General features: G+C 61.7%; 103 protein-coding genes, 1 tRNA gene, 1 pseudogene and 2 riboswitches (2 of these 107 cut by a window edge). Of the genes and pseudogenes, 48 read left to right on the top strand and 57 right to left on the bottom strand.

Annotated features, from left to right (window positions below; genetic code table 11):
• Positions 1 to 115, top strand: the end of a protein-coding gene (locus BX592_RS10380) for a flagellar hook-length control protein FliK (protein WP_134191673.1). 1,499 nt of this gene lie to the left of the window's left edge; 115 of the gene's 1,614 nt are visible here — the last part of the coding sequence; its start codon lies beyond the left edge, outside the window; its stop codon occupies positions 113 to 115.
• Positions 116 to 145: 30 nt separating this feature from the next.
• Here the strand turns inward: BX592_RS10380 and BX592_RS10375 are convergent, their stop codons facing one another.
• The gene (locus tag BX592_RS10375; protein ID WP_166676330.1) at positions 146 to 1,072 is read right to left on the bottom strand and encodes a fimbrial protein; all 927 of its coding nucleotides are present in this window, start codon (positions 1,070 to 1,072) and stop codon (positions 146 to 148) included.
• Positions 1,073 to 1,440: 368 nt separating this feature from the next.
• On the opposite strand from BX592_RS10375, the gene fliL reads away from it, so the two are divergent.
• The 7 genes from fliL (at position 1,441) to fliR (ending at position 6,139) form a co-directional block, all read left to right on the top strand.
• Positions 1,441 to 1,956: a flagellar basal body-associated protein FliL gene (gene fliL, locus BX592_RS10370; RefSeq protein WP_134191671.1), complete on the top strand. Its 516-nt coding sequence runs from the start codon at positions 1,441 to 1,443 to the stop codon at positions 1,954 to 1,956.
• Positions 1,957 to 2,015: 59 nt separating this feature from the next.
• Positions 2,016 to 3,014, top strand: a complete 999-nt coding sequence (gene fliM / locus BX592_RS10365) for a flagellar motor switch protein FliM (protein WP_134191670.1) — start codon at positions 2,016 to 2,018, stop codon at positions 3,012 to 3,014.
• The gene (gene fliN, locus BX592_RS10360; RefSeq protein ID WP_377681656.1) at positions 3,007 to 3,498 is read left to right on the top strand and encodes a flagellar motor switch protein FliN; all 492 of its coding nucleotides are present in this window, start codon (positions 3,007 to 3,009) and stop codon (positions 3,496 to 3,498) included. Before fliM ends, fliN begins: the two co-directional genes overlap by 8 nt.
• Before the next feature lie 77 nt (positions 3,499 to 3,575).
• Positions 3,576 to 4,142: a flagellar biosynthetic protein FliO gene (gene fliO / locus BX592_RS10355; RefSeq protein WP_134191669.1), complete on the top strand. Its 567-nt coding sequence runs from the start codon at positions 3,576 to 3,578 to the stop codon at positions 4,140 to 4,142.
• Positions 4,143 to 4,199: 57 nt separating this feature from the next.
• On the top strand, positions 4,200 to 4,973 hold the full coding sequence (gene fliP, locus BX592_RS10350; RefSeq protein ID WP_134191778.1) for a flagellar type III secretion system pore protein FliP: 774 nt from the start codon (positions 4,200 to 4,202) through the stop codon (positions 4,971 to 4,973).
• A gap of 49 nt (positions 4,974 to 5,022) precedes the next feature.
• On the top strand, positions 5,023 to 5,292 hold the full coding sequence (gene fliQ, locus BX592_RS10345) for a flagellar biosynthesis protein FliQ (RefSeq protein WP_134191668.1): 270 nt from the start codon (positions 5,023 to 5,025) through the stop codon (positions 5,290 to 5,292).
• Positions 5,293 to 5,347: 55 nt separating this feature from the next.
• On the top strand, positions 5,348 to 6,139 hold the full coding sequence (fliR, locus tag BX592_RS10340; RefSeq protein ID WP_134191667.1) for a flagellar biosynthetic protein FliR: 792 nt from the start codon (positions 5,348 to 5,350) through the stop codon (positions 6,137 to 6,139).
• A gap of 86 nt (positions 6,140 to 6,225) precedes the next feature.
• On the opposite strand, the gene flgL is transcribed toward fliR, so the two are convergent.
• The 12 genes from flgL to flgB all read right to left on the bottom strand — a co-directional run bounded on the left by flgL (position 6,226) and on the right by flgB (position 18,494).
• Positions 6,226 to 7,473, bottom strand: a complete 1,248-nt coding sequence (gene flgL / locus BX592_RS10335) for a flagellar hook-associated protein FlgL (protein WP_134191666.1) — start codon at positions 7,471 to 7,473, stop codon at positions 6,226 to 6,228.
• An 11-nt stretch (positions 7,474 to 7,484) separates the two neighbouring features.
• Positions 7,485 to 9,482 (bottom strand): flagellar hook-associated protein FlgK, encoded by a 1,998-nt coding sequence (flgK, locus tag BX592_RS10330; protein WP_134191665.1) that lies wholly within the window; start codon positions 9,480 to 9,482, stop codon positions 7,485 to 7,487.
• A gap of 283 nt (positions 9,483 to 9,765) precedes the next feature.
• Positions 9,766 to 10,524 carry a flagellar brake protein gene (locus BX592_RS10325; RefSeq protein WP_134191664.1) on the bottom strand — a complete coding sequence of 253 codons (759 nt, stop codon included), beginning with the start codon at positions 10,522 to 10,524 and terminating at the stop codon, positions 9,766 to 9,768.
• 230 nt (positions 10,525 to 10,754) lie between these two features.
• Positions 10,755 to 11,723, bottom strand: a complete 969-nt coding sequence (flgJ, locus tag BX592_RS10320; protein ID WP_134191663.1) for a flagellar assembly peptidoglycan hydrolase FlgJ — start codon at positions 11,721 to 11,723, stop codon at positions 10,755 to 10,757.
• A 15-nt stretch (positions 11,724 to 11,738) separates the two neighbouring features.
• Positions 11,739 to 12,950: a flagellar basal body P-ring protein FlgI gene (locus BX592_RS10315; RefSeq protein ID WP_279589179.1), complete on the bottom strand. Its 1,212-nt coding sequence runs from the start codon at positions 12,948 to 12,950 to the stop codon at positions 11,739 to 11,741.
• 5 nt (positions 12,951 to 12,955) lie between these two features.
• Positions 12,956 to 13,633, bottom strand: coding sequence for a flagellar basal body L-ring protein FlgH (gene flgH / locus BX592_RS10310; RefSeq protein ID WP_134191776.1), 678 nt, complete (start codon positions 13,631 to 13,633; stop codon positions 12,956 to 12,958).
• 71 nt (positions 13,634 to 13,704) lie between these two features.
• Positions 13,705 to 14,493, bottom strand: a complete 789-nt coding sequence (flgG, locus tag BX592_RS10305) for a flagellar basal-body rod protein FlgG (protein WP_134191662.1) — start codon at positions 14,491 to 14,493, stop codon at positions 13,705 to 13,707.
• 55 nt (positions 14,494 to 14,548) lie between these two features.
• On the bottom strand, positions 14,549 to 15,307 hold the full coding sequence (flgF, locus tag BX592_RS10300) for a flagellar basal-body rod protein FlgF (RefSeq protein WP_134191661.1): 759 nt from the start codon (positions 15,305 to 15,307) through the stop codon (positions 14,549 to 14,551).
• Positions 15,308 to 15,358: 51 nt separating this feature from the next.
• Positions 15,359 to 16,612 (bottom strand): flagellar hook protein FlgE, encoded by a 1,254-nt coding sequence (gene flgE, locus BX592_RS10295; RefSeq protein WP_134191660.1) that lies wholly within the window; start codon positions 16,610 to 16,612, stop codon positions 15,359 to 15,361.
• 24 nt (positions 16,613 to 16,636) lie between these two features.
• The gene (locus BX592_RS10290) at positions 16,637 to 17,305 is read right to left on the bottom strand and encodes a flagellar hook assembly protein FlgD (protein WP_243849464.1); all 669 of its coding nucleotides are present in this window, start codon (positions 17,303 to 17,305) and stop codon (positions 16,637 to 16,639) included.
• A gap of 70 nt (positions 17,306 to 17,375) precedes the next feature.
• Positions 17,376 to 17,798: a flagellar basal body rod protein FlgC gene (gene flgC / locus BX592_RS10285; protein WP_208327882.1), complete on the bottom strand. Its 423-nt coding sequence runs from the start codon at positions 17,796 to 17,798 to the stop codon at positions 17,376 to 17,378.
• A 210-nt stretch (positions 17,799 to 18,008) separates the two neighbouring features.
• Positions 18,009 to 18,494 carry a flagellar basal body rod protein FlgB gene (gene flgB / locus BX592_RS10280; protein ID WP_134191658.1) on the bottom strand — a complete coding sequence of 162 codons (486 nt, stop codon included), beginning with the start codon at positions 18,492 to 18,494 and terminating at the stop codon, positions 18,009 to 18,011.
• Between the two features lie 272 nt (positions 18,495 to 18,766).
• Between flgB and flgA the strand changes: the two genes are divergently transcribed.
• The 3 genes from flgA (at position 18,767) to BX592_RS10265 (ending at position 21,463) form a co-directional block, all read left to right on the top strand.
• Complete coding sequence (flgA, locus tag BX592_RS10275; RefSeq protein ID WP_243849455.1) at positions 18,767 to 20,365, top strand: flagellar basal body P-ring formation chaperone FlgA; 1,599 nt, start codon at positions 18,767 to 18,769, stop codon at positions 20,363 to 20,365.
• A gap of 225 nt (positions 20,366 to 20,590) precedes the next feature.
• Entirely contained in the window at positions 20,591 to 20,923 is a 333-nt protein-coding gene (gene flgM / locus BX592_RS10270; protein WP_134191656.1) for a flagellar biosynthesis anti-sigma factor FlgM, read from the top strand.
• Positions 20,924 to 21,016: 93 nt separating this feature from the next.
• The gene (locus tag BX592_RS10265; protein WP_134191655.1) at positions 21,017 to 21,463 is read left to right on the top strand and encodes a flagella synthesis protein FlgN; all 447 of its coding nucleotides are present in this window, start codon (positions 21,017 to 21,019) and stop codon (positions 21,461 to 21,463) included.
• A gap of 218 nt (positions 21,464 to 21,681) precedes the next feature.
• Here the strand turns inward: BX592_RS10265 and BX592_RS10260 are convergent, their stop codons facing one another.
• From BX592_RS10260 to flhD, 20 genes are all read right to left on the bottom strand, one after another.
• A complete protein-coding gene (locus BX592_RS10260; RefSeq protein ID WP_134191654.1) occupies positions 21,682 to 22,413 on the bottom strand; it encodes an RNA polymerase sigma factor FliA in 732 nt (243 codons plus the stop codon).
• 24 nt (positions 22,414 to 22,437) lie between these two features.
• Positions 22,438 to 23,307: a MinD/ParA family ATP-binding protein gene (locus tag BX592_RS10255; RefSeq protein WP_134191653.1), complete on the bottom strand. Its 870-nt coding sequence runs from the start codon at positions 23,305 to 23,307 to the stop codon at positions 22,438 to 22,440.
• A complete protein-coding gene (gene flhF, locus BX592_RS10250) occupies positions 23,300 to 25,183 on the bottom strand; it encodes a flagellar biosynthesis GTPase FlhF (protein ID WP_134191652.1) in 1,884 nt (627 codons plus the stop codon). Before flhF ends, BX592_RS10255 begins: the two co-directional genes overlap by 8 nt.
• Positions 25,180 to 27,288, bottom strand: a complete 2,109-nt coding sequence (gene flhA / locus BX592_RS10245) for a flagellar biosynthesis protein FlhA (RefSeq protein ID WP_134191651.1) — start codon at positions 27,286 to 27,288, stop codon at positions 25,180 to 25,182. The genes flhF and flhA overlap by 4 nt, the downstream gene beginning before the upstream one ends.
• Positions 27,285 to 28,538, bottom strand: coding sequence for a flagellar biosynthesis protein FlhB (flhB, locus tag BX592_RS10240; protein WP_134191650.1), 1,254 nt, complete (start codon positions 28,536 to 28,538; stop codon positions 27,285 to 27,287). Before flhB ends, flhA begins: the two co-directional genes overlap by 4 nt.
• Before the next feature lie 297 nt (positions 28,539 to 28,835).
• On the bottom strand, positions 28,836 to 30,098 hold the full coding sequence (locus BX592_RS10235) for a DUF3443 domain-containing protein (protein ID WP_134191649.1): 1,263 nt from the start codon (positions 30,096 to 30,098) through the stop codon (positions 28,836 to 28,838).
• Positions 30,099 to 30,140: 42 nt separating this feature from the next.
• Positions 30,141 to 30,731: a DUF2844 domain-containing protein gene (locus tag BX592_RS10230; protein ID WP_134191648.1), complete on the bottom strand. Its 591-nt coding sequence runs from the start codon at positions 30,729 to 30,731 to the stop codon at positions 30,141 to 30,143.
• Positions 30,732 to 31,006: 275 nt separating this feature from the next.
• Complete coding sequence (cheZ, locus tag BX592_RS10225; RefSeq protein ID WP_134191647.1) at positions 31,007 to 31,714, bottom strand: protein phosphatase CheZ; 708 nt, start codon at positions 31,712 to 31,714, stop codon at positions 31,007 to 31,009.
• 1 nt (position 31,715) lies between these two features.
• Positions 31,716 to 32,111 carry a chemotaxis response regulator CheY gene (gene cheY, locus BX592_RS10220; RefSeq protein ID WP_134191646.1) on the bottom strand — a complete coding sequence of 132 codons (396 nt, stop codon included), beginning with the start codon at positions 32,109 to 32,111 and terminating at the stop codon, positions 31,716 to 31,718.
• Positions 32,112 to 32,346: 235 nt separating this feature from the next.
• On the bottom strand, positions 32,347 to 33,444 hold the full coding sequence (locus BX592_RS10215) for a protein-glutamate methylesterase/protein-glutamine glutaminase (protein WP_134191645.1): 1,098 nt from the start codon (positions 33,442 to 33,444) through the stop codon (positions 32,347 to 32,349).
• Entirely contained in the window at positions 33,441 to 34,184 is a 744-nt protein-coding gene (gene cheD, locus BX592_RS10210; RefSeq protein WP_134191644.1) for a chemoreceptor glutamine deamidase CheD, read from the bottom strand. Before cheD ends, BX592_RS10215 begins: the two co-directional genes overlap by 4 nt.
• On the bottom strand, positions 34,181 to 35,116 hold the full coding sequence (locus BX592_RS10205; protein WP_134191643.1) for a CheR family methyltransferase: 936 nt from the start codon (positions 35,114 to 35,116) through the stop codon (positions 34,181 to 34,183). The genes cheD and BX592_RS10205 overlap by 4 nt, the downstream gene beginning before the upstream one ends.
• Positions 35,117 to 35,271: 155 nt before the next feature.
• Positions 35,272 to 37,158 carry a methyl-accepting chemotaxis protein gene (locus tag BX592_RS10200; protein WP_134191642.1) on the bottom strand — a complete coding sequence of 629 codons (1,887 nt, stop codon included), beginning with the start codon at positions 37,156 to 37,158 and terminating at the stop codon, positions 35,272 to 35,274.
• A 24-nt stretch (positions 37,159 to 37,182) separates the two neighbouring features.
• Positions 37,183 to 37,710: a chemotaxis protein CheW gene (cheW, locus tag BX592_RS10195; RefSeq protein WP_134191641.1), complete on the bottom strand. Its 528-nt coding sequence runs from the start codon at positions 37,708 to 37,710 to the stop codon at positions 37,183 to 37,185.
• A gap of 103 nt (positions 37,711 to 37,813) precedes the next feature.
• Positions 37,814 to 40,087, bottom strand: coding sequence for a chemotaxis protein CheA (gene cheA / locus BX592_RS10190; RefSeq protein ID WP_134191640.1), 2,274 nt, complete (start codon positions 40,085 to 40,087; stop codon positions 37,814 to 37,816).
• 99 nt (positions 40,088 to 40,186) lie between these two features.
• On the bottom strand, positions 40,187 to 40,564 hold the full coding sequence (locus BX592_RS10185) for a response regulator (protein WP_134191639.1): 378 nt from the start codon (positions 40,562 to 40,564) through the stop codon (positions 40,187 to 40,189).
• 29 nt (positions 40,565 to 40,593) lie between these two features.
• Complete coding sequence (gene motB, locus BX592_RS10180) at positions 40,594 to 41,682, bottom strand: flagellar motor protein MotB (RefSeq protein ID WP_134191638.1); 1,089 nt, start codon at positions 41,680 to 41,682, stop codon at positions 40,594 to 40,596.
• 108 nt (positions 41,683 to 41,790) lie between these two features.
• Positions 41,791 to 42,651, bottom strand: a complete 861-nt coding sequence (gene motA, locus BX592_RS10175; protein WP_134191637.1) for a flagellar motor stator protein MotA — start codon at positions 42,649 to 42,651, stop codon at positions 41,791 to 41,793.
• 412 nt (positions 42,652 to 43,063) lie between these two features.
• Positions 43,064 to 43,609: a flagellar transcriptional regulator FlhC gene (gene flhC, locus BX592_RS10170; protein WP_134191636.1), complete on the bottom strand. Its 546-nt coding sequence runs from the start codon at positions 43,607 to 43,609 to the stop codon at positions 43,064 to 43,066.
• Positions 43,610 to 43,705: 96 nt separating this feature from the next.
• Entirely contained in the window at positions 43,706 to 44,035 is a 330-nt protein-coding gene (flhD, locus tag BX592_RS10165; protein WP_134191635.1) for a flagellar transcriptional regulator FlhD, read from the bottom strand.
• 693 nt (positions 44,036 to 44,728) lie between these two features.
• Between flhD and BX592_RS10160 the strand changes: the two genes are divergently transcribed.
• Positions 44,729 to 45,793 carry a glycosyltransferase family 4 protein gene (locus BX592_RS10160; RefSeq protein ID WP_134191634.1) on the top strand — a complete coding sequence of 355 codons (1,065 nt, stop codon included), beginning with the start codon at positions 44,729 to 44,731 and terminating at the stop codon, positions 45,791 to 45,793.
• A 404-nt stretch (positions 45,794 to 46,197) separates the two neighbouring features.
• Here the strand turns inward: BX592_RS10160 and BX592_RS10155 are convergent, their stop codons facing one another.
• Complete coding sequence (locus BX592_RS10155) at positions 46,198 to 46,500, bottom strand: H-NS histone family protein (RefSeq protein ID WP_134191633.1); 303 nt, start codon at positions 46,498 to 46,500, stop codon at positions 46,198 to 46,200.
• 586 nt (positions 46,501 to 47,086) lie between these two features.
• On the opposite strand from BX592_RS10155, the gene BX592_RS10150 reads away from it, so the two are divergent.
• Positions 47,087 to 47,437: a hypothetical protein gene (locus BX592_RS10150; protein WP_134191632.1), complete on the top strand. Its 351-nt coding sequence runs from the start codon at positions 47,087 to 47,089 to the stop codon at positions 47,435 to 47,437.
• A gap of 165 nt (positions 47,438 to 47,602) precedes the next feature.
• On the opposite strand, the gene BX592_RS10145 is transcribed toward BX592_RS10150, so the two are convergent.
• Together BX592_RS10145 and BX592_RS10140 are read right to left on the bottom strand one after the other, a co-directional pair.
• Positions 47,603 to 48,424, bottom strand: a complete 822-nt coding sequence (locus tag BX592_RS10145) for a Cof-type HAD-IIB family hydrolase (RefSeq protein ID WP_134191631.1) — start codon at positions 48,422 to 48,424, stop codon at positions 47,603 to 47,605.
• Positions 48,425 to 48,479: 55 nt separating this feature from the next.
• Positions 48,480 to 49,370, bottom strand: coding sequence for a glucosamine kinase nucleotide-binding domain-containing protein (locus tag BX592_RS10140; RefSeq protein ID WP_134191774.1), 891 nt, complete (start codon positions 49,368 to 49,370; stop codon positions 48,480 to 48,482).
• 111 nt (positions 49,371 to 49,481) lie between these two features.
• On the opposite strand from BX592_RS10140, the gene BX592_RS10135 reads away from it, so the two are divergent.
• Positions 49,482 to 50,096 carry a DNA-3-methyladenine glycosylase I gene (locus BX592_RS10135; protein WP_243849453.1) on the top strand — a complete coding sequence of 205 codons (615 nt, stop codon included), beginning with the start codon at positions 49,482 to 49,484 and terminating at the stop codon, positions 50,094 to 50,096.
• Between the two features lie 121 nt (positions 50,097 to 50,217).
• Here BX592_RS10135 and rpsU read toward each other — a convergent pair whose 3' ends face one another.
• Complete coding sequence (gene rpsU / locus BX592_RS10130) at positions 50,218 to 50,430, bottom strand: 30S ribosomal protein S21 (protein WP_075155305.1); 213 nt, start codon at positions 50,428 to 50,430, stop codon at positions 50,218 to 50,220.
• Between the two features lie 755 nt (positions 50,431 to 51,185).
• On the opposite strand from rpsU, the gene BX592_RS10125 reads away from it, so the two are divergent.
• The 4 genes from BX592_RS10125 to BX592_RS10110 all read left to right on the top strand — a co-directional run bounded on the left by BX592_RS10125 (position 51,186) and on the right by BX592_RS10110 (position 58,132).
• The gene (locus BX592_RS10125) at positions 51,186 to 52,628 is read left to right on the top strand and encodes a flagellin N-terminal helical domain-containing protein (RefSeq protein ID WP_134191629.1); all 1,443 of its coding nucleotides are present in this window, start codon (positions 51,186 to 51,188) and stop codon (positions 52,626 to 52,628) included.
• 301 nt (positions 52,629 to 52,929) lie between these two features.
• Positions 52,930 to 54,495, top strand: coding sequence for a flagellar filament capping protein FliD (fliD, locus tag BX592_RS10120; protein ID WP_134191628.1), 1,566 nt, complete (start codon positions 52,930 to 52,932; stop codon positions 54,493 to 54,495).
• Positions 54,496 to 54,573: 78 nt separating this feature from the next.
• A complete protein-coding gene (gene fliT / locus BX592_RS10115; RefSeq protein WP_166676329.1) occupies positions 54,574 to 54,873 on the top strand; it encodes a flagellar protein FliT in 300 nt (99 codons plus the stop codon).
• Positions 54,874 to 55,210: 337 nt separating this feature from the next.
• The gene (locus BX592_RS10110; protein WP_166676328.1) at positions 55,211 to 58,132 is read left to right on the top strand and encodes a tetratricopeptide repeat protein; all 2,922 of its coding nucleotides are present in this window, start codon (positions 55,211 to 55,213) and stop codon (positions 58,130 to 58,132) included.
• 188 nt (positions 58,133 to 58,320) lie between these two features.
• Here the strand turns inward: BX592_RS10110 and BX592_RS10105 are convergent, their stop codons facing one another.
• The 10 genes and pseudogenes from BX592_RS10105 to BX592_RS10060 all read right to left on the bottom strand — a co-directional run bounded on the left by BX592_RS10105 (position 58,321) and on the right by BX592_RS10060 (position 73,107).
• The gene (locus BX592_RS10105; RefSeq protein ID WP_134191625.1) at positions 58,321 to 60,831 is read right to left on the bottom strand and encodes a hypothetical protein; all 2,511 of its coding nucleotides are present in this window, start codon (positions 60,829 to 60,831) and stop codon (positions 58,321 to 58,323) included.
• A gap of 36 nt (positions 60,832 to 60,867) precedes the next feature.
• Positions 60,868 to 61,158 (bottom strand): annotated as a pseudogene (locus BX592_RS10100) (adenylyl-sulfate kinase); the annotation flags it as partial.
• Between the two features lie 494 nt (positions 61,159 to 61,652).
• Complete coding sequence (locus tag BX592_RS10095) at positions 61,653 to 63,374, bottom strand: thiamine pyrophosphate-binding protein (RefSeq protein ID WP_134191624.1); 1,722 nt, start codon at positions 63,372 to 63,374, stop codon at positions 61,653 to 61,655.
• Positions 63,375 to 63,545: 171 nt separating this feature from the next.
• Positions 63,546 to 64,934 carry an L-serine ammonia-lyase gene (locus tag BX592_RS10090; protein ID WP_134191623.1) on the bottom strand — a complete coding sequence of 463 codons (1,389 nt, stop codon included), beginning with the start codon at positions 64,932 to 64,934 and terminating at the stop codon, positions 63,546 to 63,548.
• A 141-nt stretch (positions 64,935 to 65,075) separates the two neighbouring features.
• Positions 65,076 to 66,182, bottom strand: coding sequence for an alginate lyase family protein (locus BX592_RS10085; RefSeq protein WP_134191622.1), 1,107 nt, complete (start codon positions 66,180 to 66,182; stop codon positions 65,076 to 65,078).
• Between the two features lie 156 nt (positions 66,183 to 66,338).
• Positions 66,339 to 69,269: an aminomethyl-transferring glycine dehydrogenase gene (gene gcvP, locus BX592_RS10080; RefSeq protein ID WP_134191621.1), complete on the bottom strand. Its 2,931-nt coding sequence runs from the start codon at positions 69,267 to 69,269 to the stop codon at positions 66,339 to 66,341.
• Between the two features lie 97 nt (positions 69,270 to 69,366).
• Positions 69,367 to 69,747, bottom strand: a complete 381-nt coding sequence (gene gcvH, locus BX592_RS10075; protein WP_134191620.1) for a glycine cleavage system protein GcvH — start codon at positions 69,745 to 69,747, stop codon at positions 69,367 to 69,369.
• Positions 69,748 to 69,850: 103 nt separating this feature from the next.
• A complete protein-coding gene (gene gcvT / locus BX592_RS10070) occupies positions 69,851 to 70,969 on the bottom strand; it encodes a glycine cleavage system aminomethyltransferase GcvT (protein ID WP_134191619.1) in 1,119 nt (372 codons plus the stop codon).
• Between the two features lie 95 nt (positions 70,970 to 71,064).
• A riboswitch (glycine riboswitch) is annotated at positions 71,065 to 71,199 on the bottom strand.
• Positions 71,200 to 71,243: 44 nt separating this feature from the next.
• Positions 71,244 to 71,368, bottom strand: a riboswitch (glycine riboswitch).
• Positions 71,369 to 71,540: 172 nt separating this feature from the next.
• The gene (locus tag BX592_RS10065; RefSeq protein ID WP_134191618.1) at positions 71,541 to 71,897 is read right to left on the bottom strand and encodes a hypothetical protein; all 357 of its coding nucleotides are present in this window, start codon (positions 71,895 to 71,897) and stop codon (positions 71,541 to 71,543) included.
• A gap of 160 nt (positions 71,898 to 72,057) precedes the next feature.
• Entirely contained in the window at positions 72,058 to 73,107 is a 1,050-nt protein-coding gene (locus tag BX592_RS10060) for an oxidoreductase (protein ID WP_134191617.1), read from the bottom strand.
• A 417-nt stretch (positions 73,108 to 73,524) separates the two neighbouring features.
• Between BX592_RS10060 and BX592_RS10055 the strand changes: the two genes are divergently transcribed.
• Positions 73,525 to 74,667, top strand: coding sequence for an ACT domain-containing protein (locus BX592_RS10055; protein ID WP_134191616.1), 1,143 nt, complete (start codon positions 73,525 to 73,527; stop codon positions 74,665 to 74,667).
• 337 nt (positions 74,668 to 75,004) lie between these two features.
• On the top strand, positions 75,005 to 77,098 hold the full coding sequence (locus BX592_RS10050) for a UvrD-helicase domain-containing protein (protein ID WP_134191615.1): 2,094 nt from the start codon (positions 75,005 to 75,007) through the stop codon (positions 77,096 to 77,098).
• Positions 77,099 to 77,196: 98 nt separating this feature from the next.
• On the opposite strand, the gene BX592_RS10045 is transcribed toward BX592_RS10050, so the two are convergent.
• A complete protein-coding gene (locus BX592_RS10045) occupies positions 77,197 to 78,126 on the bottom strand; it encodes a c-type cytochrome (RefSeq protein WP_134191614.1) in 930 nt (309 codons plus the stop codon).
• Positions 78,127 to 78,443: 317 nt separating this feature from the next.
• Here BX592_RS10045 and BX592_RS10040 point away from each other — a divergent pair.
• The 11 genes from BX592_RS10040 to BX592_RS09990 all read left to right on the top strand — a co-directional run bounded on the left by BX592_RS10040 (position 78,444) and on the right by BX592_RS09990 (position 86,290).
• Positions 78,444 to 78,519: transfer RNA gene (locus BX592_RS10040), tRNA-Arg, on the top strand.
• A gap of 182 nt (positions 78,520 to 78,701) precedes the next feature.
• Positions 78,702 to 79,745: an integrase gene (locus BX592_RS10035; protein WP_134191613.1), complete on the top strand. Its 1,044-nt coding sequence runs from the start codon at positions 78,702 to 78,704 to the stop codon at positions 79,743 to 79,745.
• Positions 79,746 to 79,930: 185 nt separating this feature from the next.
• Positions 79,931 to 80,569: a division plane positioning ATPase MipZ gene (locus BX592_RS10030; RefSeq protein WP_134191612.1), complete on the top strand. Its 639-nt coding sequence runs from the start codon at positions 79,931 to 79,933 to the stop codon at positions 80,567 to 80,569.
• Positions 80,570 to 80,580: 11 nt separating this feature from the next.
• A complete protein-coding gene (locus BX592_RS10025) occupies positions 80,581 to 80,841 on the top strand; it encodes a hypothetical protein (protein WP_134191611.1) in 261 nt (86 codons plus the stop codon).
• A gap of 119 nt (positions 80,842 to 80,960) precedes the next feature.
• Complete coding sequence (locus BX592_RS10020) at positions 80,961 to 81,416, top strand: hypothetical protein (protein ID WP_134191610.1); 456 nt, start codon at positions 80,961 to 80,963, stop codon at positions 81,414 to 81,416.
• An 82-nt stretch (positions 81,417 to 81,498) separates the two neighbouring features.
• Positions 81,499 to 81,720: a hypothetical protein gene (locus tag BX592_RS10015; protein ID WP_134191609.1), complete on the top strand. Its 222-nt coding sequence runs from the start codon at positions 81,499 to 81,501 to the stop codon at positions 81,718 to 81,720.
• Positions 81,717 to 82,016, top strand: a complete 300-nt coding sequence (locus BX592_RS10010; RefSeq protein ID WP_134191608.1) for a hypothetical protein — start codon at positions 81,717 to 81,719, stop codon at positions 82,014 to 82,016. The genes BX592_RS10015 and BX592_RS10010 overlap by 4 nt, the downstream gene beginning before the upstream one ends.
• On the top strand, positions 81,985 to 83,235 hold the full coding sequence (gene traW / locus BX592_RS10005; protein WP_134191607.1) for a conjugal transfer protein TraW: 1,251 nt from the start codon (positions 81,985 to 81,987) through the stop codon (positions 83,233 to 83,235). The genes BX592_RS10010 and traW overlap by 32 nt, the downstream gene beginning before the upstream one ends.
• Positions 83,236 to 83,239: 4 nt before the next feature.
• Positions 83,240 to 83,548 (top strand): hypothetical protein, encoded by a 309-nt coding sequence (locus tag BX592_RS10000; protein WP_134191606.1) that lies wholly within the window; start codon positions 83,240 to 83,242, stop codon positions 83,546 to 83,548.
• The gene (locus BX592_RS09995) at positions 83,545 to 84,069 is read left to right on the top strand and encodes an MATE family efflux transporter (RefSeq protein WP_134191605.1); all 525 of its coding nucleotides are present in this window, start codon (positions 83,545 to 83,547) and stop codon (positions 84,067 to 84,069) included. The genes BX592_RS10000 and BX592_RS09995 overlap by 4 nt, the downstream gene beginning before the upstream one ends.
• A 16-nt stretch (positions 84,070 to 84,085) precedes the next feature.
• Positions 84,086 to 86,290 (top strand): DotA/TraY family protein, encoded by a 2,205-nt coding sequence (locus tag BX592_RS09990; RefSeq protein ID WP_134191604.1) that lies wholly within the window; start codon positions 84,086 to 84,088, stop codon positions 86,288 to 86,290.
• 85 nt (positions 86,291 to 86,375) lie between these two features.
• Here BX592_RS09990 and BX592_RS34360 read toward each other — a convergent pair whose 3' ends face one another.
• The 3 genes from BX592_RS34360 to BX592_RS09975 all read right to left on the bottom strand — a co-directional run bounded on the left by BX592_RS34360 (position 86,376) and on the right by BX592_RS09975 (position 87,618).
• Entirely contained in the window at positions 86,376 to 86,564 is a 189-nt protein-coding gene (locus BX592_RS34360) for a nucleotidyltransferase (RefSeq protein ID WP_243849451.1), read from the bottom strand.
• Between the two features lie 546 nt (positions 86,565 to 87,110).
• The gene (locus BX592_RS09980) at positions 87,111 to 87,371 is read right to left on the bottom strand and encodes a hypothetical protein (protein WP_134191603.1); all 261 of its coding nucleotides are present in this window, start codon (positions 87,369 to 87,371) and stop codon (positions 87,111 to 87,113) included.
• Positions 87,361 to 87,618 carry a hypothetical protein gene (locus tag BX592_RS09975; RefSeq protein ID WP_134191602.1) on the bottom strand — a complete coding sequence of 86 codons (258 nt, stop codon included), beginning with the start codon at positions 87,616 to 87,618 and terminating at the stop codon, positions 87,361 to 87,363. The genes BX592_RS09980 and BX592_RS09975 overlap by 11 nt, the downstream gene beginning before the upstream one ends.
• An 802-nt stretch (positions 87,619 to 88,420) precedes the next feature.
• Here BX592_RS09975 and BX592_RS09970 point away from each other — a divergent pair.
• The 8 genes from BX592_RS09970 (at position 88,421) to BX592_RS09935 (ending at position 99,403) form a co-directional block, all read left to right on the top strand.
• A complete protein-coding gene (locus BX592_RS09970; RefSeq protein ID WP_134191601.1) occupies positions 88,421 to 88,612 on the top strand; it encodes a hypothetical protein in 192 nt (63 codons plus the stop codon).
• A 74-nt stretch (positions 88,613 to 88,686) separates the two neighbouring features.
• Positions 88,687 to 91,719: a type I restriction endonuclease subunit R gene (locus tag BX592_RS09965; protein WP_134191600.1), complete on the top strand. Its 3,033-nt coding sequence runs from the start codon at positions 88,687 to 88,689 to the stop codon at positions 91,717 to 91,719.
• A gap of 6 nt (positions 91,720 to 91,725) precedes the next feature.
• Positions 91,726 to 92,976 carry a restriction endonuclease subunit S gene (locus tag BX592_RS09960; protein ID WP_243849448.1) on the top strand — a complete coding sequence of 417 codons (1,251 nt, stop codon included), beginning with the start codon at positions 91,726 to 91,728 and terminating at the stop codon, positions 92,974 to 92,976.
• A complete protein-coding gene (locus BX592_RS09955; RefSeq protein WP_134191598.1) occupies positions 92,973 to 94,055 on the top strand; it encodes an AAA family ATPase in 1,083 nt (360 codons plus the stop codon). Before BX592_RS09960 ends, BX592_RS09955 begins: the two co-directional genes overlap by 4 nt.
• Positions 94,056 to 94,380: 325 nt before the next feature.
• Positions 94,381 to 96,018 (top strand): type I restriction-modification system subunit M, encoded by a 1,638-nt coding sequence (locus BX592_RS09950; RefSeq protein WP_134191597.1) that lies wholly within the window; start codon positions 94,381 to 94,383, stop codon positions 96,016 to 96,018.
• 867 nt (positions 96,019 to 96,885) lie between these two features.
• Positions 96,886 to 97,380 (top strand): TIR domain-containing protein, encoded by a 495-nt coding sequence (locus BX592_RS09945; RefSeq protein WP_134191596.1) that lies wholly within the window; start codon positions 96,886 to 96,888, stop codon positions 97,378 to 97,380.
• Between the two features lie 2 nt (positions 97,381 to 97,382).
• A complete protein-coding gene (locus BX592_RS09940) occupies positions 97,383 to 98,243 on the top strand; it encodes a DUF4231 domain-containing protein (protein WP_134191595.1) in 861 nt (286 codons plus the stop codon).
• 29 nt (positions 98,244 to 98,272) lie between these two features.
• Positions 98,273 to 99,403 (top strand): toll/interleukin-1 receptor domain-containing protein, encoded by a 1,131-nt coding sequence (locus BX592_RS09935; RefSeq protein ID WP_134191594.1) that lies wholly within the window; start codon positions 98,273 to 98,275, stop codon positions 99,401 to 99,403.
• Positions 99,404 to 99,654: 251 nt separating this feature from the next.
• Here the strand turns inward: BX592_RS09935 and BX592_RS09930 are convergent, their stop codons facing one another.
• The 4 genes from BX592_RS09930 to BX592_RS09915 all read right to left on the bottom strand — a co-directional run bounded on the left by BX592_RS09930 (position 99,655) and on the right by BX592_RS09915 (position 104,010).
• The gene (locus BX592_RS09930) at positions 99,655 to 100,584 is read right to left on the bottom strand and encodes a hypothetical protein (protein WP_134191593.1); all 930 of its coding nucleotides are present in this window, start codon (positions 100,582 to 100,584) and stop codon (positions 99,655 to 99,657) included.
• Positions 100,585 to 101,025: 441 nt separating this feature from the next.
• On the bottom strand, positions 101,026 to 101,745 hold the full coding sequence (locus BX592_RS09925) for a site-specific integrase (RefSeq protein ID WP_134191592.1): 720 nt from the start codon (positions 101,743 to 101,745) through the stop codon (positions 101,026 to 101,028).
• 1,031 nt (positions 101,746 to 102,776) lie between these two features.
• Positions 102,777 to 103,709: a replication initiator protein A gene (locus tag BX592_RS09920; RefSeq protein ID WP_243849446.1), complete on the bottom strand. Its 933-nt coding sequence runs from the start codon at positions 103,707 to 103,709 to the stop codon at positions 102,777 to 102,779.
• 25 nt (positions 103,710 to 103,734) lie between these two features.
• Positions 103,735 to 104,010 (bottom strand): helix-turn-helix transcriptional regulator, encoded by a 276-nt coding sequence (locus tag BX592_RS09915; protein ID WP_134191591.1) that lies wholly within the window; start codon positions 104,008 to 104,010, stop codon positions 103,735 to 103,737.
• Between the two features lie 91 nt (positions 104,011 to 104,101).
• Between BX592_RS09915 and BX592_RS09910 the strand changes: the two genes are divergently transcribed.
• Together BX592_RS09910 and BX592_RS09895 are read left to right on the top strand one after the other, a co-directional pair.
• Positions 104,102 to 105,127, top strand: coding sequence for a hypothetical protein (locus BX592_RS09910; RefSeq protein ID WP_134191590.1), 1,026 nt, complete (start codon positions 104,102 to 104,104; stop codon positions 105,125 to 105,127).
• Between the two features lie 993 nt (positions 105,128 to 106,120).
• Positions 106,121 to 106,699, top strand: coding sequence for a hypothetical protein (locus tag BX592_RS09895; protein ID WP_134191587.1), 579 nt, complete (start codon positions 106,121 to 106,123; stop codon positions 106,697 to 106,699).
• Positions 106,700 to 107,180: 481 nt separating this feature from the next.
• Here BX592_RS09895 and BX592_RS09890 read toward each other — a convergent pair whose 3' ends face one another.
• Positions 107,181 to 107,372, bottom strand: a complete 192-nt coding sequence (locus BX592_RS09890; RefSeq protein WP_134191586.1) for a hypothetical protein — start codon at positions 107,370 to 107,372, stop codon at positions 107,181 to 107,183.
• Positions 107,373 to 107,526: 154 nt separating this feature from the next.
• On the opposite strand from BX592_RS09890, the gene BX592_RS09885 reads away from it, so the two are divergent.
• The 3 genes from BX592_RS09885 (at position 107,527) to BX592_RS09875 (ending at position 109,735) form a co-directional block, all read left to right on the top strand.
• Entirely contained in the window at positions 107,527 to 108,720 is a 1,194-nt protein-coding gene (locus tag BX592_RS09885) for a hypothetical protein (protein ID WP_134191585.1), read from the top strand.
• Positions 108,721 to 108,934: 214 nt separating this feature from the next.
• Entirely contained in the window at positions 108,935 to 109,273 is a 339-nt protein-coding gene (locus BX592_RS09880; RefSeq protein WP_134191584.1) for a PAAR domain-containing protein, read from the top strand.
• Between the two features lie 9 nt (positions 109,274 to 109,282).
• Positions 109,283 to 109,735: a PAAR domain-containing protein gene (locus BX592_RS09875; RefSeq protein WP_134191583.1), complete on the top strand. Its 453-nt coding sequence runs from the start codon at positions 109,283 to 109,285 to the stop codon at positions 109,733 to 109,735.
• 764 nt (positions 109,736 to 110,499) lie between these two features.
• Here the strand turns inward: BX592_RS09875 and BX592_RS34355 are convergent.
• Positions 110,500 to 110,622, bottom strand: coding sequence for a SymE family type I addiction module toxin (locus BX592_RS34355; RefSeq protein ID WP_279589181.1), 123 nt, complete (start codon positions 110,620 to 110,622; stop codon positions 110,500 to 110,502).
• Positions 110,623 to 110,971: 349 nt separating this feature from the next.
• Between BX592_RS34355 and BX592_RS09865 the strand changes: the two genes are divergently transcribed.
• From BX592_RS09865 to BX592_RS09850, 4 genes are all read left to right on the top strand, one after another.
• Positions 110,972 to 111,913, top strand: a complete 942-nt coding sequence (locus tag BX592_RS09865; RefSeq protein WP_134191582.1) for an ABC transporter substrate-binding protein — start codon at positions 110,972 to 110,974, stop codon at positions 111,911 to 111,913.
• 79 nt (positions 111,914 to 111,992) lie between these two features.
• The gene (locus BX592_RS09860; protein ID WP_166676327.1) at positions 111,993 to 113,540 is read left to right on the top strand and encodes a sugar ABC transporter ATP-binding protein; all 1,548 of its coding nucleotides are present in this window, start codon (positions 111,993 to 111,995) and stop codon (positions 113,538 to 113,540) included.
• Positions 113,533 to 114,570, top strand: coding sequence for an ABC transporter permease subunit (locus BX592_RS09855; protein ID WP_377681655.1), 1,038 nt, complete (start codon positions 113,533 to 113,535; stop codon positions 114,568 to 114,570). Before BX592_RS09860 ends, BX592_RS09855 begins: the two co-directional genes overlap by 8 nt.
• Position 114,571: 1 nt before the next feature.
• On the top strand, positions 114,572 to 115,343 hold the 5' end (the start) of the coding sequence (locus BX592_RS09850; RefSeq protein ID WP_134191580.1) for a ribulokinase. 935 nt of this gene lie beyond the right edge of the window; the window shows 772 of its 1,707 coding nt (coding positions 1-772); it begins with the start codon at positions 114,572 to 114,574; its stop codon lies off the right edge, out of view.

The following is a 115,343-nucleotide window of genomic DNA, read 5'->3' as shown; positions in this document are numbered from 1 at the left end:
CGGTGGCAGCGGCCGTGGCGGCTATGGCGATATGGCGAGCGACGCATCGGCGACGACCGTCACGACTGCCGTGCCGACGCGCCGCACGGTCGGGCTGGTCGATACGTTCGCGTAGCCGGGTGACGCATAGCGCCGATCGGCACGGTCACTGATAGAACATCGTATAGATAAGCGACCCATTGACGGTGCCGGGCGTGACCGTACCGGTCCGGTAATAACGGATCGCGAGGTTGATCGGATAAGTCCCGCCGGTCTGGGGGCTATACGCGCTCACCACGTGGGGCGCGCCCAGGCTAACCGGAGCTTGCGTCGAATCCGTTACGGATAGTCCGATGCCCTGCGCGGTCGAATCATGGCTGACCGCGAACGTGCCCATCGCGGCATTGATCGCGCCGTCAGGCGGGTCGAGTTGATACTGGATCTGCGTCATTCCCTGCGGGCAACCCGTCAACGTAATGACGACGGGCGTGGAGCCGGCTGTCGAGCCGACCGTTGGCAATGCCGCACTGCCGATATCCGGTAACGTGACGGTGCTCGTCGCCGTTGCGTTGCACGCCGATGCGGTAACCGCCGCGGTCGTCGTTCTGAGGTTCGCTATCGTCAATGAACCGAGGCTCATGGTCGCGAATAGCGTCCCGTCGATCGTCCCGCCAGCGGTCTGACCCGTGACAACCACTTGCACGCCGAATTTCATCCCGTTGAATCCCCAGCCGCCGTTACCGTATTCCATTGCGCCCGCGCCGTAGTATCGAAAGAAGTTTTGCCCATCCGTGTCGAAAAAGCGCATGCCGATGCCCGGCACATTAGTCGCGAATGTGTACGGATTGGCCGAGGTCTGAGCCCCGCCGGTAACCTTGCGCACGACTGGCGTATTGCCGCTGCAGTTCGCATAGACGCCGCTTGACGGGATAGCCGTTTGATATGGCGGCGTATAGATCACAGTGCCGACCGCCGCGTCTCGCGGAACCGTAATGGCAGGTATGTTGAACGAGTAGTTGTGCGTCGATTGGCCGTTCGCCCACGTGCAATCGGCCTGCACCGCGCCCGCATACAGGATGCAGGACAGTTTCATCAACCACACGGCTGCGCGCGCGACATGTCGACGCGCTGCCCGGAAACAGGCACTCCGGCCGTACGGTGCCCGTCGCAGCACTTCGTCGTAACGTTTGCTTTTCATTATTGTCTCCGGGGCCTCCGGCCAGCCGGCAATCCTGGCCGATCGGGATCGATCAATACAGGTTAGGTCCGATGCATGTGCAACGCAAAGCGGACAGCGGGCCGCGGCAACGCCGCGCCGCCCGATACGCCAAATGCAAGAGCTAACCGCGAATCCCCCCTCTTTTCGGCCCATCGCACCGCTTGCATTTATCGAACAATGCACGCTAACAAATTGACTTCGCGCTGACCTCGGACAGCCCGCCGCATTCACAGACACGACACATGGCCACCACGACCGCAAACCAGCAAGTCGCCGCGCAGCCGCGCTCGCCAGGGCTTATCAAACGCACGCTCGTGATCGTGCTGATCGCTTTGCTCGCCGCCGCGCTCGCCGGCGGCGGCACCTGGTTCTATATGAGCCGCCACGAGACCGCGCCCGCGCAAGGCATGCAAGCGCAGAAGCCGATGCCCGCGCCGATCGTCCCGGTGTTCTTCGCGCTCGAGCCGATGACCGTCAACCTGCAATCGGACGACGGCGAAGCGCACTATCTGCGCATCGGCCTCACGCTGAAGCTCAACGACCAGCAAACCCAGGAACACCTGACCGCGCATATGCCGGAGATCCGCAGCCGCGTGCTGCTCGCGCTGTCGAACAAGCATCCGGAAGATCTCGCGCCGCTCGACGGCAAACGCGCGCTCGCGAAAGAACTCGCCTCGCTGATCGAACAGCCGACCGAGCCGAACGGCATGCCGATCCACGTCGACGACGTGCTGTTCACCGAGTTCGTCGTGCAGTGATGCTGCGTCGCGCGACAGCGCGTCTTCCCCAATCGCGAATCGACGCACAAGGAATCTAGATGGGCCACGAAGAGTTCATGTCCCAGGAGGAGGTCGATGCCCTCCTGAAAGGCGTCACCGGCGAGCACGACGACAAGTCCGAGCAGTCCGATCGGGCCGGCGTGCGGCCGTACAACATCGCGACCCAGGAGCGTATCGTCCGGGGCCGGATGCCCGGCCTCGAAATCATCAACGAGCGCTTTGCGCGGCTGATGCGCGTCGGCATCTTCAACTTCATGCGCCGCACCGCCGAAATCTCGGTCGGCCCGGTCAAGGTGCAGAAGTACAGCGAATTCACGCGCAACCTGCCGATCCCGACCAACCTGAATCTGGTGCACGTGAAGCCGCTGCGCGGCACGTCGCTGTTCGTGTTCGATCCGAACCTCGTGTTCTTCGTCGTCGACAACCTGTTCGGCGGCGACGGGCGTTTTCACACGCGCGTCGAAGGGCGCGACTTCACGCAGACCGAGCAGCGCATCATCAGCAAGCTGCTGAGCCTCGTGTTCGAGCACTACACGACCGCATGGAAAAGCGTGCGCCCGCTGCAGTTCGAGTTCGTGCGCTCGGAAATGCATACACAGTTCGCGAACGTCGCGACGCCGAACGAAGTGGTCGTTGTCACGCAATTTTCAATCGAGTTCGGCCCGACCGGCGGCACGCTGCACATCTGCATGCCGTACTCGATGATCGAGCCGATCCGCGATGTGCTGTCATCGCCGATTCAGGGCGAAGCGCTCGAAGTGGACCGCCGCTGGGTGCGCGTGCTGTCGCAGCAGGTGCAGGCCGCCGAGGTCGAAGTGACCGCCGATCTCGCGCAGATCCCGATCACGTTCGAGAAGATCCTCAATATGAAGGCAGGCGACGTGCTGCCGATCAACATTCCCGAATTCATCACCGCGAAGGTCGACGGCGTGCCGGTGATGGAATGCGGTTATGGAATTTTCAATGGTCAATACGCGCTGCGGGTCCTGAAGATGATCAGCGCCGCGGATACGATGAAGGAAGGCGGATATGAGTGACCTGAACGGGACCCCCACCCCGACCCCGAACCCGGTTCCGGCGATGCCGCTGCCGGAAATTGCGCCGGGCGCCGAAGTCGCCGCGGCGGGCGGTGAAGCAGCCGAACCCGCGCTCGACGATTGGGCGTCCGCGCTGGCCGAGCAGAACGGCAACGATGTGGCCGCGCCCGCATCGGCAGGCGTGTTCCAGCCGCTGTCGAAGGTCACGTCGACCGCGACGCGCAACGATATCGACATGATCCTGGACATCCCCGTCCAGATGACCGTCGAACTCGGCCGCACGAAGATCGCGATCCGCAACCTGCTGCAGCTCGCGCAAGGCTCGGTCGTCGAACTCGACGGCCTCGCCGGCGAACCGATGGACGTGCTCGTCAACGGCTGCCTGATCGCGCAGGGTGAAGTGGTGGTCGTCAACGACAAGTTCGGCATCCGCCTCACCGACATCATCACGCCGTCCGAGCGGATCCGGAAACTGAACCGATGAAACCGGCAGTGGTCGCGTCCGGGCATCCGACGTCCGCGCGCGACGTTTTACGGCGCTCCGCAAAACGCGCCGTTCGCATGAAACGCGGTGCCGGTACGGCAGCGGTTGTTGCCGGGTTCACATCCGCGTTCATCGCCGCGTTCCTCCCTTGCACCGCCCGCGCGGCGGACATCAACGCAGTCAACCATGCCGCGCAGATCGCGTCGGGCGTCGGCGCGGGGTCCGCCGTGCCGGCACTCGGCGTGGGCGCGATCCTGCAAACCGTCATCGGCCTTGCCGTCGTGATCGCGCTGGTGTTCGGCTGCGCGTGGCTCGCGCGGCGTCTGGGACTTAACGCCGGCCAACGCGGCGGCATCGTGAAAACGATCGGCGGCACGTCGCTCGGCGGCAAGGAACGCGTCGCGGTCGTCGAGATCGGCGACCGCTGGCTCGTGCTCGGCGCGGCGCCCGGCAATGTGCGGCTGCTGTGTGACATGCCGGCGGGAACGACCCATGCCGGCCCGGGCAGTTCAGGTGATCCGTCCACGGATGACCCGGCACGGCCCGGCAGCGGCCTGACCGGCACCTTCGGCGAGCGCTTTCGCGATACGCTCAAAAGCGAAGCCGCGAAACGTTTTCAACGGCACACCGGCGGAGACCGATAGATGCAAGCCAATCGTTCCGCCTTGCGCCGCGATGGCGCGGCCCATGCATTGACCTCAATGGTTCGGTTTCTTTCGACAGTCCGGCTACGGACCATCGCGACGCTTCTGTTGCCCGCGCTGATGCTGACGCTGCCTTGCGTGTCGTTCGCGCAGGTCGCGGGCCTGCCGGCATTGAACGCAACCCCCGGCCCGAACGGCAGCACGACCTATTCGCTGAGCGTGCAGACGATGCTCGTGCTCACGATGCTGTCGTTCCTGCCGGCGATGGTGCTGATGATGACCAGCTTCACGCGCATCATCATCGTGCTGTCGCTGCTGCGCCAGGCGCTCGGCACGACCACCTCGCCGCCCAACCAGGTGATGGTCGGCCTCGCGCTGTTTCTGACGCTGTTCGTGATGTCGCCGGTGCTCGATAAAGCCTATAACGACGGCTACAAGCCATTCGCGGCCGGTACGCTGCCGATGGACGACGCATTGCAGCGCGGCGTCGCACCGTTCAAGACGTTCATGCTGCGCCAGACCCGCGAGACGGATCTCGCGCTGTTCGCGAAGATCGCGCATACGCCGCCGATGCAGGGACCGGAAGATGTGCCGCTGTCGCTGCTGGTGCCGGCGTTCGTGACGAGCGAACTGAAGACGGCATTCCAGATTGGCTTCACGGTCTTTATTCCGTTCATCATCATCGACCTCGTCGTCGCAAGCGTGCTGATGTCGATGGGCATGATGATGGTGTCGCCGATCACCATCTCACTGCCGTTCAAACTGATGCTGTTCGTCCTCGTCGACGGCTGGCAGCTGTTGATCGGCTCGCTCGCGCAGAGCTTCACGTAACCGTCCGCTATCCCGACGTTTTCAACCCAGGCACCGGAGCCGAACCGCGATGACACCCGAAACCGTGATGACCTTCTCGCACGACGCGATGCGCGTGACGCTGCTGCTCGCCGCGCCGCTGCTGCTCGTCGCGCTGGTCGTCGGTCTCGTCGTGAGCCTCTTTCAGGCCGCCACGCAGATCAACGAAAGCACGCTGACTTTCATTCCGAAGCTTGCGGCCGTGGGGCTGACGCTGGTGATTGCAGGGCCGTGGATGCTGACGACGATGATCGATTACATGCGTCAGATCCTGATGAACATCCCGAACGTCGCGAACTGAAGGAAACGCGCCACGCCGGGCACGCGCCTGGCGGTCGCGATCGGGTCCGTCCGTCATGTTCACCGTCACCTATGCGCAACTGAACGCGTGGCTCACCGCGTTCCTCTGGCCGTTTATACGCATTCTCGCGCTGGTTGCGTCCGCACCGATCTTCGGCCACACGTCGGTGCCGATCCGCGTGAAGATCGGGCTCTCGGGGTTTATCGCGATGATCGTCGCCCCGACGCTCGGCGCGATGCCGCAGGTCACCGTGTTCTCGGCGGCCGGCATGTGGATTCTCGTCAACCAGTTGCTGATCGGCCTCGCGCTCGGCTTCACGATGCAGATCGTGTTCGGTGCGGTCGAAACGGCCGGCGGCATTATCGGTCTGGGCATGGGGCTCGGTTTCGCGACGCAGATCGACCCGCAATCGCACGGCTCGACCGACGTGCTATCGATGTTGCTGAACATGATCGCGATGCTCGCGTTCGTCGCGCTCGACGGTCACCTGCAGGTAATCAGCGCACTTGTGATGACCTTCCAGTCGGTGCCGATCGATGCGAACCTGCTAAGCGCGCCGGGCTGGCGCACGCTCGCCGGCTGGGGCGCGACACTATTCGCGGCCGGCGTGCTGCTGGCGCTGCCCGTGGTCGCCGCGCTGCTCATTGCGAACCTGTGTCTTGGCATCCTGAACCGCGCAGCGCCGCAGATCGGTATCTTCCAGGTTGGCTTTCCGCTGACGATGCTGGTCGGCCTGCTGCTGATCCAGCTGATGCTGCCGAATATGATTCCGTTCTTTGCGCGGCTAATCGAAAGCGGCATCGAGGAGATGGGGCGTGTCGCACTGGGGTTGCGTGCCACGCCGTAAACGAACGCTTTTGCCTGCCCGACAAAAAAGCGCGGCGCCTGCCGGCACCGCGCCTTTCTTCTATCTTCGTGCTTCTCGCGACGCTCTCAGGGATTGATGAACTGGAACAGCGAGTTTTGCGAAACCGCCGAGAACGTCTTTTCCGTGGCGTTCAACATCGCCTGGATCTGCGTAAGCTGGCTCAGTACCGTCGCCGGGTCGGTATCGACAATGTCGCTCAGATTGCTCGTGTTCTGCAGCGTCTGCGTCGAGTTGACCTTCGCCAGCGCCGTCACTTGCTGCTCACGTCCGGCTACCGACGATTGCACCGTCAACACATTCGTCATCGTATTGTTGATTTGCGTATGCGCGGTGTTGATCACGTTTTCCAGTGATGCCATCGCGGCCGGATTGTTTTGCACCGGGTTTTTTAGCGCGGCAATCACTGAGTCGATCGCCGAGAACACATCGGTATTGCCTTGAGCGGCCGGCGTCACCGTGAATGAATCGCCCGCGGCCGGCGTGCCCGAGATGAACGACACGCTCTCGCCGCCATTGAGGTCGATCGGCTGACCCGCGTTAAATGGCTGCGTCGTTCCGATCGGCGTGGGCGGCGTGGTCGACGCGTCGTTCACCTGGTAGACGAGCGCGCCCGTGGTCGGATCGTTACTGAATACGATCGAATACGGCGTGTTGTTGCTTGCAGCGCCTTGCGTCGTGACATTTACCGCGTTGATCACGGCCGTGCCCGTATTGGTCGACGCACCGGCCGCGACCGGCGGCGAAACGCCGGGCACAACGCTCAGGAACACGCTCGCGCCGTTGTCCGCGGTCGCGACCGACGTCGTACCCGAAATTTGCAGCGTGCGCGAGCCGAGGTCGCCGTTGTAGACCACGCCGCCATTGGACGCGTTTGAAAACGGCGCGGTACCGCCCTGAAAGCCGGAGAAGATGAAATTTCCCTGGCCGTCGGTGGTGTTCGCCAACGACATCAGCTGATCGCGCAGGCCCTGAAGGGCCTGCGCAGCCGACTGCCGGTTGCTGTCGTTGAAGTCGCCCCCGCCCAGGTTGCCCAAATTCGACAGCACAGTATTCAACGTCGACGCGACGCTGGTTATCGTCGAATCCTCCGTCTGCAGCAGGCTCGTTGCTGTCTTCTGGTTCGTCGAGAATTGCGCGAGGACTGAACCCGTGGCCGACAGCTGCACCGCTTGCGCCGCGCCGAGCGGGTCGTCGCCCGCGGTCGCCACGCGCGTTTGCGTCGACGCCTGCTGCTGCAACTGCACAAGCAGCGCCTGCTGGTTGTCCATGGTATTGATCGTATTGGCGTAAATCTGTGATGTTGCGATGCGCATTGTTCAATGCCTCAGCTAATTGCCGACAGGATCGATTGGAACAGCGATTGGGCCGTCTGGATCACCTTGCTGTTCGCCTGGTACATCTGCTGGTACTGGAGGAGCATGGTTGCCTCCTCGTCGAGGTTCACGCCGGATACCGACTGCTGCTGCGCGGTAATCTGCGCAAGCGTCGCGCTCTGCGTCGTGGCCATCGCCTGCAGGTTGCTCGTCGCATTGCCGACGTTGTTGACGAATTCCGCGTATCCGTTGTTCAGCGTCGTGCCGTTGAACACGGTGCTGGTTTTGACGTTGGAGATGAAGTTGGCGTTGCTGCCGTCTGTCGTGCCGGTGTTCGGGGCTATCGTGAACGTGTCGCCGGTGGCCGGCGTGCCGGACAGCGAAAACGAAATGCCGCTGGGCGAGGCAGGCGGTGTGGCGGTGCTATTGATCGTATAGGTGCCGCCATTCGCCGGATTGTACGGCACGGGGTCCGTCGCCGCGTTAATCGTGACCGTTTGCGGCGGATTTCCGAACGTCACTGTCGAACCCGGCGGGAAGCCGGACAACGTCTGCGTTGCCGCGTCGTAGGTGATCGTGGTGGTCGTATTGATGATGAAACCGGGGCTCGCCGGCGCGGTCTGGATGTTGCCGCTGCCGGTGTTCTTGTTGCCATTCGACGCGATGGACGGCGACCCTGCGGCAATCGCGGAACCGTCGGCGGTCGTAAGCGCGAAGCTATCCAGCGCGCCTTCGGTCGGCTGAATCACAAACGAATCGCCGGGATTCACCGTGCCGTTGACCGTGAGCGACACACCGCCGATCACGATCGGGTTCGTTGCGGGCGTCGGCGGCGGTGCGGTGCCGACTACCGTGCCGGTCGACGTGTTCGTCAACGTGTAGTTGGTGCCGTCGAAGGTCAGTTTGAGATCACCGAGCGGCGGCGAAGCAGGATTGGTGAGCGTCGCCGCCACCGACGCGTTGCCGGTGTTGTTCAGGTTTGGAATAACGGTCGGGGCCGCGATCTGGAACAACGGGCCGCCTGCCTTACCGGTCTGGTCGATGCCGAGTGCGTTTTGCGCGTTCACCTGGGCGGCAAAGCTGGTCGCAAGCGCGCCCAGTTGCTGCGCGGCGGGATCGAGTGTCTGGCTGCGATACTGGAGCGTGCCGCCAAGCGAACCGCCGGAGATCGAAGAATCGGGCAACACGGTGGTGACAAACTTGCCGGGATTGGCCGAGTCGGGTTCCTGATAGGTGAGCGCCAGTTCCGCCGGATTGCTCGGCGACGGGGTCGTCCCGAGCTGATAGCTCTGGTTGCCCTGGACAAGCGTCATGCCGTTGGACAGCGTGATCGAATCGGTGCCATCGCTCGCCGTTTGCACATTCACGCCGACCAGTTGCGTCAACTGGGACACCGCCTGGTCGCGCGCATCGAGCAGCTGGTTCGGCTGCTGACCGGCCGTGCCCGAGCCGGCGATCTGCGCATTCAGTTGCGCGATCTGCCTGGTCAGGTTGTTGATCTGCGTGACCGTGCTCGACAGCGTCGTATTGAGGCCCTGGCGGATCTGATCGATCTGCTGCCCCATCCCGTTGATCTGGTTTGCGAGTTGCTGGGCGCTGTTGATCACCGTCTGGCGGGTAGAACCGTCGCCCGCCGCTCCCGAGAGCTGCGCCATGTTGTTGAAGAAGCTGGTGAAGCCGGCACCGATACCGGCGGTCGGGCTGCCGATCAGATTGTTCAACGTCGAGATCAATTGCGAATACGCGCTAGTCGACGAGCTTTTCGACTGTGTGCTGAAGAGCTCGTTCGTCAGCGTCGAGTCGAACTGGCGCTGGATCGTTACCGTCGTGACGCCGGCGCCGATAAAGCCGTTACCGGTGCGCATCCCGTTTGATTCAGCAAACAGCGCGCGCTCGACGTTGTAGCCGGGCGTCGCAGCGTTGCTGATGTTGTTACCCGTCGTCGACATGCCGAGCTGGGCGGAGTTCAGCCCGCTCAAGCCAATGCCGAAAAGGTTCGATGACGACATGCATGCTCCTGAAAGGCGGGTCAACGGACAGCCGCCAGTTGCGTGAACAAGCGGTATATCGGCGGCGCCGGCCGAAAATTTAGCGATTACCCGGATGCCGCCACGCTTTGGGCGGGCCATCGGGCCGCGGTCGGCGCGCCACGACAGAGTTGCCGACGGTGCATTATCGATAGCACCGGCGCAAGTCAAAACGGAGAGGACAAAGGGAATCGGGTGCTATATCGCTGTTGCGCGTGGAATGCGCGACATGGCCGCGCGGCGTGTCGCCGCGCGGCCTTTGCGCTTATACCCGCACGAGCGAGCGGCGTTTCATCTCAAGCTGTGTGATCAGACGCTGCAGCGTATTTTCCGCGCTGCCCGGCAGCGACATGAATCGCAAGCCCAGCAGATAGCGCGTCCCGCCGCCATGCGGCAACGGCATCGCGCGCAGCGACACGATCTGCAGATCGAGCGACAGCGTGCCGCTGCCGTTCAGATTCACTTCGATATCGGACAATACCGTGCTCAACGGCAATGTCGCCGCGCGTTCGTCGCCGGTGCGCAGGCCGATGCCGCCTAGCGACAGGTCATGAATTTCGAAGCGGAACGTATCGCCGTCGGGCAGCTTGCCCGAGCAGTAGTACGGGTTGAGGATCGGCGTTTCGACGCGGAAGTACTCGCGCCGCTGGATGTAGTACAGCACCTCGGGAAACGCGGATTCGAACGCCGGACGGCCTTCGAATGACGTCTCGCGCGGTGTGCCGGTGCCGAACTCGACACGCACGCCTTCCGGCGCCGCGAGAAAGTGGCAATGCGGCGCAGCGAGCAGACCGCGATTCTGCTCGGGCAACGCGCCCCAGTCGAAGACGAAAGTCTGCGTGCGTACGTCGACGTCGAGGATACGCGTGACCAGCTGGCCGCCCTTGTACTGCACGGTCAGAAAGTCGCCCCGGTTGAACAGATTGCGCAGCTGAACGCCGATTTCCAGCGGATTGCGACGGCCGAAATGCTCGGTCGGCTCAATCGCTTCCTCCGGCTGGGCGGTCGACAGATTGGGTTCCATGATGTCGTAGTCTCGCGATGCGAACCGCCGGCCCTGCCGGCGACACGCGTATTCTATGACCGGTCTGCCGGGATCCTCCGGCAATCGATCTTTACGCTATAGCGGCAATTATTCGGCGAAGTTTAGAGTGCGGTCGCAAATAATTTTAGCGCGAGCGCGCGCGAGCCGGCCGCAGCGCAGCGGCCGGTGTCCGGGAAGGTTATGCGAAGCGCGTAGACGGGAAGCGGCGCTCAGCTCATTTGCTGCATGATCGACATCAGCTTGCGCGCGTAGTGCGGATCGGTCGCGTAGCCGGCGCGCTGCATACCGTTCGCGAAGCCCGCGGCGCTCTTTGCATGGGATGCGTTCAACACGGACGCATAGCGCGGGTTGTTCTTCAGCATGCTCGCGTAGTCGTTCATCGCCTCCTGGTAAGACGCGTACGAACGGAATTTCTCCACGCGACGCTGCGGCTGGCCGTCCACATACTCGGTCGTGACGGTCGACACCGTGTCGCCGGTCCAGTCCCTGGTCGCCTTGATGCCGAACACGTTGTGGCTCGTCGAGCCGTCCGGCTTCTTGATCTCGCGTTTGCCCCACCCGGACTCGAGCGCGGCCTGGCCGATGATGAAGCGCGCCGGAATGCCGGTTGCCGCGCTCGCCGCCTGAGCCGGCGCCGCGAGTTTATTCACGAACGTGTCGACCTTCTCGGACTGCCCGTTGCCCCGCACCGGCGGCGTCAGCGCGCTGTTGGCCGAGTAGCCGCGGCCGGTCGTCAGCGCGCCGTTCGCGGCCGGGTTCGAATACGCACGCGCAAGCGAATTGAGGGTCGACAGCGAGCCGATCCCAGCGCCGCCGAGCATCGATCCGTTGCCACTGCCGCTGCCGTCATCCGAAAGGTTCGCCTGACGCGCAAGCTGCTTGATCATCATGTCCGCGACGCCGATTCCCTTCGACGACATCTGCTGCGACAGCTGTTCGTCCAGCATCGACATGAACTGGGCACCGTCGCGCGAATCGAGCGGGCCATCGTGCGGCGTCGCCTCGCGCATGCTTTTCATCATCATCTGCAGGAACACCGCGTCGAACTGGCGCGCGGCTACCTTCAGCGCGGATTGCGGCGAAGCCTTGGCCTGCGCGCGCAGCGCGTCGAAGCCCTGCACGTCGAGTGCGAAGCGCTTATCGAGATCTGCTGCCGGCTTGGGAGAGTCCGCATTCATCGTCGTGCTTCCTGCTTAGATGATTTCCAGGTCGGCGCGCAACGCGCCGGCGGCCTTCATGGCCTGCAAGATCGACATCAGATCGGCCGGCGTGGCGCCGAGCGCGTTCAGCGCCTTGACGACATCGGCGAGGTTCGCGCCGGCCGTCACGTACTTGAGCGACCCATTGTCCTGCTTCAGCTGGATCTGCGACTGGCGGGCGGCGACCGTCTGCCCGTTCGAGAACGCATTCGGCTGGCTGACCACCGTTTGCGTATTCACGACCACCGACAGATTGCCGTGCGCGACCGCGCAGCTGTCGAGCGTCACCATCTGGTTCATCACAATCGACCCGGTGCGCGCGTTCAGGATGACCTTCGCCGCAGCCTTTGCCGGTTTGATCTCGAGGTTCTGCAACTGCGCGAGGAACGACACCTGCGACGCAGTGTCGCCCGGCGCGTGCAACTGGATCGAGCGACCGTCGAGCGCGGTCGCGGTGCCCGGGCCGAACGCATTGTTGACGGCTGCGACGATCTTCTGCGCGTTGTCGTAATCCATGTCGTTCAGGTTCATTTCCATCATGCCGCCCGCCTGCGCGACATTGACCGGCAACGCGCGCTCGACGATCGCGCCGTCCGCGATGCGGCCGGCCGCGAGCTGGTTGACCTGCACGCGGCTACCGTTCGCGCTTGCGCCGGCGCCGCCGACCGCGAGGTTGCCTTGCGCGAGCGCATAGACCGAGCCGTCCGCGCCTTTCATCGGCGTCATCAGCAGCGTACCGCCGCGCAGACTTTTCGCGTTGCCGAGCGACGACACGGTCACGTCGATCGCTTCGCCGGGCCGCGCGAACGGCGGCAGCGTTGCGGTCACCATGACCGCGGCAACGTTCTTCAACTGCATGTTCGTCAGCGGCGACACACCGCCATTGGTCGCACCCGCCTGCTGGTTGTTAATACCGATACCGAGGTTCGCGAGCATGTTGGCGAGCGTCTGCGTCGTGAACGGGGTCTGCGTGGTCTGGTCGCCGGTGCCGTCAAGGCCGACGACGAGGCCATAACCGATCAGCGGGTTGTCGCGCACACCCTGGATCGATACGAGATCCTTCAGGCGCTCCGCATGCGCAGCCGGCGACCATGCGGCGAGCAGCGCGAGCATCGACACGGAGAACAGCGCGGCGCGTGCCAGGCAGCGTGTGGACAAGCGCAACAGCGAGCTCATCGAAGCGTGACGAAGAGTCGAAGCGTTCATCGTCATCACCACGGTGAAATATTCATGAAGAAGCGCTGGAACCAGCCCATCTGCTCGGCTTCGTCGATATAGCCCTTCGCCGAATATTCGATCCTCGCATCAGCCACTTCGGTCGAAAACACCGAGTTGTCACCAGCAACCGTATTCGGGTTCACGACGCCGGAAAAGCGCACCCACTCGTTGCCCTGATTGATCAGCATCTGCTTCTGGCCGCTCACGACGAGATTGCCATTCGGCAACACATTCGTCACGGTCACGGTAATCACGCCGTTAAACGTGTTCGACGCGTTCGCGCCACCGCTCGCCTGAAACTGGTTCTGCCCTGACGCGTCGAGATTCGCCTTGTTCAGCAGCCCCGACAGGAAGTTTGCCTTCGCGATCGAGACGCCCGTGGTGCCGTTGCGGTTCGCGTTCGCGCCGGACTGCTTGGTCGCGTTGATGTTTTCCGAAATGACGATCGTCAGAATGTCGCCGACGTTGCGCGGACGCTGGTCTTCGAACAGCGGGTGGCCTGCCGTGCCCGGGTTGAAGATCGACCCGGGCGCCTGCAGTTGCGCCGGCACCGGCGGCACCGCGGTCATCGGCTGCTGCACGATCGGCTCTTTGGGCACGAGCGCGCAGCCAGCCAACGCGCCGGCGAGTGCGAGCGGCAGTGCCGCGCGTGCGGCACCGGTGCGAACCATGAGACTGATGAGCTGCGACATCTTCGTAACCGCCTACCTGATAACCATCTGTTCGAAGTGACGACGAACGTTCAAACCTGCATCTGACTGAGCGTCTGCAGCATCTGATCGGACGTGGTCACGGCCTTGCTGTTGATTTCATACGCGCGCTGGGTCTGGATCATGTTCACCAGTTCCTGCACGACGTTCACGTTCGACGTTTCGACGAAACCCTGCTGCAGCGAGCCGATGCCGTTCAGGCTCGGCTGGCCGACGTTCGGCGCGCCGGACGACTGGGTTTCCTGCGCAAGGTTCTGGCCGATCGAATCGAGACCGGCCGGGTTGATAAACGTGGCGAGCTGAATCGTGCCGATGTTCACCGTGTTGGTCGAATTGCCCTGCGTGATCGACACGGTGCCGTCCTGGCCGATCGTCATGCTGGTCGCGTTCTGCGGAATCGTGATGGCCGGCTGCAACGGGAAGCCGCTCGACGTGACGAGGCGGCCCTGCTGGTCGGTCTGGAACGAACCGTCACGCGTGTATGCGATCGTGCCGTCCGGCATCTGCACCTGGAAGAAGCCGTTGCCGTTGATCGCGACATCCTTCGAGTTGCCGGTCTGCGTCAGGTTGCCCTGCGTGTACAGACGCTCGGTCGCGACCTGCTGCACGCCGGTGCCGATCTGGCTGCCCGACGGAATCTCGGTGTTTTGCGTCGAGTTCGCGCCCGGCTGACGCAGCGTCTGGTAAATCAGGTCTTCGAACACCGCGCGCGAGCCCTTGAAGCCGTTCGTGCTGACGTTCGCGAGGTTGTTCGAAATCACGTCCATCTGCGCCTGCTGCGCATTCATGCCGGTCGCGGCAATGTAGAGGGAGCGGTTCACGTTCGTTATTCTCCTGGTGTCACACCATGGGTTTCAGTTCCGGCGGCGCGCCGCATCAGCTGAAACTGAGTAACTGGTTGGCCGACTGCTCGTTCTGGTCGGCGGTCTGAATCAATTTCGTCTGCATCTGGAACTGGCGCGCGTTGGTGATCATCGACACCATCGCCGCAACCGGATTCACGTTGCTGCCTTCGAGCGATCCCGACGCGACCTGCACGTTCGGATCCTGATCGGCCGGATTGCCGTCGGCCGGACGGAACAGGCCGTCGTCGCCGCGCATCATCGTGTTCGCGTCCGGGTTCACGAGCTTGATCTGATCGACCAGCGCGATCGCGTTCGGCGGGTCGCCGGGCGCGAGCACCGACACGCTGCCATCGGTGCCGATCGTCACCTGCGATGCGGGCGGCACCGCAATCGGGCCACCGTTGCCGATCACCGGCAGGTTGTTCGCGGTGACGATCTGGCCATTCTCATCGACGTGCAGATTGCCGGCGCGCGTGTACGCTTCGTTGCCGTCCGGCGTCTGCACCGCGATCCAGCCTGAGCCTTGAATCGCGATGTCGAGCGGGTTGCCGGTCTGCGAGATCGGGCCCGGCGTGTAGTCCGAACCCGGTGTCGCAGACAGCACGAAGGTGCGGGTGGTCTGGTCGTTGACAGCCGAACCGTCGCCGAAGCTCATCGGCACGGAACGGAAGTTCGCGAGCTGCGCGCGAAAGCCGGTGGTCGACGCGTTCGCAAGGTTGTTCGCGACGACGGCCTGCTGGTCGAGCGCCTGAGTGGCGCCGGTCATCGCGGTGTAGATCAGTCGGTCCATGACTCGCTTGTGTCCTTGTCAGGATTTCGCGGCAGCTTGCGCGTCGCCGCGTTACAGGTTGATCAGGGTCTGGTCGATCGTCTGCTGCGTCTTGATCGTCTGCGCGTTCGCCTGGTAGTTGCGCTGCGCGGTAATCAGATCGACCAGCGAGCCGGTCAGGTCGACGTTCGACGTTTCGACGGCACTGCCCTGCACGGAACCGAGCACCGACGAACCCGGCACACCAACCTGCGGCTGACCCGACTGCGCGGTTTGCGCGAACTGGTTGTTGCCGAGGTTCTGCAGGCCGTTCGGGTCCGCGAAGTTCGCGAGCAGCACCTGGCCGAGGATCGCGGTACGGCCGTCGGTGTAGTTGCCGGTGATCGTGCCGTCACTACCAATCGAAAAGTCAGCGAGCTGCGACGTGCCGAAGCCGTCCTGCGTCGGTGCGGACGTTTGCGTGCTGCCGTTGCCGCCGGCGCCGAACTGCGTCAGGCCGGACAGGTTGAGCGCCACGGTCTGGGCCGCGGAACCATCGGTGTGCGGAATCGGAATCGAGAACTGGCCAGCCACCGCAGTCGGGTTGCCCGCCGGATCAGCGGACGCCGTCAACGCGCCGGCCGAATCGAACGTCATGCTGCCGAGGTCGGTCGGCGCGGCACCCGACGGGCCCGCGAAAACTTCCCACTGGCCCGGCGTCGCACCCTTCACGAAGAACAGGTTGACCTTGGTGGTCGCGCCGAGCGAATCGACCGTATTGATCGACGTCGTGAAGTTGAAGGTGGTGTCGTCCTGGAAATTGAATGCCGCGGTAGGCGCGGTCGCCGCCGCGTCCAGGTTGATGCCGAAGGTCGCCTGCGTGGTCGCGACCGGCGGCAACAGGCTCGCGTTCGGAATCTGGATCGGCACAATGTCGCCCTTTTGCAGCTGACCCTGTGCATTAGCCTGGAAGCCCATCAGCTTGTTGCCTTCGGCGTCCGTGATAAAGCCGTTCTTGTCCGGCACGAACTGGCCATTACGCGAATACGTGATCAGGCCGTTCGGATTCTGCATCTGGAAGAAGCCGTTGCCGTTGATCGCCATGTTGGTCGCGGTGCCGGTGGTCTGCACCTGACCTTGCGAGAAATCCTGCTGCACGCCAGCCAGTCGCGTACCGATACCAATCTGGTTGTTCACCGCGGTCGCGATCGAATTCGCGTACAGGTCGGCGAAGACTGCCGTGCTCTGCTTGAAGCCGACCGTTTGCGCGTTGGCAATGTTGTTGCCGACCACGTCGAGGTCGTTGGTTGCGGCCGCCAGACCGCTCAAGCCTTGCTGATAACTCATGTTGCGCTCCGAATCTGATGAGGATCAAAGAATGCCCGAGGGGCCGCCGTTCAATGGGATGGTCTGACCGTTCGCGAGGGTCAGGCCTGGTGTGCCGTCCGCCTGCGTGACGACGCTGATCACCGAGATGCCGGTCAATGCGAGAGGCGCGCTCGTGCCGGTTGCGGTACCGCCCGCATCCGTCACCGTGAACGTGTAGTTGCCCTTTGGCAGCGGGTTGCCGTTGTCGTCGACCGGGTTGAAGCCCGGCACCGGAATCACGCCGGCAGGCTGCGAACCGAGATCGATCGTGCGCACCACCTGGCCGTTCGAGTCCTTGACCTGCAAGCGCAGATCCGACGCGGCGCCCGGCAGCTTGATGCCGAACGGCGATGCGGCCGGCGTGGTGCTGGTCGAGCCGTCCGCGTTGAGCGGGAAATCGACCGTGAACGTATTGCCCGGCACGAGCACCGTGCGTCCGATCAGCGACGCGGACTGACCCGCCTCGGTCGCCGACAGCTGCGACGACAGCGACGTCAGCGTCTGGTTGAGCTGTGCGATGCCGCTCACCGTGTCGATCTGCGCGAGCTGCGACGTCATCTGCGAGCTGTCCATCGGCGCGGTTGGGTCCTGGTTCTGAAGCTGCGTGACCAGCAGTTTCAGGAACGTCGTCTGCAGATCCGACGCGGAGGTGCTGGCCGAATTGGCACCCATCGTGTCGTTCGGCGTGTTGTTCACCGTGGTGCCGGTGCTTCCGATTGTTGAGCTGCTCAAGCGATTCTCCTCAGGTGCCGATCGTCAGCGTTTTCAGCATCAGGTTCTTCGCGGTGTTCAGCGTCTCGATGTTGGCCTGGTACGAGCGCGACGCCGAGATCATGTTCACCATTTCCTGCACCGGATCGACGTTCGGCGCGGTCACGTAGCCGTCCGCATTCGCCGCCGGGTTGCTCGGGTCGTAGGTCGTCTTCATCGGCGTCGGGTCGTCGACCACGCCGGTCACCTGCACGCCGCCGACCTGCTGGCCCGAAGCCGAGCGCGCGCCGCCGAGCGGATCGACCGCGAACACGACCTGCTTCGCGCGGTACGGCTTGCCGTCCGGACCGGTCGTGCTGTCCGCGTTCGCCAGATTCGACGCGGTGACGTTCAGGCGCTGCGATTGCGCTGTCAGCGCCGAACCCGCCACCTTGAAGATGTTCATTAATGACATGGCCTGTCGAGCCTCCTTCGTGTACCAACCCGTAGCGTTAATTGAGTGCCGCCGTCCGCGCATTGCTGTTCTTGTGCCGCGCGGCGCCCTGTTGTTCGTGTTGCTGCTGTGCTGCCTGCTGTGTTGCCGTCTGTGCGGCCGTTTGTCCTGCAAGCCGGCGCGTCGTGATCGTTCAGGCGATCGACGCGGCCGCTCCCCGTAGTGATCGTGTTAGCTGCCTGACGTGATCGCCGACAGCAAGCCCTTGATCTGCGACGACACCATCGTCATCCCCGATTCGAGATGCAGCGTGTTGTCGGCGAACTGCACGCGCTCGGAGTCGAGGTCGACCGTGTTGCCATCGAGCGCGGGCTGCACCGGCGTGCGGTACTTCAGCTGGCCGTAATCCTGGACCGGGCCGCCGGTCGGGATCAGCTTCGCCTTGCCCGCCATATGGCCAGGCTCGGTGGTCGCAAGCGTCATCCCGCTCGTCACGCCGGCCGGCTGTGTCATCTGCAGCGGCGCCGCGCCGGAAACGGGCTGGCCGTTCGCCTTGCGCAGCGCGCCGGCTAGCGACGACGCAAAGTTGATGTCGCGCGCCTTGTAGTTCGGCGTATCGGCGTTCGCGATATTCGACGACAACACCTCCTGCCGATAGGCGCGCACGTCGAGCGCTTCCTTGTTGAACGCAAAGTCCTGGTCGAGCCTGTCAAGCATCGTGCGTATCTCCGTCTGAACGGTCCGCCATCATGTTTGCCTGCCACCCCGTGTATGCGGGCCGCAGCAGGTAACCGGCGGCGGCGCGGACAATACGCGGAGGCTTTTTCGCATGGACTGCATCTTATGGGCGCGATGCAAGAGCCAATTGAACGAATAGCTGGGGAAGCCCCCCTCTATTCAACGTTTGCTAGCAGGGGCGGCTCTCTAGAATGCGTTCGTACTCGCAGGTCCTGTGCGGGTGCCTCTGTAATCGAATCTGGAGAATTGTCATGGCCCTGCCCGCTTTCGCTGCCCTGCCCGGCGTGTGTCGCGCCGCTCGGCTGCGCGGCGCGGCGCGGCAAGCGTTGCGCGCGTCGTCGGTTGCCGCGCGGCTGACGATTGCATTGCCCGGCATTGCGCTGACGCTCACCGCGGTGGCGCCCATCACGGCTTTCGCGCAGGACAACGGCGGCCCGATCGTCATTCCAGGCCCCGGTGAAAAGAATCCCGCCGACGCCCAGGCAATGGTTGCGCGCATGGGCGTGACAACCCGTGCGTCGCAGCCGAGCGCGGCCGCACTCGCCGCGCTTCGGCCAACACCGGCCGCGCAGCGCGCGGCGGATGCCGACGATGGTCAGATCGTGATTCCGGGGACTGCCGAGGCGGGCAACCTGACTGGAACCGGCAGGTATCCCGCCAATGCGACTCATGCGCTCAATGCCGCGAACGCGCCAACGGGCACCGTCACGAGCGGCGTTGTGACGATTTCCAACGCGCCGCCCGGCATTCCTGTCACGATGCAGCGCGTGAACATGCCGCCGGCGGCCAACCGCGTGGCGCCGGTGACCGTCAGCAATGCGCAGGCGCGCTACAGCCCGCCGGCCTCCGACATCCGTGCAGCCGATGCGTCGAACGCGTCGGACACCATCGAGATCGATCCGCTTTCGGCGCGTGGCATGCCGCCTCAACTCGGCGGCTCCGGTGGAACGGCAGCGGTTAAAACGCCGGTGGCCGCGACGGCCGAACAGGTCAACGCAGCAGGAGTCGCCGCAAGGCCCGCAGCCGCGCAGACCGCACAGCCGGCCGTCGCGCAGGCTGCCGCACAGACCGCACAACGGCCTGCGCAATCGGCGCAGATTGCGCAGTTGCAGGCCACGCGTGCTGCACAGCGCACGGTCGCGACGGGCAACGCCGTTCCAGTCGCCGCGACGGGCGCCGTTGCGGCCGTCTCGAACGCGGCGGACGCCGTTGCGGCCGCCGCCGCCGGCCAGCAGGACCCCGAATCGATCCGCGCGACGGCGCTTGCCTTCCTGCAGCAGCAAACGGCCGGGCTGCCCGGCAAGATCACCATCACCGTCGCGCCCGGATTCCGGCGCGGTCTGGCGGCCTGCACCGCGCTTGAGCCATTCATGCCGGTCGGCGCACGGTTGTGGGGGCGCACTTCGGTCGGCGTGCGCTGTGCGGGCGCGCGTCCGTGGACGATCTATCTGCAGGCGCGCATCTCGCTGCTGGCGACCTACTACACGGCGGCGCGCCAGATCGCGCCGGGTGAGACGCTGTCGGCCGCCGATCTCGTCGCGCACGACGGTGACCTCGCCGTCCTGCCGCAAACGGTGATCACCGACCCGTCGCAGGCAGTCGGCGCGGTCGCGTTGCAGCGTATCGGCCCCGGGATGCCGCTGCGTCAGGACACGTTGAGGAGCGCGGCATCGGTAACGGCCGGGCAGACGGTGCGCGTGGTCGCCGCGGGCGACGGGTTCACGATTTCGGCGGAAGGCAACGCGATGAGCAACGCAGCGCCGGGCCAGCAGGTACGGGTCAAGACGACCAACGGCCAGATCGTCACCGGCGTGGTGAAGGACGGCGCGACCGTCGAGATCCAGATGTAAAGGCAGTTACCGCGTAACAGCGGGCAGTATCTCGATCGCAAACGGATAACAACCGGACAACAGGCGGTATCAGGAGACAACAAAGCGGTAACAAGTAGTAACAACTGGTTCCAGATCGCGGCAAAGGCAATAGGGACGGGAATTTGACCGATTACGACTGCGCTAAAGTTTCGGCGGGCGATTGCCGATATCAAGACAAATCGTTCAGGAAGCAGGAAGCCCATCGTGAAAGTCGATTCCAGCACCAATCCGAATCTGTCGCCGCTGAATGGCGGCGTGCAGCGCAGCCAGCAGGGCGACACCGCCGCTGCCGGCACGAGCGGCGCGCAGACGCCGGCTACGAGCGGCGCAGCCGCCGATGTCAACCTGTCGGCGCTCGCGGGCCAGTTGCGCAGCCTCGCGGCGTCCGGCTCGGCCGACATCGATACCGCGCATGTCGAATCGATCAAGCAGGCGATCCGCCAAGGCACGCTGCAAATCGATCCGGCGAAAATTGCCGATGGCGTGCTGGAAACCGCACGCGGCCTGCTGCAAGGCACCCCGCCGGCCGGCAACTGAGCGTCCCTCTTTTTCAGGGCGCTCTTTCTGCCGGACGGCATCCAAAGCCTGCGCCGCCCACGCTTTGCGGGCGGCACAACGTTTGAGTGAGTGATGAAAGACGCCCTGCTTGACACCATCATCGACGAATACGCGACGGTCGAAGCGTTCGCCTCGCTGCTCGTCTGCGAACAACAAGCGCTGTCGACCGCATGGCCGGGCGAGGTGCTCAAGCCGATCGTCGAGCAGAAATCGTCGATGGCGGACAAGCTGACGATGCTCGAGCGCACGCGCGATGCGCAACTGCGCGAGCGCGGTCTGCCTGCCGGAAAGCGTGGAATGGATCTCGCCGCGGCAAAAGACCCGCGTCTGAGCGAGCACTGGAGTTTGCTGCAGAAATCGGCCGAGCGCGCGCGCACGCTCAACTTCAACAACGGCCTGATGATTCGCACGCGTATGGACTATAACCGCCGCATTCTCGCGGTGCTGCGCGGCACGCCCGAAAAGGCGACGACGTTCTACGGGCCGGATGGCAAGGTGCCGTCGCACTACGGCGTATAAACAAACCGCTTCGCGCGCCAGCTGGCGACGCTCAGGTCAGCCAGAAAATCTCGCGCGCGTTCGGATAGATCCAGTTCGAAATTCACCATGAGCGCCGCGGCTTTCGCGACAAGCGGGCAGCCGTAAAACCCCGACAAGACAGACCGGAAGCGCTTATACCCCACGATGCAATCGTAGGGTATAAATTCCCGCCAAACCGTTGCCGGGCAGCCCGCCCCTCAGTGCTCCTCGGCCGCCCACGCCATTTCGCGCAGGCGCGCGCGCAGCCGTGCGACCGCCTGGCTATGCAGCTGGCAAACGCGCGACTCGCTCACTTCGATCACCGCGCCGATCTCGCGCAAGTTCATGCCGCGCTCGTAATACAGCGACATCAACAGCTTCTCGCGCTCGGGCAGACGTTCGATCGCTTCGATCAGCGCGCCGCGCAGGCTGTCGTCGAGCAGCGCGGACAGCGGATCGGAATGATCGACGCAATAGCGGTCGAGGAAAGGTTCGTCGTCGGCGGACCGGTCGAAGTCTTCGTAATAGATCAGCTGACTGCCGTGCAGGTCCTGCAGCATCGACTGGTATTCGTCGAGCGGCATCTTCAGGTGCTGCGCGATTTCCGCTTCGCTTGCCGCACGGCCAAGCGCCTGCTCGACCTGATGCATGGCCATCTCGAGTTCGCGCGACGTGCGCCGCACGCTGCGCGGCAGCCAGTCGTTGCTGCGCAGTTCGTCGAGCATCGCGCCGCGGATGCGCTGGCTCGCATACGTCTCGAACTGCGCACCCTGGTCTTCCTTGTAGCGGCTTGCCGCATCGAGCAGGCCAATCATGCCGGCCTGGATCAGATCGTCGAGGTCCACGCTCGCCGGCATCTTCGCCACCAGCTGCAGACCGAGCCGCCGGACCAGCGGCGTGTATTTCGTCAGAACGTCGGTCTGAGAAATCTTTCCTTGAGCGTTGTACATCGAGCTCCCCTTGTCCGCTGCCTGTCAGGCGAGCTGCGCGGACGGTTGTTCGGCGTGAGACGCCGGTGTGACAGTCGCGCTCGCCGACCACGGCGCGCGCGACGACATCGCTGGCCGCATCGGCCAGTACTGCAGTTCCCCGGCAAGGTGCCGGAAGTCGCGCGCGGCGGATGTCGAAGGGAACGCTTCGACGATGCAGCGCGACAGCGCTTCGGAACGCGCCATGTGCGGATCGGCTGTGACGCAGCCCGCGCCTTCGAGCGCCACGGTCAGATAACGCCCCGCGACATCCGCGAGGTTGTCGAGCGCAACCTGCGCATCGGCGACGCTGTGCACGTGATTGACCAGCACGCGAAACTGCGCAATCGCGTACGCGTAGTGCAAGCGCTTCATGCACGCGTACGTATCGGTAATCGCCTGAGCGGCGACGCGCGTGACCATCATCAGGTCGTGCGCCTGTAACGCGAGATCCGACAGCAGGCCGTCGCGCTCGAACTGCACATCGATCAGCACCACGTCGGCCGGACTGTCGAACACCGCGGCCAGCTGCGACGGCCGGCACGCTTCGCGATGGCGACGCGGCGCGGCCAGCACGCCGAAGCCGGCGCCGTGACGCTCGATCGCCGCATCGAGCGCGATCTCGCCGCGCGCGAACGCGACGAAGCGCTCGGCGGCCGTGCCATCGGGCTTCGCAACGATTGCGTGCGGCTCGCCCGCATGCTCGTCGACGACCAGCACGTCTTTGCCCTGCGCGGCCAACGCAGCCGCGAGATTCACGACGGTGGTCGAGCAGCCGACGCCGGCCGAGCCGCCGGTAACGGCGATGGCCCGCGATCCGTGGCGCGCGAGCAGACGCCGCAAGCCTTCCGCCTGATCGGACATGAACTTAGCCAAACCGGACCTCATGCTGCTCGGCCGTCGAGCGTGCGGACAGTGCGGACAGCAGGCCCGGAACGTCGTCCTCCTGCGGGACGAACGGCGAGTGATCGCGTGGGATGCAGAACGCGCTGCGAATCAGGAATTTCTTCGTCGCGACGTACAGGTTCTCCGGCACCTTTTGCCCCGTCGATACGTAATGCACCGGCAGCCGGTAACGCAGCACCGCGTCGAGCGTGCTGCCGAGGTTGGTCGCCTCGTCGAGCTTCGTGAGGATGCAGCCGGCCAGCGGCTGCCGGTCCGGTGAGCTCTGGTACGCCTGCACGACTTCGTTCAACGTGTCGCCATGGCCGGTCGCGTTGAGCAGCAACAGGCGTTGCACCGGCTGGCCGGCGCGGCACAGCATCGCGATCTGATCGGACACGAGGCGGTCGCGCTGGCTCATGCCGATCGTGTCGATCAGCACGATGTGCTTGTTGCGCAGTTCGGAAAGCGCGAGCTGCAGGTCGGCGCCGTCCTTCACCGCGTGCACCGACACGCCGAGAATCTTGCCGAAGATGCGCAGCTGTTCGTGGCCGCCGATCCGGTAGCTGTCGGTGGTGAGCAGCGACACCTTGCTCGCGCCGTAGCGCATCACGCAACGCGCGGCAAGCTTCGCGGTCGTCGTCGTCTTGCCGACGCCCGTCGGTCCCATCAATGCGAACACGCCGCCGCGCTCCATCAGCGCGTCCTCGTTTTCCATCACCGGCAGGTTCGACTCGAGCACCGAGTACACCCATTCCATGCCCGCTTCGAAGGTCTCGACGGCCGGCAGGTTATCGACCACCATCCGCACCAGCTGCGCGGAAAAGCCGGCCGCGAACAGGTGCCGCGTGATTGCCGACTGGATCGGGCTGCGGCGCTGGCTGTCAGCCCACAACAGGCCGGCGAAGTGTTCTTCCATCATCCCGCGCAGCGACGCGAGCTCGTGCATCACCGTTTCGTTGACGATCTGCGACATGCGCGCGTTGATTGCGTCGGTGACGGCGGCCGTCACGTGCTCCGGATAGCCGGACGACGACGTCGCACGCTGCGTCGCACGGCGTGCGGCGAGCTGCGCGGCTTCGCGCGCCCAGTCGGGCGCCTCGTTCGAGAGGGCCTCGTTCGTCAGCGTCGGAATCGGCGCGAGCGGCGGCGTATGCGGGAGCTCGCGGCGCGCGGCGGAGGCCGGCGCATCGGCCGGCGCGCCAAGGCCCTTCGCGGCGGCGGACGCCGGCGTCAGCGGCTGCTTCGAGCTGTACACGCCCGGCTCGTTGTCCGGCCGGCCAGCGATCGCCTGCGCGTGATCGATCAGCCACGGATTCGTTTCGGCCATCGTCACCGCGCGCGCTGCGGTGTGCTTCTCGACCGGCTTCATGATCGACGCGGCCGGCACGGCGGGTTTCGCCACCGGAGCGGCCTCGCTCTTTTCGCTGCGCGGCTCGCTGCGTTGCTCGCTTCGCTGCTCGCTTCGCTGCTCGATACGCGGCTCGATGCGCTGCTTCAGCTCTTCGATCTCGGGCGCACCGGGCGCGGCAACCGGGCTCGCAACGGCCGCCGGCGCAGCCAGTTCGTTGTTATCGGCGCCGGCTTCGGGGCTCGCGCCAAATACCGACGAAAACACATCGGGCAAACCGCTCGCATACGGATTCGCGAACATCGGGGCCGAACCGGCGCGCGCCGCGCCTTCATCCGCGACGACTTTGCGTGCGGCCGGCGCAATCGACGCGAGTTCGCTGTCGGCGAGCGCGACGATCTCGACCGTGCCGTCAGCGAGCGCGCGGTTCGATAGCACGACCGCGTCCGCGCCGAGCGCTTCGCGAACGAGGCGCAATGCGTCGCGGCTGGTTGCGCCGGTGAATTTACGGATGTTCAAGCTTGACCCCCGATGAGGTTAACGACGCGAATATTTCTCGTGTCGGGCACTTCCGCGTACGAAAGTACCTTCAGTTGTGGCAGGCTGCGGCGCAGGAAGCGCGCGAGCATCGCGCGCAGCGCGTGCTGCACGAGCAGCACCGGCGCGTAGCCCAAGTTTTGCTGGCGTGTCATCGCCTTTTGCGTTTCGGTCAGCAGCGTCTGTGCGAGACCCGGTTCGAGACCCGGGTTCGGCCCGGTCGTCAGCGCCTGCGCAAGCACGCGTTCGAGGTTCGAATCGAGGCCCATCACCTGCATGTCGCCACTGCCTGGGAACCATTGCTGCGTAATCGCGCGGCCGAGCGAGAGCCGCACGACCGCGGTGAGATCGTGTGCGTCCGACACCTTCGGCGTGTGCTCGGCGATCGCTTCGAGAATCGTGCGCAAATCGCGGATCGGCACGCCTTCGTCGAGCAGGTTTTGCAGCGTCTTTTGCAGCGTCGTGATCGACACCTGCTTGGGCACCAGCTCCTCGACCAGCGACGGCGTGTTCTTCGTGGTCCGCTCGAGCAGCGCCTGCACTTCCTGGCGGCCGAGCAGTTCCGACGCATGCGTGACGACCAGATGGTTCAGGTGCGTCGCGACCACCGTGCTCGAATCGACCACCGTGTAGCCGTACACCTGGGCCTGCTCGCGCAGGTTCGTGTCGATCCAGATCGCCGGCAGGCCGAACGCGGGGTCGGTGGTCGGGGTGCCCGGCAGCGCGGCGCTGACCTGACCCGGGTTGATCGCGAGCCACTGGCCCGGATACGCTTCGCCGACACCGATCTCGACACCCTTCAACGTGATCCGGTAGCCGTTCGGCCGCAGTTCGAGGTTGTCGCGAATATGAATGACCGGCGGCAGAAAGCCGATTTCCTGCGCGAACTTCTTGCGGATGCTCTTGATCCGCTTGAGCAGCTCGCCGTCCGAATTGCGGTCGACGAGCGGAATCAGCCGGTAGCCGACTTCGAGACCGAGCGTGTCGATCATCGTCACGTCGTCCCAGCTCGCCTCGGTGTTTTCCGGCGCGGCGAGCGCCGCCGGCGCGACGTCGACCAGCGCGCCTTCGGTCTTGCGGCGCTCCGCGCGCTTCTTCATCACGCGGCCAAGCTGGATCGCACCGCCGCCCAGAATCAGAAACGCGAAATGCGGCATGTCCGGAATCAGGCCCATCAGCACGAGGATCGAGCCGGTGATCATCAGCACGCGCGGGTTCGAGAACAGTTGCGACGTCAGCTGCGTGCCGATGTCCTCGTTGGTCGCGACGCGCGACACGATCACGCCGGCCGCGGTCGAAATGACGAGCGACGGGATCTGCGCGACCAGACCGTCGCCGATCGTCAGTAGCGTGTAGTTCGTGCCGGCGTCCGCGAAGCTCATGCCGTGCTGCGCAACGCCGACAATGAAACCGCCGACGATGTTGATCACCATGATCAGCAGGCCCGCGATCGCATCGCCGCGCACGAACTTGCTGGCGCCGTCCATCGAACCGTAGAACTCGGCTTCCTGCGCGATCTCCGTGCGGCGCTTTTTCGCCTGCTCTTCGTTGATCATGCCGGCGTTCAGATCCGCGTCGATCGCCATCTGCTTGCCGGGCATCGCATCGAGCGTGAAGCGCGCGGACACTTCGGCGATCCGGCCGGCGCCCTTCGTGATCACCATGAAGTTGATCACCATCAGGATCACGAACACGACGATACCGACCGCGAAGTTGCCGCCGACGAGGAAGTGGCCGAACGCCTCGATCACCTTGCCGGCCGCGTCCGGGCCGGTGTGGCCTTCGAGCAGCACGATGCGGGTCGACGCGACGTTCAGCGACAGGCGCAGCAGCGTCGAGAACAGCAGCACGCTCGGGAACGCCGCGAAGTCGAGCGGCTTTGTCGTGTACATGCTGACGAGCAGCACCATCACCGCCAGCGCGATATTGAACGTGAACAGCAGATCCAGCAGGAACGGCGGCAACGGCAGAATCATCATGCCGAGGATCATGCAGATCAGGATCGGCCCGGCGAGCGCGCGCAGGTTCGCGCTCTGCAGCACGTCAGGGCGGCGCGACAGGAAACCGGCGCGGGGCGGCGTGCTCATGCGCGGCCTCCGTCATTGCGCGACGCGCTGTTGCCGCGATCGTTGTTGCCGCGGGCTTGCGGATCGAGTTCTTCCACGTCTTCGATATCTTCGATGTCTTCGTCTTCTTCAGCGGCCGGGCCGCGCTTGTCCAGTTCCGCCGGCACGTCGAGGTCGCTCGGCCGCACCGGCTCGGCGCCGCCTTGCGTATTGAAGCGGCGCAGCTGATACACCCACGCGAGCACTTCGGCGACCGCGCCATACAGCACGCCCGGCACTTCGGCATCGAGCCGGACGTTGTAATAGAGCGCGCGCGCGAGCGGCGGCGCTTCGAGCAGCGGCACGTTGTGTTCCGCCGCGATCTCGCGAATCCGTGCGGCGACGAGGTTCACGCCCTTGGCGACCACCTTCGGCGCGCGCATCTTGCCGTCCGTGTACTGCAGCGCGACCGCGAAGTGCGTCGGGTTCGTGACAATCACGTCGGCCTTGGGCACCTGCGCCATCATCCGGCGGCGCGCGATGGCCCGCTGTTGCGAGCGAATGCGGCCCTTCACGTGCGGATCGCCTTCGTTTTCGCGATGCTCGCGCTTGACCTCTTCCTTGGTCATGCGCAGCTTTTTCTCGTATTGCCAGATCTGGTACGGCACATCGAGCGCCGCGATCAGGAACATCCCGGCGACGGTCGTCGCGCAGCAGACGGCGATCAGATGGCCGGCGCTGGTCATCGCGACCGACATCGGCTGCGTGACAAGCGCGAGCACGTCGTCGTGGTGATTCCAGAACGCGAGCGCGCCGATCCCGCCGACCACCAGCGTCTTCGCGAGCGCCATGCACAGCTGGATTGCACCGTTCGGCGAGAAGATCCGGCCGAGGCCTTTGATCGGATTGAGCTTGCTCCACTTCGGCTCGAGCGATTTGGACGACAGCAGCCAGCCGCCGAGCGCGATCGGCGCGACCAATGCGGCGAGTGCGGTCAGCGCCAGCAGCGGCGCGAGCGCAGTCAGGCCTTCGATGCCGGCGTTGCCCGCGCCGATCAGCATCTGGTTCGTATCGAACACGGTGGCGTGATCGAACGTGAACGCGCCGCGAATCATCGACTCCAGGTGGCCACCGATATGGCCGGAAAGCGCCCAGCCGCCGAAAAAGCCCGCCGACAGCAACGCGAACGACACGAGCTCGCGCGAACGCGCAACCTGCCCCTCCTCGCGCGCCTTCTGACGGCGACGAGGGGTGGCTGATTCGGTCTTTTCGAGGTCGCTGTCCTCTGCCACGGGGCTCTCCAGGCGGTCACGGCACCCACTGCCGGTTTTCCGGGTGAGAGCGATTATTCCCGTAGACGTAAAGAGACCATCGCCGGATAAAGAGCGTTAAACGGGGGTATTTCGCCGGATGGAAGGCAGATGGAAGGCCGGCGTTGGTGTTCGCCGATGGAAGCGGCCGCAGCGGATGGGACGCTGGCGTCGTGACTCGCCGGCTGGAGCGGCCTCATTCGAGGCCGCTCGTCGGGGCGGTTAGTGGCGCTTAGTGGATCTTACTGGCGCCTGGTAGCGGTTCGTGACGGCTCGACGTTAGAACGCGATAAACGGTGCCTGGCCGCCGTTCGCGCTCAGGTCGAGCCCGTGATAGACGGTGCGGCCGAAGTAGAACGGCAGGCCGAGGTCGAGGGCAGTGGGCAGGCTGCCAGCGGTGCCGGCCAGGTTGCTCAGCGCGAGGTTCCGGCTATTGAACAGGTTCGTCGCGTTGTCGGCGGCGAAGCTGACCGTGGCCACGGTCGCGTCGACCCCTTGCAGCGTCGCGCTCAAGGTCTGCCTGGTGGTCGGGCAGTAGAAGTCCGGCGCGTTGCTGCCACATTTCGGTAGCGTCGCCGTGAAGAAAAGACCGTTCGAACCGGTGTCGAGAAAGGCATCCACGTTGGGCGCGCCATTGAAGGAACTGTTGGCGAGGTCACCAAACGGATCGGAGGCAAGCTTTGTCACGGTGCCCGGCATCGCGTTGTTCGCCTGCGTGTTGATCCCGAAGGTGACAAGGCCAGTCACGGTGGGCGAGCCGCCGTCCGGCACCGCCGGGAACTGGACGATCACGCCGTTATTGTCGGCCGCGAAGCGCGAAATCGGATTGGTGACCTGCTGGTTGACGGAAACCGATGTCCGTGCACAACTGGCGGTGGTCGCGTTTGGAGGGCACGAAAAGTACGTGCTTAAATTGCCGCTGTCCGAGATCGGCAGCGCGCACCCCAATCCGCAGTCGTTCACCGCCACGCCGACACCGAGAATGCCGTTCGCGTTGAGCTCGCTCGCGGTGTCTTCAGCCTGCGACACCGGTATCCTGTCCGTGCAGTTTTCACTCGGGATCGTCGCGGCGGGCAGGTCGCCGATCAGCTGCATCGGAATATTGCTCGCCGTCTCGCCACCGATATGCACGTCCGCCCAACGGATCGTCCCCCAAGTGAAACCGTCCGCGAAATGCGCGCATTGCGCAAGAATGCCGGCGGAGCCCGATGGCACCACGTTCGGCAGACTGCCCGCGATCGAACCGAGCGACGAGTTCAGTATGCGCAAGCCGAACGACTTGGTGTCGAGCAGCACGTTATTGATGGTTTGGCACTGGCTCGCCGAACCCGGCGCGCAGACGGTCACGGTGACCGTCGGAATGTTCGGCGTGTTCGATACGGCGCTGTTGATCACCGCCGCGACCTGATTCGATCCAGCCGGCGGCGGGCTGCTCGGCGACGAAGTCTGGTTGTTGTTGTTGCCGCTGCCGCCGCCCCCGCCGCAACCGGCGATCAGCGAAACGGCGAGTGCAGCAGCGGCGGCTATCAACCACCGCGTCATTCTGGTTGTTCGTTGCACGTCGATTCTCCAGTCGTCGGTCGGTTAGCGGATGTCGTCGCCGGTCACGCCGGCCGGCAGCTGCGCGGGCAGCCATGCAGCGCCGATGAAGTGACCCATATGGCCACCCGACTTGACGACGATGCCGCCGTGTTCGACGCTCGACGGCCCGCGCGCGACGCCGCGCGCGGCGCGGGCGGCGCTCGCGCCCTCCGAGTATTGCTGGTAGTACTGGTCGCCGAAAATCTTGCTCAGCTGCGGCAAGGCCGGCCCGTTCCACGCAACACCAAACACGATGCCGCCCGCCGACACGTACTCGCGCACGACGGTGCCCGTTCCCAGCGTGGTTTCGCGCACGGTGTACGGCACCGCGGCCGATGTACCTGATGCGCCCGATGCCGCAGGCATCGTCACTGATGCGCCGGACACGATCGCGTTGCGCATCGTTGCGCTCGCCGTCGTCGGCGCAGGCGTGGACGACGTGACCGTCGCGCCATCCGGCGTCGCCATCGGACCGCCGCCCAGCGCCGCCTGAGCGGACGACGCGGCTGCCAGCAAGCCGGCCGCGCAGAACGCGGCGGCAGCGAGTGCGAGCCCGCACGCGCGCACTCGCCGCGACTGATTCGAATCGAACATCAGCACTCTCCCCCGTTGAAGGCCACGCGGCATCCGGCCGCACCCGGCCCGAACCCGGTTTGCATTACACCGCCACACGGCACATGCCGTTTAGCACGCATTCGTCACAACGCCCGCGCTGACGGAAAGCTGCCTTGCAAGCATCCGATAGCGTGCTGCAAGCTCAATCACTTGCTGCGTTGCGTGAAGGGTAGTATGCCTGTGGACGCCGCAGAGGGACAGGTTCCGCAGCCGTTCAACGACCGCGGATTCACAAAAGTGCACGGGCTTGCGGATCAGAAGCCGAGGCTGGCCAGCAGATCGTCGACTTGCGATTGATCCTGCATCACGTCGGCCTTGCCTTCCGGATTAATCTGCGGTCCGTTGAGCAGACCTTCCGGGCTACCGGTCGCCGACGTTTCGGCCGCGAGCGCGGCGGCGGTCGCGGCGAACTGTTCGCGCCGCTCCGGCGCGATGTTCTCGACCAGCACGCCAAGCAGCTGCTGCTCGATCACGTACACGATCTCGGTGATTTTCTTGATCACCTGGCCGGTCAGGTCCTGAAAGTCCTGCGCGAGCATGATCTCGAGCAGTTGCTGGTTGGTCGCCGCGGTCGCGTCGGGCAGCTTGCCGAGAAACGCGTGCGTATCGTCCATCAGCGTGCGCACCTCGTTTCGCTCGAGCGGCGCCGCATACCACTTCGCCCAGCGCGCATCGAGCGCGCCCGCTTCCTGCTGCAGCTGTTCCTGAATCGGCTTCGCGACTTCGATCGCGGTCAGCACCTTTTCGGCTGCCTGCTCTGTCATCGTCGCGACATATTTCAGGCGGTCGCGTGCATCGGGCACCGCTTCCGCCGCACGCTCGACATGCTTGTCGATGCCGAGTTCGCGCATCGAATCGCGCAGCGTACGTGTCAACTGGCCGATCCGGGCGAGAATCCGGTCAGTGGTGTGATCGCTGTCGTCGCGCGCGACCGCGTCCTGCGCGTTGGTCGGCTGGTCCACATCAGCTCCCGGTTTTGCCCAGCTTTTCGAGAATCTTGTTGAGCTTCTCGTCGAGGGTCGCCGCGGTGAACGGCTTCACGACGTAGCCGCTCGCGCCAGCCTGGGCCGCCGCGATGATGTTTTCCTTCTTCGATTCGGCGGTCACCATCAGCACCGGCAGGTGGGTCAGGCTCGCATCCGCGCGAATTTCCTTCAGCATCGCGAGGCCGTCGAGGTTCGGCATGTTCCAGTCGGAGATCACGAACTCATAGTTGCCGCCGCGCAGGCGTGCGAGACCGGCCGCACCGTCTTCCGCCTCGTCGACGTTCGAGTAGCCGAGCTCCTTCAGCAGGTTGCGGACGATCCGGCGCATCGTCGGAAAATCGTCCACCACCAGGATTTTCATTCCCTTGTCCATCTTCTCTTTCCCCTGTATTGCTTGATCCGGCGAGGCGGCGCGAGCGCCGCCCGTTCGTCATTCAGTTCCCGTCCACTGCTTCTGGCCGATACGCGGCAAAACCGCAGCCGAGCCGCATCGATTCCCTATCTAGCAAGGTTATCGGCTCTACCGCGGTTACTCTGTAACCCAATCGACCTGCAAGGACCCCGCGGCCGCCACGCTTGCGCATGCAAGCGCGCCGCGACCGGCATGATTACACACGCTGCACCCGTTCGCCCATTGCGTTGAGTCGTGCCATCACACGGCGGCTCATATCCGCAAGCGGGGAAATGTCGTCGGCAGCGCCCATTGCAATTGCTTCGCGCGGCATGCCGAACACGATGCAGCTCGCTTCATCCTGCGCGAGCGTATAGGCGCCGGCGCGGCGCATATCGAGCAGACCCGCTGCGCCGTCGCGGCCCATGCCGGTCAAAATCACACCGACTGCGTTTTTGCCCGCATGCTGCGCGGCCGAGCGGAACAGCACGTCGACCGACGGGCGGTGCCGGTTCACCGGCGGCTCGTCGGACAGATGCGCAATATAGTTTGCACCGCTGCGCGCAAGCAGCAGGTGCGCATGGCCCGGCGCGATGTACGCGTGTCCCGGCAGCACCCGTTCGCCATGCTCCGCTTCTTTTACTGTGATGCGGCATAGGCCATTCAGGCGCTGCGCGAATGACTTCGTGAAGCCAGGCGGCATATGTTGCGCAATCAGTACCGCGGGCGCATCGGGCGGCAGCGGCACGAGCACTTCACGGATCGCCTCGGTGCCGCCGGTCGATGCGCCGACAATGATCAGCTTCTCGGTACTGACCAGCGGGTTATTGAACAGCGGCGCGGGCGTCGCGCCTCCGGCCGGGTGTGCTGCTGCCGCATGCGCGGCCGGCGCCGCCTGGCGCACGCGGGCGCGCGCCGCGGCGCGCACCTTGTCGGCCAGCTTTTCCGCGTATTCGAGCATCCCGTCGCGGATGCCGACCCGCGGTTTCGTCACGAAGTCCACCGCGCCGAGTTCGAGCGCGCGCAACGTGATTTCCGAACCGCGTTCGGTCAGCGACGACACCATCACCACCGGCATCGGACGCAGCCGCATCAGCTTCTCGAGAAAGTCGAGGCCGTCCATACGCGGCATTTCAACGTCGAGCGTCAGCACGTCCGGGTTGTGCTGCTTGATCAGCTCGCGTGCGACGAGCGGATCGGGCGCGGTCGCGACCACTTCCATATCCGGCTGGCCATTGATGATCTCAGTCATCAGGCTGCGGATCAGCGCCGAATCATCGACGCACAATACCTTGATCTTTTGCACAGTTGTCATGCCTCCTCTGCGGTCCGCGCATTATTGGAATCGTTCTCGCGGCCGCCCGCGCCGAACAGCTCGATACGAGGTTTTGCCGCGCCGCCGACGCCGCCCGCACCGGGCGCTGAGCGGCCGGCGCTGAACAGCTCGACGCGCGCACGCGCCTTCGCGAGACGCTCGGCGCGTGCCTCGGCGGTTTGCCGGGCCAGCACGCGTTCGCGCTCCGCCACATCCGGGTCCTGCTGCAACCCGAGCTTCTTCACCATCACCTGACCGGTACGCGGCAGGAACGCGACCTTGCGCGGATGCGCGCCCTGCAGGTCTTCGGCGAGGATGCGGATTTTTTCGAGCGCCAGATAGCGGCGCACGAATTCCGAATTACGATCGCCGATATTCATCGTCGTCATGCCCGCGAGCACCGCCGCGCCGCCGAACACTTTCGCTTCGAAGCGCTCGCGGCGCCCGCCCGCCTTGATCAATTCGTTGATCAGCACTTCCATCGCGTATGCGCCGTAGCGCATTGCGTCGGAGGCCGCCTGCACGACTTCCGCACCGTCGTCCGGCAGCATGAAGTGATTCATGCCGCCGATGCCAGCGGTGCGGTCCTGAATGCACGCGGCGACGCACGAGCCGAGCACGGTAACAAGCACCATGTCCTCGCCCGTCGTATAGAACTCGTTCGGCAACAGCTTCACGCCGGGGCGCTTGAAGTGATTGTCGTAGTAGAGATTGTTCGCGATCGGCAGCCCGGTGCTCATGCGTTCACCTCATTCATCGCACCGTGCGTACGTGCCTGCGCGGGCGCGGCGTCGGTGTCGCGCGTCAGTTCGTAGACAGTCTGACCGCGCAGCCGGAACGCTTGCGTCACATAGGTGAAGTTTTCCGAGTGGCCCGCGAACAGCAGGCCGCGCGGCTTCACGAGCGGCTCGAAGCGCGCCAGCACTTGCGCCTGAGTCGGCTTGTCGAAATAGATCATCACGTTGCGGCAGAAGATCGCATCGAACGGATTGCGCAAGCCGTAGTCGTGATCGGTGAGATTGAGGCGCTCGAAACGGATCATCGCGCGCAGTTCCGGGCGCACCTTCACCAGCCCCGCGTGCGCGCCCGTGCCGCGCAGGAAGAAGCGCTTCAGACGCTCCGGCGACAGATGCCGCACCTGCTCGTACTGATAGACGCCTGCATCGCACTTCGCGAGCACTTGCGTATCGATGTCGGTGGCGAGCACGGTGGCCTGACGAGCGGCCGATTCGCCGAGCGCCTCGACGAGCGTCATCGCGATCGAATATGGCTCTTCACCGGTCGACGCGGCCGAGCACCACACCGATACCGGCTGCGGCCGCTTCTTGACGAACTCGGCGAGAATCGGAAAGTGATGCGCTTCACGGAAGAACGCGGTCAGGTTGGTCGTCAGCGCGTTGGTGAACGCCTCCCATTCGGCCGGATCGTTGCTCGACTCGAGCTGGTCGAGATACGTTCGAAAGCTGTCGATACCGAGTGTGCGCAAGCGGCGCGCAAGCCGGCTATACGCCATATCGCGCTTATGGTCGGACAGCGAGATACCGGCGCGGCGATGAATCAGCTCGCGAATGCGCGCAAAGTCAGACGACGTGAACTCGAAGTCGCGGCCGGGATCCCCGGCACGCGCCGACTCCGCACGGCCGCTGCGTTGCGATGTGCGTAGTTCGCTCATCGGATTCTCCACTCGCGCACTGCGCCAATGGCGTGATCGGCGCAGGCGCACGCCGGCAACGGACGGCCTCGCCCGTGCGCGCTCAACGAGCGCGCTATGCCGTTTCGCCCGTTCGCGGGCGCGAAGCCGTACCCCTGCATTTCCCGTCAATCCTTCTAGAACGTTTCCCAGTCCGCGTCGGAGCCCGCCGGCGTAGACGCGACCGCCGGCGCCGATGCAGCGGCAGCCGACGCCGCCGTGCCCGGGCGACTCACCGTCGGCCGCTTCAACACCGGTTCGGTACGGACAGCCGGTATTTCGCGCTTCGGACCTTCGTGTTTCGCTGCTGCGTCGTGCTTAGGTGCAGCGGCTTCAGCGCTTGCCGCACTGCCGCCATGCGCGGACAGCCCAGGTTTCGTTGCTGACACAACCGGTTTCGCGGCAATTGCCGGCGCGGCCGACTGCGGGCGAACCGGTGTGCGCAGCGGCGCCGCGAAATCGGCGCCGCCCGTGTCCGACACGCGCCATCCGGCCACCACGCTGCGCAATTGCCGCGTCTGATCCTCGAGCGAGGCGGCTGCGGCCGCCGCCTGTTCGACGAGCGCCGCGTTCTGCTGCGTCACGTCGTCCATCTGGCTGACCGCGCGATTCACCTGTTCGATGCCGCCCGACTGCTCTTCCGATGCGGCACTGATCTCGCCCATGATGTCGGTCACGCGGCGCACCGCCTGCAGGATCTCTTCCATCGTCGTGCCGGCGCGGCCAACCAGTTCCGAGCCGCCCTGCACCTTCGCGGCGGAGTCGCCGATCATCTCCTTGATTTCCTTCGCCGCGCTCGCGCTGCGCTGCGCGAGGCTGCGCACTTCGCCGGCGACCACCGCGAAGCCGCGGCCCTGCTCGCCCGCGCGCGCCGCTTCGACTGCGGCGTTCAGCGCGAGGATATTGGTCTGGAAAGCAATGCCTTCGATCACGCCGATGATGTCGACGACCTTGTTCGAGCTCGCCGCGATGTCGCGCATCGTGACGACCACTTCGCTGACCACTTCGCCGCCGCGCGTCGCGATATCGGACGCATTCACCGCAAGCTGGCTCGCCTGGCGCGCGTTCTCCGCGTTCTGGCGCACGGTGCCGGTCAACTGCTCCATGCTCGATGCGGTTTCCTGCAGCGACGCTGCCTGTTGCTCGGTGCGTTGCGACAGGTCGGTATTGCCCATCGAAATCTCGCGCGCGCCGGTGTCGATCGACTCGGTGCTCGTGTGCACTGCCCGGACCAGCGCGGCGACGCCGTCCTGCATCTTGCGGATCGCCGCGAACAGACGACCCATTTCATTGCGGCTCGTAGTCTGCACGCTCTGTGACAGATCACCGGTTGCGATCCGCTCGAAGCATTCGATCGCGTCGTCGAGCGGCTTCGTGATCATCCGGCTCGTCACGACACGCACGACGACCATCATCAGCACCGCGACCACCACGCCTGCAATGATCAGCATCTTCATCGTCGCGATATGCGCGGCCGCGTCGGCCTGCTGGCGGCTAGCGCGGTCCTGCAAGGCCTTGACGATCGGCGCCGCGGCGTTGTCGAACGCGACGAACATCGGGCTGATCTTCGTGTTCGCGATTTTCCGGTAGGTGGTCAGATCGACGTCGCGCAGCGCGGTGATCTCCGGTACAACCGCGTCCTGCAGCAGCGACGCGCGGCGCGCGACCGCTTCGTCGACCAGCGCCTGCTCGACGCCGCCTTTTTGCAGCGACGTAAACGTCTGCCACGCGTCGTTCGATTTGTTGAACAGCTCCTGCGCGCGATCGATCGCGACCTTCGCCTGATCGAGTTCGCCGTCGCTCAGCAAGCCGCTTGCGCGATCAAGCGAGACGCGCCCGCGCAGCAGATACGTCGACGTATCGCTCAATGCGCGTGTCGCCGCCAGATCGCCGTTCGCGATTTCATCGAGCGCACCGCTCGCGTTGGTGAGCGAAAAAATGCCGAGCGCGCCGACGGCTATGGTCAGCAACACCAGCACGGCGCCGACCGCGGTCATCGCCGCGCGGATCGACCATCGGTTCATGTCTTTCTCCCGCCGGTTCCGCCGTTACAGGCTGACCGCCTCGATCAACTCCATTTCGCGGCTCGTCATCAGCTTCTCGATGTCCATCAGGATCAGCATGCGGCCGTCGACCGTGCCGAGGCCCGTCAGGTATTCGGTCGTCAGCGTCGCGCCGAATTCGGGCGCCGGCATGATCTGGTCGGCGGTCAGCGTCAGCACGTCCGACACACCGTCGACCACCATGCCGACCACGCGATGCGCGACGTTCAGGATGATCACCACCGTCTGGTGGTCGTATTCGACGCGGCCCAGATGGAACTTGATGCGCATGTCGACGATCGGCACGATGATGCCGCGCAGGTTGATCACGCCCTTGATGAAGTCCGGCGCGTTCGCAATGCGCGTGACGCTGTCGTAGCCGCGGATTTCCTGCACCTTCAGAATATCGATGCCGTATTCCTCGGCGCCGAGCGTGAAGACGAGGAACTCCTGGCCGCCGGCTTCGGCCTGCGCTGCATCGCGGCGGGTGACTGCGCCGCTGACGGCCGGGTTGTTCGATTGAATGTCTGCCACGTTAGCCCCCAGAGGGTATTGGTTGGTTTGTGTCTATGGTTTAACGGTTACCGGTTGCCGGTGCGTCGTCCGCTCGGGCGTGCGTGCGGACTCATTCGCGGGCTCATGCCAGCGCGAGCGCACCGTGCGCGGCGCGCGTCTCGCGGTTGAGCGCCGCCACGTCGACAATCAGCGCGACACTGCCGTCGCCGAGAATCGTCGCGGCGGAAATGCCGTGCACCTTCCGGTAGTTGGTTTCGAGGTTCTTCACGACCACCTGCTGCTGGCCGACCAGTTCGTCGATCAGCATCGCAAAGCGGCGGCCTTCGGTTTCCATGATCGTGACGATGCCCTGCGTCGGATCGGTGCGCGCGCCTTCAACAGTGAACACCGCGTGCAGCGCGACGAGCGGCAGATACTCGCCGCGTACGCGCACTACGCGCTCGCCGTTCGCGACCGTGTAAATGTCTTCGGCGCGCGGCTGCAGCGACTCCATCACGAAGTTCAGCGGCAGAATGAAAATCTCGTTGCCGACCTTCACCGACATGCCGTCAAGAATAGCCAGTGTGAGCGGCAACACGATGCGCGTAGTGCTGCCCTTGCCCGCATGCGACGTGATCTCGACGTGGCCGCCCATCGACTGGATGTTGCGCTTCACGACGTCCATGCCGACGCCGCGGCCCGACACATCGGTCACCTGTTCGGCGGTGGAGAAGCCGGGCAGGAAGATCAGGTTCCACACTTCCTCGTCGGTCATCGATTCGCTGACCGACATGCCCTGCTTCATCGCCTTCGCGAGAATCTTGTCGCGGCGCAGGCCCGCGCCGTCGTCGCTCACTTCGATCACGATGTTGCCGCCGTGATGCGCGGCCGATAGCACCAGTTGGCCGGTACCATCCTTACCCGCCGCGCGGCGCGCCTCGACGGTCTCGATGCCGTGATCGAGACTGTTGCGCACGAGGTGCGTGAGCGGGTCGATGATGCGCTCGATAAGGCTCTTGTCGAGTTCGGTCGCCTGACCGAAGGTGACCAGTTCCACTTCCTTGCCGAGCTTCGCCGCCAGATCGCGAACGAGGCGCGGGAAGCGGCTGAAGACGTAATCCATCGGCATCATGCGGATCGACATCACCGCTTCCTGCAGATCGCGCGCATTGCGCTCCAGCTGCGCCATCCCGTTGTACAGGCGGTCGTGCAGCGCGGGATCGAAGGTGCTGGTGGTTTCCGCGAGCATCGCCTGCGTGATCACCAGTTCGCCGACCAGGTTGATCAGCTGGTCGACCTTCTCGACGCCAACGCGGATCGAACTGCCTTCGGCGCTCGCGGCGGCGGCCGGACGCGCCTTGCGGTCGTGGTCGGCGGACGCCTGAGGCGCGGCCGGTACGGATGCCGGCGCGGCCGAGCCTTCATGGCCCGCGTTGGACGCGGCGCGCGCGGCCGGTGCTGCCGCGGGAGCCGGTGTGGCCGGTGCTGCAGCGGGTTGTACCGCGGCCGCCGGCGCAGCCGCGGGTTGCGCCGGCGCTTGCGGCACGGCTGCGGCCGCCGGTGCTGCCGGAGCGGCTTCCTGCGCTTGTCCGTCGCCGGCCGGCGCGCTGCCGCGGCCGACCGAGATCTGGCTCTCGTCGATCACAAAGCAGCACACCGCGACGATATCGTCGGACGGCACTTCGGTTTCCAGCCACAACGTCAGATCGCTGCCGGCCTTCACCTGACCGACGATCTGTCCGAGGTTGCCCAGCTCTTCAGCGAGCAGCGCCTCGTCCTTCTCACCTACTCCCCGTAGCGTAATTTTCAGATGCGGGCCGGCGGCGTCTGCTGCGCCGCTCGATGCCGGTGTTGCTTGAGAGGTTGCTGCGGCGCCGCCCTGGCGCGCGTTGGCGGCATCGACCGCCTGATCGACCACGTGCTCGGGCGTCGACCCCGTTGCGGCCGGCGCCGGCTGCGCAATCGTTGGCGCCGCGGCGGCGGGCGTTGCCGCGGGCGCGGCTGCCGATGCATCCGCGCCGAAGCGGTTTTCCGCGTTCAGCCGCTCGAGCTTCGCGCAGATCGCCGCGGCCACCGCCGCGTCGGGCTCCTGGCTCGCGCGATAGTCGGCGAGCTGGCCGGACAGCACGTCCTTGGTTTCGAGGAACGTGTCGATCATGTCCTTACGCAACACGAGTTCGTTGTTGCGCGCGCGATCGAGCAGCGATTCGAGGATGTGCGTCGTCTCGGTGAGCGCGGTGAAGCCGAACGTCGCGGCGCCACCCTTGATCGAGTGCGCGGCGCGGAAAATCGCAGCGAGATCTTCCGGATCGGGTTGACCGACGTTGAGATTCAGCAGCAACTGCTCCATCTGCGCGAGCAGTTCGTCGGCCTCGTCAAAGAACGTCTGATAGAACTGTGTGATATCGAGTGTCATGCCTGGTTCACCGCGAATGATTCTGTCTGCTGGGCTCGTGCTGCGTGCTGCGCGTTTTGCTTGGCTGTCCGGTACTCAAGTTGCTGCATGGCGGTGCGTTCAGGTTTCGTCGGGTGCATCGAGCGTCTGGACCAGTTCGGTCAACATGTCCGGGTCGAGCGGTTTCTCGATCCAGCCGGTTGCGCCCGCCGCGCGCGCCGCCGCCTTGAACGGCTCGCCGGATTCTGTTGTCAGCAACAGGATCGGCGTCGCCTCATAGGCCGGGTTCGTGCGCAGTTCGGCGATCAGATCGACGCCGGTCTTACCCGGCATGTGCTGATCGGTCAGCACCAGATCGAACGCCATCGCGAGCGCGTGCTCGAGTCCCTCGTCTCCATCCGCCGCGACCGTCACGTCGTAGCCGGCGGTCGTCAGCGTCGCGGAAAGAATCTCCCGCATCGCGGCCGAATCATCGATCGCGAGAATGTGCCTGATCATGAAAACCTCACTGCGTCTCGAATATTGGTTTACTTGATCTGCGGTGCCGCAGGCGCGAGCTGCGGCGTTGTGATGCCCGGCGCCGGCGTATCCGGCACCACCACACCCGGCGCCCGCGCAGCCGGTGCGGCCGGTTTGACGACCGGCTGCTGCTCGATTTTTTGCAGCAGCGGCGGGGCGAACGCAGCCGAACCGCCGGCATCGTTCGACAGCGTGGTCGTCGTCGTGTCGTCCTGATTCATCTGGTCTTCGGACTTCTTGTTGAGCACGATGATGCTGATGCGCCGGTTCTCCGGGTCGAGCGGATCGGCCTTGTTCAGGTTCTGCGTCGAGGCGAGACCGATCACGCGCAGCACCTTCGATTCGTCCATCCCCCCCGCCACCAGTTCGCGACGCGACGCGCTCGCGCGATCCGCGGACAGCTCCCAGTTGCTATAGCCTTTCTCGCCGCCCGCGTACGGCACCGCGTCGGTGTGACCCTGCACGACGATCCGGTTCGGCACGTCGTTCAACGTCTTGCCAATCTCGCGCAGGATGTCGCGCATATACGGTTCGACTTCGTCCTTCGCGGTCGCGAACATCGGCCGCTTCTGCGAATCGACAATCTCGATGCGTAGACCTTGAATCGTCGAGTCGATGCGGATCTGCTGCTTGAACTGGCGCAGCACCGGGTTCGCCTGGATCGCGGCCATCAGCTTCACCTGCAGATCGTGCAGACGCACCTGTTCGCGCCGCTCGAGCTGGCCTTGCAATTGCGCGGTCGACTGGTCGTCGTTGCGCGACACCGAGTGCGTGCCGTTGCGCGTCTGGCCTTCGGTCTGGCGCATTACGCCCTGGCGGTCGGTCGACATGTCGCGGCCGCCCGCGCGCAGCACGCTCGAGTCGGTCGCGCTGCGGTCGCCGCCCCACAGCGTGATCTTCAGCGGCTGGTTGAAGTAGTCGGCAATGCCCTTCAACTGCACGGTGCTCGCCGAGCTGAGCAGCCACATCAGCAGGAAGAACGCCATCATCGCGGTCATGAAATCCGCGTAGGCGAGCTTCCACGCGCCGCCGTGGTGACCCTTCTTGCCCGGCGACGAGCGCTTGACGACAATCGCGCGATCCTTATCCTTGCTCATTCGGCTGCTCCGCCTGCTCGTGCCTTTAAATCTGCTTGCCTTCTGGCCTGGCTGATTTCACCGGCCTGAGTTCGTCCGCTTTGCTTCGCTGCTTTTGCTTCGCCTGCTTTACTTCGCCTTCACGCGGCGCACGTGTTCCTCGAGCTCCGAGAACGACGGACGCTCAGTCGAGAACAGCACCTTGCGGCCGAACTCGACCGCAATTGCCGGCGCATAGCCGTTCAGGCTCGCGAGTATGGTCACCTTGATGCACTGGAACATCTTGGTCGACTCGGTCACGCGCTGTTCCGCGACGCTCGCGAGCGGTCCGATCAGCCCGTACGAAAGCAGAATGCCGAGGAACGTGCCGACCAGCGCTTGCGCGATCATCTGGCCGAGAATCGCGGGCGGCTTGTCGGCCGACGCCATCGTATGGACGACGCCCATCACCGCCGCGACGATACCGAACGCCGGCATCGCGTCGCCGATCTTCGCGAGCGCATGGCTCGGCGCCTCGCCTTCCGCGTGATGCGTTTCGATCTCTTCGTCCATCAGGCTTTCGATCTCGAACGCATTCATGTTGCCGCCAACCATCAGCCGCAAGTAGTCGGTCAGGAATTCGACGATATGCCGGTCGGCAAGAATCTTCGGATACTGCGTGAAAATCGGACTCTTCTCCGGATCGTCGATATCGGCCTCGAGCGTCAGCGTGCCTTCCTTGCGCGCCTTCGCAAGCAGCACGTACAGGAGCGCCATCAGCTCCATGTAGACGTCCTTGTTGTATTTCGAGCCCTTGAAGAGCGTCGGGATTACGCGCACGGTCGCCTTGATGGTCTTCATCCCGTTGCCGAGAATGAAGGCTCCAACGCCCGCGCCGACGATCATCAGCACTTCGACCGGCTGCAGAAGCGCAGCCAGATGGCCGCCCTCCAGCATATAGCCGCCGAAGACGGACAGCAGCGTCACGAGTGTTCCCAGGAAAATCAGCACCGCGGAGCCCCCAAAATAGGCGACGGAGATCGTCGTTAAAGGGGTTTACGGCAGGGAAACGAAAAACCTTTGATGGAAAAGCGACCCGCCGCCCTCCGTGTAAACCTTGGGGCGGCGCTGCTTTGCGGGCGGTTCAGGTGGCCCCGTTCCGGCGGATAAGCGTTAGTGGGCCGAATCTGCGAAGCAAGTCGAATGGCCAGTTTCCATCGGTCAGTTCGAATTGGCCAGGTTCGCGGAGCGTCCCTTATGCGCCGACCTGGAAGCGTCGCCCCGAATGGCCTTGCTCGAATGGCCTTGCGCGAATGGCCTTGCCCGACGGGCCGAGCCCAATGGGCCGGCCTGGCCAACCCCGATGAGCCACAACCCGCCCGACGCAATAGGCCAGCGCAAATGGGCCAGCCCAACGGGCCCCTCATACTGCCGCGCGCGCGCGGTCGTCGGCGGCCTTGCGGGTCTTGCCGGCCCGCGAAGGCGGCTGGCACAGCCCGCAGACGAAGCCCGCGCGAGGATCATGCGCGTGTGCGACGAAATGTCCACCGCACCGCGTGCACGGCATCAGTTGCAGCATCCCGGAGTCGAAGAAGCGTACGAGTGTCCATGCGCGCGTCAAGCTCAGTACCGGTTCCTCGCCGTGCATCTGCACGTGCTCGCGATACAGCCGGTAACCCTTGACGATCGACTGGATCGTCTCGCACCCGCCGCGCGCCGACATGAACCGGTAGATGTTGTAGAACAGCGACGAATGAATGTTCGGCTGCCACGTCATGAACCAGTCGGTCGAGAACGGCAGCATGCCCTTCGGCGGCGATTCGCCTTTCAGTTCCTTGTACAGCTTGATCAGGCGATCGCGCGACAGACTGGTTTCCGCCTCGAGCAACTGGAGGCGCGCGCCCAGTTCGATCAACTCGATCGCCAGCGTGATTTCGCGCACCTCGAGCACTACGCTCCTAGTCGCCATGCGCGGCGCGCTCCGTGTGATAGCGAAGCGCCGGCCGGACCGGCCGCACGCCGATTCGCGAGAGGTTCCGCGTGCAGTCCCGCAACGCGGCGCGCATCAACCGATTTGCTCGACAGGCTGACCCGCCATCAGGATCGCGGAGTGCGCCTGGCTGACGGACGACGGCTTGCCCTTGTCGGCGAGCGAAGAAAGGATCGTGTGGTCGTCGAAACGGAACCGGCATAGCAACTGGTTCGATGCCGACAGCTTGACGGTCTGCGCGAGTGTCAGATTCACGAGCACGTCGGCGAGCTGCTCCGAGATTCCCATGCGGAACATCCCCATCGGCTTGTCGTCGCGCAGCAGACGTTGTGCGAGCAACAGGTACGACAGGTTCACTTCCTTGATCTCATTGAGCATGTCACTACTAGCGACGGCAGCGCTCATGATTCCCCCGAATTTGATGCCTGAATTGAAGCCTGAGTGGTCTTGACTTGTCTTGTCTGGCCGGCACGAAATCGTTTGCCTTTGCGCGTCCGCTTTCTCCGTGGGGACACGAACGGCAGTGTGATGACCGTGGGACGAATTGTCTCCTTAGCGCATTTGCACGGAAAGCGGACATACGCCCCTTTTACGCGACGGATTTGTCCATTAATTCTGTAGGAGTTTTTCCTACAAAAAGCAGGGGAGGAAATGCGGAAGCTTTTTGGCCAGGCGAATGCGCGGCCGGGGTGCAACGGCGAGCGAATTATAGGGCGATTTCATCTGACCGCAACGAAGAACGTGTAACTGGCGAACCGCCGCTTGCCCATGAACCGCATGCTCGCCGATCGGGTCGGGGGGCCGCAGAAGGTTGTCGCATAAGGCGAGCGCGCATCGCGCGGCAATTGCAACAGCCTGTGTTTCCCGCTGTAACAACATTAAGCGTTTGAAAAATAGGTCGAATTATCGCGCTGGATGCTGATAATGAACCTTAAGGGATAACCCGATTTCGGCCCGCTTCGGCTTCAGGCCACCTTCGGGCGAGCGCGCCCCGATGCATTCAGGCGCGCCCCGCCCCATCCGTCCGACCGGCACTCGCCTTTCACTGCGCCTCTTGCGCGGTCGTGCGAAGTAGCCCTCTGAACAGGAGTCAACACAATGCGAATCGCACAAATCGCGCCGCTTTATGAAGCCGTTCCCCCGAAGCTCTATGGCGGCACCGAGCGCGTCGTGTCTTATCTTACCGAGGCGCTGGTCGACCTCGGCCACGACGTGACGCTCTTCGCGAGCGGCGATTCGGTGACCTCCGCGAAGCTTGAGGCCGCATGGCCGCGCGCGCTGCGTCTGGATCCGACGATCCGCGACACGATGGCGCCGCATATGCTGCTGCTCGAGCGCGTGCGCCGCATGGCGCACGAATTCGACGTGCTGCATTTTCACCTCGACTACCTGCCGTTTCCGCTGTTCACGCAGCTGGATACGCCGTTCGTCACGACACTGCACGGGCGGCTCGACCTGCCCGAACTGCAGCCGATGTTCGATACGTTCGCCGACGCGCCGGTCATTTCGATCTCCGACTCGCAGCGCCAGCCGCTGCTGCAGGCGAACTGGCTGAACACGATCTACCACGGCCTGCCGGAAGATCTGCTCACGCCGCGCACCGATCGCAAGCCCGAATATCTGGCGTTCCTGGGCCGGATCTGCCCGGAAAAGCGTGTCGACACCGCGATTCGCATCGCTGCGCAAACCGGCTTGCCGCTGAAGATCGCCGCGAAGGTCGACAAGGTCGACACGGATTACTTCAAGTCGGAAATTGAACCGTTGCTGTCGCAGGCGCATGTCGAGTTCATCGGCGAGATCAACGAGGCACAGAAGCCCGAGTTTCTCTCCGGCGCGAAGGCGCTGCTGTTCCCGATCGACTGGAGCGAGCCGTTCGGCCTCGTGATGATCGAGTCGATGGCGTGCGGTACGCCGGTGGTTGCGTTCAACCGCGGCTCGGTGCCGGAAGTGATCGATCACGGTCTGACCGGCTATATCGTCGAAGACGTGCAAGGCGCCGTCGCGGCGGTGCAGCGCATCGACGAGCTGTCGCGCGAAAAGATCCGTGCTCAGTTCGAGCAGCGCTTTAGCGCGAAGACCATGGCGCAGAACTACGTAGACGGCTATATGACGCTGGTCGAGGCCGCGCGCCGCCCGATCCTGCGCCGCGTCGCCGCCGGCTAACGAAGATGATGGGTGGCGCCGCTTTTCGCCGCGGCGCCACGCGCTTTAGCGATCGCTTTTCAGATGTTTCCAACTATGCGTACGACGCGCACGGTTCGCGAATATCCAGATGTAAAACGTTTGCGCACATCCGGATCACAGTGGAAACACCGATGATTTGTAAAAAAGCCGCCTTCCGAAGGCGGCTTTTTATTGCTTGAAGCCGGTGCCGGTATGCGACCCGGTGCGCGGTTTTAGGTCCGGCGGATTGTCAGCGCTTTTGGATCGCGCTTTCAGCGCGCATTAGCTGCGCTGGCACAATTCCGAATTACTCTGACAGCGTCGCTTTTCAGCAAACGCGGACAAAATTGCGTAACCGCGTATGGATCGGGCCGCGAACGGTTACGCAATATCCGACTTTCCGATTACGACTGGCCGATCAGGAACCGGTCGCGGCTCTTGCCGGCAATCCATTTCGGCGGCTTGCCACGACCGCTCCACGTATTGCCGCTTTTCGGATCGCGGTATTTCGGCGGCAGCGGCGCCTTCTTCGGCGGGCGGCCGCGCCGCGCCGCGGCGGCAAAGCCCAGGTCTTGCGGCGTCAAACCGTATTCGGCGATCTGACGTTGAATTTCGGCAATCACATTGCCGACTTCGACGCGGCGGGCTTCGTCCGCCTGGGCTTGCAGCTTGGCGATCTGAACCTTCAGATCAGCATATTGCGACATTTCGGCCTCCCTTTATGTCCAACCCCGTTGGTTTGGAGATTAGCGTTGTTTAATAAAGTCCGCAACGGACAATAATACATTTTACGCGAAAACCTCTGATAATTTTGCTGAAAGACAACGCTAAATGCACTGCAAATTTCCGAAGAATATGTACAGACCAGTGCGGAATTAACAAAAGTTGACACCCGCATTCGCAATGAGTCTGTTCGAATGCGCGCCAATCCCGATATATCCGGGTATTTGCGGGTTCTGTTAGGCCGAGTGCGTCGAAATCGCTGCAGCGTTCAGCCGCGGTTTCGCGTGTTCGAGTAAGCGCGTTTGCCGGCAGGACTACGGTCACGCCATTAAAGAAGCGGCACAGATGTAAGGCTCGTTTACGGCTGGCGCCATGCGACCCGACAGCGCACGCCCAGGTGGGCCGCAAACGCCACGCGCGATGCGGGTTTGCAGCGTCGCGCAGGCCAGGTTCACCCTTTCAACGATTAAGCCGCGCTTTCAGTCCGTAACATCCTGTCGCAGTACCCGGACGACGGAATGCGTAGATTGGACCTGTGCGACCGAGGTGTCGCGTTCCGGGAGAACCAATATGAAGCGCATCGTCACTCATCTGCTCGTCGCAGCGGGTCTCGCGGCCGGCGTTTGCGGGGTTGCGCAGGCGCATGGCAACCTCAGCATCGGACTCTCGCCCGGCGCGCTGGCACCCGCGTACGTCCAGCCGGCGCCGGTCTACGCGGCGCCGCGCCCGATCCACTATTCGGGCTGGGACCGCGGCGGCTGGGATCATCGCGGATGGGATCGACGCGACGATCATCGCGGCTGGAATGGCGGCGATGATCGCCGTGGATGGAATCGCGGCGACGATCATCGATGGGAGTATCGCGACCAGAATCACCGCAGCTGGGATCACGGCCGGACCTGGGGCAACTGGCGTGACTAACGGACGCCCGGCAGCGCGGGACTCAGCCGGCAGCGCGTGATCCTCGTGCGCCGCCCCGCCAGGGGACCAGCGGGCCGCCGCTGCAACCGCGGTTGACCCACCGGCTCGAGGTCAACTCATTGCGGGCACAACAGCTTGCGCCCGCGGTCATCTTCTTCGGGACCTTCAAGGCACCACTTCGTCGCGCATCTCAAACAGCTTGCGCAGATGGTGCGCGACGCCCGCCTCGAAGTTATTGCCGATACGGGGGACGGCCGGCAGCCTCGCGATCAGATCCGGATTCGCATTGTTCATCATGAACGGATGGCCGGCGGTCTCGAGCAGATCGATATCGTTCATGTTGTCGCCAAATGCCACGCAGCGCGCCGCGGCGATACCGAGACGGTTCAGTACGACCTGTAGCGCGCGCCCCTTCGACACATTCGGCGCCATGACCTCGAGGCAGTCGGGCATCGAATAGGTGACGTATAACGACGCGCCGAATTCGCGCTCGAGATTGGCCGATACCGCGGCGAGATCATCGGGCTCGCCGACGTAGAGCACTTTCGCGATATCGCGGCCATCGTGCGCGTGCAGATTCACAACCTCATAAGCGAAGCCCGAATCCTGGTGATAGCGCAGCAGGTGCGGCGCATCGCGGTCGATGAACCATTCGCGGTCCGCAAACAGATTGGCGATCACACGGCCATGCGCGCCGGTGATCTCCGGCTGCACGAGGCGCTTCACCGTCGCGGGCGGCAGGTTCTGCGCGTGGATCATCGCGCCGTCGGGCGCGTGAATGCGCGCGCCATTCGACGTAACAAGATATGGACTGATGCCGAGCACGTCGCGAATACCCGCGACATCGGAATAGTGACGGCCGGTCGCGATGATGAAATGCAACCCTTGCGCTTCGAGGCTGCGCACGGTCGCGACCGTGAATGGATCGACCTGATGGTTTGCGTTGAGCAGGGTGCCGTCGAGATCGGTGGCGATAACGCTATACATGATATGGGCAGCGAACGACTTCGGAGGACGTATTTTATCGTCGCTCGCGGCCCGCTCACGCGCGCGCGGAGAATACTTTCGCCGCTTCGCGCTGCGCGAGTTGAAGCGCGCCGTGCGCCGAGTCGGAGAGCGGCGCGCGCAGACGCGCCTGCAGGCTGGCGGGCACAAACTCGCGCAACGGCACGGATAAGCCGCCGCACAGTGCGACAGGCAGCGTGCCGTCCGGATTCAGCGCCACAGCCATCTGTTCGATCTGCTCACCGGCTTCGGCAAGCAGCCGCGCCGCGACCGGATGATCGCGATGCGCGAGTACAACCGGCGCAAGACTCGCATACGCAGTCTGATTCGCGCTGCACAGCCAGACAACAAGGCTGTCGCGGTCCTGCGCGCCAACCCGATCGAGCAGTGCGCGCGCGAGATCGTCAAGCGGCGCGCGGCCATCGAGCGCCCGTTGCGCGTGCACGATGATGCGCAGCCCGAACCACACACCGCCGGCCTCGTCAGCGGTCGGATAACCGTAACCACCGGCGATCCGGCACGTGCCCGCATCGTCGAGCGATGCGGCGATGCTGCCGGTGCCAATCGCGACCACCACGCCGGGAGCGCCGCCGTGCGCGCCAAGCAGTGTCGTGTACGCATCGCTTTCGACCGCGAGGCCCGCGACAGCCGGCGCCTTGTCGCGGAACGCGGCGAGCCAGTCGCGGTTGTTGACGCCCGCCAGCCCGCAGCCGACCACGCAACGCGACCAGTCGAGCGCAACACCGGCGCGCGCGAACGCGTCGGCGCTGGCCGCTTCGATCGACTGCCATGCGCGCTCGACGCCCAGCGCGAGGCCCGATGGTCCGCTCGTAGCGGTCGCCAGTTCGCGCCCTTGCGCATCGCCGAGCACGACGCGCGTGCCCGTGCCCCCACCATCGACGCCAATCAGATAGAAGTGCGTATCCATCGGATAAAGGTTCATTGAGAATGACGCGGCCGAATGGCCGGCTTGCGAACCGGTAACGATCCGCTATGCTTGCAAGGCTTTTTCCCACCCATGACCACGCAGGAGCCCAATGTGACACAACCACGCGAAACGCAGCGATGCACCTGGGCAAGCAGCGAAGCACTCGCACACTATCACGACAAAGAGTGGGGTGTCCCGTCTCGCGACGATCGCCACCTGTTCGAGATGCTCGTGCTCGAGGGTGCGCAGGCCGGCTTGTCGTGGTCGACGATTTTGAACAAGCGTGAAGGATACCGCCGGGCGTTCGCAAATTTCGATGTCGATGCAGTCGCGCGATTCACCGCGAAGCAGATCGATGCGCTGATGCTCGACGCGTCAATCGTGCGCAATCGCGCGAAACTCGAGTCGGTGGTCGCGAACGCGCGCGCGGTCCAGCAGATTCGCGACGAACATGGGTCGCTGTCGAACTTTATCTGGTCATTCGTCGACCAGACGCCGATTCAGAATACGTGGGCCAACTACCGGCACGCGCCGGCGTCGACCGAGGTTTCCGATGCGCTTAGCAAGGGCCTGAAGGCCTACGGTTGCAAGTTCGTCGGCACCACGATCTGTTATGCGTTCATGCAGGCAATCGGCATGGTCAATGATCATCAGGCGGACTGCGCATATCACGCGAAATGCGCGGCGCTCGGCAAGAAAGGGCGTAACCGGAAAGCAAGCCACTGATTGCGACACACCGCACAAGCGCAAAAAAGCGGGGTGAACCTGAGTTCATCCCGCTTTTTTTCTACGCCCCGCACGCGCCTGATGCTCAGGTCTTACCGCCCGGGTGACGCCGCGAATGCTCTTAGTGGAGCTTCTTCGGCAGCATCTGGCTGCGCAGGCGCTTATGCAGACGCTTCACGGCAGCTGCTTTCTTGCGCTTACGCACGGCCGTCGGCTTTTCGTACGACTGACGCTCACGCAGTTCGGCGATCAGGCCGTTCTTTTCAATCGCGCGGCGGAAGCGGCGAATCGCCACTTCGAACGGCTCGTTTTCCTTCAGAAAAATGGTCGTCATGGAGTTCCTAACTCGATCATTGATACGGTTTCAACTGCGTGAAGGTCGATTCACGCGCCGGCGCTCCGGTGGGTTGCCCCGCTCGACTCATGGCCATGCGAGGCCAGAACAGGACAAACAGCTTGCGAAGCGGCCCGGAGGCCGGAAAAGAGAGGTGGAATTTCACCACAGACGCTGGCTCGCGGATACCGCGCTTTAACCGGCCACCCGCCCGCGGTTACACCGCGGTTACACGATAACGGACCGATGCCCGTGCCGCGCTTGACTGCCGCCTGACGCTGACCGGCCGCCATTTCCCGGAACCGGGACGGTGCCGCCCAACGGCGATCTCAATCCAATCCGCGATCATATCAGGGATATGTGTCGCTGGCCACTCATTTTTCCGTTCCGTCAAGGACTTCCGGGGCCAGTCTACCGCGATGCGGCTGCCGCTGCGCACGGCGGCGGCCGGGGGGCCGATCCGCAGCGACGGCCACCGCCCCCCCCAATATTCAGCCCTTCGACGCCTGCTATTAACAAATTTTTACAGATTCAGCGCCCCATCCCAACCACCTGAATCAGAAAGATTTTCGGCAAATCGCCCGGAGAGCCGCAACTGGCTTGGCGCTACGACAGATGCGCAGGATCGTGTTCGTTCCCTCAAGTTTTTTTTCTCAACGCCGTCAACCTTCACTGAGGCGGCCAGCAATGAACGAGTGCTTCCGCCGATCTCAACGTTGCCATGATTCAAGACTAACGCCTCTACGGAGAACCTCATGCTCAGCATTAACAGCAATATCAGCTCGCTGGTCGCTCAGGAAAACCTGAATGCTTCCGGCAGCGCACTGTCGCAGGCGATTACCCGTCTGTCGTCGGGTAAGCGCATCAACAGCGCGGCGGACGACGCAGCTGGCCTCGCTATTTCGACCTCGCTGCAAACGCAGATCAACGGCCTGAACCAGGGCGTGCAGAATGCGAACAACGGCGTGTCGCTGGTGCAAACGGCCGGCACGGGTCTGTCGCAGATCACGGCTAGCCTGCAGCGTATTCGTCAGCTGGCTGGCGAAGCAACGGGCGGCACGCTGACGGCGGCCAACCAGGCAGCACTGCAACAGGAAGTGGCGCAGCAGATCTCGGAAGTGAACCGTATCGCTTCGCAAACGCAGTTCAACGGCATCGGCCTGCTGAATGGTCAAGCTGGCCTGATCAACGTTCAGGTTGGCGCGAACGTCGGTCAAACGGTTACGCTCGACCTGAGCCAAGGCGTTTCGGCTGCTTCGCTCGGAACGGGCTTCGTGCAGTCGGGCGACACGCTCGGCTCGATCACGGGTCTGAACCTGAACTCGAACGGCACGGAAAACACGACTGGCGGCTCCGGCGCGATCCAGCAGATCAACATCCAGTCGAACGGCACGGGCGGCTTCACGTTCACCGACCAGAACGGCAACGCGATCTCGTCGGCTGCATCGGCTGCGCTGTTCACGGTCACGACGACGAACGGCGTCGCATCGCTGTCGCTGAATTCCGCTGGTACGAGCGCGCTCGATCCGACGAACGAACTCACCGACATCGCCGGCGCGTTCAGCTCGACGGCCGCCGCAGGTACGATCTTCGGCAAGATCTCGGGCATCAACGTCGACAGCACGACGGGTACGGACGCAGCTGCGGGCACGGCTAACACGATCACGTCGGTCACCGTCGAAGCTGACGGCAAGGGCGGTCTCACGTTCCTCGACCAGCATGGTAACCAGCTGTCGTCGGCTGCTACCGCCGGTCTGTTCGGCACGTCCACCGGCTCGGGCCTCACGTTCGCAGCGACACCGAAGAGCACGATCGGCTCGAGCGTTGCAGGCACGCAACCGGCAGGCAGCGCGCTGGCAACGGTCAACACGCTGAACGTTCCGACGTCGGTGTCGCAGATCGACATCAGCACGACGATCGGCGCGAACAACGCGATCGAATCGATCGACAACGCACTGGCGACGATCAACAACATCCAGGCATCGCTTGGCGCCGCGCAAAACCGCTTCACGGCAATTTCGCAGTCGCAGCAGAACGAGTCGACCGACCTGTCGGGCGCCCAGTCGCAAATCACGGACGCCGACTTCGCGCAGGAAACGGCGAACCTGAGCAAGTCGCAAGTGCTCCAGCAAGCGGGTATCTCGGTGCTGGCACAAGCGAACTCGCAGCCGCAGCAAGTGCTGAAGCTTCTGCAGTAAGATTCGCCTCGCGGTAGTAACGCAGCAGTAAATCGCGCGGATGAGCCGGCAGTACAGGTAACACGGCTCATCCGCGTGCGTGTCTTAACGGGGCATCGCCCCGTTTGCACACACAGGCAGATAAAGACGCATAGCAGGTCAATGAAAGCATCGCCCAAGCGGGCGTCAAACAGACGCAACGCGGACGTGATACACAACAGGCAGTACACGCAGCACACAAGCAAGCAACCCAGCAATACAACGCCCTATACCCGGATCGTTGCACGTTACGCAGGCCTAGCAGGCCGCTCGGAGCCTTTCAATGTCGAGTCTCTCACCCGCCCAGACAGCGGCCCAAGCCGCGGCGCAAGCAGCGCAAGCCGTCAAGGATGCCGCCCAGTCGCTGATTTCCGGTTCGACCGGCAGTTCGCTGGACGTCAGCTCGCTCGTGTCCGCCCTCGTGAAAGCGAAGACCGCCGGCCCGGCCGCCACATTGCAGGCGCAAGCGACCAGCGACTCGAACCAGATCACCGCGCTCGCTACGCTATCCGCGTCGATGTCTGGCTTGCAGACGGCACTCGCCCCGTTCCTGAACGGCAACGCATTGTCGTCGTTTACGGCGACGATGAGTGGCGACGGAATCACCGCGAAGACCGGCGCGGGCGCGTCGGCAGGCAGCTTCCAGATCAATCCGACGCAGGTTGCTCAGGCACAAACGCTGACGTCCGGCACGTTTAACACCAACGACGCGAACGCGATGGGCAGCGGCACCTTGACCATTTCGCTCGGCAACAGCAGCGGCGGCGCGACCGCGAAGTCGTTCACGGTCGATGTGAACGGGTCGAACGACAGCCTGCAGGACATCGCGAGCGCGATCAATTCGGCGTCGAACAATCCCGGCATCAAGGCGGTCGTCGTAACCGGGGTGAACGGCCAGTCGATCAGCTTGCAGTCCACGGCGACCGGCGCGGCCAATACGATCAGCATCGCGGTCAGCGGCGCAGGCACCAGCCCGCTGAACAATCTCGCGGTGTCGACCGGACCCGGTACTGACGGGACCGGCGCATCGGTTATCAATGCAGGCGCCGCCAACTGGACGCAGACGCAAGCCGCACAGGACGCGAAGCTGTTTGTCAACGGCACGCTGGTCACGAGTTCGACTAACACGATCTCCAAGGCCATCCCGGGTGTGACGCTCACGCTCGATCCGAACAATCCAAAAACGATCGGCGGCGTGCAAACGCTGACTATCGCCACAGACAACAACTCGGTCGAAACGGACCTGTCCGCGTTCGTGACCGCGTACAACGCGGTGATCGACCAGCTGAACTCGCTCGCCGCGCCGAACTCCACGCAGACGACGGGCGGCGGCGGCCTCCTGCTTGGCGATGAAATGCTGAACCAGATCGGCGCAGCGCTTGGCGGCATCGCGGGCGGCAAGATTTCGAGCGGCGGCCTGCAGGGCACGCTCGCTTCGCTCGGCATCACGTTCCAGACGAACACCGGCGGCAACCCGTTCGCGGAATTGCAGATCGACGCGGACCCGAACGGCCCGTCGCTCGACGATGTGGTCGCGAACAATCCGGGTATCATCAGCGCGCTGTTCAACGACACCAACGGTATCGCACAGCAACTGAACACGGCACTGGACAGCTACACGTCGACTAGCGGTATTATCGCGTCGCGCACCAATTCGCTAACCGATGACATCAAGAGTCTCGGCAAGCAGCAGGACGATCTGAACGATTTCGCCGCACAGCTGACGTCGCAGTTCAACGACCAGTTCACCGCGCTCAACACGCTGATGGCGCAGGCGCAGTCGAATACGAACTTCCTGAACGCGCTGTTCGGCACTGCGCAAAACCCGGGCTCGCTGAATGGCAAGTAAGCGCCGCTGACGCAGTAGACAGTACGCAACCGCACTACCGTTTCAAACTCCGCTCAATAACCGGGAGTTCGCATGGCGATGGACCAGAATCAACTGCTCGAGCGTGTCGTCGAGCTCACTCGCTTGATCGACGAGGCTGCGGCGATCTCCGATTGGCCGCGCGCCGCGCGTCTGATGGAACGGCGCACGCCGTTGCTCGAATCGCTGACGTTGCCGAAGTCGCCTGCGGCATTGCAGGCGCTGCGCCGCGTGCAAGCGTCAATCGACGCGCTGCGTACGCGGGCAAAGACGTCGCAGGCGGAACTCGAAACGGAATACGGCACAGCCGTGCGCGGCGTCCATGCCGCGAGTGCGTACACGCGCGTCGGAATGCTCTGATCCGGCGACGCAGTTTCTATCGAATACTAATAAGAATAACGCGCCAGTTGTCAGGTGCGCTCGTTCAGCTCAGGCCCGCTTTACGCGGGCTTTTTTATTTTCGCGTTTCCGTCTCCCCGTTCCGTCTGCCCGTTTCTAACCCCCGTTTCTATCTTCCATTAAGCCCATCCGGCCGGCCGCCCGACGCCCTAGCTCGATGCGCGTGCGCGCACGCGAGGCCGCTACGCACCGAACAACGGGGGAATCCAGCATCTGCTCGCCGAATCGTTCATCACCCAAGTCTCTAGACTGTCCATGGGGCAATTTGCTCTGAAGTCCGATGCCTGGAAGGGAACCCATGACTCTCGACGCCACTCTGCAGCAGGCCGTGCAACACCATCAAGCCGAGGCTTTCGCGGAAGCGGAACAGTTGTACCGCGCCATTCTGCAAGTGCAGCCGGATCACCCGGATGCGAACCACAACCTCGGTATTCTCGCGGTGCAGCTCGAGCAGCTCGCGATGGCGTTGCCGTTTCTGAGGGCGGCAGTCAGCGCCAACCCACAACGTGTCGATTTCTGGCGCGTGTATATCGAAGCGCTCGAGCTCGCGGGCCAGCGCGACGAAGCGGCGCGGGTTCGTGAAGCCGGTCGCCGGCATGGTGTGACCGAAGACGTTGGTCCGATCGCGACAAATGGCGCAGCGAGTGGCCACACCAGCGGCAACGCAAGCCCGGCGACGCTCGCCGAGGTGTTCGCGCTGGCGGGTGAGTTCGTCGAAACGATTACCACGCTGACCGCGCAAGGCGACTATGCAAGCGCCGAAGCGCTCGGCCGGCAGATGACGCAATGTCTGCCGGAGCACGGTTTCGGCTGGAAAACGCTCGCGCATGCCGCGCTGCGGCGCAGTGACCTCGATGGCGCAGTGCCCGCGTTGCAGCACGCGGTGCGGCTTCTGCCCCAGGACACGACACTGCGCAACCATCTGAATGCCGCCACGGCGATGCGTAAAGCCCGCGAGCTCGACAACGCCGGACAATACGATGCCGCGGCCGCGCTCTACCGGACGGTCGTCGACTGCTATCCGCAGTATCCGGACGGCTTGCACAAGCTTGCGGTTGTGCTGATTCGCCTGTACCAGGCAGAAGCGGCCGTCCCGCTACTCGAGACGGCGCTCGGCATTAATCCGAATCAACCGCAGTACTGGATGAACTACGTCGACGCGCTGTTGCAATCCGGACAGACGCAGGCGGCATGGGCGGCGCTCGAAATGGGACAGCAGCGCGGCATGGCCGGCAAGGCCGTCGACGAAATCGTTCAGTTGATGACCCGGATCTCGGCGCAGAACCTGAGTATGGTACCTACGCCGGTTACCACGCCGCAGCAGAATACCGTCATTTCTACGCCGCCGTCGCCCGCTCGGCCTGCAGCGCGAACTCTTCCCGCGACGGCGAACGAGCCGTTGCCGTCACCGCAGGAATGCGAAACGGCGATCGCCCATTTCAATAAAGGGCGTCTCGAGGAAGCCCTCACCGCCGCGCGCACGCTCACGGAGCGTTATCCGTCGCATCCGCTCGGCTGGAAAGTATTGGGTTGTGGTTCGTATCGGCTCGGCCGCTACGAAGCCGCGTTCGATGCCCTGCAGACGGCGAGCCGCCTTGCGCCGCTCGACGTCGAAGTGCTGCTGGCGCACATCAGTCTTCTGCTCGGAAGACACATGGTGGAAGAAGCCGAAGCGCGCTGTCAGGCGCTGCTCGACATTGATCCTGACCATGGTGAAGGACTGCGTGTAATGGGCATCGTGCTGCTGCAGCAGGCACGCCTGAAAGAAGCGGAGCAGTATGCGCGCCGCTCAATGGCAGTGGCGCCCGATACGCCCGAGGTGCGTGTCACGCTCGGCGCAGTCCTGTTGCAACAGGGTCGGCATGCCGAAGCAGCGGATTACTTCCGACGGGCAATCGAGTTGCAGCCCGACAACAACCTCGCGTTCGAGAATCTCTGTTTCTCGCTGAGCCACATTGAGAACATCGAACCCGGTGCACTGTTCGCCGAACACGCGCGCTATGGCGAGCATTTCGAAAAACCGCTGAAAAAGCGTTGGAAACCGCACCGTAATCAGAAAGACCCGAACCGTCCGCTGCATGTGGGCTTTATCTCCGGCGATCTGCGTGCTCACGCGGTTGCCAACTTCATCGAGCCGGTGCTCGAGCGGCTCGCCCGCGACGAGCGCCTGGTTCTGCACGCGTACTCGAATACCCCCGGCGAGGATCACGTCACCGACCGGCTGCGACGCCATTTCGCCCACTGGAGCCACGTCTACGGCGCGAAAGACGACTCTATCGCGGAGCAGATCCGCGCCGACGGCATCGACATCCTGATCGAACTCGCCGGCCATACCGCGAACAACCGGCTGCTGACGATGGCGCGCAAACCGGCGCCGGTGCAGGCAAGCTGGATCGGCTACCCAGGCACGACCGGGTTGACCGCCGTCGATTACTTCCTTGCCGACCGGTTCTGGGCGCCGCACCACGCATTCCACAACCTTTTCACCGAAAAGATTGTCTACCTGCCGGCGGTGGCGCCGTTCAGGCACGAAGAGTTGTCGCCGCCCGTCAATGCACTGCCCGCGTCCCGCAACGGCCATGTGACGTTCGGCAGCTTCAACCGCATCGAGAAACTACGGCGTGACGTGATCGAGTTGTGGGCGAAGGTGCTGCACGCGGTGCCGGGTTCGAGGATGGTGATCGGCTCGATGCCGAAAGACAGCGTACCGGACGAACTGATCGGCTGGTTCGCGGATGCCGGCATTGCGCGCGAGCGGCTCGATCTCAAACCGCGTTCGTCGGTCGCGGTCTATCTGCAACAGCATTATCACGTCGACATCTGCCTCGACACGTTCCCGTTCACCGGCCTCACGACGACGATGCAGGCGTTGTGGATGGGCGTGCCGACGCTCACGTTGCCGGGCCGCACGGTTCCGGGCCGCAGCGGTGTGACCGCGCTGTCGCACGTCGGGCTCGAATCGTTTATCGCCGACGATAGTGACGATTTCGTCCGCAAGGCCGTTGGCCATGCGCGCGACCTGCCGGCGCTCGCCGCACTGCGCGCCGGCATGCGCGCACGCTGCGAACAGTCGCCGATGTTTAACCCCGACCTGATCGCCAATGCGTTCGCGCAGGCGCTGCGTGAAATGTGGCGCAGATGGTGTGAAGGGAAAGCGGCGGAGTCGTTCGAAGTTTCGCCGACCATGCAAGCCGCGCAGGCTGTGCATGCGCACGAGTAACGCGAGCAGATCGAGACTGGATTGTGCTGGGGCGGCAGGTGAGGCGCTGATTGGGCTGGAGGTCCGGTCAGCGGTTCACTAACAGCAGTTCGTTGGCAGCAGTTCGGTCGGCAGTTCGCTAACCGCGCTTCATTCCGCGCGTCGGGCAAAGCCGCCGTCTGGAGGCTTCACCCACGCGTCTTCAAAGATCAAACGTCACAACGCAACACAGCGACATCGGAGTGCGAACCGATCCGCTGGATCGAAGAGAACTTGCCGGTCTTGCGCAGCGACTCGTCGAGCGGTTCGTAGAAGTAAACCATCGAGTTGCGCTTGCGCTCATCGTAGTCGCCGACATAACCCGACACGATCAACGTGCCGGCCGTCGAACGAGCGAGGAAATCAATCAGCTTGCGATAATCGGTCTCGGTCGGCTGGTGAATCAGCACTTCGAAGCACACGGCCATTTGCCGCGGCGTAAGGACCGGCTGCGGCCTGCTCACATCGATGTGCAGAAACTCCCAGTCCGGACGCGCACGCCGCGCCATTTGCAGCGCTTCGCGCGACGTGTCCAGGCCCAGATAGTTCTGAATCGCGAGTCCCTTGATCATCTCGAGATCGCCGCAGCCGATATCAAGCACGCTTTCCGCGCTTTCGATACCCTGCTGCACAAGCAGTTCACGCTTGTACCGCAGGTTCTCGCCGCGTGAGCCGACGCCGGACCCCCGCTCCGGGAAATGCGCATAGCGCAGATTCCAGAACGTCGTATTTTCAAAGCCCGTGCCGATCTGCTGGTTCGCCACGTCAACTGCGCGACGCTCGAGTTCATTCAACTGCGCCTGCGGCTCCAGTTTCCCGAGCACATTCAGACTCGAATCGTGATAGTGAAGCAGTGCGATGCCGGCGCCGGCATCGAAATACCGATGCTCGCCGTTCATATGCACGTAGTAGTTCACGTTCGACGGCGCGGCGCGATACGGAATGCGGTCCATCACGATCGCGAGCCACATCGATACCTGGTCGACGTGCTGCGCCATGTTGTTGCGCACGAGCGGCTCCTTGTTGTCGAGCAGCCACTGCGCCCAGCGGCGCCACGAGCGGTCGACGATTTCGGCGAGCGCTTTCGGAATACTGTAGAAGCCGCCGTTGCAGTTGCCCGCGAAGGTCGGCGCATGGCCGGCATCGACCGTGCCCACCGGCGGCATCTTATGGAAGCCGGCGGCCCGCCCGATCTCTTCGAGCACCGGCAGCGGAGGTTGCGGGAAATCGACCACTTTCGCGAGCAGTGCGTCTTCACTGAGGAACGGTCGCAGATCCGCAATCGCGATCATATCGGTGTCGAGCAGCACGACATGGTCGAAGTCGAACTGATGCAGATTCACCAGTTGCGCGATCTTGTTGCAGTACCGGCCGTCGCCGAAGCGTTCGATGTCGTGCAGCGTGCAACCGAGCTTGCGGAAGAGGTCACGCGTTTCAGCGCCGACTTCCTTCGTGAACTGCACATTGACGTCCGCCGCGTGATCGCAGCTGTGCTGGATCAGCGAGCGCGCGAGGTGATAGCCCTCGTACGCAAACTTCGGATCGGCATCGACGATAAACGAAAAGATCGTTCGCCCGCGGCGCGCGGCCGCTGGCGCGATTGAGCCAGTGGCCGCCGCCGGCTGCGGTGCGGCGCCGTTCTTTGCGGCGGCGGCCGCCATCGCGGCGGCAACGATCGGCGAGCCGGCCGATGCCTGCGCGAGCACTGGCCGGGTCGCAAGCTGCTGCTGCAAGTCCGCGATGCGCTTGTCGCGCTCCAGAATGGCCTTTTTCGCGGCCTCGAGCATCGCATTCAACAAGCTGGCGTTCTGATAAACACGCAGCAACGGTTCGATATCGGCGAGGAATTGCCGTCCGCTTTCCAGCGCGTCGCGCAATGCCGAATCTTCTTCGCCGGTGCGGCAGACCGTTTCCAATGCCGCGTACAGCGGCTTCACGATGCTCGGCGCCGCACTGACGTCGCTCAGATCAGCCGCCGAGAAGCGCGTATGCCGCAAGTCTTCCGCGAGGAATGACCGCGCGAACTCATCGGCACGCGCCGCATCGATCGGCATCTTCAGCCGGTTCGCGAGCCTCGACAGTTCGCCAGCCGGATCGTCGAGCATCCGGTCATAGTCGACGAATGCGCGCAGCTTCCCTTTGGTCTCGAGCAGCGACGGCACGACGTGCGCAAGCCATAGCGCGTACGCCTGTTCCTCGGACATGTTGTCGCGCTTTTTCAGCGAACGCATGACGCTGATCGGATTGCGCACCGCGATCACATACGCGACCTGCAAGCCAATCTGCTCGAAAACCGGTTGCCAGAACGGCATCAGCCGCGCGAGCCGCGGGTCCTTCAGCGCAAAGGTGCGGCCGGCGCATTTCGCGCGCAACGTGTCGGCCGCGCGCTGACGAAACGCGTCGAGCTTCGCCGGCGCAATGCGATTCAGGCCAACGTCGCCGACCGTGTGCCATTGCGCGCCACCCGCCTCCAGCAGTTCGTGATTGATCTGGAAAACGTCGTAGTCTTCGAAGAAGCCTTTGTCGTTGACGCCGGCCAGCGGCGGCAGCAAGCGGTCGCCGAGCTCGGCGCCGAGCGCCACCATCGCGCGCGTGATTGCGCTGGTTCCGCTGCGGTGCATCCCCAGCACCACCACAAGCTTCCCCGACGTCGGCTGCGCGACGTTTTTGCTGTTGTTCATCCGTTTTCCTGAATTGGGACGGCCGCCGGTTCGCCGCTACATCACGGCACGCACAGCCTCCGACGTTATGCTGGTTTGAGCGCGATCGTTCTGCCAGGTCTGCTGCAGAACGGCCAGTACCTGAAACGCGGCGGTAGTGGGATCGCAGCGGGCGGTCTCGACGCGGATCTCCGGGCTTTCCGGCGACTCGTACGGCGAATCGATGGCGGTGAAGTTTCTCAGTTCGCCACGCCGCGCCTTCCTGTACAGCCCCTTCGGATCGCGCGCCTCGGCAACCTCGAGCGGCGTATCGGCCGGCTGCCCAGCAATGCCGCGCGCGCGGCCCCGGTGACGTCAAGATGCTGCCAATGGACGTCGTTTAACCGCTTCGGTACGCCGACACGCGGGGTATCGCCGTTCGCCCCCTGAACCATCGAAACTACCTCCGTTCTGTTCGGTCTGCGGTCCGACGGCGTGCAGCGCCGCTTCGGTCAATGAACGCCGCGAACGGACGACAGACAGAATGTCGCGATTATCGGTGAGGGACTCGCGCGCCGAAGCGCTGAATAACGCCCGAAAGTCGTCCCAGTTTGATGACAGCCGGATGGATTGCGTTCCGGTGACCGGCGCCGCGAAGGCGCTCAGCGCGGGGCGAGTTACAAGCACATTTTGCGCGCCGGCTTTGGAGGAGGATATTTTGACTGCGTCGCACCGGCTGGTGGGTCATACCAGCCGCCGGCCACGACATCGAACGAGTTTCTTTTGACCCCGCGGCGGCGCGTCACGGTTGTCCGCCACGCCAACCGGCAACCGCAATTGGACCGGCGCGACGTCGGCACGCGTCATTCGCCGCGCAGTTTCCTGCCCTGCTCACGAATCTGTTCCAATGTCGCGCCGGGCGTACTTGCTTCCTTCGGTATCCGAATCTCGATCAGCGCCGGGCGGTTCGCTGCAACCGCGCGTTCGAACGCGGGCATGAATGTCTCTGTCCGCAGCACCGTTTCCCCGTGCGCGCCGAACGACTGCGCGAACGCGGCGAAGTCCGGGTTCGTCAAGCCGGTGCCGTGCACGCGGCCCGGATAGTGCCGCTCCTGATGCATCCGTATCGTGCCGTAGTGACCGTTGTTCACGACGATGAAGATCACAGGCAACGCGTACTGCATCGCGGTCGCAAGTTCGGCGCTAGACATCATGAAGCAGCCGTCGCCCGCGAAGGCGACCACCATCCGTTGCGGATACATCGACTTCGCCGCAATCGCCGCCGGCACGCCATAACCCATCGCACCGCTGGTCGGCGCCAGCTGCGAGCGGAAATGCCGGTACGCGAAATGACGATGTAGCCAGGTCGCGTAATTGCCGGCGCCATTGGTGACGATCGCGTCGTCAGGCAAACGCGCACGCAGTTGTTGAACGATTTCGCCGAGCTGCACGTCGCCCGGAATGGGCCTCGGCGCGCGCCATTCGAGATACGCCCGGTGCGCGTCTTGCGCCGCACCGTGCCACGCGGGCTGCGCAGCGGGGCGCAGCGCCGCGAGCGCGGACGCGATTTCAGGCATGCCGGAGACAATCGGCAAATCCGCCGCATACACGCGCCCGAGTTCGTCCGCGCCCTGGTGCACGTGCACCAGCGTCTGCTTCGTCTTCGGAATGTCGAGCAACGTGTAGCCGCCGGTCGTTGCTTCGCCGAGGCGCGGCCCCAATACGATCAATACATCGGCATCGTGAATCCGTTTGGCCAACGCCGGGTTGATCCCAAGGCCTACGTCGCCCGCGTAGTTCGGATGCTCGTTGTCGAGCGTGTCCTGAAACCGGAACGCGAGGCCTACCGGCAACTGCCACGTTTCGATAAAACGGCGTAAATCCGAGCACGCTTCGGGCGTCCAGCCGCTGCCGCCGGCGATGACCATCGGGCGTTGCGCGTGTTCGAGCAGAGTCTTCATGCGCTCGATCTGCGCATGCGACGGCGACGCGGCGACGCGCTGATACGCCGGCGCGCCCGGCATGCTCGCACACGTATCGCTCAGCACGTCCTCGGGCAACGCCAGCACGACCGGGCCCGGACGGCCCGACGTCGCGGCATGAAATGCGTGGCTCAGATACTCAGGAATGCGCCGTGCGTCGTCGATTTGCGCGACCCACTTCGCCATCTGGCCGAACATCCGCCGGTAGTCGATTTCCTGGAAAGCCTCACGGTCGAGATGCTCGCGCGCGCATTGACCGATCAGCAGGATCATCGGCGTCGAATCCTGAAACGCGGTATGCACGCCAATCGATGCATGCGTTGCGCCCGGTCCGCGCGTGACGATCGCGATACCCGGCCGCCCGGTCAGTTTGCCGACCGCCTCGGCCATATTCGCAGCGGCCGCTTCGTGACGGCAGACAATCGTCTGAATGCGTTCGGTCTCGTCGTGAAGCGAATCGAGCACCGCCAGAAAGCTTTCACCGGGGACGCAGAACACACGCTCGACGCCGTGCGTCAGCAGCGCATCGACGATGAGTCGCGCGCCGGTCGTCGTGGAGACGGAAGAAGCGGAGGAACCTGCGGAAGGGGTCGACTGAGACATCGCGAAAGCGTCCTCGAATGTTGTTGTCGTGCCGGGTCGACCGCGAGTGTCGCCCGGCTGGGCCTGCACAGCTTACGCCGCAACCGCGGCCGCTGTCAGGTCGGGCGATTGCGCATACCTGGGCGCAGCGGCCATGCGTCGCTCATGGGTCAGTTACGCGTCGGCCATGCGTTAGCACTCGATGATGTTCACCGCGAGCCCGCCACGCGACGTTTCCTTGTATTTCGTTTTCATATCCGCGCCGGTTTCGCGCATTGTCTTGATGACCGAGTCGAGCGACACGTAATGGCTGCCGTCGCCGCGCAGCGCCATGCGCGCCGCGTTGACCGCCTTCACCGATGCCATCGCGTTGCGCTCGATGCAAGGGATCTGCACCATCCCGCCGACCGGATCGCAGGTAAGTCCGAGGTTGTGTTCCATGCCGATCTCGGCCGCGTTTTCGACTTGCAGCGGCGTGCCGCCCATCACCGCGGCAAGCGCGCCCGCCGCCATCGAGCACGCGACGCCGACTTCACCCTGGCAGCCGACCTCCGCGCCGGAAATGGATGCGTTCAGCTTGTACAGAATGCCGATCGCCGCGGCGGTCATCAGGAAATCGATCACGCCCTGCTGGTTCGCAGCCGGCGTGAAGCGCGTGTAGTAATGCAGCACCGCCGGGATGATGCCGGCCGCGCCATTGGTCGGCGCCGTGACGACCCGGCCGCCGGCCGCGTTTTCTTCATTGACGGCAATCGCATAGAGATTGATCCAGTCGACCATCGACAGAGGATCCTGCAACGCGCGCTCCGGGTTATTGGTCAGCGCGCGGTACAGCTGCGGCGCACGGCGCTTCACCTGAAACGGACCGGGCAACGTGCCGTCCGCGTCCGGGTTGCCGACACCGCAGCCGCGCGCGACGCAGGACTGCATCACGTCCCATATCTTTAGCAAGCCGGTGCGAATCTCGTCATCGGTATGCCATGCGCGTTCGTTCTCCCACATCAGCTGCGCGACCGACTTGCCGGTCGACTTGCACATCTCGAGCAGTTCGTTGCCGGTGCGGAATGGATGCGCGCGGTCGTCGACGGCGGCCAGCACCTTCGTATTCGGCGCGCCCGCGGTGACCACAAAGCCGCCACCGACCGACAGATACGTCGATTCGCGCAGTGTCTCGCCTTGCGCATCGTACGCGCGCAGTTTGAGTCCGTTCGGATGCTCGGGCAGCGCCTGCCGGTAAAACGCGATGTGTTCTTTCGGTACGAATGGCACGTCGTGCTGGCCAAGCAGCGCAAGCTTGCGCGACGTGCGGATTGCATCGAGGCGCGCGCCGATCGATTGCGGGTCGACGGTGTCGGGGGTTTCGCCGAGCAGGCCGAGCATCACGCCGCGATCGGTGCCGTGGCCCTTGCCGGTTGCGCCAAGCGAGCCATAAAGCTCGACTTTCACCGACGCGGTCGCGGCTAGCAGGCCGTCGCGCTCGAGCCCTTGCGCAAACATCAGGGCCGCGCGCATCGGGCCGACGGTGTGCGAACTGGACGGTCCAATCCCGATTTTGAAAAGGTCGAATACGCTGACTGCCATGACTGCTCCTGCAATGAGTTGTGCGGTGGCGGTCCGCCTCGTGAGCAGCCCGCCGCACTACGCGCGTGCGTTGGTCGCACGCGTTGATCTGCTCGCATCGGCCGCGGATTAGCGGCCATTTCCGCGTGGTTGCCGGCTGGATTATCGCGCCGGCAATGGCAGGCACACGGCGAGCCACGCGGGCGGCGTCGGTGCCAGTTTCAGCGCGATCGGCGTGTATTTGCCGTCGAGCCGCGCGGCGAGATGAAACAGTTCCGCTGCGTCCTTCGGGTCCCACAGGCCCGCGGAGCCGGGCAAACCGGCTTCGCGGCGCTTCGCATCGAACGGCACCTTCGAGTTCACGAATTCATCGTGCGTCTTCGCGCCGGTCGCGTACGGCGTAAGCCACCCGAGCGCCGCGGCCAGCGTCGCACCGCTTGGCGCGCGCAACGTCAGCCAGTTGCGGTTGTGGCGGCGCGCGGCGAGCGCGGCGACCACGAGCGGCTGCAGGTCATACGTCACGTAATGCAGCGCGTCGCGTTCGGTGAAATCGACGGTCGAGCCGTCCGGCGCGATGTTGTCGTTGATATGCTCGATAAAGAGCCGCTGCGCCGCATCGATCATCTTGCGGTTATCGAGCGTAAACGCCGCCATCGCAATCAGTTTGATACGGTGGCTTTGCCAATTGTTGCGGAATGTGCCGCTCAGCGGCCGCGGCTGCGCGTCGATCTGCGCGATATAGCCGTTTGCCAGCTTCGTCAGGAACGCCATCGCCGCGTTGCGCGTTTTGACCGGCAACGCGCTCGCCGTCATGTCATACGCAAGAATCAGCCCCGCGAACGGCGATTCGTCGATCGGGTTGAAGCTCGGCTGGTAGGTCGTCACCCATGCATACAGCACGCGGTCGACGTATTTCAGAAAGCGATCGTCGCCGGTCGCGCGCCACGCTAGTGCGGCGTCGCGCAGCAGTTCGAGATCCTGCTCGGCCGCCTTGCTCTGATCGTAAATGCCTTCGTGCGGCAGCGTGCCCTCGGTGTGCAGCCTCGGCAGCGCCCGCGGCGGATCGCTCAGATGGGCTTGCACGTTGCTGACAAGCGCCTTGACGCCCGGGTCGGCGCTGGTGCGCTCGCTCGATTGCATCGCCGGCGCGGCGCAAAAATTCATCGCCGCGCGTGCCTGCGGCTGATACAGCAACCATGCGACGCAGGCAACGGCCCACGCCAGTACACGTTGATTCCGGAATTGCATCGCTCGCACCTTTCGCACCATCGGATACTCCTTCTTTGTGCAAATTCGGTGTGAGATGTTAGCCGTTCCGGACCCGTAGCGACAGCGATCGACAGCCGCATGGTGCGCGCCGGCAACGCGACGCGCACTGTTCATGGTCCGATCGCCCGCGCAATGCATGGGCCGGCGCGGGTTCGCTTACTCGTAATCCGCGATCGGCACGCACGAGCAGAACAGATTGCGGTCGCCATACGCGTTATCCGCGCGGCCGACCGGCGGCCAGTACTTCCGCGCGACCAGCGCCGGCAGCGGATACGCGGCCGTTTCACGCGAATAGGCATGCTTCCAGGCGTCGGAAATCACCGTTGCGGCCGTATGCGGCGCGTGCTTCAGCGGATTGTCCTCGCGGTCCGCGCGCCCTTCTTCCACCGCGCGGATTTCGTTGCGGATCGCGATCATCGCTTCGATAAAGCGGTCGAGTTCTTCCTTCGATTCCGATTCGGTCGGCTCGACCATCAGCGTGCCCGGCACCGGGAAGCTCATCGTCGGCGCGTGAAAGCCGTAGTCCATCAGGCGCTTCGCGACGTCGTCGACCGAGATGCCGCTCGCGTCCTTGATCGGCCGCAGATCGAGAATGCACTCGTGCGCGACGAGTCCGCCCGGCCCAGCGTACAGCACCGGGAAATGCGGCGCCAGCTTGTTCGCGACGTAGTTCGCGTTCAGGATCGCGGTTTCGCTCGCGGCCGTGAGGTTGTGCGCGCCCATCATCGCGATATACATCCACGAGATCGGCAGGATCGATGCCGAGCCATACGGCGCCGCGGACACCGCGCCGATGCCGTGCGCGTCGCGCTCGTAACCGGTCGACGTCTGGTTAGGCAGGAATTGCGCAAGATGCGCGCCGACGGCCACCGGCCCGACGCCCGGTCCGCCGCCGCCATGCGGGATGCAGAACGTCTTGTGCAGGTTCAGGTGCGACACGTCGCCACCAAACTGACCCGGCGCCGACAGGCCGACCATCGCGTTCATGTTCGCGCCGTCCACATAGACCTGGCCGCCGTGCGCATGCACGATCTCGCAGATCTCGCGCACGTTCTGCTCGAACACGCCATGGGTCGACGGATACGTGATCATGATCGCGGCCAGGTTCTGCGCATGCTGCGCGGCCTTCTTGCGCAGGTCTTCGATATCGACGTTGCCGTGCGCGTCGCACGCGACCACCACGACCTGCATGCCGGCCATCTGTGCGGACGCCGGATTCGTGCCGTGCGCGGACGCCGGAATCAGGCACACGTTGCGGTGGCCTTCGCCGCGCGACGCATGGTACGCGTGGATGATCAACAGGCCCGCGTATTCGCCTTGCGAACCCGCATTCGGTTGCAGCGAAACCGCCGCGTAACCGGTCGCGGCGACCAGCATCTGTTCGAGCTGGTCGATCATTTCGCGGTAGCCGACCGTTTGCTCAGCCGGTGCGAACGGGTGAATCTGACCGAATTCAGGCCACGTGACCGGCAGCATCTCCGAGGTCGCGTTGAGCTTCATCGTGCATGAGCCCAGCGGGATCATCGAGCGGTCGAGCGCGAGGTCCTTGTCGGAAAGACTGCGCAGATAGCGCAGCATTTCCGTTTCCGAATGGTGACGGTTGAATACGTGATGCGTGAGGTAGGCGCTCGTGCGTTCGAGCGTGGCCGGGAACGTGTTCGTGACGCCAAGCTGCGCGTCGAGATCGTCGACTGCCGGCACGTCGCTGACGAATGCCGCTTGCGCGAATGCCGCGAGCAGATCGGCCAGATCCGCGCGGGTCGTCGTTTCGTCGATCGAGACGCCGACGCGCGTGTCGCTGACATGGCGCAGGTTGATGCGCCGTGCGGTCGCCGCGTCATGCAGCGGCTGCGTACGCGCGCCGGTTTCGAATGTCAGCGTGTCGAAGAATGTTTCGTTGACAAGCGTATAGCCAAGCCGCTTCGCGCCTTCGGCAAGCAGCGCGGCAACCCGGTTCACGCGCTGCGCAATCGTCTTCAGGCCGTTCGGGCCATGGTAGACCGCGTACATGCTCGCCATGATCGCGAGCAACGCCTGCGCGGTACACACATTCGACGTCGCCTTTTCGCGGCGGATGTGCTGCTCGCGCGTTTGCAGCGCGAGACGCAGCGCCGGATTGCCCTGTGCGTCGACGGTCACGCCGACCAGACGCCCCGGCATCTGGCGTTTGAATTCGTCGCGCACCGCGAGGTACGCGGCATGCGGGCCGCCGAAACCCACCGGCACGCCAAAACGCTGCGAGTTGCCGACCGCGACGTCCGCGCCCCATTCGGCGGGCGGCGTCAGCATCGTCAGCGCGAGCAGATCGGCGGCGGCAATCACGTGACCGCCGGCCGCATGCACCGCGTCCGCGAGCGCGCGGTAATCGCGCACGTCGCCGTTCGAGCCCGGATACTGGAGCAGCACGCCGAACGCGTCAGCCTTCGCGGCTTCGGCGGCGGGCCCGACCTTCACTTCGATGCCGATCGGCCGCGCACGCGTTTTCACTACTTCGATGGTTTGCGGCAGCACGTCATCGGCTACATAGAACACGTTCGACTTCGATTTGCCGACACGCTGCAACAGCGTCATCGCTTCGGCCGCGGCCGTCGCTTCGTCGAGCAGCGACGCGTTCGACATAGCGAGGCCAGTCAGGTCGACAATCATCTGCTGGTAGTTCAGCAGCGCTTCGAGGCGGCCCTGCGAAATTTCCGGCTGATACGGCGTGTACGCGGTGTACCACGCCGGATTCTCCATCACGTTGCGCAGAATCACGGCCGGCGTGTGGGCGTTGTAATAGCCTTGCCCGATATACGAGCGGAACACCTGGTTCTTGTCCGCCAGCTCGCGCAATGCGGCCAGTGCTTCCGCTTCGCTCTTCGGCTCGGCGAACGGGCCAAGCGGCAGCGCATCGGTGCGGCGGATCGCCTTCGGAATCACCGCATCGATCAGCGCAGCGCGCGACGCAAAGCCGAGTGCGTCGAGCATCGCCCGCTGGTCGGCGGCATCGGGGCCGATGTGCCGTTCAGCGAAGGCGTCGTGCACTTCCAGTGCAGCGAGCGAGAGAGGGGTGCGGTTCATCAGACGGTCCGGGTGTTCGAGCTTCATTAGAAATTCCTGCTGGCGCGGCCTGCCTGGCTGCCTGGTCGTACGGTGGGTCGCTTGTCCCGTTCCGTTTCCGGCCGCCGCGCCTGGTGTTGAAAAATTACTCGCCGATCGACTTGCCGTAGGCGGCGGCGTCCATCAGCCGGTCTTGGGCTGCGCCGGCGGTCGGCTTGATCTTGAACAGCCAGTTTTCATACGGGCCGCTGTTCACTGAATCGGGCGTGTCGACCACGGTCTGGTTCATTTCGATAATCTCGCCGGAAACCGGTGCGTAGATATCGGAAGCGGCCTTGACCGATTCGATGACAGCGACCGTATCGCCCGCCGCGACCGTTTTGCCGAGTTGTTGCACTTCGAAGAAGACGATGTCGCCGAGCGCTTCTTGCGCGTGGTCGGTGATGCCGACCGTCAGCGTGCCGTCCGTCTCGGTGCGGACCCATTCGTGCGATTCGGTGTATTTCAGATCGGCCGGGATGCTCATCGGATGCTCCTATGCGGTTGAATGCGCAATGTGATACGGATTGATGTGAAGGGGGAAACGCGCGCGACGGGCTCCGTGACCAATCGGTGACCGGACCGTCCGCTCAACCGACGAGCACTTTGCCGTTACGCACGAACGGCAGTTTTACCACGCTTGCGGGAAAGGCTCTGTCGCGGATGTGCACATGCACGATATCGCCGGGCTGCACGCCTTTCGGTACGCGCGCGAACGCAATCGATTCCTGCATCGTCGGTGAGAATGTGCCGCTCGTGATCTCGCCGGCGCCCTGCGCGGTATCGACCTTCTGATGCGCGCGCAGCACGCCGGCGGCCTTGCCGTTTTCCTTCTGCAGAATCAGTCCGACGAACGTCCGCTGCGCCCCCTTCGCGTCGAGCGCGGCGCGGCCGACGAAGTCGCGCGGCGCGGTGAGGTCGACGGTCCATGCGAGGCCCGCGTCGAGCGGCGATACCGCATCGTCCATATCCTGGCCGTACAGGTTCATGCCGGCTTCGAGGCGCAGCGTATCGCGCGCGCCGAGGCCGGCCGGGCGCACGCCTTGCTTGTGTAGCGCGTTCCACAGCGCTTCGACGTGCGCGGCCGGCGCGATGATCTCGAAACCGTCTTCGCCCGTGTAGCCGGTGCGCGCGACCGTCAGATCGCCGAACGGCGTATTCGCGACACGCGCCGCGTTGAACGGCTTCAGCGTTTCGGTCGCGGTGCGCGCGGCCGGCACGGTTTGCCAGACCTTTTCGCGCGCTTGCGGACCTTGCACTGCGACGATCGCGAGATCGCGGCGCGGCGTGATCGCCACGCCGAAGCCTCGCTCGGCGTTGAGCTTGTTGAACCACGCAATATCTTTATCTGCGGTCGCCGCATTTACGACGATGCGGAACGCCTCTTCGTCGAAGAAATAGACGATCAGATCGTCGATCACGCCGCCTTCGGGGTTCAACAAGCACGAGTACAGCGCGCGGCCTGGCGTCTGCAGCTTGCCGACGTTGTTCGCCAGCGCGTATTCGAGGAAAGCACGGGTGCGCGGGCCGTTGAGATCGACGGCGCACATATGCGATACGTCGAACATGCCCGCGTCGGTACGCACCGCGCGATGTTCTTCGATCTGCGAGCCGTAATTGACAGGCATGTCCCAGCCGCCGAAATCGACCATGCGCGCGTTGAGCGCACGGTGCGTGGCGTTGAGCGGAGTGCGTTTGAGTTCGGTCATCGGGGCCTCTGGCCTGCTCAGGTGTGTCGACGGATTGGGAGCCATGCGGTGCAGCGTCGCAGCCAGGTGACCCTTCGGCTAACGAGCGATACTTGCATGCCCCCTCTGTCCTCGATACCTGAGAGATTGCGCTGCCGTTGACGCAACTGACGTTGCACAGCAAACGCGCGCCCCTTCGGTGGGCAGCCTGCGTGCACTGCACGCTACTGCCGCTCTCCAGAGTGCGAAAAACCGATGCCCGATTGGTTGTGTGACCGTTGGCCAGGCGGGTTTTTCGACGCGGTCGGTCCTTTTGCCTGAGAGTTTGCGGGTGTGCCCCTTCGGCGGCGCGGCCATGCATTGCCTGTATTGCGGTACGGCTTTTGCGTTGCGGCCAGCGCGCTCTCCCGACGCGTGCGGCGAATGTACGCGACGGTCCGAGGCTTGTCAATTGAAGGTTTCGACGCCCGAACCGGCGTGCGGTAGGCGCATGCGGCAATGGGTCCGGCGTCGGGAATACGGGCTGCGGCACGCGCAAAAAAAGCGCGGAACCCGCGAGGGTCCGCGCTTCACGTGGTTCGCTCAAACGGAATCAGCGGTTTATCGCAATCGCCGTCGAGTCCAGTTCTTCGTTCAACGTGCGCTGTTCGTCGCCGGACAGGCCGCCGCCGCGGTGTTCAGCCATCTCGCGCGCCTGATGACGGATCACGTCGAGGCGCCGATGCAGCGCGCCGCCTTCGGGCGGCGGATAGTAGCCCTGGTTCACGCGGGCGTCGATATGGCGGCTCATATTATTGATTCGCCCATCGACCTGTTCGAAGCGCTGCATCGCGACTTGATGCGGATCCGGGCCGGGACCGGGCGCTGCGCCCTGCGGCTGTGCGACCACGCAGGCGGCCAGCGATGAAACCAGCGCGCAGCAGCCGAGTGCGCGAACGATGCGTTGCATGGAATGCTCTCCTTATCGAGGGTTGTTCGTTCTGTTCGATAAGGGGAAGCAACGGTCGATTGACGGCGCGCGATGACGCGCCGGCTGCACGTTTGTGTAACGGGTTGTTGCTGGATGCGCGAAGGCGCGCGAATCGAAGCCGTGCATCGAAACCCGATTGTCAGCCGTTGCGCGCGAATCGCAAGCGTGCGCCTTCGTGGTTGCTGCGGTGAGCGAGTTCGATCACGGTCATTACATCGACTGCATCTTGCGCGCTGACCGGGAACGGCGTGCCGTCCTGAATCGATGCGGCTAAAGCGCGATAAAAGTCCGCGTAGGCACCGTCGAGCGTCGACGATCTGCGTTCGACTTCGTGCTCGCCTTCGAGCACCCGCAGCGTGCCCGCTTCATTGCCGCCGCCGAAGCCCGCGTCGCCGGGGCGCAGGCCCGCTTTCAACTGGTCCTCCTGGGTATCGAGACCGTATTTCACGTAGCTGCCGCGTGTGCCGTGAATCGTAAAGCGTGGCGCGACAATCGCGGTCAGTGCGCTCGCGTGCAGCGCGACTTCATGCGCGGCATAGCCCAGCTGCAGATGCACGTAATCGGGCGCGCTCGCCTGATCGCGATGCGCTCTTACCGTCGCGTACACCGTTTCCGGCGCGCCGAACAGCACCAGCGCCTGGTCGATCAGATGCGGGCCGAGATCGAACAGCAGACCGCCGCCGCGCGTGGCGTCTTCGCGCCAGCGCTGACGGATGACCGGGCGAAAGCGGTCGAAATGCGATTCGAAATGCGTGACGCGGCCGAGTTCACCGCTCTGGAGCAACGCGCGCACGGTCATGAAGTCACCGTCCCAGCGGCGGTTGTGAAACGGTGCGAACACGAGGTGGCGGCTTTGCGCGAGATTCGCGAGCGTGCGCGCGTCGGCGGCGCTCAACGTGACCGGCTTGTCGACCACGACATGCTTGCCCGCTTCGAGCGTGCGCCTGGCGAGCTCGAAGTGCGTGTCGTTCGGCGTCGCGATGACCACGCATTCGACATCGGCCAGCGCAAGCAGCGCGTCGAGATCCGGCACGATCGCCGCTTGCGGAAAGTTCGCGCGCGCGGTGTCCGGCTGGCCCGTTGCGATCGCGGCGACCTGCGCGCGGCCACAGTGTTCGATCACCGGCGCGTGAAACGTCGCTCCGGCAAACCCGTAGCCCATGAGGCCAATTTTCAGCGGTGAGCGCATGCCAGCTTCCTGTTCGTCCGAAATGGCGCGCGGCGAAAGCCGCGCGCAACCCGCAGATTGTGGCATGCGCGGTCGAGATTCACGCCGTGTTTCCGCCAGGCTGGGCCGCACGTCCTGCGGCGCGTGTGTTCATCGATTTCCCTAGTGGATTAACTCCGGCCGGTTTCGCTCGACGTCGGGTTGAAGACGCAGGGTTGAAGCGCAGTTCGGTATGCGTGTCAGGCATAAACGACAAATATCCGGATAGGGAGTAATCCTCGAATATGCGTATCGCGCATAACGATGCGCCATCGCCCGCCACCGGCGCGCATAAACCGGGAAAGTGCGCTTTGCCGTTCGACGCCCACCAGCAAAATCGCCGACAATGTGCGCGGCCTGCACGACTCGACGCGGCGCATCAACACAGGAGACAGATGAATGAAATGCACGATCGTAGGGTCCCGCTATTTCGGCGCGTCGGTGCTAGAAGCGTTTCGGGCTGACGGTATTGAGATTGCCGGCGTGGTCGCGCCTGCGGCCGATGATCGTCTTGCTGTCGCGGCCCGCGCGGCCGGCCTGCCGACGGCGATTCACGACAACCCAAGGCTTGTCGAAGCCAGCGCGATACCGGAAGACACCGGTCTGATCATCGCCGCGCACACCCATGCGCGCGTGACCGATGACGCGCTCGCGCGATCGCGTCTGGGCGGCGTCGGCTATCACCCTTCGCTGTTGCCGCGCCACCGCGGCATCGCAGCGGTCGAATGGACCATTCTCGAAGGCGATCCGATTGCGGGCGGCTCGGTCTATCACCTGTCGCACGGCTGGGACGCCGGCGCGATTGCGGCGCAGGACTGGTGCTTCGTCAAGAAGGGCGAAACCGCACGCGAGCTGTGGGAGCGCGCGCTCGCGCCGATGGGACTGGCGCTGCTGCTGCGTGTTGCGCATCACGCGCGCGAGCACGGCGCGTTGCCGGCGTCCACGCAGGACGAGCAATTCGCGACGCGTGCACCGATCATCCGCCGGCGCATCGAACTCACCGAGGAGACGCCGGGGCCGCTGGCGACGATGGTCGTCACTGCGATCGGCGCCGATCGTCCCGGCATCGTCAATCAGCTTTCGGAGCGCGCGCGGGCATTCGGCGCGAACTGGATGGGCAGCCGCATGGCCAGTCTTGGCAGCCAGTTCGCGGGCATGGTTCAGCTCGAAGTCGCGCAGCGTCATGCGGACGCGCTCACTACCGCGTTACGCGATCTCGAAAGCGCGGGGCTGCGCCTCGTGATCGCGCGCAGCGACCTGCCGGCGCTCGCGCACGGCCGGCGCCGCGTGTCGCTGGAACTGACGGCGCCCGACCGTCCAGGCATCGTGCAGGATCTGTCGGCCAGTCTGTCGGCGCACGACATCAGCATCGAGGAACTGAACACGGAGCTCGCGCACGCGCCTGCCGGGCCACATCAGTTCGGCGTCAAGGCGGTGCTCGCGGTGCCCGACACGATGTCGATCGATGCGCTGCGCGCGCTGCTCGAATCGCTGGCGGCCGAATTGATGGCCGATATGGCGTTGGGTGAAGGCAGCGCATGATCGCGCATGGCTGAATTCCCGGCGCGCGCCCTGAAAATTGGCGACGATCTGAGGTAGGTGCGGGGCGGCGCGGTACGCAGCGCTACGACCGAAGTCCTGTTCCGAAGCGCGTCGATGCGTGCTTCGGGATCGCGTTGCCGGCACGGTATCCGTGGGGCTTCCATGTTAACATCGCGGGTCCGTTGCGAGCGGCAGCGCGGGTCACGCGTTAGCGCCAATGCGCGGCGCACTGTTCGTGCGCTTTTCGTTGACCCGCCAATCCGCCACTCGCAGCAGCCTATGTCACGCGCCGCGCAATCGCCGCCGCGCCCATCCTTGCCGAATCCACCCACTGACGATGTCCGCAGGCCTTAACCCCGCGCAAAGCGAAGCGGTGCGCTATCTCGACGGTCCCTGTCTCGTGCTTGCCGGCGCGGGCAGCGGCAAAACACGCGTGATCACGCAGAAAATCGCGCATCTGATCGAAGCGAAAGGCTTCGAGCCGCGCCATATCGCCGCCGTCACCTTCACCAACAAGGCCGCTGCGGAAATGCGCGAGCGCGTCGGCAAGCTGCTCGAAGGCAAGACGCTCACCGCGCCGGGCAAGGAAGGCCGCAAGGTGCCGGTCAACCAGTTGACGGTGTGCACGTTCCACTCGCTCGGCGTGCAGATTCTGCGTCAGGAAGCGGAGCACGTCGGGCTGAAGCCGCAGTTCTCGATCATGGATGCGGACGACTGCTTCGGCATGATCCAGGAGCAGGTCGGGTCGACCGATAAAGGGTTTATTCGCAAGGTCCAGTCGATCATTTCGCTGTGGAAAAACGGGCTCGTGATGCCTGAAGAGGCGATGGCGATCGCATCGAATGAAGACGAACACCAGGCGGCGATTGTTTATCGCAACTACGTCGCGACGCTGCACGCGTATCAGGCCGTCGATTTCGACGATCTGATCCGGCTGCCCGCCGAACTCTTTGCCCAGAACGAGGCGGTGCGCGACCGATGGCAGAACAAGCTGCGCTATCTGCTGATCGACGAGTATCAGGACACGAACGCGTGCCAGTATGAATTGCTGAAGCAGCTGGCCGGGCCGCGCGCGGCGTTTACCGCGGTCGGCGACGACGATCAGGCGATTTACGGCTGGCGCGGCGCGACGCTCGAAAATCTCGCGCAGCTCGGCAAGGACTTTCCGAAGCTGCACGTGATCAAGCTCGAGCAGAACTATCGTTCGACGGTGCGCATTCTGACCGCCGCGAACAACGTGATCGCGAACAACCCGAAGCTGTTCGAAAAGAAGCTGTGGTCCGAACACGGGATGGGCGATTCGATCACCGTCACGCCGTGCAACGACGAGGAACACGAAGCGGAGTCGGTGGTGTTCCGGCTGTCCGCGCACAAGTTCGAACGGCGCGCGCAGTTTCGCGATTACGCGATTCTGTATCGCGGTAATTTTCAGGCGCGCATCTTCGAGCAGGTGTTGCGGCGTGAGCGGATTCCGTACGTGCTTTCGGGCGGACAATCATTCTTCGATCGCGCCGAAATCAAGGATATTTGCGCGTACCTGCGGCTGATCGCGAATGCCGACGACGACCCCGCATTTATCCGCGCGATTACCACGCCGCGGCGCGGTGTCGGCAATACGACGCTCGAAGCGCTCGGCGCGTTCGCGGGACAGGCGAAGGTGTCGCTATTCGAAGCGGTGTATATGGGCGGCATTGAAGCGCGGCTGTCCGAGCGGCAGGTCGAGCCGCTGCGCGCGTTCTGCGACTTCATTCAGCGTCTGACCGATCGCGCGGATAAAGATCCGGCGACCACCTTGCTGGACGACATGATGGAGGCGATTCATTACGAGGCCTATCTGTACGACGCGTTCGACGAACGGCAGGCACAGACGAAATGGCAGAACGTGCTGGAGTTTCTCGAATGGCTGAAGCGCAAGGGCACGAAGCCGGAGCGTGAGATCACCGAAGACGGTGACGCGACCGGCTACGACAACGCGGACGGCCTCGCGGACACCGGCAAGAACCTGCTCGGGCTGATCCAGACCGTTGCGCTGATGTCGATGCTCGAAGGCAAGGACGAAGACCCGGACGCGGTGCGGCTATCGACCGTGCATGCATCGAAGGGACTGGAGTATCCGCATGTGTTTCTGGTCGGCGTCGAGGAAGGGATCATGCCGCACCGCGGCGGCGCCGACGACGATGGACCGGTCGACGATGCGCGCATCGAGGAAGAGCGCCGGCTGATGTACGTCGCGATTACGCGCGCGCAGCGCAGTCTGCATCTGAACTGGTGCAAGAAGCGCAAGCGTGCGCGGGAGACGGTGGTGTGCGAAGCGTCGCGGTTTATTCCTGAGATGGGTCTTGATGACGCGCCACCGCCGACCGCGGAAGAAGCGCCGATGACGCCGAAGGACCGGCTCGCGAGTTTGAAGGCGCTGTTGCAGAAGGGTTGAGCGGCGCGGCTGTCAATGAAAAATCCCTGCGAAGGTTTGAACGGCCTTCGCAGGGATTTTGTTTTTTTCGTTGCAGCTTTGCTGCTGCTGGCCGCGGCTTATTTGACCTGACTGATCATGTAGTCGACGGCCGCTTTGACGTCCGCGTCGGACGCGTTCGAACCGCCCTTTGGCGGCATCGCGCCCTTGCCGTGCAACGCATAGTTGTAGATCGTGTCGATCGGGTCTTTCAGGCGCGGCGCCCAGGCTTCCTTGTCGCCGAACTTCGGCGCATTCAGCACGCCAGCGGCGTGACATGCCTGACAGACCGACTGATACAGCGCCTTGCCGGCCTGCGACGCATCCGCGGTCGTCTGTGCGGCGCCGCCGGTGGCCGGCGCGGCGCTTTGCGGCACGCTAGCCAGCGCGGCGACTGCGGCTGCGGCTTGTGCGGCGCCTTGATCGGAAGCGGCGGGACCGGATGCGGCTTCAGCACCGGACGCTGCCGCGGCGCCCGATGCCGCGCCTGCGGCCGGCGCGCCCGGCACCGGCTTCGGCGGGTTTTCGAAGTGAGCGCCGGCGTTATTCGCCATGTACGCGACCGCGAGGCCGATTTCATAGTCGCTGTAGTCATCGGGGCTGGTGCCACCGCGCGGCGGCATTGCGCCTTTGCCGGTCAGCGCGGTGTGCCAGAGCGTATCGAAGCCTTGCGCGATGCGCGGCGCCCAGTCGCCGGTATTGGTGAATTTCGGGGCGCCGGCGGCACCGGACGCGTGACAGGCGGAGCAAACGGCCTTGTACACCTCTTCACCGGTCTTGAAGGTGCGCGGCGCATTCGCGTCGCGGATTTCGACCTGACCGATTGGGGCGACGCGCTTGGCCACTTCGGCATCGGACAGGCCATCTGTTCCAGCGCCGGTGCGCGTCGAACTATCGACGTAGTGAGCAAGCAGAATGATGACGATGATGGGGATAGCAAAGGCAGCGATGACCGCGGCGATCAGCTGTCCTGGTGTTTTGATCGGGGCTCCGTGTGGTGCTTCGCTCATGCTTGTCTCGTCTCCCGTGGGTATTGTGAGCGGTACAGCGCGACGGCAACGACTTTATTGTGATCAGGCCACGGACGATTATAGACGGAAGGTTTCGGCGTCGGTGCGGGTGCGGGATGGGTGTTCAGCAGGCGTTTACCCGCAGTTTGTTGCGGGTTTTTAATCGAATGGGTGGCGGTTCGATGCGGCGGGAATGGCTGCGGGCGGGCCTCGCGGTGGACGGGTCATGCGAAAACGGGTATCCTTGCGGTCTTGCCCGGCGCTGGGTTTTGCTTGTTTTTGTTGGATCTCCGCGCTGACGCATTTCCCTCCTGCACGCGCCCGTAGCTCAATGGATAGAGTACTGCCCTCCGAAGGCAGGGGTTGCTGGTTCGATCCCAGCCGGGCGCGCCAAAATTCGAAGTGATGCTAGGTAGATGAAACCTAGGAAAATCAAGGCCCTAAGGCAAATGCCGAGGGCCTTTTTTCATTTCGGGCGCCGCCGGAAACCCTGCTTTATGCGCCATTTGGCGGAGAAGTGGCGGAGTTGAGAATAGTCCAGACGCAACAAGAATTACTCAATGTCTGGAGCAGAGATGGCAGGAATCTGGAAACGGGGCAACTACTGGCGAGCCGAGATTCGTCGCGTGGGCTATCCGTCACAATGGAGTACGTTCGATACGAAGGCCGAAGCGGAAGCATGGGCTCGCCGTATCGAATCGGAGATGGATCGGGGAGTCTTCGTCGATCGCACTGAAGCCGAGCGCAATACGTTTGAAGACTTGCTGCGGCGCTATGCCGAAGAGGTCTCGCCTCTGAAGAAGGGCGGCGCTGATGAAATCTTGCGAATTAAAAAAGTCTGTCGGGACCCGATCGCTCAATACAAGGTGGCGGCGCTTAGCGGCAAGGTCTTTGCCGACTACCGAGATCGGCGGCTCAAGGGTGATGCGAAGCATCGTCCGGTTACAGGATCGACGGTTAATCGGGAGCTGACGTTACTGAGCCACGTGTTGAATGTGGCCCGGAAAGAATGGGGTGTGCACCTGGACGTTAATCCGGTTTCCATCATTCGTCGCCCAAGGGAAAACCGTGCCCGTACCCGTCGGCTGTTGGCCGGTGAGGAGCAACGCATCCTTGCTGCACTGGAAACGCTGGAATCAAACCAGCGCGACGACCATGGCCGATTCGCAGATGGATGCCGCAATGCGTTGGTCAGACCGATCGTCATGCTCGCAATTGAGACAGCGATGCGTCGAGGGGAGATCCTCTCGCTTTGCTGGACTGACGTCTTTCTTAACGAGCGTTTCGTACGTCTTCACGACACCAAAAATGGCGAAACGCGAGATGTGCCGCTTTCGACCCGCGCGGTGGAAATCCTCAAAAATCTGTCCCGACACGAGAGCGGCCGTGTATTTCCCACGACGGGGGAGGCACTGAAGCGGGTGTTCATGCGCGCATGCAAACGTGCCGGTATCGAGGATTTGCACTTTCACGATCTACGCCATGAGGCGACGTCTCGTATTGCAGAGCGACTCGACAACATTCTGGAGCTATCGGCTGTGACGGGGCATCGATCGATCCACATGCTCAAGATCTACTATAACCCGCGTGCATCCGACCTAGCAAAAAAACTGGGCTAGCAGTTCTGCGGCAATCGGCGCGATTGGGCTGGAATCAAAACCCTCCCTTATGCGCCATGTACGGCTCTACGCGCCGGAACATAGGATTTGCTCAACGTAACTCAACTCAGAGAGACGTGATTCACCCGGAAGCGATATCGCACGACGGTGAGTTGAGTCGCTCAACTCACGCAACGGGAGGGGCAATGATCCTGCTGATCGCAGCAGAAAAAGGTGGCGTGGGCAAATCGACCATCGGCACGAATCTGGCCGTGCATCTGGCCCATGGTGGGGTGGATGTGGTCCTCCTGGACACTGACGGACAGGCTACGGCGGCCCGATTCGTTGAGCGGCGTGATGAGGCTGGTATCACGCCCGCCGTGCCATGCGTTCAGCGTACGGGCGACGTCGCCTCGACGCTGCGCGACCTCGCGAATCGCTATCAGGTGGTCGTAGTTGATGCCGGCGGTCGCGATTCGCGCGAAATGCGCTCCGCAATGGCCGTCGCGAATCTGCTGCTGGTTCCGACCAAGGCCAGTCAAGCCGACTTAGAGACGTTCTCGAAGATTAACGAACTGATCGGCCTAGCACGCGGACTGAATCCCGAACTGAAGGCGGTGGCGCTCCTCTCGATCGCGCCGACCAACCCCGTAATTCGTGAGGTCGAGGACGCGCGAGAGCTACTAGCCGAATTCGCCCAGCTAGAACTGGCCGATACGATCATTCGCGATCGCAAGGTCTATCGCGATGCCCTTCTCGCGGGCAAGGGCGTCATCGAACTCGACAACAGCCAGGCACGTGCGGAAATCCAGCTTCTGGCGCAGGAATTTTTTGAACTCAACTGACCGGATGCGCGATGACCAGCAAATTCAAACTTCAACCATACAACGCCCGCCCAGAACTGCGCCCGAACAGCCCAGAGGAATTTTCCAACGACGCCGGAATGGTCCGCTCACAGCTGCCGTCGCGAGCTCTGAAGCCAGTGCGCCTGAACATCGACTTGACGCCGGATTTTCATGAACGGGTGAAACGACGTGCGGCCGATCTGCGGCTCACGGGGGCGCAGTATGTTCGGGAATTGATATCGAAGGATCTGCAAGACCCAATTCTGGAGTAATGCCACTCAACGGCGAGTTACGTAACTCAACTCAGCGCGAAGGAACGTAGCTCAACTTACCTGCAAGGTCGGGCGCAGCCGGGCCGGCCAGATCATCGTCTACCTGACGGAGTAAAGACATGAAGATCGAAAAGATTCTCTCGGAACGAGACAGATCGAGCATCGCTAAAGCCCTTCGTGAACTGCTCGAAGAGCTAACTGACGGAGGCTTGATCGACTTGGAAACAAATAAAGTCGGCTTGGCATTCTTTCCCAAGTGTCACGCGCTCGTACTCGCAACCGGCTATACCGATTTCAATCTGAGGAGCAACCGGATGATTGCGCATTGGGGACCGGGTGTGCAACTTCAGGGTGGGGGAAATGAAGAGCTGGAATCGCTCCACCTCCGGGAACCGATAGGGGAAGACGCCGACGCTTATGAAACGAGATACCAGCAAAAAATGGACGACCCCGGTTGGGTTAAAGCGGTAGGCGGGAACATCCGCTCGCGCATGCTCAAAGAATCGGAATTGGAGAGGTTTGCGGACGAGTGCATCTTCGCGTGGGAAAGCTACCAAGCCGCAGAGCTGGGCTAACTCTGCGCAAGCGGCACGACGACCGGCTAGCCCCGACCGCCGTGCCTAACCACAACCGAGATCTACTCTGGAGATCACGACCATGGCTGCATCCATTCTAGCCCTTCCAACGCATCCTCTTGACGGCTTGCCGCTCGATAGCGACCTGCTCCTAACGCTTGAACTGGAAGATCTCATGCTGATGCCGGCGAAGCGAATCGAGGAGGTGATCGCCGGGATACCGCCCGGCGAAATGCGAGGTTTCTTCTGGGGCGTGCTTCATATGCGCAATATGCTCGATGCCTGTATGGGCTTGCTGCTATGAAGACTGTTCTTGCATGCCTCGCACTGCTCGCGGCCTCGCCTCTTTTAATGGCGCCGTCCGCTGCGGACCCGCTCGGTGTGGAAGTCAACGCCGACCCGACCGAGCGCGCTGCGTGGGAGCGCTATTACGACACGACCGTCACGGCTTGCACTTGTGTGAACGGCGTCTCGACGTTCCATCAAACCACGATCAGGCAATACCTCGCGGAAGGCAAAACTCTCGGGCGAAAGGTAAAACTGTTCCAAGTGTTGGTCCCGACCACGCTTGCGATGCGTCTCGCGTCGAACTGTCACTAAGGGTACCCCTTTGAAAGGAATCAACATCAGATTGAGCACTACGCTCGCCGGTGCCGCACTACTCTCTCTCAGCAGCAGCGCGTTTGCCGTTTGCGACGGATGCGTTGTCGGCGCAGTCAAAGAGGCGGAAATAACCCTCCAGACGGCGATCGCCTCTCTCGGATCATCGCTAACGACCCTTCTCAATGAGATAGATACCGATATTGCCAGCATCGGGTCCAAGCTGTCCGACAGCGTCGTTCAGGCTGCGAATACACAGCGCGAAATGTCGCTCGAAGTACAGCGGCAGCAGGAAATGGATCAGGTCGCCCGCGAAACGGAATTGCCACTCGACCCGTGCGCCACGTCTTCGAGCAATTATGCGGTGCAAGCCGTCAGCGGCGCTGCCTCTACATCGTCCTCGCTGCGTCCGGGTGGCGCACACGTCAGCTATCCGCCACTCGAAAAGGCGCTGAACTCGCCGGCCCCGTCTGTTGAGGCGTCGCGTCGCGCTTCGGCGAGCATCCACGGCGACAACTACTGCACGCCTCTGGAGTTCCAGCTTGGCTATCCGGGTTGCAAGGCATCGCAACTTCCCGATGGCGATGCTGACGTGGATTCGATTTTCATCGGTGCTGGCATGCCGGGTAAAGGCGTCGATCTGACGTTCACGCAGCAGCAACAGGACGCGGCACGCGCGTACGCGCGCATGTCGATTGACCCGCAACCGCCCGAGAGCATCAACAAGGCTGAGGCGGGCACGGAGGCCGGCAAACTGTATATCGCGATGCAGAAGGCTTACCAGGCAAACATATCGAGCGCCATCAAGCCGATCAATGACCTCATCGGCTCGCGTCAGCCGTTCAATGGCAGCGCCCAACTGATTCAGGATCTCAAGCAGTCGGACGCCGCCGCGCAGTATTTCAACGCGACCGCATCGAGCGTCGCCAAGAGCACGGGCACGATGAGCCTCGCCGAACTCGAAGATTTCGAGGCCGGCCGCCGCTGGCGTAACCCGTATTGGCAAATCGAGTTTGGCGCGATCGCCGACCCGACCAAGCTCATGCGCGAACTGCTGTTCACCACGGCTTTCCTGGCCGATCAAACGCATAAGCACGTCGAGTTGCAACGGCAAACGAATGTACTGTTGGGGCAACTGCTCGCAAGCAATGAGCGCGGAGTGGATCGTACCGCGATCGAAACGCAACTACAGCGCGTGCGCGTGACGAATGCGAGGTGAGGCGATGACGCGAACTATCAACGATGTATTCCGCGTGCTCGCAGCCTTCCCGCGTGTCCTGCGTCGTCGCCGCGCGCGTGGCGGCCTCACGCATCAGCAGTTCAAGGATGCCTGCCTCGTCGTCCAGCTTTGTTTTCTCGTGCATTGCTTTGTAGCCGCCTCGATCTGGTGGGCGCGCAGCCACGAAGGCGATCCGACGCGCTGGCTTGGCGTCGCGGTGGCCGTCGCGTGGGTCTTCTTTTTCTGGTGCTTCCTCTTGAAGCAGGCATACCAAACGGTTAAAAATGCAGTGGCGCGGGAGATGCAACGATGAGCAACGAAACGAAGAAAACCAGCATCGGCCGCCGCGTCGCGCATGCGAGCTTCTACATGATCCCCGGATATCCGGTCTACAAAGCGTTTCAGTCCGCCAAGGAAACGGCCAGCAGCGGGGCAAAGACGTTGCGCGACCTGCACAACGAACTCGAACGGCAACGACTATCAACCCGACGCACGCGAACCTATCGCGAAGCTATCGAGCAGGTTCGGACGGCGGACTCGTTGCCTCTGGAACAGATTGCTCGGAAGTGTCTCAATAGCAAGAGGGTGTGCCTTCTCGTCGCGTACCTGTGCCTTTTGTACTTCATCTATGGGGTGGTCGGCGGGGACTTCCTGGCCGTGTTCAACAGCGTGTTTGGTGCCATGCTCCCGTTGCTTTTCACGGTCAAATACGAGCACCGACTGTGGCAACTGGAAACTGGCCCGCAGCGGCCCGACGAGCCACTTGGGAGCTACCGCGACTTCTTCCGCTCGCGCGGGGCGCTCCTGCGGTTGGCCAATCCTCGCCTGTTCTAGATCACGGGGTATGTCGATGCTCAAGATATTTAAACGGGCTGCTGTTGCCGTCCCGCTCATCCTCGTAACAGCAACGTCATTTGCCCAACAGGCGAGTGTTTCGATGGGCGATATCCAGAATGCGGCGAATCGCAGCGGCGACAAGTCCATGTCGCTGCTCGAAACGGTGTTCGGCTCGATCGTTCGCAATCCGTTGACCGCTGGAAGCGGTGCCGGCAGCATGGTCGCGCAAATGTTTCTCGTGCTGAATTCGTGCATGCTTGCGGTCGGCGCGACCTGGGCCACGTATCACTTCGTCGCCTCGCTGATCGCGACCGGCCAGGATGGCGAGTTCATGGGCCAGAAAAAATCGTCGCCCTGGTTTGTGATTCGGACGTCAACCGGCTTTTCTTCACTCGTTCCGGTCTTTGGTGGCTTCAACGGCGCGCAGGCGATCATGCTGTGGGGGACGGTGCTTGGTGTCGGCATCGCCAATCTCACGATGGACGCCGCCCTGGCCGTGCTCAACAGCGGCGGTTCGATGATCGCGACGCCGACAGCGCCGCAAGCAACGACGTTGGCAAAGGCCCTTTTCGAGGCCAACCTGTGCGCGCAGGCCGCGAACACGGCCATCGATAACATGCCCAACGATACGGGCGTATCGGTCGATCCCGCCGAGAAATTCAACTCAGCCGGAATCGGGACAAAGATCGTCCTGACGAACCAGCGCGGCCTCTCATGCGGCGGAGCGGAAGTCAGCATTGCGGCCCCGCCGTCGATCCCGCAATACGACGGTATGGCCGTCTATGCAAACGATCCGAACCAGGCATATTCGCAACTGCTTGCCGCACACCAAAGCGCGCTCTCGGCAATGCAATCAACGCTGGCCGGTGCCGCGCAAACCTACGTGTCTGCTATCAACGGGCAGGCGCAGCCGGCCGACCCTGCGAACACCATCAATCAGGCCGCATTGCAATACCAGGCCACGATCACAAAGGCGCTCGCAGACTCATCAAACGGCATCAGTCAGCTCGCAAGCGTCATCCAGTCGAACCTCCAGCGCGACGGCTGGGTCATGATGGGCACGTGGTATCAGACTTTCGCGCAGGCGAACTTGCAGCTCACAAGCCTCGCGAACGCAACGGCCGCAGCAGTGTCGGGAACCAGCCCCGACAGCCTGCCTTATCCGCAGCTTTATCGGAAGGTCAGCGCCGTTTACAGCCAGCAACTACAGCAGGATGCATCGGTTACAACGACGCTAGGTGCGCTGGACAACCTGTCGGTAGGGATCACCGGCACGGACCCGAAAAGTATCCTCGGCAAACTTGTCAACACGCAGGGTCTGGTGAGATGGGCGGTCAACCTCAACTCGGGGCAAGGGCCAAACGGATCGACCAATCCCCTGATTGGCATGAAAAACCTCGGCGATTACATCCTCGACGCCGGCTGGACCGCGCTCGGCGCGTATGGTGTCGTCGAGGCTACCGTGGGCGCAGCGAAAGAGAGTACGGCCGGAAAGATTGCCGATGTGGTGACAGGTGGCATTACAGGACTGTTGACGGGCGCGGGCGACGGCTTATTGAGCGCGCTCGCCCCGTTCATCGTGATAATCCTCGTCACACTGTTTTTCTTCGGAGCGATGCTGTCGATCTATATCCCGATGCTGCCGTTCATGGTGTGGTTCGGGGGCGTGGTTGGCTGGTTTGCTGTCGTTTGTGAAAGCGTCGTTGCCGCACCCCTATGGGCGTTTGCTCACCTTGACGGCGATGGCGAAGGCATGGGCCAACGCACCACGCACGGCTATATTTTCTTGCTGAACGTGATGTTTCGCCCCGTCTTTATGATGCTCGGCTTCATTTTTGGTGGGGCCGGCGTGGTTGTGCTCGGCACGTTGCTCAACACAATGTTCGGAGTCGCATTGGCGAACGCGCAATTCGACTCGACAACCGGGCTGGTGAGCATCATCGGCTACATCGTCCTGTACGTGAGCATGTGCCTCAGTTTGGTCAACGGCGCGTTCGCGCTCATCCACGTGATTCCCGATCAGGTGTTCGTTTGGGTCGGCGGACAGATGGCTGGACGTGTGGGACAGGACCTGCACGACAAGACCAATCAGAGTTTCGGCGCAGGCGTCAATCAAGGGGCCAACGTCGCTCGTAGTCAAGCGCCTGCGATGCTTGGCGGCGGCAGCGCTCCAACGGACCCCGCAGACGCCAGCCGGATCCATCGCGAAAGCGTGTAAAGGAAGCCCGTCGTAACGACGGGCCATATGTTATTTCCGGTGAACCGTTACGGGATTTCGCGCCGTTGAAATCTGCGCCAGCCGGTCATTTGCGGCCCGACAGCGTGCTGTCGAATGGCACATCATCGCGGGCAATGTTTGCCAGCAACGCCGGGTTCGAATAGGTTTCGGGACGCTGCCACTCGTGCTCCCACAAAACGAGCGGACTGATGCGGATGCCGGTATCGAGCAGCACATCAAACGCCTCATCGGCCATCGCCAGCGTTGCAGCCATCGCGTCGCCGCCGTGGCCCGCTAGGATTAGGCGCAAGGTCTGCGGTCACCGGCCGGCCGGTGGTAGCCTCTGGCCCGGCTTCCGTACAGTATCGCGTGCGCAACCGCAAATTGACCTTCCAGACGTACCAGGAAGGCGCATATCGCCTGCGTGGTTGCAGGGTCGACGTTACCGGTCATTGTTGCCTCGGTCGAGTTCAGCGTCCGTGATCTCGCGACAAATGACACCGCCGAAACGTAACTGATAAGCAGGCTTGAAACGGAACGACAGCCACGTCGCGCAATCGCCTGCGAAATAGCATGGGCCTTCGCCCGAGATTGCCGGGCAGGTTGAGTCGATTTGAGTCGACAGCAAACTCGCTGCGGTACGAGTTCGGTATCTCGCGCAGGCACACATAGCGGCTTTGTCGCGCCCTTGTGAATCGGCACGAGGGACTGCAGTTCGTCGAGCGTCATAGTCCTCGCCCCAAAGACGCCGGTCGCATCCCTCGCGAGCGAATGTAGCGGACGCCCGTCTACTCGGCGGGTTGTTCACTTTTGACGTGAGCTACGCGGCGCGGATCGACTCTATGAAGGCGTCAAAATCCTTGTCGTACACTCGTTGACGATTCTGTTGCACCATCAGGTAATTCGCTGGATCGACCTTTGCCAGTTCGCGCAAAGCCGCGTCCTTCAGCGCCTTGTTACCCGCGAGGTTCGCTTCCGCAGCCAACAGTTGTTGCTCGAGCTTTCTCGCATAAGCCTTCCAGTCTGCTGCGGTCCGCTCGGCCGCGAATGCTCTGCCAAGCGCTGCCCCGTTATCGCTCATTCTTGTGCTCCTTCGGATATATCCGATTCCATTTTTTCAAAATATCAGGAAGCGCTTCACCCTCGCAAGAGGCATTTTCGCGCGACGCGTCATCGCTGCCACGAACAATCCAGCCTGTCTTCCGATCAAGATAAACAGGCTGAACGCCGTGCGACTCCAGATCGCGCACCGCTTCAGCGATGGCGTCATTGGCTCGCTTCAGAAACTCTGGGCTCCGCATATAGCGGCCTAGTTTGTCGGCTGGCATGGCATGTTCTCCTTTGTTACAAGCATACGCCGGCTGCCCGGACCCTCGAAAGTATTGATTTCGCCTGCTGCATCCCGTGGGCGCGACCAAATAACCTCGATCGGCGGAAAGCAATCGGGGGGATATTTTGAGCTTCTGGAGCCTGTTCGGCTGGCTTGCCGCTCCCACGAACCTTCGCCGAGCGTCGCAGAGACTGCAAATAATGCCTTGATGGCATGGGGCACCGTGGTAATCGAACGGTCACACACGAGTGCCGCGCGACCAAATAACCTCACAACGGTGACTAGTCCTAGGTCGATAGTCGGCGTATCCGTCGCTTCTGGCCGTTGCCAGCGGCCTCTGCCGCATCACAAGAGTTGGCACACTACCCGCATTCACCTGGCGGACGCATTTCGTCGACCCACTTCCGTCGGTCAGCGCAGCGCGACATCAAGGGCGGCTTCCGTGGCACAACGGACCTTCGATTAGCGCATTGGAAGACGAGAGCTTGGCCTTAGCCGACGCTCGCCGTTCATCCGCCGTGCGGTTGCAACTCGCCGCTTCGCTGTCGCTCGCGATGCGACGCAGTCGAACGTCAGCTTCCGCGAACGACGAACCATTCTCGTAACCCGGCACGGACGCTCCTGAAGGACTGCTGGCAACGACGGTCGTCAGGGGTCAACTGTCGAGATGTGTGTATCACTCATCTCTGTGGATTGGCCCAAGTCATGACTGCCCGCGAGCAACTCTCAGTCGGTCCAATCTCTATCGATTTCACGCAAAATGCAGTACATTTGCAGCACATCATTGACGAGACACTGCCATGTCACGCCTGAAGGACGAAACTCTGTCTATCCGCACTTCCGCCGAGATCAAGCGGCTTTTGCGCTTGGCGGCTGATCGCGAGCGCCGCTCGGTGGCATCAATGATCGAAATCCTAGTGCTGGAGTATGCGCGTAATCATGACTTGAGACTGGGGCGCCCGAGCGAAGACCCAAGCAAGGCGAATGTTTGACATGGCTATTCAAGCTATAGCGAACCGCCGCCTGGCCGCCACACCCACACATCTATGACGGCAGGAACAGATTCATGGCCACTAATGAAAATCAGGTTGAGCGGGACCTCATCGCCAAGCTTGGCGACCTGAAATACACCCCGCGTCCTGACATCCGTGACCGAGCAGCACTCGAGGCCAACTTCCGCGAAAAATTCCAGCAGCTCAACCGCGTCAAGCTCACTGACGAGGAGTTCGCGCGCCTGCTTGAAGAGATCGTTACCCCTGATGTCTTTACCTCCGCGCAGACCCTGCGCACCCGTAACAGCTTCATCCGCGAAGACGGCATACCGCTGAACTACACGCTGGTGAACATCGACGACTGGTGTAAGAACAGCTTTGAGGTCGTCAATCAACTGCGCATCAACACCGACTACAGCCACCATCGCTTCGATGTAGTCCTGCTCATCAACGGCGTACCTGTGGTGCAGATCGAGCTGAAGACGCTGGGCATCAATCCGCGCCGAGCTATCGAGCAGATCGTCGAATACAAGAACGATCCCGGTAACGGCTTCACGCGCACGCTGCTGTGCTTCATGCAGGTGTTCGTCGTCAGCAATCGCGATTCCACTTACTATTTCGCTAACAACAACGCACGGCACTTCAGTTTCAACGCCGACGAGCGCTTCCTCCCCATTTACCAGTTCGCTGCGCCCGATAACACCAAGGTCAGCGCGCTCGATGAGTTTGCCGACGCCTTCCTTCCCAAGTGCACGCTCGGCCAGATGATCAGCCGTTACATGGTGCTGGTGGCCAGCGAGCAGAAGCTTTTGATGATGCGGCCCTACCAGATCTATGCCGTCAAGAACATCGTCAAGTGCATCGAAGAAAACAGTGGTAACGGCTACATCTGGCACACCACCGGCAGCGGCAAGACGCTCACCAGTTTCAAAGCCTCCACGTTGCTCAAGGCCAATCCGGCAATTGAGAAATGCCTTTTCGTGGTCGACCGCAAAGACCTCGACCGCCAGACCCGCGAAGAATTCAACCGCTTCCAGGAGGGCTGTGTCGAGAGCAATACCAACACCGGCGAGTTGGTCCGTCGCCTGCTGTCCGACAACGCAGCCGACAAAGTGATCGTCTGCACCATCCAGAAGCTGGGCTTGGCGCTCGACGAAAACAGCCGCCGCAACAAGAGTCGCGAAAAGCGTGGGCTCGCCACCTATGTCGATCAGCTCGAAGCGCTGCGCGATAAGCGCATCGTCTTCATCTTCGACGAATGCCACCGCTCGCAGTTTGGCGAGACCCACCAGACCATCAAGGAGTTCTTCCCCAAGGCCCAGCTCTTTGGGTTTACTGGCACGCCCATCTTCGAGGCAAATGCCAGTGCCAAGCAGATCAGCGGTGAGACCCAGACGCTCAAGACCACGCTGGATCTCTTCCAGCAATCGCTGCACGAATACACCATCACCCACGCGATTGAAGACCGCAACGTCCTGCGCTTTCACGTCGACTACTTCAAGCCCGATGGCAAGCATCCGCCGAAGCCGGGTGAAACCCTGGCCAAGCGCGCGATCGTTGAAGCCATCCTCGCCAAGCACGATGCCGCCACGGGCGGGCGCAAGTTCAACGCCATCTTCGCCACGGCCTCGATCAATGACGCCATCGAGTATCACCGCCTGTTCGAGGACATTCAGGCCGAGAAGCAACAGGCCGATGCCAACTTTGTGCCGCTCAACATCGTCGCCGTGTTTTCACCGCCCAGCGATGTAAGTGCCGATGTGCGCCAGCTGCAGGAGGACCTGCCCACCGAGCTGGAAGACAACCAACAGGAGCCAGAAGCCAAGAAGGCCGCACTCACCTCCATCATCGCGCGCTACAACGCCCGTTTCGGCACGAACCACCACATCGAAGAGTTCGACCTCTACTACCAGGACGTGCAGCAGCGCATCAAAGACCAGCAATGGCCCGATGCTGACCTACGCAAGGCCAACTCTGGCGCCGCACAACACAAGATTGACATCACCGTCGTTGTCGACATGTTGCTCACCGGCTTCGACAGCAAGTACCTCAACACCCTCTACGTCGACAAGAACCTCAAGTACCACGGCCTCATTCAGGCTTTCAGCCGCACCAACCGCGTGCTGAACGACACCAAACCCTTCGGCCACATCCTCGATTTTCGTGGGCAGCAAGACGCAGTGGATGCCGCCATCGCGCTTTTCTCCGGCGCCAAAGCCGAAGCGGCGCGCAAGATCTGGTTGGTGGACAAAGCTCCTGCCGTCATCGAGGAACTGCGAAAAGCCAGAATCGGTCTGCAAACTTTCCTGCAGGCCCACGGCTTGTCCGACAAGCCGGAAGAGATCATCCAGCTCAAGGGCGACGAGGCCCGCATCGGGTTCGTGGAAGCCTTCAAAAAGGTGCAGAAGCTGCAAATCCAGCTCGACCAATACACCGACCTCACGCCCGAGCAAGAGCGCAGCATCCAGACCATCTTGCCACCGGACGAATTCCACGCCTTTCGTGGCCAGTATCTGGAAACCGCCAAGCGCCTGCGCGACGAGCGCGCGAGCGCAGGCAATCGCGCGGACGAAGCCAAAAACGACGAGATAGAGCAGCTCGATTTCGAATTCGTGCTCTTCGCCTCTGCCACGATTGATTACGACTACATCATGAAACTCATCGCCGACTTCTCCACCAAGAAGCCCGGCACGGCCCGCATGACCCGCGAGCAACTGGTCAGCCTAATCGCATCGGACGCCAAGTTCATCGACGATCGAGAAGACATCACCGAATACGTCATGAGTCTCAAGGCCGGCGAAGGTCTGGACGAACGCGCCATCCGCGCCGGCTACCAGCAATTCAAGGCAGTGAAGGCCGCCCGGGAGCTGACCGAACTCGCCGCCCGCCAAGGACTGCCCGCGGCCGACCTGCAAGGCTTTGTGGACGACGTGCTGGAGCGCCGCATCTTCGACGGCGAGCAACTCACCGAATTGCTCGCCCCGCTGGAGCTGGGCTGGAAGGCCCGCACGCAGAAGGAACTGGCCTTGATGAGCGAGCTGATGCCGCTATTGAAGCGTCGCGCTGGAGGCCGGGAAATCGCGGGCCTTCAGGCTTACGAGGATTGAGTGATAGTGAAAAAGGAAAAGAAAAAGGCAGTAGTACCGAAGCTGCGGTTTCCGGAGTTTCGAGAGTCCGAAGGCTGGGATTTAAAGCATGGCGATGAACTCTTTGACGCAATCAATAACCGATCACCGTCGGAGGCGCTCCCAATTCTCGCGATCACCCAAGAGCATGGTGCGATTCCGAGAGATCAAATCGATTACCACGTATCGGTTACTGCACAAAGCATTGAGAGCTACAAAGTCGTCGAGAAAGGCGATTTCATCATCAGTCTTCGCTCCTTTCAGGGAGGCATTGAGTATTCCAGCTATCGAGGAATTTGTAGCCCTGCCTACGTAGTCCTTCGCAGAAAAGGAGAGGGTTCGGACGGCTACTTCCGACACCTGTTCAAGTCAGCGAGATTCATCCAGCAGCTGACGCGCAACATTGAAGGATTGCGTGACGGGAAGATGATTAGCTACAAGCAGTTTTCAGAGCAGCTGATATCCGTACCTGCGCCAACAGAGCAAAAAAAAATCGCCGACTGCCTGACCTCGCTGGACGAGCTGATTGCCGCTCAGGGGCGGAAAGTTGAGGCCTTGAAGACCTACAAGCGCGGCCTGATGCAACAACTCTTTCCCCGCGAAGGGGAAACCCTCCCCCGCCTCCGCTTCCCCGAGTTCCGCGATGCGCCGGAGTGGAAAGAAGTGCCGCTTGGTGATCTTTTCGACACGTCGAGTGGAGGTACCCCCGACCGCACCAAGCGGGAGTACTGGACGGGAACCATTCCGTGGGTCACGACTTCTCTGGTCGACTTTAACGTCATTACCAAAGTAGATGAGTCAATCAGCGAAGCGGGCTTGGAGAATTCTTCAGCAAAGGTATTTCCCGGGGGAACGGTCTTGATCGCCATGTACGGGCAAGGCAAGACGCGCGGGAAGGTTGCGATGCTTGGAATTCCGGCCGCGACGAATCAGGCATGCGCGGCAATCCTGCCAAACGATGACGTCGACAATGGCTTTACGTTTGTGAGCCTTTGTGGGCGTTACGAAGAGATGCGCAAGCTGAGCAATAGCGGAGGGCAAGAGAATCTGAGTCAGGCGCTGATTCGCGCGCTTCCGTTTCGCTACCCCAAGGATGTCGACGAGCAGTCAAAAATCGTTGAATGCTTCTCCGAGATTGATGCGCTGATCATTGGAGAGGATGAAAAGTTGAACGCACTAAAAATTCATAAAGAGGGCCTGATGCAGCAGCTTTTTCCAAACTTAGAGTACACCAAATGACGCTCGACGAAATCGCCAAGACACTACGGGATGACGCTGCGCGGATCACACTTACCTACGCTTTTAACTCGACTGGCAAAACTCAGCTTTGCGTGGCGTACAAGAATGCGACCAAGCTGGAGGATGGTATTCATAAAGGGGTCTACTATAACGCCTATAGCGAAGACCTTTTTGTGTGGGACAACGATGAAAACAACGATGGTGCAAACGTTAGGCTGACCGTTTTGCCAAGCAGCCTGAGTAGGTTCCACACCTTGCTCACGGAAGACAACATCCGCGAGAAACTCAAGGCTTACAAGCCCAAATTCGGGTTTGCACTCAAGTTGCACGAAGACGACCCCGAGAGGGGGATCGAATCTATTTCTTTCTTCATCCCGAATCAAAACCTCGACGAGCCCCAGAAGCCAATCAAGTTGTCGCGAGGAGAGGAACGGATTTTCGTCTGGTGCTTCTTCCTGGCCTTGTTCGAGGTCGAAGGCTGGGCAGACAAGCAATCGAGTCACTTCTTCATTGATGACCCTGTGTCCAGCCTGGACGATCACAACATATTCGTCACGGCTGCGACTCTATTCGACCTTATCGAGAGTCAGTTCGAGAAGCGGAAAATCATCGTCACCACTCACCACATTGGCCTGTTCTCGATCCTAAGCGACTGGCTTAGCAAGGGCGAGAAGAGCAGCAAGTTCAAGAAGCATACGAAGCTCTACGTCCTTAGTGCGAAATCAGGCGAGCTTGACCTGGAAAAATGCGAAAAGGACGTCTTTCTGTACCACCTGAGGGTGCTACAGGTGCTGTCCAACGCCCAAAAGGCTAACGATGTCCGGGCCTATCACTTTGCGATGCTTAGGCAGGTTTTGGAGAACGTTGCGTCTTTTCTTGGTGTTGCGCAATTCGGCTATGTACTGAATCAGATCGGGATCCGCGAGCCTAGCCGCGTGGCAGACATCGTCAATGCCTTGTCGCACAAGAAGGTCTACTACTACGAGTCAGATATCGTTATTCCAGACAATTTGAAAATCTTTGATGACGTCATGACTGGACTTCTCGCGAGGTACAACTTTGTATTGCATGCGGAGTAAGGCATGAGCGAGCTGATCCTTTACAGCCTTGGAGACAGGCGCGGCCGGATCAAGCCGCGGGCTGAACAGGAGACGGTATGGTTCACGCGCAGAACATTTCGCTGCACCTGAAAAGCGTCTTCAAGGACGATGAATAGATTGAAAATTCAGTTGTCAACGCATCCTTGACAACTGTCGCCACCGGCAAGGCAAGCCATATGTAAACGGAGCGCGCCACTTCGGCTCGCTACCTCGACTATCACCAGCACCGCAATCAGGAAGAGGTATGCGAGGCCGATGCCGAGTTGAAGACGCTGAAAAACACTCTCAAGAAACGCCAAAAAACATGACCGAACACGATCAAAAGCAACTGGGCAAGACGCTCTGGAGCATCGCCGATCAATTGCGCGGCGCGATGAACGCAGACGACTTCCGCGATTACATGCTGTCTTTCCTCTTCCTGCGCTACCTCTCGGACAACTACGAGCAGGCAGCGAAGAAGGAACTAGGGGTCGATTATCCAGAGCGAGAGCCGGACGAAGGTAATGGAGACAATAAGATCCCGGCACGTCCGCCGCTCGCGCGTTGGTACGAAGAAAACGCTGCCGATGTTCAAGAGTTCGAGAAGCAGATGCGCCGCAAGGTACACTACGTGATCGAGCCCGACTTCCTGTGGGGGAGCATCGTCCGTTTGGCCAAGAGCCAGAATGGCAAGTTGCTCGACACGCTGCAGAAGGGTTTCAAATACATCGAGGAAAAGTCCTTCCAGAGCAACTTTCAGGGGCTATTCTCGGAGATCAACCTCGCATCCGACAAGCTGGGTCGCAAGTACGAAGACCGTAATGCCAAGCTTTGCTCGATCATCTCGGAACTGGCGCGCGGCATGTCGCTGTTCTCGACCGACAGCGACACGTTGGGTGATGCCTACGAATACCTGATCGGGCAATTCGCTGCGGGTTCGGGCAAGAAGGCGGGTGAGTTCTACACGCCTCAGCGGATTTCCGACATCCTCTCGGCCATCGTCACGCTCGACAGCCAGGAGCCGAAGGAAGGGGCGCGCAAGAAGCTGGAGAGCGTGTTCGATTTTGCCTGCGGCTCGGGCTCATTGCTTTTGAACGTGCGCCACCGGATAAAGCGCGCAGGCGGCTCCATCGGCAAGATTTATGGGCAAGAATACAACATTACCACCTACAACCTAGCGCGCATGAACATGCTGCTGCATGGGGTGAAGGATACCGAGTTCGAGATCTACCACGGCGACACGCTGGCCAATGCCTGGGATTTCCTGCGCGAGAGCAATCCCGCAAAGAAGCCGCATTTCGATGCCGTGGTGGCCAATCCGCCCTTCAGTTATCGCTGGGATCTTGGCGAGACTATGAGCGAAGACATGCGCTTCAAGAATCATGGAGTGGCTCCCAAGAGTGCGGCGGACTTCGCCTTTCTGCTGCACGGGCTGCATTATCTGAAGGACGATGGCGTAATGGCCATCATCCTTCCGCACGGCGTGCTGTTCCGCGGCGGGGCGGAAGAGCGTATCCGTCGCAAACTGCTCCAAGATGGGCACATCGACACTGTGATCGGACTGCCGGCGAATCTCTTCTATTCGACTGGTATTCCGGTCTGCATCTTGGTGCTGAAAAAGTGTAAGAAGCCCGACGACGTTCTCTTCATTAACGCGGCCGAACATTTTGAGAAGGGCAAGCGGCAAAACCAGTTGACGCAGGAACACATCGACAAGATCGTCGAGACCTACCAATACCGCAAGGAAGAAGCTCTCTACGCGCGGCGCGTGAGCATGAAAGAAATTGAGAAGAACGATTTCAATCTCAATATTTCGCGGTATGTCAGTACGGCGGTGGCAGGGGAAGAAGTTGACTTGAAGATAGTACACGCCCAACTTGTGGATCTGAGCCAGCAGACCAAGGCCGCCGCGCAAAAGCACAATAACTTCCTCAAGGAGCTGGGGCTGCCGTTGCTGCCATAATCAGCTAAGTGCGCGAGTCCACGCCGCAAGCAAAGGACATCCACTTGAGTTACCCCAAATCCTGGAAGAGCTACTCCCATCCGGTCATGAGGCCTTGGCGTTTCAGATTGCGCTTTCCGAGTTCGACCCAACAGCGGCGCCTACGTTCGTTGTGAGCGACTGGCCTTTGCCTTGAGCGCTGTCGAGCACTATCGGTCGACGGTTCATTGCGTCGGAGCTTATCATGAGTCGTCAAACCTCAGAGCAGCGTCGCTCGAACATTCCATGGAGATGGGGGCTGCAACGTCGTGCCCCGGCGGGCAAGTGCGCGTCCCGCATCGGGCGGCTTTAGGAGTGGACCGGCCGTTCGGGGACAGCCCGGCGGCCACGTGCATTGCGCAGTATTCACCATGCCGCTGTGGCACATCAACCATGAATTCCCCCGGTAAGCGGTGTGTGATGGGATTGTGGCTACTTCTGCCAAGCGGCATTGCTTCGCATCGTCACACGATGACTTGCCGATTCACGACTACGTATAACGTCATGATTATGACGATCGGCGGCCGCAACCTGACATAAGCGCTGTTATGTCGGGTAAAGAAATTGGCCATACTCCGACACTTCACAATCGCGTGAAACATGCGTCCCAGCTCGTTGGAAAGGCTCCTCTGACAAGGAGTTGGCCGTATGACAGCGGTGCCGCCCCAAGTCCGCGCCACGCCTAGAACATGTTCACTTCCAACCGTTGACGTCGGGTAGCAAAGTCTCGACCGACTGAGGGCCTATGAACTGACCGCCCCTGCCAGCTGGTAATACGTCCCGTTTTCTTGCTATCGTAAGCGGGTAGTCTGAACCATTCATCCAACACACGCCTTAACGGGGGCCAAGATGGGCTATCGGAACAAGACCTACGTAATCTTCGACGGAGACAACGACATGTGGGCGTATGCCTACATGCTTGGATGGAAAAGCAACGACAAAATCGATTTTGACTTCCATGACGCGCATGCGACAAATGACATCAATGATGCCGACCCTGAATCAACAGTTAAACGAAAATTAAAAGCACGCTTAGCCAACACAAAGCAAGCTATCGTTATAGTAGGCGAAAAAACTAAAAATCTTTACCGATACGTTCGATGGGAAATCGAAACCTGCCAAGAACTTGGCATCCCCATCATTGTAGTGAATCTCAACAATTCCAGAAAGATGGACTCTGCCCTTTGCCCGCCAATCCTTAAAGGGATGCCAGTAGTGCATGTGGCCTTTAAAATGAAAATAGTCAAACATGCCTTAGACAATTTTTGCGACAACTACGCGAGTCACAAGAACGGCAGCGATTATTTTTATAAAGATGAAGTTTACACCAATCTCGGAATTTAATCTTGAAAACCGAAGATTTTCCGGCTTTATTTAGATCAGCTGATAAGGAATCAGGGGATGCTCAAAAGCGCTTCTTCGGCGCTTTGGCATTCAATCTACTCTGCCTCGCCTTGGCGTCTGTGGCGTCTACTTTTGACACGCACTCCAGCTGGTGTTCGATCGCTCAGGCCGTTATTCTCATAGGAAGCTTAGCCTCGGCGATCTATTTGGCAACCGCGCGCCCTGAACGGAGTTGGTATAACGGACGCGCAGTAGCAGAATCAGTAAAAACAATCACTTGGCGATTTTTGACAAAGGCAGAACCGTTCGACCAAAACGAAGGCTTCGAGGAAGCATTTATAGTACGGTTGAAGGAAGTTTTCGAACAAAATAAAAGCTTTGCCAAAAACTTGACGCACTTCTCGAGCGACGCACAAATCACCCCAACAATGCGTCGCATTCGAGGAGAGAGCCTTGATGAGAGAATTAAAGTCTACAACGACAAACGTGTAGCTGAACAACAAACTTGGTATGCGAAGAAAGCAAAATCCAACAAAACCAAAGCAAAACGATACTTCATCGGCCTTTGCTGCCTAAACGCAGCCGCACTTTTTTGCTCATTATTAAAGATAAAATTCGCAAGCTTTGAATATTGGCCGACCGATATTTTGGTAACCTGTGCTGCCGCAGCAATTTCTTGGATACAAGCAAAGCGATTCCAAGAACTAGCCGCATCGTACGCACTAACAGCATATGAAATTGGCTTCATCAAAGAGCAACTTGCTCGCATAAACACCGAGAGAGCATTTTCAGTTTTTGTAGGTGACGCAGAGAATGCGTTTTCCCGGGAACATACTCAGTGGGTCGCTCGGAAAGACGACTGACCTCACCGTAACTTTTCAACAATACATAAATGGCGACCAAACGGACTCCGGCCCAAAAAAGCTTGCCCGCCCCCCCAACCAACTCATCACCGGGAAATGAGGATCTGCTGATTTTATCAGCACAAAAACCTCTAGTCTTCATCAGCCATGACAGCCGGGACGCAGACCTCGCAGAAGCGTTTGCGAACCTGCTTGTTGATGTCAGCGGTGGCACTCTGAAGTCATTCAGGTCCTCTGATAAAAAGGGAGGCACCGGAATTGAATTCGGGACCGAATGGTACAACGCAATAATGTCGCGATTAAGCGAAGCAACTGACGTTGTAGCGCTGCTAACGCAACGCAGTTTGGATCGGCCATGGATTCTTTACGAGGCCGGTGTTGCCAAGGGGCGCCTAGGCACAAACGTCTTCGGCGTCGCGCTCGGGGTTCCGCTAGAGAGGGTCAGTACCGGTCCGTTTGGTCAATTTCAGAACTGCGGGGCCGATGAAGATTCGCTTACTACCCTTCTGCTGCAACTTTTGGAGCGCAATCCTGATGCGTCTCCTCGGGAGGAAGCAGTTCGTCTTCAAGTCAGCGCGTTCCTGAAGAAAACGGCAGAGGCCAACGCGCTGGGCGCGGGGTCTGAGGTACCTCCTGCGACCGACGAGACGAACGTGGCAAAACTGTTTGAAGAAGTAAAAGCAATGTTTCGGGAACTGCCAGCCCGCGTCGACGAGCGAGTTCAATCAGTCAACCGGAGGGGATTTTCGCGGCGAATGCGGCGATTTAGTCCATCTCTGCTGGAAGAACTCATTTATCATCCCGCCTTCGAAAAAACGAATTATGGCGCCGCCGCAGCGTGGCTAATTGTAATTTCCTTATTTAAAGATGACTTGTCTTGGCTATACGAATCAGGGGTTGAATTTTATAGAACTTTACGCAATGGAAGCAAACGAGCCATTGAGAATTCTCGAAACGAGATTTTATCAATCCTTGAATTTTCGACGCATTCACCGGTTTTCGACATGATAGGCTCACGGGAAAGCGAAGAAGTTCACTATATAATGCATAAACTTCCGGAAATAGTGCATCGCTTGAGCGATAGGGCTATTTTACACGCACCACCGCATCGAGCGGACGCACCTCTAAGACAAAGTATGCTCAAGAATATTCAAAAGTAATTTTTTGATTCCCCCCAAAAAAGCGTCTTTATTTTTGCCCCCTTCCAAGTGATGAACGGACCCGCTGCGCTGCGAGCTTGCGGGTCCGACTCTCGTCATCTTGTATCCGGTGACATCCACGCCACTGCATCGGGCAATCGCGCGATAGATCCGCATTGTGGAACCGCCCGTTGCCTCAACGAAGCCAACGCAACCTTTTCAAGCGAATGGTTGTAAAACCCGGCGCCGCGCAAAAAAGACCGCGTGTGTGGTCAGTGAAAAGCTGCCACAGCACAGAAGAACGTAATTGCAAGCATCCACAACAACATCGAAGCGAATATCCCACTTGCTGCGCCGGCCGTTGTTCCGGCAGTTTGAAGCATTTTTATCGAAGCTTGCCGCACAAATAGCGTGAATTTTGCCAGTAGATGTGATGCGATAATAAAAACAAATGACAACTGGGTTGTCAATGCCGTATAGAATAACACTGGTTCGGGTATAAAATAGGTTGCAAACCATCCCCGCGACGTTACGTGAATCACGGTAGGCGCGTTAAATAGATTAAATAGCACACTGAAGCCGTCAATCGGTTTATACGGCATAATCGGCATTGGATCTTGCGGCGCGATATCCGTGTAAAGCCGAACCATATCGAGTACGCGAAGAAAAAACAACCCGAAAGTAAAGGCAAAAAATGAAGCCACAACCGCAAGAGCAAATAAGAGGAAGAATCTAATTGACAAATATCCTTTCACCCTCCCCGCGCGAATTGCTACTCGCGTCAACGAGATCGAAAAGATGTCAACCACCAGCGCAACGAAAATTGCCTCGTGAAAATAATCGTGTAGCGACTGCCTCATCAGCGGTGAGAACGGCCTAAAAATAGCTGTTATATCTCCGTGAATATTGTGCAATACCCAAACACCTATATAAACACACGATACCGTTAGTGTATAGATCGGAATCGTTAAAAGTTGCTTGATTGATAATACGCGATCACCAAAATAGCGTTCGAATATCATGACCCACGTTTTTGCCAACTGTTCAAGCGTAGCAGCACCAAACGATCGCCCCTTCAACTCTTTGATAATATTTTCTCTAAATTTCTTGGTCGCCATCGCGACGCCGACAAAAACACTGCTCGCGAAAGACAAAATTGTGAAAATGCTTCCCAGAGTTCCTAATATATCTGTAGTGGACATGTGACTTTCTCGTTTAAATTCTTCAATTCATTGGCACCGCGTCAATAACGAAGGCTTTTCGTTGCCTCGTTTTGTCGTTAACGGCACGCTAGGCCAGAAATTTGAGTGTCTGCATGAGGGTGCTTTCGCTCTCTTCGTGCGGTCGCTTGTGGCATATGCGGTGGTCACGCCTCCAACCGCGAGGTGCGCATGCCGCCAAGCTGACCGCTCACGTTGGCCGAAACGCGCAGCTTGCCAGCCGGATGTCGCGAGTGGTGGCCTCAAGTACGGCTTGCCTGAAAGTGAGGTCATTTTGATGCGTTAAAGATGCGTCGTTTACGACGCATCTTTAACGCATCAAGCTATCGCGAGAGCGACCAGACGAGTTACGTGCTTTCTCAACGACGCACTTTCGACGCATAAGTGACGCATTTACGGTTGCTGCCGCCAACACGTCGAGATTCAGCTCGGTTTCTGGCTCCGCCGCTTGGCGCTGGCGATCTTGAACCGAGCAAGGCGATCAACTTTCGGCGAATGCTTGATGGGCCTCGACGTTTCAACGGCTAATGCCTTGAATCGACCACCCGTTCGCCCATGTACCGCATGGCCGTACTTCCCGATTGAATAGTCGCTCAGGTGCCCCATGACCTTGGCTGCCTCTTCCAGCGATAGGTCAGGATCGCTCTTGAGATCCGATGCCAGTTGATGGCGGAAACAATACGGACTGACTCTCGTCCTCATTTTCGGAAACACCTCTCTCCCAAGCGCGACCACGCTGTTGTAGAGGTAGTCAGCATCGTGTGCAACCACACATCGGGCAAGGCCAGTCGTCGTCTCGGCACGCACGGCGCATAGACGCAGGATACCCAGCGCTGGAATCGCTCTCTCATCGTCAGGCCCGGTCCTGAATGCGTAGCGGCGACGCGGCTGCCCTCGCTCACGGTGGCCAGCGTCAATACATTTGGCCCCAGCGATCTCGATCACGAGCAAATTGTCACGCCAGGCAACGGATACCCCGTCTTGAATTTCGCGCGGGCGGCACCCCGTCAGCCACAATAAAGCCAGCGCAGGCAGCAACTGTGGCCGAGATTGTTGCCAGTCGGGTTGAGATGCCCGCTTCCACATGTCCTCGCGCCAAGTCGGTGCCAGCGATTTGAGCGCGGGCTTCTTGGTTTTCCCCATTTGCTGCGGCTCCATATTGAGTTGGGATTTGGCGTTGCTTGGTGACTCGTCGAGTGTGATTTCTAGATCGTTCGAAATCTGCCGAACACCACCCCCGAGTCGCTACGCGCCTCGACCCCTGAGGGGTTGGGGCTTGGCGGTTTTCGTCTACAACTCGCCATGCCGTCGCATGTCTGAGTTGCAGCCGAAAACCGCCAAGCCCCCTCTTGTCCGACATGCTGTCCGGACAAGAGACCGACACGATTTCGGTACCTTGGAAATCAGGATCGATCTGCGTTCGTCGGGGAGGAATTCGGACGAATCGTGGCCGCCGCTGTCGGGATTCGGTGATGTCGTGCGCACTCACAAAAACCGCCGTTATTCCGGTGCCATCATGATTCCCGCGCCCGCCCGTGGACGGTTGTGCTGCCCACCCCGCGCATGCGGCGTGGACAGCGCCGGCTCGCTGGCCGGGCGTCCCGCAACCGACCACCGGCTCCCCGCGACGATTGCCTTCGGCCTGACGCGCCGCGATGCGGCTTGCCCAGGTGACACGGGAAGTGCAACGAAAAGCCACTCTCTGCAAGCCATAGCGTTCGATGACCGACCACGGTTCGCGCGTGCCGCCGCGCCCGGAGCGAGGCGCACGGGTACCTGCGGAGCGCCGTAAGGCGCGGAGCCAGGGAGCGCGCCGACCGCCCGTAGGGCGGGCGCTCCGGACCGGCCTGTGCAGGCCGACGGTGTGACGGGGCAGTCAAGGTGCGAAGCGCCGTTTCTGCCCCCGCTTGCGGGGGCGTATTGTCGACTCAGGCGTTTGTCCACCAAGCGGTCCTTAAGCGTTAAGGTTTATAAAAGGTTTTGGTTAATCGCGCGCGCGCGTTACGGTTTCCGGGAGCCACGTCGGCGCTGGCTTCGTGGACCGTTTGTGTCCGTAAAACCACGAAGCAGGGTGTCCCTAAAACCACGCGTCAATTCACAGGTCAGGCGTCCGTGAAACCACGTGCCAATTCACAGGTGCGGCAGACTTTTCCACAGGTAACGGACACGTGGTTTCACGGACGGTTACCTCTTTTCAATTCCATAAGGAGGTCAGTTAGCTGCGCTCTTCCGCCTTTCTGGGCGCGCGCATAAAACGTCGCCGCATCGCTCACGACATCAAACACCACACGGTAATCGGGCAGCATGTTGGCACCGGCCAGTGCCTTAATGGCGGCTCGGAACTTCCGCCGCGTGTCGGCGCTGCCGCTTTTTTCGTGCAGCACGGCGAGACTCACGCGCCATTTGGGCTGTGAGCCGCAATGCTTGCGGGCCAGCTCGTAGATTCGCCGGTCGAGCGGCTTTCGTAGCCGGAAGTAGTCGCGACTGAGGGTCAACACGTGCTTGGCCTTCACCGACCGCCAAAGCCAATCGGGCAGCGTGATCTCAATGGCAACCATGCGGCCATCATGGTCGCGCTCGATGACGCGCCACGAATCAACCAGCCCGAAGCCTGCGCGTTCTCGCCTGCCGTCCGTTGCTATGTTGGTCTCGATACGCGTACCGCAAAGCCGCGCCAGCGTATCGCCCATTCGCCGGTAGCTGTCGCCATCGGTACGCCTGTTTGTCGCCACAAGGAAATCGTAACCAGTTAAGCGCAGGACGCGCCCCACATCCTCTCGGCCCCGGTTGATCGCCTCTACCAGCTGGCTGATGCAATAGATCCAGAGGTCCTTGTCGTGAATCGTCGCGCAGCCGTCATGTCCCGGCTTGACGGTAACCGTCGTTCCGTTTCGCTCATATATGCGAACGCGCTTGTCGCCAGCCTTTAGGGCGAACAGCGGGTGCTCCATGCTCGCCAGATCATCCTTCGGCGCTGCATCGAGAATGTCCGCGACGAAGAAGTCGCGTTGCTGATGACGATTCGGCGAGAGGCTGCCTCGCGTGCAAGCGTCAACCTCGTCCACTGCCACTGCTGGTATCGGCAGCAACTCATGATCTCGATCCATAGCCATTACCAGCGTCGCGGAAGCTTTATTGGTCAACCGATCGGCGATGGCGACCGCGTCGTTTTGCGACCGTATTGAGACCATTCAGCCATTCGCGCACATCAGCCGCACGCCAGCGGACGCAACGGTTTCGGCTCATGGCCGGGCGGGGAAACTCCCCCTGCATGTTTCGTTGATAGAAGGCCCCCGGTGTAATGCCGAGGAGACAGGCGAACTCCTTGGGCGAAATCAGTGCGCTCGGATCTAGCTGTGCGAACGTCACGCGAAAATCGCTGGCAGAACCAGTTTCCTCGATCGGCATTTGCGAGCTCCATATGAATCAGGTAGTCTGAGTTCAAATGTTCGACGCTCAAGCGTTCAGTTCAAATGGCGCATGAAGAGGGGGTTTCGAGATGGGCTGGCAAAGCGCGGGGCTTGCTGCAGAGGAACGAGAGGCGAGAAAGGCGTTGACTATTGATCTGGCGACCACCATCTGGAAGCCGACTGGAAAGGAAACTGAAACGCAGGAGACCGTAGAAGAGAAGCTGGGGCTCCGACGAGGGGTGCTGGCTGATATGCTCTGTGAAACGAAGCCTGGGGTAGAGGATTGGCACTTCGCTTTACTGGCAGGCAAGGGCTATGACAAGGGCCGTGGCAGACTAACGGATCAGTTCGTTTTTGAATTTGGTCTTGGGCAACTTGTCGAATTTGTCCAAAATGAAAGTGGCTTGATTGATGCCGAGAAGGCCGTGGCGGAACAAAGAGAGTTGGACAATATCAAGGTGTTGCTGAAGAGCCGGCACGAAGCCCATAAGACTTTTGCCGAAGGCCTTGATAATGTTCGCCAAGGCGAGGTCCCTTGGTCAAAGAATGGCAGGCGAAAAAAATGGAAGAATGCAACGTCGGCAGAACGACGGGCGTCCTTCGACGGTTGGCTCGACAAGATCGAGCAACTAGGTTGCCGTGTGCTGGATCGCCGTGAATGGAATGACTGGTTCCGGATGGCCGATCCGGCAGGGACAATGGAGCAACTTCTGTGGCACTGGTGTGATGGTGACGATGGTGAGTATTCCGCAGGCTGTCCGCCTTGGGTTTTCGGCGTCGACGTTGACTACTGGAATAACTACGCCGCCTTGAGCAGCCCAGAGTTTCTGGACAGCTTGATCCTCGTGACCGAGAGTGACATGCCATACAGCCCGTATCATGCCCGGTTCGAGCAACCCAACTCAAAGCCACTTCTTAGCGGATACCTGATCACCCATGAGGTCACAGGCTTTAGCGTGATCGATGGCGAGCTCCAGTTCGAGCCCGATTTTCAGGGCGACGACGTCGCGGCTTGGCTAAGCGAACGACGGGCGCGTGTGGCACAGGCCACGCAGGAAGCCAACGCCCTAATTGATCGGGCGAACCGGCGGAAAAGTGGCGGAGCCCATGGCTAAGGTGAAGGAATACAAACTGAGATGAAGAAAGGGAATCTGAGTTAAAATCCCGCACAATCAAGAAGTTAGTTGCGCATGGCCTTGTGTGCAACTGGGCGATTTCTCCCTCCGAAGGCAGGGGTTGCTGGTTCGATCCCAGCCGGGCGCGCCACTGAATTGTTTTGTTTCTCTGCGGCTTGTTGTTGTGCTTTTTGAGGTGCAATAGCTGTAATGCCGGTGAACGTTACGGCACCCGCTCCCACATCCATTCCTTCGCATCATGGCTAGTGATGGACGGCATTTCGTTGTACGTCGTTCGTGACTTGCTGGGGCTTTCATCGATCCCGGTGACTGAGCGCTACGCGCACTTATTGCCGGATCAGGGACGTGCTGCGGTTAAGCGGTTGATTGCTCTATAAGCCCCAAGAAAAAGAATGCGCTTACCGGTTTTCTGCCGGCTACTGCAACAGGGTCGGCGTCCACCAGGAACGGGCGTTTTCCTTGTGTTTCAGTGATTTCATGGACTTCTCCAGCGAACTTCGTGTAATGGGCAATACATTCGCCGCGCTTGCTGCTGCGCTCGCATGTGGTACCTATGCTGAGGATTGAGCGGCTTTGAGCAGCTGTCGTTGTCCCGATCGTCGCAAATGCAAACCTGTGTCGCGCGCATGGCTATGCGAGTGACCGTTCTCGTTCATCCTGTTGAGTCCATTGTCCTATGTCGAATACGCCGTCCGTTGATCAGCCGGCCGTGTTGGTCTTCTATGTCGAACGAAGATGTCAGCATCGGTATATTGTTATTCGCGACGGGGGACAGAGATGGGCAACTGTTTTTCAGGCTGCATAGGCCATGCCGGCCACAGTCACCAGTACGATGTGGACCCGGTGGATCTGCAAGCAAACAAAGCGACGCCGCGGAAGCTCACGGGGTCGACTAAGCAGAAAACCGACTCCCGCCTGAGCGGGCTACGACGACGCAATAGTGTGACGTCCCAGCCAGATGGCGCTCGATATATGGTCATCGGAATGTTACGGGACGCGGGGTACGACGCAGATAGCGTCAAGGAAGGGCGTTCTTCTAAAGTGGACTATATGACACCGGAGCAACGAGAACAGTACCGGGTCATCCCGAATAATGGTTTGCTATGTAAACGCGAAGGAGATCAACTCCGACCTTTGACAACCAAGCCTATAGAAGACCCGGATGCTTTCGATTTCGACGATGCCGAACCAGCGCAAGCAACCAGCAGGCACATGTATGTCATGGACGAGCAGGGTCAATTGTTCATGGGCCATGAGCGAGTCGTGTCACACCACTCGGCTTTCCTAGCTGGCGCGCCAGTTGCCGCTGCAGGCGAAATGACTGTGACAGACGGGCGCGTCGAATATGTCAATGATAAGAGTGGTCATTACCAGCCAACGCTTGAACACACCCAACAATTGGAAGTTGAATTGAAGATGCACGGGGTTGATCTTCCCGTTGCACAAAAGGAGCCATTTGGGAAAACGAAAGAAGAGCTCAAAAGAATCGGCATCAGTTTCGAGCGATATTATCCCGACCATCCCGACCTTTTTAAGCGAAAACCGTACTAAAATGTGCAGATTTTCTGCAACGTGACGCGACCAGATGACGCCTTTTGTAGACCGCGCCCGGTCCTTGTGCCGGGCTTTTTTATTTGAAGGCAAGCGCGAGGGCCTAGAGCTTGATGCTCACGTGCCGGGCCCGTAATTTCGAACCCTCTGCATGATAACGTTCAGGCAAATTTAGGGGAAACGCTGAACGTGATGCGATGCCATCAATGTGACGTGAGCGTGGCCAATGCATGGCAGTTCGGGCGCCTCGTGGCACCCTTTAATTTCTCGAGGCACAATCCTTTTGTCGCCTCCGGCCGATAGAACTCCACTCGCTTTCGCCGGATCGGTCATTCCTTATCGATTCCCAGCGCGATACGCACCGTGGCTCAAGTTTCTAACAGCCATCGCCGTTACTAAAAACATCAAATCAAATTCGGCCCCGCACGAAGGTCACCGTTCCGATGACAACGATCACTCCATTCAATCCGAATGCGCTCAATCAGTTATATAACGCAAGCGTGACAAAAGCGCCGTCAAACACGAATACCACTTCGACATTGGCGCCTCGGCCTACAACGTCCGTCACGCTGGGACAACCGTCGATAGACGCGGCGGTGTATGCCTCTCCAGCCGTACGAATCACGCCACCCGTCTTTGAAAACCCATCAAACAACGCGGTATCGTCGCGCATGGCGGCGGACTTCTCATTGCGATCCGGTCCGCAGCAGTTCGCCGGGCTCGGTGCCGCGCTATTGAGTCAAATCGGCAACGGCAATTTCTCGCAATCGTTAGTGGCGCCCGGCGCGAATGCAACCCCAGCGTCGATAGCAGCAGCGCAGTCAAGGGTGCACCATTCCGCGACCAATCAGATCACACTCGATGTAACGACAACCTCCGGCGCTCAGGTTGAAGTCACACTCGGCAGCGATTCAAACGGACTAGCCGTTCAGGTCACGGTAACCAATGGCACGCTAAGCGCTTCCGATAAGAGCGCACTGGAAAGTCTCTCTTCCGCGTTTCAATCCGCAATCGACGGGCTCACCTCGATTCAGCCAACGCTCGACCTCAGCGGGCTGATGAAATTCGATTCGAGCGCGATATCGTCGATCGATTTTCATGCGAACGTACAGGGCGTGACGGGTCCGCAAACAGTGGACTTCCACGCCGATAATCAGATACGCAAACTGAGCACGAGCGGTCCCGACGGCAAGCTCAATCTCAGCGTGAATATGTCGAACCCGATGATTATCGGCAGCGCGCAGCAACAGGCGAACGCAATCAGCAGCTATCTGCAGCAATTCCAGAGCGAACAGGCACGCGGCAATGGCAACGCCGCATTGATGTCGATGTTCGACGATGCGTTTACCGAAATGAACAGCAACTATAACGTTCCGCCTCAAGCGAGCGGTGCTAGTGCACTTTTATCGACAATATCCGCCGCGGGTCAGGGCATGCTGACCGGCCTTGCCGATTTCACGGCTTCAGTCGTACAGACGCCTAAGAGCAGCAATCCGTTCCGGCCGAACGAGACCGATACATTCTCGTATCAGGTATCGCAATCGACTCAGGTCGACAACGCGAACCCGTTGAACCTTTCCATCACGCAACGGCAAAATTCGCATCTGACCGCAAGTTTTCACAAGCCGATTTCCGGCACTGGTGACTTGAACCTGACCGACTCAGCGCAGTCGCAGAACTACGACTTCGTCCAGATCGACGATTCCGCATCGAGCGAAGCGCAAATCGCATATCAGAAAGGCGCACTCATCAAGGCGGTCCTTGCGCATTCGGCAAATCAGTCCACGCGCACACAGGAATACGAGCAAGGCCAACTGACGCAGGACACGACGACGCCGACCAGCCAGTCATTTTCGAAGGATTTCCTGCCGCTGCTCAACGACGCGCACCTCGCCTCCCGCTTTGATATGCCCGAGGCCGTTAAAAATGCGCAGTCGACCTTGCAGGCGATCAACCGGCTGGCGGTGTTGCAGTCCGACCCGGCAAATGTCGAATTCGCGGCCAACCAGCGAGTGAGCTAACCGGGAACAGATGCGCGGACGCCGGCTCCAAAGATGCCCCCTCAATAGAAAACCGATAACTCGTCGGACTACTGCATAACTTTTTTCAGGGTTTACTGATTGCGCATCTCTCCATGCTCCATCGAGGATTGCGAGTCGTGCGGCTGAAGGCCGCCTTCGCGCAGCCGGCCGCATCGCTGGCCGGAGAATTTCACTACCTCACGGAGAGTTGGAAATGTCGGAACAGCGGCAACGCAAAGGCGCGTTTTATCCGTTCGCCACGATCGGCGCGCGCACCGAACGCGGCGGACGGGTCACGAGTGGAGCGGGCGTAAAGGTTTGCGGGCTACCCGTCGCATGCGTCGGACATATCGTTACTTATAACGACGCGAGCGAGGCTGTCATCGCGGATGGCGCGGGCGGCACAGCGGTAATTGACGACCGCTCCGCAGCGGTTGTTGGAAGCGTGCTCGATAAAAGTGTCGCGATTTCGGATATCCCGCGTCGCGAGCCACATACATCGACAATCTTCATGCCCGTCGATGAACACGGTTTTGCTCTCACCCGCCAGTAAGGGGGAATCATGCTACGTCGCATTGCGGTCGTCGGCGACACGCTGACCAGTGGCGGAGTCATCCTGCCATATGGCTGTGAAATGGACTTCATGTTTCACGGTCGCCAGGTCGCGCTTATTGGCGGTGAGTCGTACTGCGGAAAATGCGAAAGCGCGGGCGTTATCATTAAAGCAGGTGGCCCCACCCGCCTTAATTACATGAACACGCGAGAAGTGGCACTGCATGGCGATATTGTGCTTTGCAAGTGCGAACAGCATCCGCTCATCATTGCGTTGCATGCAGGCGATTCGACGGTCGATGACGAAGCGGAAAGGTACGCCACCGCATTGAGCTCAACGAGCGCGAGTCGTGGCGAAGCAAGCGACGCGAGCACACAATCGCGCGCGTATGACGAACAGGTAGCGGCTCGCGCGAGTTGTGCAGCGTTAGAGGGCTACCCGCGTTTGCTTTTGCGAGTTTGAACGCGATTGCTTACAGGCGTTGGACAGTAGCTCGGTGGGCGTCGTTCTTTTGTACTTGGAGCGCCCTGATATTCCTGTTCTGCCTGATTGGCTATAGTCGCGCGTAAGAAAACGGGCCGCGAAAGCCTGGCTGCGCCCTGCACGATCAGATGAAAATTCTTGCTTCGTCAGGGCCTTCCCCGTCTGAACATCCCCACTACAGGTAGCCAGGCCGTAGCTGCCGTCACGATGACATTCACCGCCCGGTACCGCGACCGCCCCAGCAATTTTTGTACTCCACCCTCGATTCGCGGTAAGATACCCAGATTCGAGATGCGGTAAGCCTTTGATTTTATAGGCCGATCCCGCAAACCGTACGACTGGACGCCGCCCTTCAAGGACCAGGGCTGCAAGGTCCACCCGAAGCGGGCGCGCCAGATTTTTCGAAAGGACACTGGGTGATCTGAATCCCCCAGAACGATCAAGGCCCTACGGCGGAAGCCAAGGGTCTTTTTTTCTCGTATCGCCGGAAACATTCGCCGGCGCGTAATAAAACAGGTCGGAGGTAGGTGAGTATGCTTAAGCGCTTGGTAGCTATTTCGTTGCTGTTCAGTAGCCTGCTTGCATTGGCGGGCTGCAATACTGTCGGGGGCGCCGGCAAGGACCTGACTGACTCAGCCAACGCCGTCAAGAAGGCGCTCTGAAGTCCCAGCGAATTTCTTTCAAGCAGTAGTGATCCCGTCGAGGGCCGGAGTGCGTCAATCTCCGGCCCTCGCGTTTTCACATCAAGCCGGCGTGATCGTGAGTTTGCCCTGCTTGACTTCTACACGAACGCGGCCAGAGATCGGAAAACCCGCCTTCTCCAGCCATCGCCCCGCCAGACGAATCCACGGCGCATCCGGATAGATATCAAGACAACGCCGCCCGTGGGTTCGCCACTTCTCCCCTTCTCCGTCCCAAAGTTCATCGTCTCGTTTGAGATCGTGACCCGGGTTAGTTAGCGATCCGATCTATTTTCCTCGAATGCGCGGAGGGAAGCACCAACGTGGTGACAACCAGAATGCAGCCCACCCAATCCGCTTCGAGGCGCCCTCTCCCAGCCTTGCACTCCCCACGCTGCACCGCATCATAAAAATCCATTCCAATGTTCGAACATGATTGATATAGTTCTTTCATGTTTGATAATGTTCGTTTACAAGAACAATCGAACATCGCTTGTGCAGCGGCCTCTACCTACACCAAATCAAGGAGACGTCAATGAAGAAAAGCCTTGCCTGTCTGCTCGCCACCAGCCTCTTTGCGTTCGCCGCAGGCGCGCACGCCGGTGACCGCCAGTTGAAATCTGTCGGCGTGACGGTCGGCGATCTGGCCAACCCCTACTTCGTCGCAGTCGGCCAAAGCGTCACCCGCGAAGCGCACAAGATCAACCCGAACGCGCAAGTCACCGTCGTCTCGGCCAAATATGACCTGAACACCCAGGTCGGCCAGATCGACAACTTCATCGCGAACAAGGTCGATCTGATCATTCTCGGCGCGGCCGATTCGAAGGGCATCGGGCCCGAAGTGAAGAAGGCCCAGAAAGCAGGCATCGTCGTTGTCGCTGTCGACGTCAGCGCCGAAGGCGCCGACGCAACCGTCATGTCGGACAACACGATGGCCGGCGGAGAGTCGTGCAAGTACATCGCCCAGCAGATGAACGGCAAAGGCAGCATCGTAATCGTGAACGGACCGCCGGTCTCGTCGATCATCGATCGCGTCACCGGTTGCAAAACCGAACTGAAAAAATTCCCGGCGATCAAGATCCTGTCGGATAACCAGAACGCCGGTGGCAGTCGCGATGGCGGCCTGACGTCGATGTCCAATCTGCTTGCTGCTTATCCGAAGATCGACGCGGTATTCGGCGTCAACGACCCCACCGCGATCGGCGCGGAACTCGCCATCAAGCAAGCGAAGCGCAGCGACATCAAGCTGATCGGCGGCGTCGACGGTGGCCCCGATGGCATTCAGGCGCTGAAGACGCCGCAATCGCTGTTCGTCGTGTCGCCGGCGCAGGACCCGAACGGTATGGCCGCGCAGGCCGTCGACGTCGGCTACGCGCTGATGAACGGCCATCCGCCAAAGGACAAGGTCAAGTTGCTGCCGACGCCGCCGATCACCCGTGCGAACGTCGCAACGTATCAAGGCTGGATCCGCGACTAGGCAGAAGAGGCATTGTGATACGGGTCACGGCGAGCGCGCGGCTTCATACCCACTCGCCGTCCGCAAGTTAGGGATGACGATGACCACTCCTGTTTTGCAAATGTCCGGCGTCGACAAGTCCTTCGGCGCGACGCGCGCGCTGTCCGACGTCAAATTGACGGTGCATCCCGGCGAGATTCACGCGCTAATGGGAGAGAACGGCGCCGGCAAAAGCACGCTGATGAAAATCCTCTCGGGCATGTACCAGCCCGATGCAGGCGAGATCCGGATCGACGGCAACGCGGTCCGTCTCGCGAATCCAGCCGCGAGCCGCGCGCACGGAATCAGCCTGATCTATCAGGAACTCGCGGTCGCGCCGCATATGTCGGTTGCGGAAAACGTCTTTATGGGCAGCGAGCCGCGCTCGCGGTTCGGCTTTTCGGACCGTGCATCGATGATGCGTCGCACCGACGAGGTACTGCGCCAGCTTGGCGCGAAGTTTCATGCGTCGGCAAGGGCAGGCGCGCTTTCTATTGCCGAACAACAGCAGGTCGAGATTGCACGGGCACTGATCCATCACGGTCGTGTACTGATCATGGACGAACCCACCGCCGCGCTGTCGGACCGCGAGGCGGAGCATCTGTTTTCCGTCGTGCGCCGGCTGCGCGACGAAGGAATGGCGGTTATTTACATCAGCCATCGAATGGCCGAAGTCTATGCACTTGCGGATCGCGTGACGGTGCTGCGCGACGGCAAGTATGTCGGCGAACTGGCGCGCGACGCGCTCGACTCGAAGCGGCTCGTGCAAATGATGGTCGGCCGTCCTCTCGACGACTTTTACAAGCACGCACGTCACGCGACGTCTTACCCCCGCGAGGCCGTGCTTAAAGTGGAAGGCGTCGGCGGCGGCAAGATCAAACCGGCGACATTCGCCGTCGGTCGCGGTGAAGTGCTGGGCCTCGCAGGTCTTGTCGGCGCCGGGCGGACCGAGCTCGCGCGCCTGATCTTCGGCGCGGATGCCAGGACGTCCGGCACGATACAACTCGACGGCAAACCCATCGACCTATCCAATCCGCGCGCCGCGATGAACGCCGGTATCGCGTACGTGCCGGAGGACCGCAAGACACTCGGCCTCTTTCTGCACCTGGGCGTGCGCGAAAACGCGATCCTCAACGTCGCGGGCCGTCATTCGCGATTCGGCCTTGTCGATCACAAAGCGCTGAAAGGGCGCGCAAAAAAAGCGGTTGCGCGCCTGAACGTCAAGACATCACATCTGGAACTGCCGGTCGCCCGTCTTTCGGGCGGCAACCAGCAAAAGGTCCTGCTCGCACGCTGGCTAGAAATCGGCCCGAAGGTGCTGATCCTCGACGAACCGACGCGTGGCGTCGACATCGGCGCCAAGAGCGAGATCTATCAAATCATCCACGCGCTCGCCGAATCGGGCGTCGCCGTGATTGTCATCTCGAGCGAACTGCCGGAGGTCATTGGCATCTGCGACCGCGTGCTCGTGATGCGCGAAGGGACGATCACCGGCGAGCTCGCAGGCGAATCGATCACGCAGGAAAACATCATGCGTCTCGCGACCGATACCGACTCCGTCGCAACGACCAATCATGAACGACCGGAGGAACACACCCACCATGGCTGAAACCACTGAAACGCGCGGCAGCCCTCCGATGAGCGCCGACGCGCCCCCTTTCGGAACACGCTCTTTCTCCGCGCGAGCGCTTCTGCATCGTCTGGGCATGCTGCCGGTTCTGGTCGTGCTGTATGTCGTCTTCTATTTCCTGACGGTGCACTTCAGTGCCGACGGCACATCGAACTTCGCGACCGCCGACAACACGATGAACGTGCTCCGACAGGTCGCGATCAATCTGGTGCTCGCGGCCGGCATGACATTTGTCGTGCTGACTGCCGGCATCGACCTGTCCGTCGGCTCGATTCTCGCCGTGTCCGCGGTGCTCGGCATGCAGTTGTCGTTGATGGGCAGCCTTGCGGTGTGGTCCATTCCGGTGTTTATCGTCTCCGGACTGGTGATGGGCGCGCTCAACGGCGTGATGGTCGCGTTCCTCGATATCAATCCGTTCGTCGTCACGCTTGGCACGATGACCGCGTTTCGCGGCGCCGCGTATCTGCTGTCGGACGGCACCACGGTACTGAACAACTCGATTCCAAGCTTTGAATGGATCGGCAACGACGATTTTCTGCATGTACCGTGGCTGATCTGGATCGCCGTCGCCGTCGTGCTGATTTCCTGGGTGATCCTTCGAAAGACCGTATTGGGCATTCATATCTATTCGGTCGGTGGCAGCCCGCAAGCTGCACGACTGACCGGTATTCGCGTGCGCGGTGTGCTGCTGTTCGTCTATTCGATCAGCGGGCTGTTTTCCGGGCTGGCGGGGGCGATGTCGGCAAGCAAGCTCTATGCAGCAAGCGGCAATTGGGGGACCGGCTACGAACTCGATGCGATCGCTGCCGTCGTACTCGGTGGCACGAGTCTGATGGGCGGAGTCGGCACGATCTGGGGAACCGTCGTCGGCGCGCTGATTATCGGCGTGATGAACAACGGGCTCACCATCCTTGGCTTGTCGTCTTTCTGGCAGTACGTCGCGAAAGGCGTCGTCATCGTTCTCGCGGTGATTCTCGACAAATGGCGGCAAAAGGGAGCGGCGAACTGACATGACGCATCGCGACGAATCCACTTTTGTTGTCGGCGTCGACTTCGGCACCGACTCGTGCCGGAGTCTGGTCGTCGATGCCGCGACCGGCGAACAGCGCGGCAGCGCCGTCGCTTTCTATCGACGATGGAGCGAGGGCCAATACTGCGACGCCGATCACGGCATCTATCGACAGCATCCGCTCGACTATATCGAAGCGTTGACGCAAGCGGTCCGCGAATCGCTGAGCGCCGCGGGCGATGCAGTGCGTGCACGCGTAAAGGGACTCTCGATTGCGACGACCGGGTCCACGTCGGTTGCAGTCGACCGCGATGGAACACCGCTGTCGCTAACCGAGCCGTTTCGCGACAATCCGAACGCGATGTTCGTGCTGTGGAAAGACCATTCCGCCGTGCGCGAGGCCGACGAAATCAACGCGCTCGCACACGGCTGGGGGGGTGAGGACTTTACGCGCTATGTGGGCGGCGTGTATTCGGCCGAATGGTTTTGGGCAAACATGCTGCATGTGTTCCGCGTCGATCCGCAAGTCCACGCGCACGCGCACAGCTGGGTCGAACACTGCGACTGGATGCCGGCGCTGCTGACCGGAACCACACAGCCCGCGCAATTGCGGCGCAGTCGCTGCGCGGCGGGTCATAAGGCGATGTGGCACGAGTCGTTTGATGGACTGCCGAGCGAAGCATTTCTGTCCCGTCTCGATCCGCTTCTAACGGGTATTCGTGAGCGGCTCTACCGGGACACCTACACCGCGGATGAGCCGGCCGGTCGCCTGA

Origin of the sequence: Paraburkholderia rhizosphaerae, from assembly GCF_004366595.1 — a bacterium.
Taxonomy (GTDB): Bacteria; Pseudomonadota; Gammaproteobacteria; order Burkholderiales; family Burkholderiaceae; genus Paraburkholderia; species Paraburkholderia rhizosphaerae.
Note: the sequence above shows the minus strand (reverse complement) of the source record. Positions and strands in the feature narration are given on the sequence as shown.

Excerpts from the sequence above, each read along its gene's own strand:
- BX592_RS10375 (WP_166676330.1), bottom strand. The coding sequence starts at position 1,072 with ATGAAACTGTCCTGCATCCTGTATGCGGGCGCGGTGCAGGCCGATTGC.
- fliL (WP_134191671.1), top strand. The coding sequence starts at position 1,441 with ATGGCCACCACGACCGCAAACCAGCAAGTCGCCGCGCAGCCGCGCTCG.
- fliM (WP_134191670.1), top strand. The coding sequence starts at position 2,016 with ATGGGCCACGAAGAGTTCATGTCCCAGGAGGAGGTCGATGCCCTCCTG.
- fliN (WP_377681656.1), top strand. The coding sequence starts at position 3,007 with ATGAGTGACCTGAACGGGACCCCCACCCCGACCCCGAACCCGGTTCCG.
- fliO (WP_134191669.1), top strand. The coding sequence starts at position 3,576 with ATGAAACGCGGTGCCGGTACGGCAGCGGTTGTTGCCGGGTTCACATCC.
- fliP (WP_134191778.1), top strand. The coding sequence starts at position 4,200 with ATGGTTCGGTTTCTTTCGACAGTCCGGCTACGGACCATCGCGACGCTT.
- fliQ (WP_134191668.1), top strand. The coding sequence starts at position 5,023 with ATGACACCCGAAACCGTGATGACCTTCTCGCACGACGCGATGCGCGTG.
- fliR (WP_134191667.1), top strand. The coding sequence starts at position 5,348 with ATGTTCACCGTCACCTATGCGCAACTGAACGCGTGGCTCACCGCGTTC.
- flgL (WP_134191666.1), bottom strand. The coding sequence starts at position 7,473 with ATGCGCATCGCAACATCACAGATTTACGCCAATACGATCAATACCATG.
- flgK (WP_134191665.1), bottom strand. The coding sequence starts at position 9,482 with ATGTCGTCATCGAACCTTTTCGGCATTGGCTTGAGCGGGCTGAACTCC.
- BX592_RS10325 (WP_134191664.1), bottom strand. The coding sequence starts at position 10,524 with ATGGAACCCAATCTGTCGACCGCCCAGCCGGAGGAAGCGATTGAGCCG.
- flgJ (WP_134191663.1), bottom strand. The coding sequence starts at position 11,723 with ATGAATGCGGACTCTCCCAAGCCGGCAGCAGATCTCGATAAGCGCTTC.
- BX592_RS10315 (WP_279589179.1), bottom strand. The coding sequence starts at position 12,950 with ATGAACGCTTCGACTCTTCGTCACGCTTCGATGAGCTCGCTGTTGCGC.
- flgH (WP_134191776.1), bottom strand. The coding sequence starts at position 13,633 with ATGGTTCGCACCGGTGCCGCACGCGCGGCACTGCCGCTCGCACTCGCC.
- flgF (WP_134191661.1), bottom strand. The coding sequence starts at position 15,307 with ATGGACCGACTGATCTACACCGCGATGACCGGCGCCACTCAGGCGCTC.
- flgE (WP_134191660.1), bottom strand. The coding sequence starts at position 16,612 with ATGAGTTATCAGCAAGGCTTGAGCGGTCTGGCGGCCGCAACCAACGAC.
- BX592_RS10290 (WP_243849464.1), bottom strand. The coding sequence starts at position 17,305 with ATGGGTGCCAATTCGGCCAGCACCTCCGCGTCGGATCTGCAGACGACG.
- flgC (WP_208327882.1), bottom strand. The coding sequence starts at position 17,798 with ATGTCATTAATGAACATCTTCAAGGTGGCGGGTTCGGCGCTGACAGCG.
- flgB (WP_134191658.1), bottom strand. The coding sequence starts at position 18,494 with ATGCTTGACAGGCTCGACCAGGACTTTGCGTTCAACAAGGAAGCGCTC.
- flgA (WP_243849455.1), top strand. The coding sequence starts at position 18,767 with ATGGCCCTGCCCGCTTTCGCTGCCCTGCCCGGCGTGTGTCGCGCCGCT.
- BX592_RS10265 (WP_134191655.1), top strand. The coding sequence starts at position 21,017 with ATGAAAGACGCCCTGCTTGACACCATCATCGACGAATACGCGACGGTC.
- BX592_RS10260 (WP_134191654.1), bottom strand. The coding sequence starts at position 22,413 with ATGTACAACGCTCAAGGAAAGATTTCTCAGACCGACGTTCTGACGAAA.
- flhA (WP_134191651.1), bottom strand. The coding sequence starts at position 27,288 with ATGAGCACGCCGCCCCGCGCCGGTTTCCTGTCGCGCCGCCCTGACGTG.
- BX592_RS10235 (WP_134191649.1), bottom strand. The coding sequence starts at position 30,098 with ATGACGCGGTGGTTGATAGCCGCCGCTGCTGCACTCGCCGTTTCGCTG.
- BX592_RS10230 (WP_134191648.1), bottom strand. The coding sequence starts at position 30,731 with ATGTTCGATTCGAATCAGTCGCGGCGAGTGCGCGCGTGCGGGCTCGCA.
- cheY (WP_134191646.1), bottom strand. The coding sequence starts at position 32,111 with ATGGACAAGGGAATGAAAATCCTGGTGGTGGACGATTTTCCGACGATG.
- BX592_RS10215 (WP_134191645.1), bottom strand. The coding sequence starts at position 33,444 with ATGACAACTGTGCAAAAGATCAAGGTATTGTGCGTCGATGATTCGGCG.
- cheD (WP_134191644.1), bottom strand. The coding sequence starts at position 34,184 with ATGAGCACCGGGCTGCCGATCGCGAACAATCTCTACTACGACAATCAC.
- BX592_RS10205 (WP_134191643.1), bottom strand. The coding sequence starts at position 35,116 with ATGAGCGAACTACGCACATCGCAACGCAGCGGCCGTGCGGAGTCGGCG.
- BX592_RS10200 (WP_134191642.1), bottom strand. The coding sequence starts at position 37,158 with ATGAACCGATGGTCGATCCGCGCGGCGATGACCGCGGTCGGCGCCGTG.
- cheA (WP_134191640.1), bottom strand. The coding sequence starts at position 40,087 with ATGACACTCGATATCACACAGTTCTATCAGACGTTCTTTGACGAGGCC.
- BX592_RS10185 (WP_134191639.1), bottom strand. The coding sequence starts at position 40,564 with ATGATCAGGCACATTCTCGCGATCGATGATTCGGCCGCGATGCGGGAG.
- motB (WP_134191638.1), bottom strand. The coding sequence starts at position 41,682 with ATGAGCAAGGATAAGGATCGCGCGATTGTCGTCAAGCGCTCGTCGCCG.
- flhC (WP_134191636.1), bottom strand. The coding sequence starts at position 43,609 with ATGGCGACTAGGAGCGTAGTGCTCGAGGTGCGCGAAATCACGCTGGCG.
- flhD (WP_134191635.1), bottom strand. The coding sequence starts at position 44,035 with ATGAGCGCTGCCGTCGCTAGTAGTGACATGCTCAATGAGATCAAGGAA.
- BX592_RS10160 (WP_134191634.1), top strand. The coding sequence starts at position 44,729 with ATGCGAATCGCACAAATCGCGCCGCTTTATGAAGCCGTTCCCCCGAAG.
- BX592_RS10155 (WP_134191633.1), bottom strand. The coding sequence starts at position 46,500 with ATGTCGCAATATGCTGATCTGAAGGTTCAGATCGCCAAGCTGCAAGCC.
- BX592_RS10150 (WP_134191632.1), top strand. The coding sequence starts at position 47,087 with ATGAAGCGCATCGTCACTCATCTGCTCGTCGCAGCGGGTCTCGCGGCC.
- BX592_RS10145 (WP_134191631.1), bottom strand. The coding sequence starts at position 48,424 with ATGTATAGCGTTATCGCCACCGATCTCGACGGCACCCTGCTCAACGCA.
- BX592_RS10140 (WP_134191774.1), bottom strand. The coding sequence starts at position 49,370 with ATGGATACGCACTTCTATCTGATTGGCGTCGATGGTGGGGGCACGGGC.
- rpsU (WP_075155305.1), bottom strand. The coding sequence starts at position 50,430 with ATGACGACCATTTTTCTGAAGGAAAACGAGCCGTTCGAAGTGGCGATT.
- BX592_RS10125 (WP_134191629.1), top strand. The coding sequence starts at position 51,186 with ATGCTCAGCATTAACAGCAATATCAGCTCGCTGGTCGCTCAGGAAAAC.
- fliD (WP_134191628.1), top strand. The coding sequence starts at position 52,930 with ATGTCGAGTCTCTCACCCGCCCAGACAGCGGCCCAAGCCGCGGCGCAA.
- fliT (WP_166676329.1), top strand. The coding sequence starts at position 54,574 with ATGGACCAGAATCAACTGCTCGAGCGTGTCGTCGAGCTCACTCGCTTG.
- BX592_RS10110 (WP_166676328.1), top strand. The coding sequence starts at position 55,211 with ATGACTCTCGACGCCACTCTGCAGCAGGCCGTGCAACACCATCAAGCC.
- BX592_RS10105 (WP_134191625.1), bottom strand. The coding sequence starts at position 60,831 with ATGAACAACAGCAAAAACGTCGCGCAGCCGACGTCGGGGAAGCTTGTG.
- BX592_RS10095 (WP_134191624.1), bottom strand. The coding sequence starts at position 63,374 with ATGTCTCAGTCGACCCCTTCCGCAGGTTCCTCCGCTTCTTCCGTCTCC.
- BX592_RS10090 (WP_134191623.1), bottom strand. The coding sequence starts at position 64,934 with ATGGCAGTCAGCGTATTCGACCTTTTCAAAATCGGGATTGGACCGTCC.
- BX592_RS10085 (WP_134191622.1), bottom strand. The coding sequence starts at position 66,182 with ATGGTGCGAAAGGTGCGAGCGATGCAATTCCGGAATCAACGTGTACTG.
- gcvP (WP_134191621.1), bottom strand. The coding sequence starts at position 69,269 with ATGAAGCTCGAACACCCGGACCGTCTGATGAACCGCACCCCTCTCTCG.
- gcvH (WP_134191620.1), bottom strand. The coding sequence starts at position 69,747 with ATGAGCATCCCGGCCGATCTGAAATACACCGAATCGCACGAATGGGTC.
- gcvT (WP_134191619.1), bottom strand. The coding sequence starts at position 70,969 with ATGACCGAACTCAAACGCACTCCGCTCAACGCCACGCACCGTGCGCTC.
- BX592_RS10065 (WP_134191618.1), bottom strand. The coding sequence starts at position 71,897 with ATGCAACGCATCGTTCGCGCACTCGGCTGCTGCGCGCTGGTTTCATCG.
- BX592_RS10060 (WP_134191617.1), bottom strand. The coding sequence starts at position 73,107 with ATGCGCTCACCGCTGAAAATTGGCCTCATGGGCTACGGGTTTGCCGGA.
- BX592_RS10055 (WP_134191616.1), top strand. The coding sequence starts at position 73,525 with ATGAAATGCACGATCGTAGGGTCCCGCTATTTCGGCGCGTCGGTGCTA.
- BX592_RS10050 (WP_134191615.1), top strand. The coding sequence starts at position 75,005 with ATGTCCGCAGGCCTTAACCCCGCGCAAAGCGAAGCGGTGCGCTATCTC.
- BX592_RS10045 (WP_134191614.1), bottom strand. The coding sequence starts at position 78,126 with ATGAGCGAAGCACCACACGGAGCCCCGATCAAAACACCAGGACAGCTG.
- BX592_RS10035 (WP_134191613.1), top strand. The coding sequence starts at position 78,702 with ATGGCAGGAATCTGGAAACGGGGCAACTACTGGCGAGCCGAGATTCGT.
- BX592_RS10030 (WP_134191612.1), top strand. The coding sequence starts at position 79,931 with ATGATCCTGCTGATCGCAGCAGAAAAAGGTGGCGTGGGCAAATCGACC.
- BX592_RS10025 (WP_134191611.1), top strand. The coding sequence starts at position 80,581 with ATGACCAGCAAATTCAAACTTCAACCATACAACGCCCGCCCAGAACTG.
- BX592_RS10020 (WP_134191610.1), top strand. The coding sequence starts at position 80,961 with ATGAAGATCGAAAAGATTCTCTCGGAACGAGACAGATCGAGCATCGCT.
- BX592_RS10015 (WP_134191609.1), top strand. The coding sequence starts at position 81,499 with ATGGCTGCATCCATTCTAGCCCTTCCAACGCATCCTCTTGACGGCTTG.
- BX592_RS10010 (WP_134191608.1), top strand. The coding sequence starts at position 81,717 with ATGAAGACTGTTCTTGCATGCCTCGCACTGCTCGCGGCCTCGCCTCTT.
- BX592_RS10000 (WP_134191606.1), top strand. The coding sequence starts at position 83,240 with ATGACGCGAACTATCAACGATGTATTCCGCGTGCTCGCAGCCTTCCCG.
- BX592_RS09995 (WP_134191605.1), top strand. The coding sequence starts at position 83,545 with ATGAGCAACGAAACGAAGAAAACCAGCATCGGCCGCCGCGTCGCGCAT.
- BX592_RS09990 (WP_134191604.1), top strand. The coding sequence starts at position 84,086 with ATGCTCAAGATATTTAAACGGGCTGCTGTTGCCGTCCCGCTCATCCTC.
- BX592_RS34360 (WP_243849451.1), bottom strand. The coding sequence starts at position 86,564 with ATGGCTGCAACGCTGGCGATGGCCGATGAGGCGTTTGATGTGCTGCTC.
- BX592_RS09980 (WP_134191603.1), bottom strand. The coding sequence starts at position 87,371 with ATGAGCGATAACGGGGCAGCGCTTGGCAGAGCATTCGCGGCCGAGCGG.
- BX592_RS09975 (WP_134191602.1), bottom strand. The coding sequence starts at position 87,618 with ATGCCAGCCGACAAACTAGGCCGCTATATGCGGAGCCCAGAGTTTCTG.
- BX592_RS09970 (WP_134191601.1), top strand. The coding sequence starts at position 88,421 with ATGTCACGCCTGAAGGACGAAACTCTGTCTATCCGCACTTCCGCCGAG.
- BX592_RS09965 (WP_134191600.1), top strand. The coding sequence starts at position 88,687 with ATGGCCACTAATGAAAATCAGGTTGAGCGGGACCTCATCGCCAAGCTT.
- BX592_RS09955 (WP_134191598.1), top strand. The coding sequence starts at position 92,973 with ATGACGCTCGACGAAATCGCCAAGACACTACGGGATGACGCTGCGCGG.
- BX592_RS09950 (WP_134191597.1), top strand. The coding sequence starts at position 94,381 with ATGACCGAACACGATCAAAAGCAACTGGGCAAGACGCTCTGGAGCATC.
- BX592_RS09945 (WP_134191596.1), top strand. The coding sequence starts at position 96,886 with ATGGGCTATCGGAACAAGACCTACGTAATCTTCGACGGAGACAACGAC.
- BX592_RS09935 (WP_134191594.1), top strand. The coding sequence starts at position 98,273 with ATGGCGACCAAACGGACTCCGGCCCAAAAAAGCTTGCCCGCCCCCCCA.
- BX592_RS09930 (WP_134191593.1), bottom strand. The coding sequence starts at position 100,584 with ATGTCCACTACAGATATATTAGGAACTCTGGGAAGCATTTTCACAATT.
- BX592_RS09925 (WP_134191592.1), bottom strand. The coding sequence starts at position 101,745 with ATGGGGAAAACCAAGAAGCCCGCGCTCAAATCGCTGGCACCGACTTGG.
- BX592_RS09920 (WP_243849446.1), bottom strand. The coding sequence starts at position 103,709 with ATGGATCGAGATCATGAGTTGCTGCCGATACCAGCAGTGGCAGTGGAC.
- BX592_RS09915 (WP_134191591.1), bottom strand. The coding sequence starts at position 104,010 with ATGCCGATCGAGGAAACTGGTTCTGCCAGCGATTTTCGCGTGACGTTC.
- BX592_RS09910 (WP_134191590.1), top strand. The coding sequence starts at position 104,102 with ATGGGCTGGCAAAGCGCGGGGCTTGCTGCAGAGGAACGAGAGGCGAGA.
- BX592_RS09895 (WP_134191587.1), top strand. The coding sequence starts at position 106,121 with ATGGTCATCGGAATGTTACGGGACGCGGGGTACGACGCAGATAGCGTC.
- BX592_RS09890 (WP_134191586.1), bottom strand. The coding sequence starts at position 107,372 with ATGCGCGACGATACCGCGTTGTTTGATGGGTTTTCAAAGACGGGTGGC.
- BX592_RS09880 (WP_134191584.1), top strand. The coding sequence starts at position 108,935 with ATGTCGGAACAGCGGCAACGCAAAGGCGCGTTTTATCCGTTCGCCACG.
- BX592_RS09875 (WP_134191583.1), top strand. The coding sequence starts at position 109,283 with ATGCTACGTCGCATTGCGGTCGTCGGCGACACGCTGACCAGTGGCGGA.
- BX592_RS09865 (WP_134191582.1), top strand. The coding sequence starts at position 110,972 with ATGAAGAAAAGCCTTGCCTGTCTGCTCGCCACCAGCCTCTTTGCGTTC.
- BX592_RS09860 (WP_166676327.1), top strand. The coding sequence starts at position 111,993 with ATGACCACTCCTGTTTTGCAAATGTCCGGCGTCGACAAGTCCTTCGGC.
- BX592_RS09855 (WP_377681655.1), top strand. The coding sequence starts at position 113,533 with ATGGCTGAAACCACTGAAACGCGCGGCAGCCCTCCGATGAGCGCCGAC.